General features: G+C 60.7%; 88 protein-coding genes, 2 tRNA genes and 4 pseudogenes. 37 read left to right on the top strand and 57 right to left on the bottom strand.

From position 1 onward, the window contains the following. From PKE98_RS21420 to PKE98_RS21385, 8 genes are all read right to left on the bottom strand, one after another. Positions 1–489 (bottom strand): DEAD/DEAH box helicase family protein (locus PKE98_RS21420; protein ID WP_373877895.1); only part of this gene is annotated, 489 nt, incomplete at its 3' end. Positions 490–589: 100 nt separating this feature from the next. Then, positions 590–886 carry a hypothetical protein gene (locus tag PKE98_RS21415; protein ID WP_271197423.1) on the bottom strand — a complete coding sequence of 99 codons (297 nt, stop codon included), beginning with the start codon at positions 884–886 and terminating at the stop codon, positions 590–592. Between the two features lie 114 nt (positions 887–1,000). Beyond that, positions 1,001–1,306 carry a hypothetical protein gene (locus PKE98_RS21410; RefSeq protein WP_271197422.1) on the bottom strand — a complete coding sequence of 102 codons (306 nt, stop codon included), beginning with the start codon at positions 1,304–1,306 and terminating at the stop codon, positions 1,001–1,003. A gap of 99 nt (positions 1,307–1,405) precedes the next feature. Beyond that, positions 1,406–2,515, bottom strand: coding sequence for a DUF6094 domain-containing protein (locus PKE98_RS21405; protein ID WP_271197421.1), 1,110 nt, complete (start codon positions 2,513–2,515; stop codon positions 1,406–1,408). Between the two features lie 68 nt (positions 2,516–2,583). Further along, positions 2,584–3,246: a hypothetical protein gene (locus PKE98_RS21400; RefSeq protein ID WP_271197420.1), complete on the bottom strand. Its 663-nt coding sequence runs from the start codon at positions 3,244–3,246 to the stop codon at positions 2,584–2,586. Positions 3,247–3,377: 131 nt separating this feature from the next. Further along, positions 3,378–4,049 carry a DUF3275 family protein gene (locus PKE98_RS21395; RefSeq protein WP_271197419.1) on the bottom strand — a complete coding sequence of 224 codons (672 nt, stop codon included), beginning with the start codon at positions 4,047–4,049 and terminating at the stop codon, positions 3,378–3,380. A gap of 89 nt (positions 4,050–4,138) precedes the next feature. Beyond that, positions 4,139–4,966, bottom strand: a complete 828-nt coding sequence (locus tag PKE98_RS21390) for a DUF932 domain-containing protein (protein ID WP_271197418.1) — start codon at positions 4,964–4,966, stop codon at positions 4,139–4,141. 187 nt (positions 4,967–5,153) lie between these two features. Next, complete coding sequence (locus PKE98_RS21385) at positions 5,154–6,053, bottom strand: DUF3577 domain-containing protein (RefSeq protein WP_271197417.1); 900 nt, start codon at positions 6,051–6,053, stop codon at positions 5,154–5,156. Between the two features lie 399 nt (positions 6,054–6,452). On the opposite strand from PKE98_RS21385, the gene PKE98_RS21380 reads away from it, so the two are divergent. Genes PKE98_RS21380 through PKE98_RS21370 form a run of 3 tightly spaced genes read left to right on the top strand, consistent with a single transcriptional unit; the run spans position 6,453 to position 12,452 of the window. Continuing rightward, positions 6,453–8,948 carry a tellurite resistance TerB family protein gene (locus tag PKE98_RS21380; RefSeq protein ID WP_271197416.1) on the top strand — a complete coding sequence of 832 codons (2,496 nt, stop codon included), beginning with the start codon at positions 6,453–6,455 and terminating at the stop codon, positions 8,946–8,948. Next, positions 8,945–10,240, top strand: coding sequence for an ATP-binding protein (locus PKE98_RS21375; RefSeq protein ID WP_271197415.1), 1,296 nt, complete (start codon positions 8,945–8,947; stop codon positions 10,238–10,240). The genes PKE98_RS21380 and PKE98_RS21375 overlap by 4 nt, the downstream gene beginning before the upstream one ends. Then, the gene (locus PKE98_RS21370; RefSeq protein ID WP_271197425.1) at positions 10,215–12,452 is read left to right on the top strand and encodes a DEAD/DEAH box helicase; all 2,238 of its coding nucleotides are present in this window, start codon (positions 10,215–10,217) and stop codon (positions 12,450–12,452) included. Before PKE98_RS21375 ends, PKE98_RS21370 begins: the two co-directional genes overlap by 26 nt. A 336-nt stretch (positions 12,453–12,788) precedes the next feature. Here PKE98_RS21370 and PKE98_RS21365 read toward each other — a convergent pair whose 3' ends face one another. From PKE98_RS21365 to PKE98_RS21290, 16 genes and pseudogenes are all read right to left on the bottom strand, one after another. Next, positions 12,789–13,157, bottom strand: coding sequence for a DUF3085 domain-containing protein (locus PKE98_RS21365; RefSeq protein ID WP_271197414.1), 369 nt, complete (start codon positions 13,155–13,157; stop codon positions 12,789–12,791). Between the two features lie 17 nt (positions 13,158–13,174). Further along, positions 13,175–13,972, bottom strand: coding sequence for a GTPase (locus PKE98_RS21360; RefSeq protein ID WP_271197413.1), 798 nt, complete (start codon positions 13,970–13,972; stop codon positions 13,175–13,177). A gap of 277 nt (positions 13,973–14,249) precedes the next feature. Continuing rightward, positions 14,250–14,963, bottom strand: a complete 714-nt coding sequence (locus PKE98_RS21355) for a DUF5983 family protein (RefSeq protein WP_271197412.1) — start codon at positions 14,961–14,963, stop codon at positions 14,250–14,252. 88 nt (positions 14,964–15,051) lie between these two features. Then, complete coding sequence (locus tag PKE98_RS21350) at positions 15,052–15,444, bottom strand: hypothetical protein (RefSeq protein WP_271197411.1); 393 nt, start codon at positions 15,442–15,444, stop codon at positions 15,052–15,054. Between the two features lie 23 nt (positions 15,445–15,467). Next, positions 15,468–15,716 carry a hypothetical protein gene (locus PKE98_RS21345; protein WP_271197410.1) on the bottom strand — a complete coding sequence of 83 codons (249 nt, stop codon included), beginning with the start codon at positions 15,714–15,716 and terminating at the stop codon, positions 15,468–15,470. A gap of 768 nt (positions 15,717–16,484) precedes the next feature. Beyond that, complete coding sequence (locus tag PKE98_RS21340) at positions 16,485–18,482, bottom strand: DNA topoisomerase III (protein WP_271197409.1); 1,998 nt, start codon at positions 18,480–18,482, stop codon at positions 16,485–16,487. A 241-nt stretch (positions 18,483–18,723) separates the two neighbouring features. Further along, positions 18,724–19,119: a single-stranded DNA-binding protein gene (locus PKE98_RS21335; protein ID WP_271197408.1), complete on the bottom strand. Its 396-nt coding sequence runs from the start codon at positions 19,117–19,119 to the stop codon at positions 18,724–18,726. Next, positions 19,116–19,667, bottom strand: coding sequence for a DUF3158 family protein (locus tag PKE98_RS21330; RefSeq protein WP_271197407.1), 552 nt, complete (start codon positions 19,665–19,667; stop codon positions 19,116–19,118). Before PKE98_RS21330 ends, PKE98_RS21335 begins: the two co-directional genes overlap by 4 nt. Further along, a pseudogene (locus PKE98_RS21325) lies at positions 19,664–20,452 on the bottom strand (PFL_4669 family integrating conjugative element protein). The gene PKE98_RS21330 and the pseudogene PKE98_RS21325 overlap by 4 nt, the downstream one beginning before the upstream one ends. Positions 20,453–20,723: 271 nt before the next feature. Further along, positions 20,724–21,881: an STY4528 family pathogenicity island replication protein gene (locus PKE98_RS21320; RefSeq protein WP_271197405.1), complete on the bottom strand. Its 1,158-nt coding sequence runs from the start codon at positions 21,879–21,881 to the stop codon at positions 20,724–20,726. A 3-nt stretch (positions 21,882–21,884) separates the two neighbouring features. After that, positions 21,885–22,445: a DUF2857 domain-containing protein gene (locus PKE98_RS21315; protein ID WP_271197404.1), complete on the bottom strand. Its 561-nt coding sequence runs from the start codon at positions 22,443–22,445 to the stop codon at positions 21,885–21,887. Between the two features lie 20 nt (positions 22,446–22,465). Next, the gene (locus tag PKE98_RS21310; RefSeq protein ID WP_271197403.1) at positions 22,466–24,142 is read right to left on the bottom strand and encodes a ParB family protein; all 1,677 of its coding nucleotides are present in this window, start codon (positions 24,140–24,142) and stop codon (positions 22,466–22,468) included. A 13-nt stretch (positions 24,143–24,155) separates the two neighbouring features. Beyond that, entirely contained in the window at positions 24,156–24,371 is a 216-nt protein-coding gene (locus PKE98_RS21305; protein ID WP_271197402.1) for a type II toxin-antitoxin system HicA family toxin, read from the bottom strand. Beyond that, a complete protein-coding gene (locus PKE98_RS21300) occupies positions 24,355–25,218 on the bottom strand; it encodes a ParA family protein (RefSeq protein ID WP_271197401.1) in 864 nt (287 codons plus the stop codon). The genes PKE98_RS21305 and PKE98_RS21300 overlap by 17 nt, the downstream gene beginning before the upstream one ends. Positions 25,219–25,248: 30 nt before the next feature. Then, the gene (locus PKE98_RS21295) at positions 25,249–25,458 is read right to left on the bottom strand and encodes an AlpA family transcriptional regulator (protein WP_271197400.1); all 210 of its coding nucleotides are present in this window, start codon (positions 25,456–25,458) and stop codon (positions 25,249–25,251) included. 485 nt (positions 25,459–25,943) lie between these two features. Further along, on the bottom strand, positions 25,944–26,843 hold the full coding sequence (locus PKE98_RS21290; RefSeq protein ID WP_271197399.1) for a LysR family transcriptional regulator: 900 nt from the start codon (positions 26,841–26,843) through the stop codon (positions 25,944–25,946). Between the two features lie 580 nt (positions 26,844–27,423). On the opposite strand from PKE98_RS21290, the gene PKE98_RS21285 reads away from it, so the two are divergent. After that, positions 27,424–27,499, top strand: a tRNA-Glu gene (locus PKE98_RS21285). 19 nt (positions 27,500–27,518) lie between these two features. After that, positions 27,519–27,594, top strand: a tRNA-Gly gene (locus PKE98_RS21280). Between the two features lie 117 nt (positions 27,595–27,711). On the opposite strand, the gene PKE98_RS21275 is transcribed toward PKE98_RS21280, so the two are convergent. Further along, positions 27,712–28,122 (bottom strand): PA2817 family protein, encoded by a 411-nt coding sequence (locus PKE98_RS21275; RefSeq protein ID WP_271197398.1) that lies wholly within the window; start codon positions 28,120–28,122, stop codon positions 27,712–27,714. 74 nt (positions 28,123–28,196) lie between these two features. Beyond that, positions 28,197–30,644 (bottom strand): acyl-CoA dehydrogenase, encoded by a 2,448-nt coding sequence (locus PKE98_RS21270; RefSeq protein WP_271197397.1) that lies wholly within the window; start codon positions 30,642–30,644, stop codon positions 28,197–28,199. Positions 30,645–30,803: 159 nt separating this feature from the next. Here PKE98_RS21270 and PKE98_RS21265 point away from each other — a divergent pair, with 159 nt between their 5' ends. The 5 genes from PKE98_RS21265 to queF all read left to right on the top strand — a co-directional run bounded on the left by PKE98_RS21265 (position 30,804) and on the right by queF (position 34,945). After that, positions 30,804–31,460: a transglutaminase-like domain-containing protein gene (locus PKE98_RS21265; RefSeq protein ID WP_271197396.1), complete on the top strand. Its 657-nt coding sequence runs from the start codon at positions 30,804–30,806 to the stop codon at positions 31,458–31,460. Between the two features lie 116 nt (positions 31,461–31,576). Further along, positions 31,577–32,197, top strand: a complete 621-nt coding sequence (locus tag PKE98_RS21260) for a glutathione S-transferase family protein (protein ID WP_271197395.1) — start codon at positions 31,577–31,579, stop codon at positions 32,195–32,197. Between the two features lie 122 nt (positions 32,198–32,319). Next, positions 32,320–33,252 carry an ABC transporter ATP-binding protein gene (locus PKE98_RS21255; RefSeq protein WP_271197394.1) on the top strand — a complete coding sequence of 311 codons (933 nt, stop codon included), beginning with the start codon at positions 32,320–32,322 and terminating at the stop codon, positions 33,250–33,252. Positions 33,253–33,263: 11 nt separating this feature from the next. Next, complete coding sequence (locus PKE98_RS21250) at positions 33,264–34,043, top strand: ABC transporter permease (RefSeq protein WP_271197424.1); 780 nt, start codon at positions 33,264–33,266, stop codon at positions 34,041–34,043. Between the two features lie 71 nt (positions 34,044–34,114). Next, positions 34,115–34,945, top strand: a complete 831-nt coding sequence (gene queF, locus PKE98_RS21245) for an NADPH-dependent 7-cyano-7-deazaguanine reductase QueF (protein WP_271197393.1) — start codon at positions 34,115–34,117, stop codon at positions 34,943–34,945. Between the two features lie 113 nt (positions 34,946–35,058). Here queF and PKE98_RS21240 read toward each other — a convergent pair whose 3' ends face one another. Both PKE98_RS21240 and pcrP read right to left on the bottom strand, forming a co-directional pair. Next, positions 35,059–35,322: a DUF4404 family protein gene (locus tag PKE98_RS21240; RefSeq protein WP_271197392.1), complete on the bottom strand. Its 264-nt coding sequence runs from the start codon at positions 35,320–35,322 to the stop codon at positions 35,059–35,061. A gap of 131 nt (positions 35,323–35,453) precedes the next feature. Further along, on the bottom strand, positions 35,454–36,191 hold the full coding sequence (gene pcrP, locus PKE98_RS21235) for an HAD superfamily inactivated hydrolase PcrP (protein WP_271197391.1): 738 nt from the start codon (positions 36,189–36,191) through the stop codon (positions 35,454–35,456). Between the two features lie 219 nt (positions 36,192–36,410). On the opposite strand from pcrP, the gene PKE98_RS21230 reads away from it, so the two are divergent. Beyond that, positions 36,411–37,112, top strand: a complete 702-nt coding sequence (locus PKE98_RS21230; RefSeq protein ID WP_271197390.1) for an MlaA family lipoprotein — start codon at positions 36,411–36,413, stop codon at positions 37,110–37,112. A gap of 205 nt (positions 37,113–37,317) precedes the next feature. On the opposite strand, the gene PKE98_RS21225 is transcribed toward PKE98_RS21230, so the two are convergent. Further along, positions 37,318–37,617 carry a PilZ domain-containing protein gene (locus PKE98_RS21225; protein ID WP_271197389.1) on the bottom strand — a complete coding sequence of 100 codons (300 nt, stop codon included), beginning with the start codon at positions 37,615–37,617 and terminating at the stop codon, positions 37,318–37,320. 217 nt (positions 37,618–37,834) lie between these two features. On the opposite strand from PKE98_RS21225, the gene rssB reads away from it, so the two are divergent. Together rssB and rssC are read left to right on the top strand one after the other, a co-directional pair. Then, positions 37,835–39,019 carry a two-component system response regulator RssB gene (gene rssB / locus PKE98_RS21220; protein ID WP_271197388.1) on the top strand — a complete coding sequence of 395 codons (1,185 nt, stop codon included), beginning with the start codon at positions 37,835–37,837 and terminating at the stop codon, positions 39,017–39,019. A 43-nt stretch (positions 39,020–39,062) separates the two neighbouring features. Beyond that, a complete protein-coding gene (gene rssC, locus PKE98_RS21215; RefSeq protein WP_271197387.1) occupies positions 39,063–39,545 on the top strand; it encodes an anti-sigma factor antagonist RssC in 483 nt (160 codons plus the stop codon). Between the two features lie 79 nt (positions 39,546–39,624). Here the strand turns inward: rssC and tal are convergent, their stop codons facing one another. From tal to PKE98_RS21190, 5 genes are all read right to left on the bottom strand, one after another. Further along, entirely contained in the window at positions 39,625–40,551 is a 927-nt protein-coding gene (gene tal, locus PKE98_RS21210) for a transaldolase (RefSeq protein ID WP_271197386.1), read from the bottom strand. Positions 40,552–40,788: 237 nt separating this feature from the next. Then, positions 40,789–42,201 (bottom strand): efflux transporter outer membrane subunit, encoded by a 1,413-nt coding sequence (locus PKE98_RS21205; RefSeq protein WP_271197385.1) that lies wholly within the window; start codon positions 42,199–42,201, stop codon positions 40,789–40,791. After that, positions 42,201–45,380, bottom strand: coding sequence for an efflux RND transporter permease subunit (locus PKE98_RS21200; protein WP_271197384.1), 3,180 nt, complete (start codon positions 45,378–45,380; stop codon positions 42,201–42,203). The genes PKE98_RS21205 and PKE98_RS21200 overlap by 1 nt, the downstream gene beginning before the upstream one ends. Positions 45,381–45,407: 27 nt before the next feature. Next, positions 45,408–46,655, bottom strand: a complete 1,248-nt coding sequence (gene mexE / locus PKE98_RS21195; protein WP_271197383.1) for a multidrug efflux RND transporter periplasmic adaptor subunit MexE — start codon at positions 46,653–46,655, stop codon at positions 45,408–45,410. 279 nt (positions 46,656–46,934) lie between these two features. Continuing rightward, on the bottom strand, positions 46,935–47,858 hold the full coding sequence (locus tag PKE98_RS21190; RefSeq protein ID WP_271197382.1) for a LysR family transcriptional regulator: 924 nt from the start codon (positions 47,856–47,858) through the stop codon (positions 46,935–46,937). A 186-nt stretch (positions 47,859–48,044) separates the two neighbouring features. Here PKE98_RS21190 and PKE98_RS21185 point away from each other — a divergent pair, with 186 nt between their 5' ends. Beyond that, positions 48,045–49,067: a zinc-dependent alcohol dehydrogenase family protein gene (locus tag PKE98_RS21185; protein WP_271197381.1), complete on the top strand. Its 1,023-nt coding sequence runs from the start codon at positions 48,045–48,047 to the stop codon at positions 49,065–49,067. Positions 49,068–49,128: 61 nt separating this feature from the next. On the opposite strand, the gene dusA is transcribed toward PKE98_RS21185, so the two are convergent. The 5 genes and pseudogenes from dusA to PKE98_RS21160 all read right to left on the bottom strand — a co-directional run bounded on the left by dusA (position 49,129) and on the right by PKE98_RS21160 (position 53,611). Continuing rightward, a complete protein-coding gene (dusA, locus tag PKE98_RS21180; protein ID WP_271197380.1) occupies positions 49,129–50,133 on the bottom strand; it encodes a tRNA dihydrouridine(20/20a) synthase DusA in 1,005 nt (334 codons plus the stop codon). Positions 50,134–50,345: 212 nt separating this feature from the next. Next, positions 50,346–50,633, bottom strand: a pseudogene (locus PKE98_RS21175) (methyl-accepting chemotaxis protein); the annotation flags it as partial. Beyond that, positions 50,622–50,882: pseudogene (locus PKE98_RS21170) on the bottom strand (PAS domain-containing protein); the annotation flags it as partial. The pseudogenes PKE98_RS21170 and PKE98_RS21175, both read right to left, overlap by 12 nt. A gap of 429 nt (positions 50,883–51,311) precedes the next feature. Continuing rightward, the gene (locus PKE98_RS21165) at positions 51,312–52,688 is read right to left on the bottom strand and encodes an aspartate aminotransferase family protein (protein WP_271197379.1); all 1,377 of its coding nucleotides are present in this window, start codon (positions 52,686–52,688) and stop codon (positions 51,312–51,314) included. Positions 52,689–52,717: 29 nt separating this feature from the next. Then, a complete protein-coding gene (locus PKE98_RS21160; RefSeq protein WP_271197378.1) occupies positions 52,718–53,611 on the bottom strand; it encodes a phytanoyl-CoA dioxygenase family protein in 894 nt (297 codons plus the stop codon). A 253-nt stretch (positions 53,612–53,864) separates the two neighbouring features. Between PKE98_RS21160 and PKE98_RS21155 the strand changes: the two genes are divergently transcribed. Then, on the top strand, positions 53,865–54,758 hold the full coding sequence (locus tag PKE98_RS21155; protein ID WP_271197377.1) for an alpha/beta hydrolase: 894 nt from the start codon (positions 53,865–53,867) through the stop codon (positions 54,756–54,758). A gap of 51 nt (positions 54,759–54,809) precedes the next feature. Beyond that, positions 54,810–56,144: an aspartate aminotransferase family protein gene (locus tag PKE98_RS21150; RefSeq protein ID WP_271197376.1), complete on the top strand. Its 1,335-nt coding sequence runs from the start codon at positions 54,810–54,812 to the stop codon at positions 56,142–56,144. Positions 56,145–56,203: 59 nt separating this feature from the next. Here PKE98_RS21150 and PKE98_RS21145 read toward each other — a convergent pair whose 3' ends face one another. Continuing rightward, positions 56,204–57,001 carry an SDR family NAD(P)-dependent oxidoreductase gene (locus PKE98_RS21145; RefSeq protein WP_271197375.1) on the bottom strand — a complete coding sequence of 266 codons (798 nt, stop codon included), beginning with the start codon at positions 56,999–57,001 and terminating at the stop codon, positions 56,204–56,206. A 225-nt stretch (positions 57,002–57,226) separates the two neighbouring features. Between PKE98_RS21145 and PKE98_RS21140 the strand changes: the two genes are divergently transcribed. Then, positions 57,227–58,630, top strand: a complete 1,404-nt coding sequence (locus PKE98_RS21140) for an APC family permease (protein ID WP_271197374.1) — start codon at positions 57,227–57,229, stop codon at positions 58,628–58,630. Between the two features lie 44 nt (positions 58,631–58,674). Here PKE98_RS21140 and PKE98_RS21135 read toward each other — a convergent pair whose 3' ends face one another. The 8 genes and pseudogenes from PKE98_RS21135 to PKE98_RS21100 all read right to left on the bottom strand — a co-directional run bounded on the left by PKE98_RS21135 (position 58,675) and on the right by PKE98_RS21100 (position 67,343). Further along, a complete protein-coding gene (locus PKE98_RS21135; protein WP_271197373.1) occupies positions 58,675–59,649 on the bottom strand; it encodes an alpha/beta hydrolase in 975 nt (324 codons plus the stop codon). Continuing rightward, complete coding sequence (locus PKE98_RS21130; protein ID WP_271197372.1) at positions 59,646–61,133, bottom strand: flavin-containing monooxygenase; 1,488 nt, start codon at positions 61,131–61,133, stop codon at positions 59,646–59,648. Before PKE98_RS21130 ends, PKE98_RS21135 begins: the two co-directional genes overlap by 4 nt. Before the next feature lie 37 nt (positions 61,134–61,170). Further along, positions 61,171–62,334: pseudogene (locus PKE98_RS21125) on the bottom strand (iron-containing alcohol dehydrogenase). Positions 62,335–62,368: 34 nt separating this feature from the next. Next, positions 62,369–63,169, bottom strand: a complete 801-nt coding sequence (locus tag PKE98_RS21120) for an SDR family NAD(P)-dependent oxidoreductase (RefSeq protein WP_271197371.1) — start codon at positions 63,167–63,169, stop codon at positions 62,369–62,371. Between the two features lie 64 nt (positions 63,170–63,233). Beyond that, positions 63,234–64,379 carry an AraC family transcriptional regulator gene (locus PKE98_RS21115; protein WP_271197370.1) on the bottom strand — a complete coding sequence of 382 codons (1,146 nt, stop codon included), beginning with the start codon at positions 64,377–64,379 and terminating at the stop codon, positions 63,234–63,236. A gap of 420 nt (positions 64,380–64,799) precedes the next feature. Further along, positions 64,800–65,393: an NAD(P)-binding domain-containing protein gene (locus PKE98_RS21110; RefSeq protein ID WP_271197369.1), complete on the bottom strand. Its 594-nt coding sequence runs from the start codon at positions 65,391–65,393 to the stop codon at positions 64,800–64,802. A gap of 28 nt (positions 65,394–65,421) precedes the next feature. Further along, entirely contained in the window at positions 65,422–66,336 is a 915-nt protein-coding gene (locus PKE98_RS21105) for an NAD(P)-dependent oxidoreductase (RefSeq protein WP_271197368.1), read from the bottom strand. 20 nt (positions 66,337–66,356) lie between these two features. After that, positions 66,357–67,343: an aminotransferase class IV gene (locus PKE98_RS21100; protein WP_271197367.1), complete on the bottom strand. Its 987-nt coding sequence runs from the start codon at positions 67,341–67,343 to the stop codon at positions 66,357–66,359. A gap of 143 nt (positions 67,344–67,486) precedes the next feature. On the opposite strand from PKE98_RS21100, the gene PKE98_RS21095 reads away from it, so the two are divergent. The 4 genes from PKE98_RS21095 (at position 67,487) to PKE98_RS21080 (ending at position 72,022) form a co-directional block, all read left to right on the top strand. Then, complete coding sequence (locus PKE98_RS21095; protein ID WP_271197366.1) at positions 67,487–68,503, top strand: NAD(P)-dependent oxidoreductase; 1,017 nt, start codon at positions 67,487–67,489, stop codon at positions 68,501–68,503. A gap of 158 nt (positions 68,504–68,661) precedes the next feature. Continuing rightward, on the top strand, positions 68,662–68,886 hold the full coding sequence (locus PKE98_RS21090) for a hypothetical protein (protein WP_271197365.1): 225 nt from the start codon (positions 68,662–68,664) through the stop codon (positions 68,884–68,886). A 13-nt stretch (positions 68,887–68,899) separates the two neighbouring features. Then, positions 68,900–70,375 carry a cytosine permease gene (locus PKE98_RS21085; protein ID WP_271197364.1) on the top strand — a complete coding sequence of 492 codons (1,476 nt, stop codon included), beginning with the start codon at positions 68,900–68,902 and terminating at the stop codon, positions 70,373–70,375. 168 nt (positions 70,376–70,543) lie between these two features. After that, positions 70,544–72,022, top strand: coding sequence for a cytosine permease (locus tag PKE98_RS21080; protein ID WP_271197363.1), 1,479 nt, complete (start codon positions 70,544–70,546; stop codon positions 72,020–72,022). A 60-nt stretch (positions 72,023–72,082) separates the two neighbouring features. On the opposite strand, the gene PKE98_RS21075 is transcribed toward PKE98_RS21080, so the two are convergent. Further along, positions 72,083–73,189 carry an AraC family transcriptional regulator gene (locus PKE98_RS21075; protein ID WP_271197362.1) on the bottom strand — a complete coding sequence of 369 codons (1,107 nt, stop codon included), beginning with the start codon at positions 73,187–73,189 and terminating at the stop codon, positions 72,083–72,085. Between the two features lie 420 nt (positions 73,190–73,609). Between PKE98_RS21075 and PKE98_RS21070 the strand changes: the two genes are divergently transcribed. From PKE98_RS21070 to PKE98_RS21055, 4 genes are all read left to right on the top strand, one after another. Further along, positions 73,610–74,251: a TetR/AcrR family transcriptional regulator gene (locus PKE98_RS21070; protein WP_271197361.1), complete on the top strand. Its 642-nt coding sequence runs from the start codon at positions 73,610–73,612 to the stop codon at positions 74,249–74,251. A 108-nt stretch (positions 74,252–74,359) separates the two neighbouring features. Continuing rightward, positions 74,360–75,388: an AraC family transcriptional regulator gene (locus PKE98_RS21065; RefSeq protein WP_271197360.1), complete on the top strand. Its 1,029-nt coding sequence runs from the start codon at positions 74,360–74,362 to the stop codon at positions 75,386–75,388. 135 nt (positions 75,389–75,523) lie between these two features. Beyond that, a complete protein-coding gene (locus tag PKE98_RS21060; protein ID WP_271197359.1) occupies positions 75,524–76,828 on the top strand; it encodes an alginate export family protein in 1,305 nt (434 codons plus the stop codon). A gap of 186 nt (positions 76,829–77,014) precedes the next feature. Continuing rightward, a complete protein-coding gene (locus PKE98_RS21055) occupies positions 77,015–77,914 on the top strand; it encodes a phytanoyl-CoA dioxygenase family protein (protein WP_271197358.1) in 900 nt (299 codons plus the stop codon). A 258-nt stretch (positions 77,915–78,172) separates the two neighbouring features. Here PKE98_RS21055 and PKE98_RS21050 read toward each other — a convergent pair whose 3' ends face one another. From PKE98_RS21050 to PKE98_RS21040, 3 genes are all read right to left on the bottom strand, one after another. Beyond that, positions 78,173–79,213 carry an alpha/beta fold hydrolase gene (locus PKE98_RS21050; RefSeq protein WP_271197357.1) on the bottom strand — a complete coding sequence of 347 codons (1,041 nt, stop codon included), beginning with the start codon at positions 79,211–79,213 and terminating at the stop codon, positions 78,173–78,175. Positions 79,214–79,272: 59 nt separating this feature from the next. After that, the gene (locus tag PKE98_RS21045; RefSeq protein WP_271197356.1) at positions 79,273–80,916 is read right to left on the bottom strand and encodes a flavin-containing monooxygenase; all 1,644 of its coding nucleotides are present in this window, start codon (positions 80,914–80,916) and stop codon (positions 79,273–79,275) included. 143 nt (positions 80,917–81,059) lie between these two features. After that, positions 81,060–81,950 carry a helix-turn-helix domain-containing protein gene (locus tag PKE98_RS21040; protein ID WP_271197355.1) on the bottom strand — a complete coding sequence of 297 codons (891 nt, stop codon included), beginning with the start codon at positions 81,948–81,950 and terminating at the stop codon, positions 81,060–81,062. Positions 81,951–82,185: 235 nt separating this feature from the next. Between PKE98_RS21040 and PKE98_RS21035 the strand changes: the two genes are divergently transcribed. The 4 genes from PKE98_RS21035 to PKE98_RS21020 all read left to right on the top strand — a co-directional run bounded on the left by PKE98_RS21035 (position 82,186) and on the right by PKE98_RS21020 (position 84,467). Continuing rightward, positions 82,186–82,668 (top strand): GlcG/HbpS family heme-binding protein, encoded by a 483-nt coding sequence (locus PKE98_RS21035; RefSeq protein ID WP_271197354.1) that lies wholly within the window; start codon positions 82,186–82,188, stop codon positions 82,666–82,668. A gap of 44 nt (positions 82,669–82,712) precedes the next feature. Then, positions 82,713–83,000 carry a DUF3861 domain-containing protein gene (locus PKE98_RS21030; protein WP_271197353.1) on the top strand — a complete coding sequence of 96 codons (288 nt, stop codon included), beginning with the start codon at positions 82,713–82,715 and terminating at the stop codon, positions 82,998–83,000. A gap of 47 nt (positions 83,001–83,047) precedes the next feature. Then, positions 83,048–83,815 carry an SDR family NAD(P)-dependent oxidoreductase gene (locus PKE98_RS21025; protein WP_271197352.1) on the top strand — a complete coding sequence of 256 codons (768 nt, stop codon included), beginning with the start codon at positions 83,048–83,050 and terminating at the stop codon, positions 83,813–83,815. A 112-nt stretch (positions 83,816–83,927) separates the two neighbouring features. Further along, positions 83,928–84,467 (top strand): glutathione peroxidase, encoded by a 540-nt coding sequence (locus tag PKE98_RS21020; protein WP_271197351.1) that lies wholly within the window; start codon positions 83,928–83,930, stop codon positions 84,465–84,467. A 48-nt stretch (positions 84,468–84,515) separates the two neighbouring features. Here PKE98_RS21020 and PKE98_RS21015 read toward each other — a convergent pair whose 3' ends face one another. From PKE98_RS21015 to PKE98_RS21005, 3 genes are read right to left on the bottom strand one after another with little or no spacing between them, the layout of a single operon-like run. Then, the gene (locus tag PKE98_RS21015; protein ID WP_271197350.1) at positions 84,516–86,048 is read right to left on the bottom strand and encodes a DHA2 family efflux MFS transporter permease subunit; all 1,533 of its coding nucleotides are present in this window, start codon (positions 86,046–86,048) and stop codon (positions 84,516–84,518) included. Next, on the bottom strand, positions 86,041–87,192 hold the full coding sequence (locus PKE98_RS21010) for an HlyD family secretion protein (protein WP_271197349.1): 1,152 nt from the start codon (positions 87,190–87,192) through the stop codon (positions 86,041–86,043). Before PKE98_RS21010 ends, PKE98_RS21015 begins: the two co-directional genes overlap by 8 nt. Continuing rightward, the gene (locus PKE98_RS21005) at positions 87,185–87,655 is read right to left on the bottom strand and encodes a MarR family winged helix-turn-helix transcriptional regulator (protein ID WP_271197348.1); all 471 of its coding nucleotides are present in this window, start codon (positions 87,653–87,655) and stop codon (positions 87,185–87,187) included. The genes PKE98_RS21010 and PKE98_RS21005 overlap by 8 nt, the downstream gene beginning before the upstream one ends. 177 nt (positions 87,656–87,832) lie before the next feature. Between PKE98_RS21005 and PKE98_RS21000 the strand changes: the two genes are divergently transcribed. The 3 genes from PKE98_RS21000 to PKE98_RS20990 are packed head-to-tail and all read left to right on the top strand — an operon-like array spanning position 87,833 to position 90,630. Then, the gene (locus tag PKE98_RS21000) at positions 87,833–88,774 is read left to right on the top strand and encodes a Rieske 2Fe-2S domain-containing protein (RefSeq protein WP_271197347.1); all 942 of its coding nucleotides are present in this window, start codon (positions 87,833–87,835) and stop codon (positions 88,772–88,774) included. Between the two features lie 15 nt (positions 88,775–88,789). Then, positions 88,790–89,836, top strand: a complete 1,047-nt coding sequence (locus PKE98_RS20995) for an oxygenase (RefSeq protein ID WP_271197346.1) — start codon at positions 88,790–88,792, stop codon at positions 89,834–89,836. A 14-nt stretch (positions 89,837–89,850) separates the two neighbouring features. Continuing rightward, the gene (locus PKE98_RS20990) at positions 89,851–90,630 is read left to right on the top strand and encodes an SDR family oxidoreductase (protein WP_271197345.1); all 780 of its coding nucleotides are present in this window, start codon (positions 89,851–89,853) and stop codon (positions 90,628–90,630) included. Here PKE98_RS20990 and PKE98_RS20985 read toward each other — a convergent pair. Beyond that, positions 90,627–91,034, bottom strand: a complete 408-nt coding sequence (locus PKE98_RS20985) for a VOC family protein (protein ID WP_271197344.1) — start codon at positions 91,032–91,034, stop codon at positions 90,627–90,629. The genes PKE98_RS20990 and PKE98_RS20985 overlap by 4 nt on opposite strands. A 193-nt stretch (positions 91,035–91,227) precedes the next feature. Here PKE98_RS20985 and PKE98_RS20980 point away from each other — a divergent pair, with 193 nt between their 5' ends. From PKE98_RS20980 to PKE98_RS20960, 5 genes are all read left to right on the top strand, one after another. After that, a complete protein-coding gene (locus tag PKE98_RS20980; protein WP_271197343.1) occupies positions 91,228–93,459 on the top strand; it encodes a CoA transferase in 2,232 nt (743 codons plus the stop codon). Between the two features lie 123 nt (positions 93,460–93,582). Further along, positions 93,583–94,320: an SDR family NAD(P)-dependent oxidoreductase gene (locus tag PKE98_RS20975; protein WP_271197341.1), complete on the top strand. Its 738-nt coding sequence runs from the start codon at positions 93,583–93,585 to the stop codon at positions 94,318–94,320. 23 nt (positions 94,321–94,343) lie between these two features. After that, on the top strand, positions 94,344–95,639 hold the full coding sequence (locus PKE98_RS20970) for an acyl-CoA dehydrogenase family protein (protein WP_271197340.1): 1,296 nt from the start codon (positions 94,344–94,346) through the stop codon (positions 95,637–95,639). Then, positions 95,636–96,685, top strand: coding sequence for a phosphotransferase family protein (locus tag PKE98_RS20965; protein WP_271197339.1), 1,050 nt, complete (start codon positions 95,636–95,638; stop codon positions 96,683–96,685). Before PKE98_RS20970 ends, PKE98_RS20965 begins: the two co-directional genes overlap by 4 nt. A gap of 114 nt (positions 96,686–96,799) precedes the next feature. Further along, entirely contained in the window at positions 96,800–97,555 is a 756-nt protein-coding gene (locus PKE98_RS20960; protein WP_271197338.1) for an SDR family NAD(P)-dependent oxidoreductase, read from the top strand. 10 nt (positions 97,556–97,565) lie between these two features. Here PKE98_RS20960 and folE read toward each other — a convergent pair whose 3' ends face one another. After that, positions 97,566–98,123 carry a GTP cyclohydrolase I FolE gene (gene folE / locus PKE98_RS20955; protein ID WP_271197337.1) on the bottom strand — a complete coding sequence of 186 codons (558 nt, stop codon included), beginning with the start codon at positions 98,121–98,123 and terminating at the stop codon, positions 97,566–97,568. Between the last annotated feature and the right edge of the window lie 141 nt (positions 98,124–98,264).

Below are 98,264 nucleotides of genomic sequence, written 5' to 3'. Positions count from 1 at the left end.
CAGCTTCAGCAGTTTGACCAGCGTGTCCGGGCCGTTGAGCACCCAGACCTTGGCACCGGCCACCGTCTCCTGGATTTCCCGCCGCCACTTGTAGACTAGATGTGGCGGCGAGAGCACCAGGGTACGGCGGTAACCTTCGGCGTTGAGCACGGCGGCGGTAGCAATGCCCACGGTCGTCTTGCCGCAGCCCATTTCGCCATTGACGATCGCCGCACGCTCGCCACGATCGATCAGCAGTTCGGCGACGGCGTGGACCACATCGGCTTGCGCCGCGAACAACTGCCGCTTGAGGCCGGTGACGATGATTTTCCGATGCACCCGCGCTTGACCGGTGTAGACCGGTGGATTGGCGCGGTTGAGCGAGTCGAGCAGCTCGTCGCCGAACTCGGACACGAAGTCCTGCAGGCTGAGTGTGAGGGGAGAGGCCGCGGCTTCAAGCAGGCCACCCTGTACAGCGGTAGCGGGAACAGTTTCAAGATCGAGGGACATGGTGATGCTCCAAAGAACATGGGGCATGCACCTCCCCCGTGGGGCGATGGCATGCCCCTGGGTGGGAAGAGAAGAACGGCGTGAGGCCGCTGGATGTGGATCAGTATTCGCTGGGCAACAGCAGCGTGGTGACGCTGCGATCCCATTCAGTGATGATCCAGAGCTTCAGGTCGCGCGTGACCTGATAGGACGAGAACAGCCGATCTTCGCCGGACTGCAATGCGGCATCGTTCTGCCGCCGGTCGTCGTCACTGAGATCTCCCCAGTCACCATTGAGATGGCGCTGGAGATAAGGCGTGGGGTTGAATATCCCCCGTTGAACCAAGTCATTCACGCCTGCGGTCATGACCATATGTCCAGCCCGAAAACGTGATTGGGACAGAACTACGAGTGCCATGGTGATTACCTCTTGTGGAAGAGGGGCCACGGCACCCCATCGGGGTGATGTGACCCCGATGGGTGAAGGCAAGCGCTGGCGGCTTGCGTTGAAACAACGTCTGTACGTCCCGAGTCAGTTCTCGGTCGGCAGTACGATGTGCGTTGCGCTGCGATCCGCCTCGGTGAGGATGCGGATACTCAGTTCGCGTGTGACTACATAAAACGAATCGAGGCGATCGCTCGACAGCAGCGCGGCATTGTTTTCCTGCCACCTGTCGTCCGCGACATCGCCCCAGTCACCGCGCGCGTGGCGCTGGAAGTACGGCAGCGGATCGAGCCGGCCTTCGCGCATCAGTCGGTCGACGTCTGCGCTGAAGATCAATGCACCGATCGGGAACAACAGCTTGCGGCCGCCATTGTCATGGGCATCGGATGCCATGGTTTTCTCCTTCAGTGATGAAGGGCCACGGCACCCCAACGGAGTGATGTGACCCCGGTGGGTGGATGAAAATGACGGCGAACCGTCAGGGAACAGCGATCAGCGAATGGTCAGCACTTCCCCCAAAGTCGGGGAGTCGGGCGTCATGTCCCAGGCGCGGATGACGGGTACGAACTTGTCGGTGAGGATGCGCGTCTCGGCGACGGAGCCGTCGTCGCGTTCTGTGTATTGCGTCTGGAGCGTTTTCTCCTTGTGGGTATCACCTTTGACGACGAGCACGCGCCCGGTCTTGGATTGCACGACGCCTGAAATCGCGCCTGCGGCCAGGGCCAGGGCGAGATGCCAGTGCGACAAGGCCCGCGCTGGCGGCCGCAACGACTGCTGCGCGGCGCCGAGGTGGGTATCGAGCGTTGGCCAGAGTCCTTGCAGCCGGCTGACTTCATCGGCGAACTGCTCGGGTTCCATCGTCACGCGGTAGAAGTGCTCCGGCTCGGCCAAGGCGGCTGGGACGCTGTACGGCATGAACGGCCATTCGAGCGGCAGTTCCTCGGCGTCGGCATCGCCTTGCCCGATCTGCAACAGCAGCACGCGCATGGCCTTGACCGATTCCGATGCCTGGTCGCGCTGGCGAATCCGCCGACCGAAGATCACTGTTTGCCGGAATTGCTTATCCACGGCTTGGTACACGCGCAGGTCGGCGAAGTGGTGCGTCAGCCATCCGACCAGCTCGGCATCGAGCACGTAGGACGGCACAATGAATACCAGCACGCCGCCGTACTGCAGCAGCGGTAGAGAACGCTGGTAGAACAGCTTTTCCAGCCTGGCGCGACCCTTGCCGTCGTAGCCGATGTTACCGTTGGCGTCCTTAGACAGATCGCCGTAGGGCGGATTGAGCCACAGCAGGCCGAAGCACTGTCGGCTGATCAGCGTATCCATCAGGTCACCGTGAATGCACCGATCGACCAGTTGCCGGGCGTGGCGCGCACGCTCGGCGTCGTATTCGACGGCGAACGCCTGGACCTGTTCACGCCCGAGGGCATGCGCAGCTTCGGCGATCGCCACGCCTTCGCCGGCGCAGGGATCGAGGATGCACATAGGCCCGCCTCCGGGCGCGAGTGCGGCGAGTGCTCTTTCGAGCGTGGTTTCATCCGTGGGAAAGTATCCGTTCTTGACGAAGTTGCGGGCGAGCCGCGGGAACATGAGTGCCATCGGAGTCTCCTGGGCGATGTCGATGAAAGGAAGCAGACATGCGCACGCGCATGTCTGCTGGATAACCCTCAAGCCACTGCCGCGAACGGCAGGGTGAAGAAGGTGTCGCTCTTGGAAATGAGCTCGTGCGCGGTGAGGGTGCCGTGTCGGATCAGGTCGCCCAGTGCCTGGGTGAGTGCGGGAACGTCCATCGCCAGGTGGTAGCCGTCGAGCGGGCCGATGGCCAACGGCAAGCGATGGAGCATGTCGTGTGCACGTAGGTGAGCCAGCACCTGATCTTGCCAATGGTCGAGCAAGGGGAGCGGGCAGGTATCGCGCACTAGCCGCCAGAGGCGAGCGGTGGGATCGATGGTGGAGCGCGGCAGCAGCGCAAGTGCGCTGGCGTTGCTCTTGTCCGGGCGCGTGCAGCGGCGGTCGAACAGCCAGAGGTTGACCATCGAGCCGAACAACGTGCGCCGGTAGGCGCGCGTCATGCGTTTTTCCAGGCGATCGACGCTGCCGATGAAAAGCGGGATCGACGAGCCCTGTGCCGTGACGAGGTGGAACTGGTCGAGTCCGTCCGCGTCGCGACCCAAGGTCAATCGGGCGATGAACTGCTGGATGGCGGTGTCTCGCGCCCAGAGGGAGACGAAGACCAGGTTGCCCTGATCGTCACCGACGCAGGCGTCGGCCATCAGGTCCGGGCATTCGTCGATGCGATACAGCGTTGCAGGTGATGAAAGTGCAGGCATGGTGATGTCCTCGATGAACTAGGGGCAGCCTTGCCCGCAGGGGCAGGCACTGCCCCGTGGGGTGGATACGGAACTGGCTCGAAGTCCCAGTTGTGGGTTGAAGCGAAGCACCGCACTCGGTGTGGTGAAAGTCACGCTGCCTGCAGGTCAGGCTGCCGGTTCCACTGCTGCGACTTGAAGTCGAGCGCGTAGCCCAGCGCACCCAAGCGCGCGATTTGTGCGCGTAGCGTGCGCCGGTCGATGCTCGAGTCCAGTTTTACTGACTCGGCCAGCGGCCACAGCAGGCCGAACAATGCGGCATCGTCGCTGTCGGCAGCGCTGGAGGCAGCTAACGTAGCGGATGGCGTATCCACGCCGAAGGGCGTGGTATCGACCAGTGGGTCGCTAGATGCCTGCACGGGGGCAGGTGCGGGCTGCGGTGTTGCAGTCGGTGTCGCCACCGCTTGCGTGCCCAGCTCTTCATCGAGCGGATCGACGTCCTGGGAGACGAAGCCGCGTGCTTCGTCGCGGCTCAGCTTGTCGATGCCCGAGAGCGTCATTCCATCCAGGTTGGCGCGGATCTCGAACCGCATGCCGCCGCCGGTGGGATAGGCCTTCGGGTAGATGTACCTGATGACGAACTCCCCGTCGTACTTGCCTTCGGGGTATTGCTCCAGTTCCGCATCCTTCACCTCGAACACACCAAGGTGCGTGGTGAGGCGACCGACCGTGAACGGGCCGTTGCGGCCGCGAATCGTGCGCAGCGTGAGCTGGCCCGGAACGATGATGGGTGAGGCTGCCCGAGGGGCTACCGTGGAATCCATGGTGTTTCTCCTTGTGTGGATGGGATGAAGAAGGCGACCACCTGGTCAGAAACCAGGTGGCGTGCCGTTGGTGGAACGAGCAAGCGGCGTCAGGCCTTGAGTTGGCGCATGCCTTCGGCAAGCATCCACAGCGCGCGGTTGAGCCGCAGGTTCTGGTCGATCCCCTGGACCGGCCGAGTACGCTGGCGTCGACCCTGGGCGCTACGTCCGTTCAAACCTCCTTTGACGAGGTTTTCCTGGATGCGATTGAACGTGGTCCACAGGTCGCTACCCCGGTCGTCGAAGCGGCGGGGCATCAATACCTGAGCCTCGGTGACCGGCGTCACCTTGTCTGGCGCGTCGTATTTGAGTGACAACGCAGAGCGGGCCAACACGTCCTGCTCGCCCTCGTCCAGGGTGATGATGCGCATGGCGTCGCGGGACTCCTGAACCCGCTCGAAGCCTTTCAGGACTTCGTAGGCGCCTTCGATTACTTGCTGCGCGACATTGCCTTTGTGGGGCACGCGCACGTCGGCCAGGGTGTCACCGCAGACCAATCCGTTGTGGCAGACGAACCTGAACATGCCGGCGAGCATCTGGTAACTGCTGGTGCCGTCGTGCGAGTTGAGCAAGATGATTTCATTCGCTTCGTCGCCGTTGATCTGGCTGGCGTGGCGAAGACGGAGCATGTGCTTGGTGTATTCGCGGCGGTCCTCGTGACGCACGCGGGTCTGGCACACCATGAAGGGTAGGAACCCTTCGCTGCGCAGCTCGGCGAGCACGGAAGCGGTGGGGATATAGCTGTACCGCTCGGATCGGCTTTCATGCGGGGTTTCCGCGAAGATAGACGGGACCACCGAGCGAATCTGATCGTCCGACAAGGGACGGTCTGCGCGCAGTATCGGAGAACGGGGCGCAAAACGAGAGGCGAGTTGCATGGCTGACTCCTTGAACAGTACGGCAATCGGCGCGCGGAGGCGGGCAGCCCGGCACGGGTGATTGCATTGGATGAAAAGCCCCGCGAGCGGGACGGGGTGGAAAACAGCTCGATCGCATGCCACCGACACCGAGGTGCCGGGGCATGGACGAGGGATGAAGGACAAGGTCCAGGACGGGCCTCGCGGGCTAGAACGAAGCCGCCAGAGCGGGCTCCTCAGTAGGGGACTGCTCGGATTCGCTGGATTGCGGACCCTCGTTTTCGTCCTCGGCGGCAACCGTTTCTTCGGGCGCAGGTGCGTCTTCGGTGACGGGAACCTCGGACTTCAGCGGGTAGACCTGCTCGCCATCGACCTTGACCAGGCCGATGTGGACGAGCTTGGACTCCAGCGTGGCAGCCGCTTCACCGGCCTTCTCGCCCTTGGTGCGCAGGTACGGATCGGCCCGCATGTCGTTGAGCTTGAAGGCGATCAGCACCTTCTTCTCGGCTTCGACGGCCTGGACGCAGCGACGCACCAGGTGCTGGGCATCCGTGTCGGTGACGATGGTCTCGATGTAGCGATAGTCCGGATCATCGACCGGCCCGGCCAGCACAGCGATGGAGCATGCCAGGAACGGATCGCCATCTTTCGGTGTGACGTCCTTGGGACGGTTCAGGTAGCCGATACCGTGGGTGATCAGTTCATGCTGTTCGACTTGTACCAGCTCGGCGCGGTCGATCAACTCCGCCTTCAGCAGACGGGCCTTGAGACTGGCAGCGGCCTTGCCTTTGTGCTCACCGCTGGGACGGATGAAGGGATCAACCCAGAGGTCGCCCAGGCGGAAGCGCACCAGCGGGCGATGCTTGGGATCATCGACACCGATGTAGTTCTGGACCAGCTTCTTGGCTTCGGTCCCGGAGACCTTCACGTCGAAGTAGCGCAGAATCGGGTCATTGGCAGGACCGACCAGCGCGGCGATGGTGCAGGCGAGGAAGGGTTGCGCCTTGCGGCCGCCTTTCACCGGTACCTCACGGGCACGCTGGATGTAGCCGATGCCGGAGGTGTGGATGTCGAAGTACGACTTCTGGTTGGAAGGAGTGTGGGTCATGGTGAATCTCCATTAACTTGAGAACAAGAAAGCGGAGACACACCGACCCAGGGCGGGGAGGTGCGTAACCCCGCGGTGGGTTGAGGAACATCTGCATCCACCACCGGCAAGCCGGTAGTCGTTCGCGCGAGGGATGCGGTGCGAACGGGGTCGGTCACACGGGGGAACCGTGGGCAGCCTTGAGGACCGAAGCTGCCTGGCATGTCGCTGACGACGTCAGCGGAACATGAGGTGAGCCTGGCGCTGTGCGATGTCCCCGGCCAGGGGGAATCGGCTACTGCCGGTGACCTTATTCGTCAGTCGACGCAATATCCCCGAGATCAAAAAGATTGGCTGCTGGGTTCAAATTGCCGATACTGACAATGAGCCAGTATTGATTTAGAGGGGCGATCAGATCTGATGGCAAGGAAGCGAAGAAACAAATCTGAAATTTCTGGGGTGGCTATCCTCGGAGCCCTGTTCTTGGGAGCGATTGCCTCCATCCCCAAAGAGGCATGGATTGCTCTTGCTGGAGTCGGGGTTATCGGCTTCGGCGTATGGCTGATAGTAAAAGCCAATAGCAACTCACCCAAAAACGTCGCCCCGCAGCCTCATCCACAGCACCGCGCGCCATCTTCGCGAACTCAGTCGCGAACGGCAGAGATTGATCAAAACCATGGCCTGGTGTTTTCTCTGGACGAGGTCGAGATTCAAGATCATGCCTATACAGGTCGCTCTCAGAAGTTGGTGCCTGCTGCGGATGAGCATGTAAGAAAGCAAGTGGAGTCAGAACTTTTCACGGTTACCCTCGAGGTCTCGAAGCCATCCTCATATCGCCTGCCGAGTGCGCCGGCGACACTGATGGATGAAAAGGTCCGCTGGATTCCGGCCGGTGAGCTCGTTGAGGTAGCCGGAGAAAAGATTCCAGGCGGCATGATCTATGTCGGTACCGGGCGAGCTGATCGTTATGCTGCACCCGAGCCATCTTTGATCAACCCCAAGCTCAAGGTTGCACGTGGTGTTGTCGACATCGCCGAGCGGCTGACTGGCTACTGGTCCAGTTACGACTCGATTTCCGCCGAGGCGCGGCGCGCCTACTTGCAATGGCTGTCCAGTGGGCGGAAAGCACCTCATGCCAATATCGGCTACGTATTCCTGTTCTTCTACGGTCTTGAGCGGCGAGTATTCGTTGATGCGAAGAGCGATCCCAATGCCGCCTCCGAAATCGCCAGCATCGTGTCGGAAGTCGAGCGCCTTCTTGTCATCTATGGGGGGAGCGGTTCATTCAGCAACTACGCCGGTCGGTTTCTCGCGTTTCTGCGCATGGGTGAGACCCCGCCGAGAAGTTATTTGGCACCGCCTCCGGAGAATCAGGCTTACGGTTATGAAATGCCCATTGAATTGCGTATTGGCCTGGGGCAGCTAGCTACCGACAAGCAGCGTGTGCCTGCCACATGGGCCTTGTCCTGGGCGCTGGCGGATCACAGTATTGGCAAACGGACGCCTGTGAGCCGTTGCCAGGACGCCTTCGCTGCGTTGTTCAAGATCAAGTATGAGCAGCTTCATGGCGACGGCATGGTTCTGCCGCTGAACAAGACCAGGTTGAAGTTGCAGTACAACGCAGCGTCGGCTGCCTTGCCGGCTCAAACTCTCGAGGGGTTCGGTGATATCCCCGACGTAACAGCAACTTCAACACCCCGTAAAAAACTTCAGCAGATAGTCGACGAATGCACGACGGAGCTGGAGCCCTACAGCCGATACCTAGGTCGTAATCCCGATACCCCCGATGCTTTGGAAGGCTTGCTGCAGCTTCCCATCATGCTGTGGCCGGCGGCTGCGCGTGCCGAGTTGGATGCGCTGAAGCAGCGCATAGGCGACGGCATGGTGGTCATGAGTTTTGGCGAACTGGCGGGGCGACTGAGAAGTGCCGGTGCCCTTTCGCGGGACAAGGTGATCGCGCTGGCGCGCGCGTTGGAGTCATTGCATATCGGCATTGAGCCGGATGTATTAGCCGGCAGCAAAACACCTAAGGCGGAAGATACCGTAGCGCTGTTTGCCACCCAGATAGAAGACGGGGATCTACGAGCATCTCCCGCTTACAATGCTGCCTCGGTCACCTTGGATCTAGCCAGTGCCGTTGCGGCGGCGGATGGCGACACATCTCCAGAAGAGATCATGCTGCTGTCCCGTCACGTCGATTCCTGGAACCACTTGAGTGGGGCACATCGCAAGCGCCTGAAGGCCCATCTCCGTCTACAGCTCAACCAGCCGCCGACCTTGCAAAGCCTGAAGAAAAAGCTGGAGCCGTTGGCCAGTTCGGCGAAGAGAACCGTGGCGGCGTTCCTTGCCCACTTAGCTCAAGCCGATGGCGAGGTCAGCCCTGCGGAAGTGAAGTTGCTTGAGCGTGTCTACAAGGCTCTGCAACTGGATTCCCAGCTCCTATACGGCGACCTCCATGTGGCAGCTAGTGGCGCGTCGACGAGCACTGCTCCTACGGTTGCGTCGATACCACCTTCCTTCGCATCGCCAGCATCGGTGACTGGCTTCGCGCTGGATCATGATCGGATTGCCCAACTGCAACGTGAAACCGAGCAGGTGTCGGCGTTACTGGCCCAAGTTTTCGTGGATGAGCAAATCGTCGAGCCTGAGGAACCCGATAACAGTGGCGCTCTGGATGACACTAGCAGCATCTGTGGGCTGGATGCTGATCACTCGGCCTTCCTTCGCTTGCTTGTCTCTCGGATGGAATGGTCACGAGAGGAGTTGGAAGCGGTGGCCAGCGATATGGATCTCATGCTCGATGGCGCGCTTGAGCACATCAACGACATGGCCTTCGAGCATTTCGATATGCCTATTACCGAAGGTGAAGATCCCCTCGAGATCAATCCTGACATCATGGGAAAACTACCGTTATGAGCAGCATCAGAGCCAAAGATCGCGATGCGGTTATTCAGTCCCTTCGTGCGGGAGTCGTTCCGCGGGCAGGTCAACACCTGATCCAGGTGGGTAGGGTTGGTGAGCTGGAAGCGCTCATTCGTGATGTCGAGCGCTTGACCGAGAGCGGTTCAGCGTTTCGAGTTGTGATTGGTGAGTACGGCGCGGGAAAGACCTTTTTCCTGAATCTTGTGCGCTCCATTGCGATGGAGCGCAAGCTCGTGACCATGCATGCGGATTTGAATCCCGATCGCCGGCTCCATGCCTCTGGTGGCCAGGCTCGCTCGCTTTATGCTGAGCTGGCGAAAAACATGTCCACGCGTACAAAGCCTGATGGCGGAGCCTTGCAGGGCATTGTCGAAAGGTTTATTTCCCAGGCCAAGAGCGAGGCCAAGGCGTCCGGTAAGGACAGCGAGGCGGTGATACGCGAACAATTGGGCCAATTGACCGAGATGGTCAACGGCTATGATTTCGCTGATGTGATCGCGGCCTATTGCAAGGGCTTCGAGGAGGGCAACGAGCAGCTCAAGGCCGACGCCATCCGCTGGTTGCGGGGTGAGTTCACCACCAAAACCGACGCGCGTGCTGCCTTGGGGGTACGCACAGTCATCGACGATGCTTCCGTCTATGATCAGCTCAAACTCCTGGCTCGGTTTGTCCGCTTGGCAGGCTTTGAGGGGTTGATGGTTTGCCTGGATGAGCTGGTCAATCTCTATAAGCTAGCTAATACCCAGGCACGTAACGCCAACTACGAACAGATCCTGCGCATCCTCAACGACTCCTTGCAGGGTTCTGCCGAAGGCCTTGGATTCGTGCTCGGAGGCACCCCCGAATTCCTGATGGATACCCGCCGCGGCTTGTACAGCTATCCGGCCTTGCAGTCGCGTCTGGCCGAAAACAGTTTCGCCAAGTCTGGGTTGGTGGACCTGTCAGGACCGGTCATCCGCCTGGCGAGCCTGACACCCGAAGACTTCTATGTGCTTCTCCAGAAGCTGCGCCATGTCTACGCCTCGGGCGACAGCGCACGCTACCTCCTGCCTGACGAGGCGCTGCCTTTGTTCATGGCGCATTGCAACCAACGGTTGGGGGATGCCTATTTCCGTACACCCCGCACAACTATCACTGCATTCATCAACTTGCTGGCCGTGCTGGAGCAGAACCCGGGCGCGGACTGGAGACATTTGTTGGGGGCTGTGGAGCTGAGCCCGGATAGAGGCGGCGAGGCCGATACTCAAGTAAATGCCGACGATGAACTTGCAACCTTCCAGCTCTGAGTCGGAGGGCTTTAGCCTTCTTGACTCCCGAATTCAGCGCTGGATCTGGATGGAAGGCTGGACCTCACTACGTGATGCCCAGGAGCGGGCCATCCCCGCACTACTCGGTGCTGATCAGGACGTCATCATCGCCGCGGCGACGGCGGCCGGTAAAACCGAGGCCGCATTCCTACCCATTCTGACGAACCTGCTGAAGCAGCAGGAACCGCCAGGCTCAGTGCTTTACATCAGTCCGCTCAAGGCACTGATCAATGACCAATGGGAGCGATTGAGCACGCTATGCGACGAACTCGAGATTCCCGTCATTGCCTGGCACGGCGATATCTCGTCGAGCCGCAAGCACCGCTTTCTCAAGTCCCCCGAAGGCGTGCTGTTGATCACACCAGAGTCTCTTGAGGCCCTGTTCGTTAACCGGGGGACGAGCCTGCCCGGAATTTTCGCGAACCTGCGCTACCTCGTGATCGATGAGCTGCATGCCTTTATCGGCAGTGAGCGAGGCAAGCAACTGCAGTCCTTGATGCATCGGGTGGAGCAGGTGATCGGACGCCCTCTCCCGAGAATAGGTTTGTCAGCCACATTGGGCGACATGATGCTGGCTGCTACCTTCTTGCGCCCAGCTTCCCCGAGCAAGGTGACGGTGATCGAATCGAAAGGTTCGGGGCAAATTCTGAAAGTTCAGATCAGGGGCTTTCAGGAACCAGAGAAAGGCACACCCCAACAGCCCGAAAAGGAGGAGAGCCCAGAAGACGAATCGGATTCAGATCACACAATTGCCGAGCACCTCTTCCAGGTGCTGCGGGGAAGCAACAACTTGGTGTTCCCTAACAGCAGGACTCAAGTCGAATGGTTTGCTGATCAGCTACGGCGTCGCTGCGAGCAAGACGGTGTACCTAATGAGTTCTGGCCACATCATGGCAGCCTGTCGAAAGATATCAGGGAAGATACCGAGCGGGCCCTCAAAGCGGGAGACCGACCGGCGACGGCGATCTGTACCACCACGCTGGAACTGGGCATCGACATTGGCAGCATCAGAACCGTTGTGCAGATAGGTCCGCCGCCTTCAGTTGCCAGTTTGCGCCAACGTCTTGGACGCTCCGGACGTCGCCCAGGAGAGGCAGCCATCCTGCGTGGATACTGCAAGGAGCGTCGATTGACGGATGACTCTCCAATATCAGATCGCTTGCGCCAAGGATTGGTACAAAGCATCGCGATGATCCGGCTACTGATGAGGGGATGGTTTGAACCGCCAAGAGCGCAGGGCCTGCATTTGTCGACTCTGGTGCAACAATGCCTCTCGGTGATTGCGCAACGAGGTGGTGCCACTGCGGCTGAGTTATGGGGAACGCTAGTACGCAATGGCCCTTTCTTGGCTGTCGAGCAGGACAGCTTTCTGAACCTCCTGCGTGCTTTGGGTGAGCGAGATCTGATCGTTCAGGAGCCTGCCGGGCTCCTGCTGCCTGGTGAGTTAGGTGAGCGGCTGGTCAACCACTACGACTTCTACAGTGCATTCACTAGTAATGAAGAATTCCGAGTTATTTGCGATGGAAGACCCCTTGGGGCCCTGCCTGTCTCGCGACCACTGAGTGCTGAGCAGCGCATCATCTTCGCCGGGCGTCGTTGGCAGGTGATTAACGTTGATACGGAAGGCAAGGTGATTGTCGTCAAACCCTCCCCGGGAGGTGCCCCTCCAGCTTTTGATGGTCTGGCTGCTCGAGTTCACGACAATGTTCGGCAGGAGATGAAAAACGTCCTGCAGGAAGAGGAGCCTTATCCCTACCTTGATCCAGTGGCACAGAGGCTGCTGATGGAGGCGCGGCAAAGCTTTGCTGATCTTGAGTTGGGCCACCAGAGCTTTATTGAGAGCGGAGGAAGAACCTGTCTCTTCATCTGGCAGGGCGATTGGACCAACGACGCCTTGGCCGTTCTTCTGGAGTACGTCGGTTTGCCCACTGAGAACTCAGGGCTAGTCATCGAAGTGCAGGGGGGAGTGGCGTTGCTTGAAAGCAAGCTTCGAGAGGTTGCTGCTTTGAAGGAGCTTAAGGCGAGTACGGTCCTCCAGAATGTGCAGAATATGATCAGGGAGAAGTGGGACTGGGCGCTACCTCCTGAACTGCTCATGCAGTCTTTCGCTACGATGTATCTCGATCTGGAAAAAGCACAGCAGACCGCAGCTCACCTGAGTGGCTTGGAGGATACTGCTTCTCTCTCGTGATTCCACCTGCCAGCGTTCGGCGCAGTCGTGCCAAGCGTAAGGTGGCCTCTACTTTCTTGCCTGTTGCCGCTGACCGAAAACAGACCATGGTGTCCGGGGTAATCCGTTGCTGGCCTGCAGCAGCGTCAGCGCATGCCGGTATTGGTGCGGCCGCCACTGAGCTGATGCAGGTGAGGTGGTCGACCTTGAGCGGGTCGCGGATGCAGTCGTCTCCTGGGGCAGGCCGGCGTCAGTCGGCGAGGAAGGCCGGTGCGGTCTGGATACGGTGTGTACGCGAACGAGGGGGCGGTGCAAACAGAAGAAGCCCCCGCGAGCGGGGGCTGTGGTGGGGGAGAGTCAGCTGTCGCCTGACGTCGGCGGTACTGGCTTGAGGGACAGGTGTGTGGCGGTAGCGGACAGCTCCAAGTCGTCCTCGCTGTTCAGGATGCGGGTGAACACCGTGGATTTCGGGTTGAAGTATTCGCCGAAGTCGTCGCCACCAAGCTCGGTGCGGGCCAGTTCCCACCAGTCGTCGAATGGGTCGACGTCAGGGTTGCAGCCGACAGCGTAGGCGAGCAGCTTCTGGCGTCCGTCCTCGGGACGGCGGTCGCCGCGTTCGGCAAGGAAGTACACGCCCTGGTCTTTGGCCAGGACCACACGGCACTGGTTGGCAACCGCTTCGGCAAGCACGGGACGCAGTTCTGCGCCTTTGAATCGAAGGGACATGGTTGATCTCCTGCTGCTCAGTGACGGACAGGTTTGGAGCCAGACAGGCACTGAACGTGGATGCGTCGCCAGCTTCCATCGTCGATCAGTCGCTCCAGCGTTTCCCCGAGCGAGTCGAAGAACACCTCAGCGACACGTTCGACGAGTTCCCCGTCGCGTCTCAGCTCGATCGCATAGAGATCATCGGCACGTTCGTACAGCAGGGTGACCTGACCCTGGAACTTCGCGGTCGCAACGGTGAAGCTGATTGCCGGAGGCGTCTTGATGATGTCGCTGGGCAGCGGGTCGACGAAGGAGAAGTCCCGTGCGCCGGCATCCACCAGCAAGTGGGTCACGCGGCGGAATCCGTCCGGCGCTGGCAACTGTTCAAGCTGATTGATGAGTTCCTGCAACTCCGGGCAGCGTGGTTGCGGGATCGGCAGCTTGGCCGGTGCTGAACCGAGGATGTGCGTTTGCACCGTATAGGGCGTTCCGTCTGCGGTGTACTCGGTGCGTTCTTCCGGCGTGTCCGCGCGCAGACCGTCGAAACGGCGCCGGACATACGGCTGGACCTGCACCTTGGCGCCTTCAACAGGCACTTCGGTCAGCAGTGAGCGATCGAGCACGGCGAATTCGGCTCGGCCGATCTTGACGATGATGGCTTCGCCGGTGTCGGCGATCACCTTGCCCTCGAACGGTTTCGGGTCGATGTGGAAGCCCCACGTCGAGACCTTGGGTTGGCCGTCGAAGATATTGAACTTGAACGAGCGGACATTGCGGGGTACATGACCGGCAACCAGAACGGGCATTTGTGCGCGGATGGCTTGGGTATCCATGGGAGACTCCTTGATGAAAAAGGGACTCCCGCCCGCAAGGGAGGATGTCCCTTGTGGGGTGGGTGGATGGCGCGACATGCGCGGGAGTAACAGAGCAACCAGTGCGATGAGCCGCACCGCAGCCTCGAAGGTCTCGGCTGCCTGGGCATGCTGCCGGCTACGCCAGCGGACATGAGGACAGCGTGGGGTACGTGTCGGCGTCAGTCGTCCGGAAATCGGTAACGCGCCACTACCGGGTTCGACAAATAAGAAGAGCCCCACATCGGGGTTCAAAGGGTTATTCGTCGTAAAGCATCAGTCCGTCCAGCTCCGGCGCATCGGCATCGAACATGAGCATTCGCGCATCAGCCAGTGCGGCCAGGTGAAGAACCTCGACGAGGGATTGCGGTACGCCCTTGCTCAAGTGTTCCTGCCGCAACTGCTCGGCGGAGATGCCTTCGACGTATTCCAGATTGGTGTCCGTCCAGGGCGTGGCGATCAGCTTCACGCCGAGCGCAGGACTGCACGGAATGTGAAAGGCGACAAACAGGAACCCGGTTGGCGTGGCGATGTCCGCCAGTTCTTCCAGGTAGCGATTCGCATCCTCCGTGATATGTGCGGTGCTGATCTCCCAGCAGCGACTGTAGTGGCCGGTCTCGAAGCGAAGCCGCCGCACGACTTCACGCGCGGCGTCTTCGGCGTAGGTGTCACCGGCATGGACAGGTTGGCCGAAGTCGTCGCCGTTGACGGCATAGACTACGGTTCGGACCACGCCTAGGCTCTGGTACTGTGCGTCCAGGTCGTCAGGTATTTCCTGCCCCTCAGTGATCAGCGCGTAGTCGTCGTTGAAGATGCAGGGGAAACGTGCGACCTCATCGTCAGGCAGATGTGCTTGGCTGGGATGCAGTGGACGCCAGGCCGGCGGGCAGTCGTCTTCGTAGGTGATGAACAGGCTGCGGCTGATGTGCAGATTCTGGTAACCGCGGAGGAAGGGGTTGGGATGACGGGGCATGTTGTCGCTCCTATAGAAATGGAGGGACATGGCCCCAAGGGACGCATGTCCCTCGTGGGGTGTGAGAAAAATGGCGGGGGAGGCCGACTCACCAGCCGTGGTAGTGGAGCAGCAAGTCGGCGATGACCTTGCGGCGTTCGAGATCGAGACCGCCGAGATCGGCAAGCCCCTCGAACTGGCAGCGTTTGAGCAGCGCGCCGCCTTCATCGGCGTTGTAAAAGCTGACCATGGCGGACAGAAACATCCGCTGGCCGCTGCTCAGAACACCCAGGGTGTCGTTGAGCCTCGGCACATTCGGCCGTAGCTCCCACTTGCTCTTGGCTTGCTGCAGCCCTGCGTGGGTGCCATCGCCGAACCACTCGACACCGGCGATTTGGATGCCTCGTTTCCAGGCTTCCAAAAAGGCTGCAGGCGCATTGTCGAAGTGCAGGATCTCCCGCGCGATCTGATCAAGTACGTCTTGGGGTAAAGACTGGTTCATGACGTTCTCCCGATGGGTAGGGTTCAGGGATGGAGGCGCTGTTGCCAGCACCCTGTTGTCAGGGCCTGGTCGGCAGCCTGATACGAGCGGAAGTACTCGACGGGCTCGCGCGAGACCGGGCCGTTTTCGTCGGCGGTGCCGATGAAGTAGCCGGCGGCGCTGTGGCGTACCTGCAGGGGCAGGCTTTTCCCCACGTAGGTCAGGGCCAGATAACCGATGGATTCGGCTCGGGCCTGGGTAGCGCTGGGCGACACGGAAGGTGCATGGGACATGGAAGAACCTCCTCGCTGGAGTGGAGCAAGGCACCGACGCCTTGCAGGCGCTCGTCCGCACGGTGGTGCGAAGCGGACTGGTCGGATCAGCGCGGGGGATTCCGCGGTGCAGCCAGGGACCCGTGCTGCGGGCATGGTGCCGACCGAGGCCGACGACGCATGCAGAGCAGCATCGAGTTGCGTGGGGGCGTGAGTCAGCGGGAAATGGGAAACCGGCGACCTCCCGATTGAGGGAGGGGAAGGTCAGAAGGTGCATTCGTTTATGGGCTCGACGAGGATTCGTCGAGCCGGCGATTTCGGGCAAGCAGGAGAAAGGTGCCGAAGGCCTGGGCCTTCGGCTGTCGAGGAAGACACCACCTGTGAGCTGATGCAGGGATTGGCCGTCGTCAAAGCCACCCGCTGTCGCAGCGATTGCACTCGACCCTTGTCGTGGCTGGGGTCGACATCCTTTGGCACGCATCCGCGTACAAAAGGAACCCGTTGTTCCGCCGGTGGGCGCCGGCACTGAATACCGTTCGACCCGAGGGGTCTCCTGGGGGCTCGTCCGGTCATCGAGACAAGACACCAGGGGACCCTTCGGGACCGCGGAAACAAGCCGAACAGGGTGTCCGTGCAATACGGACTGCAGATCAGTCTGCCTTCACGTCTGACCGGCAAAACGCCGGCGACGGGCACACGTTGCAGAAGGATGGTGCGTGCTGGGTTCCCCGCAGGCGCGAGGTATGCGCATCAACCGTGGTCGATACGATGGGGGAGATGGGCAGCGACCTATTTTGGGATCTGTCGCGGCTTGCGTGTCGCGCTGGCTTGCTGGATGGGCAGGGTGCCTTTGCACTCGGGATAGCTGCGGCAGGACCAGAAGGGACCGGTCTTGCCGGTGCGTTGCCATGTGGCACTGCCACACAGCGGGCAGGCGGGTCCCTCGGGTAGCTTGATGGACAGGGTGGCACCGCGATACTGCTGCACGAGCTGGGTGATCCAGGCGGATTGTTTTTCGACAAAGGTGTCCAGCGTCATGCTGCCAGCTTCGATCATGTCCAGGGCCTGTTCCCAGACTGCGGTGGTGCCGGGATCGGTGATGGCCGTTGGCACTGCATCGATGAGTGTGCAAGCGGCTTCGGAGGCGCGGATGGCGCGTCCTTTCTTGATCAGGTAGCCGCGGTCGAGCAGGCCTTTGATGATGCTGGCGCGTGTCGCCTCGGTACCGATGCCCGTGGTCTCTTTCAGCTTCTGTTTCAAGCGCGGATCGGTGACCAAGCGGGCCACGCCTTTCATGGCCTTGACCAGATCGCCCTGGGTGTAGGGTTTGGCCGGCAGCGTCTTGAGGGCTTTCAGATCGACCTGGCCGACCTGGCAGGACAGTCCTTCGCGCAGGGCTGGCAATACCTGGCTGCGCGGTGCCGATTCGCTGTCCACGTCGTCCGCTGGCGGCACGGCCAGCACTTGGTGCCAGCCGGAGACGATCACCTGCTTGCCGATGGCTTGCAGATTCTGGCCGCCGCACAGCAAATGCGCGGTCGTGCGGTCGAACTCGTGATGTGGCAGGAACTGCGCGAGGTAGTGCGCGCGGATCAGCCTATAGACTGCCAGCTCCTTCTCCGACATGGCGGAGAGCTTTGCTGGTTCCAACGTGGGGATGATGCCGTGGTGCGCCGTTACCTTGCTGTCGTTCCAGGCGCGTGAGCGCTGGGTACGGTCGAGCTGGTCCATGAGCGGACGCAGGCTGGGATCGGTGGCGAGCACGGCATCGAGCACGGCCGGCACCTCGGCGGACATGCTTTCGGGCAGGTAACCCGAATCCGAACGCGGGTATGTCGTGGCTTTGTGCGTCTCGTACAAGGACTGTGCGATGTCCAGCGTCTCCTGCACGTCCAGCCCGAGTCGCCGAGAGCACAGCTCCTGAAGCGTACCCAGGTCGAATGGCAGCGGCGGGCCTTCGCGCACACGTTCCGTCTCGACCGACATTACCTGGGCGCTGCCGGCAGCGCGCATGCGATCGACTGCTTGCTGTGCCACCAACTGCTGCAGGCAGCGGCCGGCGTCATCGGTGCAACCGTCCGGTGCGATCCAGTTGGCGAGGAAGGATTGCCCGCCCGCCGATAGCGCGACCTCGACGGCCCAAAACGGCACGGAAACGAAGCGGGCGATCTCGCGGTCGCGGGCGACCACCAGTGCCAGTGTCGGTGTTTGCACCCGGCCGACCGAGAGCACGCCGTCGTAGCCGGCTTGACGCCCGAGCACGGTAAACAACCGGCTCAGGTTCATGCCGATCAACCAGTCCGCTCGGGATCGAGCGAGCGCCGCATAGTACAGCGGCAGCGTCTCGTTCGACGGCTTCAGCGCGCTCAGCGCCTTGCGAATACTCGCGTCGTTGAGCGCCGACAGCCACAGCCGTTGGATCGACCCGCGATAGCCGCACAGGTCGATGATCTCGCGAGCAATCATCTCGCCCTCGCGATCTGCATCGGTGGCGATCACCAGCTCGCTGGCCTGGCCGACGAGCTGTTTGACGGTCTTGAGTTGCGCGGCGGTTGTGGCCTTCGGCTCGACGCGCCAGCGCTCGGGAATGATGGGAAGCTGCTCGATGGACCAGCGCTTGTACTGTTCGCCGTAGGCCTCCGGTGGTGCTGCTTCGATCAGATGACCGATGCACCAGGTCACCACGGTGCCCGCTCCGCTGTAGCAGCCGCTGCCGCGTTGGCCGGCACCCAGCACACGGGCGATGTCTTTACCCTGGGATGGCTTCTCGCAGAGGAACAGGCGCATACAGTCTCCGGGGGATGGTCATCGAGTGAGCCTCAGCATGGCCATCCGCGGCATCGGCGGCAGCAAATAACATGGGAGCGGCCGCTCCCCAGTTGTGCGGTGGCAGGTGTCTTTCCAGCGATGTGTGAACAGGGCCGGTGTTGCCCAATCACCAGCAGCTTCGTTCACTGCGGCACCGGACCTCAGTGGAACTCCATGGAACTATCCCCTGGGGATAGTTCCACCGAGGTCTTGTGCAGTATCACTCGGCCGGCTGGGCTGGCTCGCTGGCCTGTTTCGGGCTCAGCGTTACCGCATCGAGTCGGTAAGGCAGGATGCCGACACGGCGGGCCTCGATCTTGAAGGTCACGCGCTCGTTCTCGTCGGCATCCTCCCATTCATCGCGCACCGTGCGACCTTCCACCAGCACGCGCATGCCTTTCTGATACAGCGTTTGCCAGTGCTCGGCCTCGCGGTGCCACAACTCCACGGGTGCCCAGTAGCCACCGCGATCTTCGAAGCCATCCTTGGTCGGAACCGGATTGTCGAAATACACGTTCAAGCGCAACAACCGCCTGGGTTCGTCGTTGCCGCTTGGAAACTCCCTGAACTCCGGCGTTGACCCGATGTTGCCTTCGCCAACAAAGTGCGTGCTCATAGTGACTCCTTGGAACAGGTGGTGCGGATGGACGCAGCGTTTCCGTGGACACGCTGCAGGTAAGTCGATTCGGCCTGGGCCAGCTTGCTGGCGCATTCGTGAGCCTGACGACCCAACGTGTGCAGCAGGCTGATTTGCATGTTGAGGACGATGCGCTGGACCTCCATGGCGTGGAGGTCATCGATCAGGGTGTCAGGCGTGGTGGCGCTGCTGATCAGCGTCTGCCACAGCGCCACGCCCATGGCTGAGCGATCAGGTTTGCGCCAGCGCAGAAACGTTGTACCTGCGCCAGTGGTCTGCTGGGCCAGCTCCACGGGCAGCAGGCGGAAGGGGTAGGCATTCGCCTGCGCCAGGACGCGTCGCTGCGCCAGCTCGATCAAACCGTCGCGCAGGGCATGGCACTGGCTGGCCCACTCGGTAAGCGTCCCCTTACCTTTAAAAGGCTTCAAAAGGCCTTTTAGAGAGGCTGCGTGTTCCAAGCGCTGGAAGTCAGCCTGTTCCAGGGGGTAAAAGCGGCGGGTTGCCGCAGAGGCCGGATTAGAAATCATGCTGGTGCCTCCTCGTTATCGCCGGACGCGGTCAGGGTGATGTCGGCGCTTTCAGCCAGGACGTCGTCGTCGCTGGCGTCCGCTGCTCATTGGTTTGCAGACGCTAGCGCCGAGCGACGGATGATCGGCGGTGCGTAGCGGGAGCGCAGAGTGCCTTCGAGCACGTCCTGAGGCAGTTCGCCGAGTTTCTCGATGGCCGCCCTGGCTGCGGCATTCCTGGCGGCAAAGTCATCCCGGGTGCAGCCCGAGAAGCGATATTGCTGCACAAGCGAGAACAGGCTGCGCAGCGCGTGGGCGCCTTCGTTGAGCCAGCGTTCGAGCGTGCTGCGATCAATCAGCGCGGTGTGGTGGGCCAGGATCAGTTTGCGCGCCAGGTCGTCGTAGTCAGCCAGCAGGTACACCGCGAGGAAGCCGAGCTGCGCGTTGACGAACAGCGGCAGCTTTACCGGCTGCACGTTCATGTTCTCGCCCAGCGACAGCGCTGGCGGCACGTCGGCCAGGGCCTGGTCAACCTGTTCACGCAAGGCCAGCAAGGTGTCCTTGGTCTGCGTCAGCTTTTCCTCGATTCTCAGCATCCACCAGTCCGAGTAAGGGTCGTCCTGCTCGGCGCCGCGCTTGATCTTGTTGGCGATGGCGATGAAGCCGTTCAAGCCGACGATGCCGGGTTTCCCGTCGCCGGCCGCTCGACCGTGCCAGATGCGTGAGGCGTGATGGGTGTGCAGCGTCAGCGACATGGCGCTGCGCAGCGATCCGAGGTTCAGTTGCAAGGCGTTGTCGGTGGCCATGGGGGCGACTCGCGGTGGAGGAACGAGTCGCCAGCTTGGACAGCGGACGGAAGGCGGTCAGTCAACAAACCGCACCCGATGCCTGCCCGGTTTGTTGATAGTGGAAGGCTGTGTGTTGCAACTATCCCCAGGGGATAGCTCCATGGAGATCCAGTCTGTCAGCCTGGCGCGACGATGGGAGGTGCCTGCTTGGTGCAAGCTGGGAAGGCTGCCTGTTACAACTATCCCCTGGGGATAGCGCCAGGGTGATCCAGGGACGTTTCCCCAGCCGTCATTTCTGGTTCAGCAGGGCGTGCAGATGGGCGAGGTGTGCCTGGACGACCTCGGGGTTCGCCGGTCGAGGATTGGTTGCGGGTGGCGGATCGGTAGCGACGGCGTTGCGCTGTCCCTGTCCAGCCCATGCTTTGAATTCGCCGCGAATAGCGGCCTGGATGATGCCGAACAGATAGCCGGCGGGTTTGCGCACCTCGCTGCTGCGACAGCGCGCGGCCCATTCGTCGAGCACGGCTTGCCGCAATTCGGCTTCCACCTGCTGCAGCGCCACCAGGGCGCCGGCCTGTTGTTCATCCTGCAACGCCAAAAAACGCTCGGGCAGTCGAAGACCCTGGGGTTCGCGCGCGCGCAGTACTGTACTTACTAATTTACTGAGTACTTCAGTACGGTCCTGCTTCGGATTCCGAAGAAGGACGGTTTTGCTGGGTTTTTCACCTGCTTCGGAATCCGAAGAGGGCCGTTCGCCATTCCGAAGAAGGGCATTTTCACCTTCTTCGGATTCGTGGCTGGGCTGCTCCTGTGGATAACTTTCCAGGGGACTGACGCCGCCCTGGGCCATACGCTGGGCCAGCACCTGCAGCCGGGTCGGCAACACGCGGCCGCTGAGCAACGGATCTTCGCTGATGTCCTGAATGGTGCGGTAGCCCACCCGTTGAACCGCCTTACTGGCATGATCGAGCGCATGGCTCACCAGCCCCAGGTATTCGGGATCGAGCTGCATGGCTTCGAAGGGCGTGAGCGGTTCGTCGTGCAGGACGTAGAGATTGCCCTGGATGCGCCCGGTCTTGGGGTCGCGCCGACGGCGCACGAGGCTGAGCCAGCGCGTCAGCCGCAGCAGTGTCAGCGCCCGCGCCACGGTTTCGTGCGAAGCTTGCTGCGCACAGGGCGTCGATGCGAGGTAAGGGCGCAGCTGATCGTAGGTGGGAAACGCCGTCACCCCATCGGCGTTGAGCAAGAGCCGGACGATCTGCCAGGCATTGCGTTCCAGCGGGGTCAAACGCCAGTCGAGAAACAGCGCGCGTGGCACGCTTTCATGGCGATTGCCGCTGTAGAGGAAGCCATCGCTGGCCGGGTCGTTGTCCTTGGCGGGTGCCAGGTTCTGCAGGGCGTTGTCGAGCAGCGTCGAAAGAGAGGCGGGGCCTGCCGGCGAGACCATGGGTCACACCAGGCCTTGGTCGACCCAGCTTCCTATCGCCGCCCAGATCACGGACATGGGCAAAGATAGGGCTTCGGCCAGATCCATCGTCAGCGCCAGCATCGCGCTGTCATCGTCCAGCGCGATGCCGCGCTCGGTAATGCCGGATTTCCAGTGTTTCCACAGGGTCGTGTCCTGTTCTTCATTCAGAACCGGATGCCGCCCCCGGCGTTTGGGCAGCCCGATGATGTCGCGGCGCAGGGCTACTTCCTGATGGGTCAGGCCGAAAAACTTGCTGACCATTTCGGTGCTGGCCCCCAGGCGCAACATGCGATCGACCGTGGCGATCTCCCGCTCGATGTCGTTGATCTGGCCGACCACGCGCCAGAGGACGTCCGTATTGACCGTCACTGAACACCAAGGCACCTGGGCATTGGCCAGCAAGCTGACCAGCGCGGGCTGCTTCAGTACATCCAGTTCGCGCTCGCTGAAGCCCATGGACAGGCAACGGCGCAGCTGGCCGTTGCGCAAATCGTGCAAGGCTTGGGCGACGACCGCTTGGTTCAAGGGATGAGGTGCCGACATATGGTTCCCTCCGGCCGGTTTCAGGGGTCGGTCTCATCTGGATTGGCTTCCAGATCTAAAAGCCGGCGTGCCAGTCGGACCAGACGGAACAACTTGACCAAGCCGCTATCACTCAGACGGGGGAGGGCGTCTGCGTCGCTGACACCGCCTCCCAGCAACAGTGCCCCCAGGTTGTCGTCCAGGCGCAGATAGCCCTGATCGGACGCCGCAGTGTGGGGGAGACTCAAAGCGCGTAACAACGCCAACACCACCTGACCGAAGGCAGGGGGCGATGCGCCGTGACGGGGCCGAGTGCAGGTGAACCCTACACCGGTGTTGGCCGTTTCAATGCAGTCGAGCAGTTCGGCTTCCTCGGCGATCTCCTGGGCGAATTGCGCAATGTGGATGCGCAGGCGGTCGGGCGAATCCAGTCCCGGCTCGATGTACCAGACGTCGCTGATCGGAAACAGCCCGCCGGCTTGCACCGGAATGGCCTGCAGCACAGTGTCCGTAAAGGTGGGCAGAGCATCACCGGTATGCTCGGCGACCATGTGTTGGATGGCTTGCAGTCGCTCGGTGTTGTCGGCCGGTGAGACGATATGGCCCTGCAGGCGGGCTTCGGTGTCACCTTCGTCAGGAGCCGCATGTGTCTTCGTAGCCTGCTCCGGTGATGGTGGGGCAGTTGTGTCGTTGGGTGCAGCCCCTGAAACGCTTGCTACGGCGCTATCGTTCCGAGTCGAGGCCGGCGGGGTAGTGTGCGCACTGTCGGTTTTGATGGCGGTGACGACGGGCGCGGCTTCGACTGGCAGCAGTGGCGGGCTGCTTATCGCCCGCTGGCGGTGCTCGGTGCTGTCGACATCCAACACCAGCACGTTGTAGTCGATATCGAGCAGCTCCGACATCTGGCCGATCAGTTCGTCTTGGACGCGGCCGACGGAAAAGGTATCGGACTGTCCATCGAAGGGGACGAGGACGTCGTGGAATAGCGTCTCGAAATCGACGGCCAACGCTTTCCCGCACACATATTTTTCCCACGTGAGTTCGGCGGCCTTGCGCAATACCGCCAGTTTCTCAACCTGGTGCCGCCCGAGCCCGTTGTACAGCACGTTGGGAATGGTGGGTAGCAGGTAGCGCACGGTGTCTTGCATGCGGCTGATGTACGATTGCTGGATCGGGTAGCCGTCAGCGCTGAGGCGGCGGGCGAGTTCGGATTGCGACAGCGGCTTGCCACTTTCTTGTTCGTAGAGCTCGCGGGCCTTTTCAACGCCGAGCGCGCGCTCAACGAAGGTCAGGCCACCGTGCAACTCGTTCTCTGCCAGGTGCCCGGTCAGCGCGATGATTTCGCCGCGTTCGGGCCACGGGCGGTATAGGCAAGGAATACGGAAGAAGCGTTGCGCCTTCGTCTCGGACCATAACTCGCGCAGGATGGCGAGACGGGTATTGCCGCCGTTGCGGATGATGTAGTGGTCGGCACCCGGACGCCGGGTGATCGGCGGCGGGGCATCGAGGCCGCGCTCCCGGATGGAGGCTTTTATTTCGTCGTAGAGCGGGTTGCGCGTCAGGCGTGGATCAAGCTCATAGGGGCGCAACTCGTCGAGCGTGACCACCATCGGGGTGTCGGTGAGCGGATCGCTCAACGCCTGCGCGGCAGGGCCGGAGCGGGAAAACCCCTCGGCCATCAGTTTGCCGGCCATTTCCTGGGGAGTGACATTGGCCATTCCAATCTCCCGGCTAGTTCCGTTCGGCGCGACGCAGCCGTGCCCAGGCGTTTTGGCTTGCCCGGTGATCGCTCGCCGTCGAGCTGGTGAAGATCGGCGGTAGGCCAGGCTTCACGAACTTCATATGTCCCCCTGGCGTGCGGCTGACTTCCCAGCCCTCACTCAGGGCGAACTCAATCAGCGGTAGTAGCCGCTTGTGGCCGCGGCAGAGTTCATGAGCGCTCGACACGTGAACGTCTCCCGCCGGCTCGGCCGGTCACGCCGACAAACTGCTCCTGCCATTGCGGGCAAAGTTCGCTCGCGAGGGCACGCATGGTCTCCAGGGCCGCCGGCGCCTGACGCCCGGTCGGGCGTCGGTATTCGATCCTGTGTACGGGTTGGCTCGCCGTTGCGGCGCGTGGGAAGGCCTCGATGGCGGGCACTTCGGTGCGCAGTATCTGGACCTCGTTGTGCTCACGGAAAATCAGGCGCAGCGTCTGCTGAACCAGTTTTGCGTTCGACGAGATTGCTGGCACGCGGTTGAGCAGCAAGTGCAGTGGCGGCGGTTGGATGCCCAGATAGCGGTATGGGGCAATTGCATCGATAAGCTGCAGCGTGCCTCTCTGCAGCTCCCGGGCTGCCAGAATTTCCGGGGTGATCGGGGAGACCGCCATGTCCGCAGCGAGCATGGCCATCTCCAGCATGACGCTGCGGGCGCCCTGTGTATCGATTAGCACCAGGTCGTAGTGCGGTCGGAACAGCGGCAGCAGGTTGCGCAGGCGCAAGCGTCCATCCGCAGCATGCAGCAGCAGTGTTCCCAGTTGCTGGTGCTCGTCGTTGGACAGCAGCACATCCAGGCCTTGGATGGTTGTGTGCGACACCAGTTGCGCCAGGGTTTGCGCATTGAATGCCAGCAGCTCGTAGATGCCGCCGGCGGCGCGGTGGGTGAGTTCGTAGTAGGACGACAATGTGGGCTGTACATCGAGGTCGACCAGCAGTACCCGCTGACCGGCATCAGCGATGAAGCCGCCCAGATTCGCCGCGACGGTGGTTTTACCTACCCCGCCCTTCGTCGAAATGATCGCGATCACGTGCATGACTCGCTCCTTTTTCGCAGTGGAGCGGTGTCAAGCGCGCTCTTTGAGGCGTTCGCTGATCCAGTCGTCGATTTCGGCAGAGTCCCAGCCGACAGCGCGAACGCCCAAGCGCAAGGCCCTGGGGAACTTACCTTCTTTCATCAAGTTGTAGATGTGTGCGCGCTTGAATCCCGTCTTGGCTTCAACTTCTGCGCGGCGGAGGATACGGCGCTCCGCAGTAGCAATATGCTCAGTGGACATGGTGGTCACTCCTTTACGCTTGGTAGCACTCGTAGGCGTGACACGTAGTAGAAGAGCGTCACTCCGTTGGCGCATCAAACAATCGGATCGTGCTGACCACCGGATTCATCGGAGAGCCATGACATTCGGCTTATCCGATTTTCTACTGATTCGATGGCGTACAGCGTCAAGCTGACCCGTAGGCGTTTCACTATTGGTAGCACCCCGGGGGCATTCAAGATCAAAAAGGAACAGCACTTTTTTGCGTGATTGATGAGTTGATAGATTCGTATCTTTTCGTCATCCAGGTGACAAAAAAAGTCATACGAAGGCGGGAGCTGTTCTCACCTAACTATGGGGATATGACGGCGACGATCTGGCCTGTTTCGCAGTGTGACCTGGCGTGTACTCCGCAGCCAGGAGACTTTTCTAGTCGAGGAACCGCCGAAAAAAGAGGGCCCTGCCAACCAACGACAGGGCACACTTGGCGTTTTGAGAGCAGTCCATCAGCTGTTCGTTGCTTTGCCAATTTGCCGGGCACGAGCGACGAACCGACGCAATTCGTCCGATGGTGGTCTGTCGAGCATGGTTATGAAGGTCGCGGTACTGGGTACATCGTCAGTGATGGGACGGATGATCACATCGGAGTGCCTATACAGGGTGATCTGCGAGGCAAGCCCTACGCCAATGCCGTAGCCGGCAGCCACAAGCATCATCATTGGTTCATGACCTGACACATGCTCGGCAACATTCAATGATGGCAATGCAGGGTCGCAGAACCAACTGCGAATGACATCGTGCCCGCCCGAGCATCGTTCAGGATGGCAGAGAATCAACGGATGTCGGGCCACTTCGTGGAGCGGCACCTTGTCGAGCGCGAGAAGGGGATGGTTTCGGGGGATGGCGATGGCAGGACGATCTGTCCATACCGCCTCTTTGACGATCCCGCTGCTTTGTTCGGTATGTACGGTGAAGCCGGCATCGATCTGGTCGAGACTCAGGCCCTTGACCATCTCGTTGACCGTCATTTCGACGATCCTGATCTCGGTGAGGGGTTCTTCCTCGCGACACCGAGCCAATAATCTGGTCAGTCGAGGCTGGGCAAGGCTATCGGTTAGACCGATGCGCAACCATCCACGATACCCGCGCGCCGCAGCATGCACGCGGGTTCGTGCGCCCTCCATGTGTAAAAGCATACGATGGGCTTCTTCTCGGAAGACTTCACCAGCCCAGGTCAGGCGAATGCGCCCTTGGGTGCGATAGAGCAGGCGGACCCCAAGCTCAGACTCCAGCTCCTTAATCGCACGGGAGAGGGGCGAAGGCTCGATGTGGACTCTGGTTGCGGCCCGCGAGAAGCTCAGCTCTTCGGCGACGACCAGAAAGTAACGTAGGTGACGTATCCTCATAAAACAGCCTCCTTGCTGTGTTGCGATTTGCTCCATAGGGACGGAACGCCGTCATTTAGTCTCGAGCACGGACTGGAGAGTCCATCATTTGAAGATCGCTCATCGAATTTTCTTGGTGATTGCTGGCCCTTGCCTGATCGCTGATAGCGACTGAACCAGACATCGAAGTTTACTGCCGATGTCAATTTCCCCCTCTACACGGGCCATGCTATCTGGAGAAATTGAGAAGTACGCCGCATCTTTGACTTGCTGGTCATGGCGTGATCGTGTGGCGGGGAGAGCAAAGGGCTGTTGGGGAGGCGGAACTGAAGCCGCAGTCGGCGTCTTACGTCCTTGGGCTTAAGCCATGAGGGGGGAGCCGGGCACCTGGATGTTGGTGGTCATCTCCAGCGCACCTTGGAAGAAAAATTGACCTGGGGGTTGCCTGGCCGTCCAAACAAGTCCATAATTGCGTCCGCTGCTAAGGCAGTGGTTGCGGAAAATCTTTTTAAATCAAAAGGTTAGAGGCTTGGTTCTAGTCTCGTTTCCCGCTCCAAATTCAAAGGCAGTGCTGTAAAGCGTTGCTGGTAAAAAGGTTGATGTCCCCTTCGTCTAGTGGCCTAGGACACCGCCCTTTCACGGCGGTAACAGGGGTTCGAGTCCCCTAGGGGACGCCATTCAAGTTGTAGATGCATTGCGGGAATAGCTCAGTTGGTAGAGCACGACCTTGCCAAGGTCGGGGTCGCGAGTTCGAGTCTCGTTTCCCGCTCCAAGTAAACAAAAACGCCGCTCACTTGAGCGGCGTTTTTGTTTGTGCGGAAAAAAGCGCCGCCCACAAAAAAGCCCGCTTGGCCTGAACGCCGAGCGGGTTTTTTTGTGCAAGAGCGATTTAGTGCTTGGCGCTTTCCTGCGGGATGGCGAGGAATTGTTTCTCGCGCTCCCAATCGAACGGTTCGTCGTTCTGTTCGGCTTCATAACGGCGTTCGTCGAGGGCCTGGAAAAGGGTGATTTCTTCGTCGGGCATAAAGTGCAGGCAGTCGCCACCGAAGAACCACAGCAAGTCGCGCGGCACCAGGTGGGCGATTTGCGGGTAGCGGTGGATCACCTGGCACATCAGGTCCTGGCCCAGGTACAGGCTTTGCTCGGGTTCTTGCGGGAGCAAGGTGAGCAACTCGTCGAAGCGTTCGAGAAACAGCGCATGGCTTTCCTCCGGCACCTGCTCGGCTTCGCCCAGCGCGACCAGAATGCTGCGCAGGTGCGCCAGCAAAGCCAGATGGTGATCGAGGTAGGGGCTGGACATGGGCGGTTCCTCAGGAACAAAAACGGGCGCGAAGTATAAAGGCCCTCGCGCCCGCTGTCGTCACACTGCCTGAATTAGCGGATCTGACCGGGCGTCAGCAGCAGCTCCTCCTTGGCGTAGTCGTCCACATCAATTACGCGGCGTCGCGCTGCCTCGGCATCGCGCAGGTTCTGCGCTTCCTCGGCTTGCAGCACGCCGGCGGCGAGAGCGGCGTCGATTAGGCTTTCCCCCGGTTTTGGGGTCAAGCGGCCGTCTTTCACCGCCATATGCAGCTTTTTCGACAGGCCGTGGCTCGCGCCCAGTAGGCTCACCGCATGTTGCAGCGCGCCGACGGCATCGGTTGGGTCTTGCGGGCGGTAGCAGCCGGCGAGCACTGCCTCCAACGCCGGGTCACCAGCCGGGCGACCGATGATGCCGGCGATTTCGGCGTCCAACGCATCGGATGGGCCCTTGTGGCGGCGGCCAAACGGAAACACCAGCAGGCTCAACACACAGCCAAAGAACCGGTTGGGGAAGTTTTCCAGCAGGGCAGCCAGCGCGTCTTCGGCTTTGCCCAGGCTTTCTTCCAGGGCCCAGGCCACAGACGGGCGCAAATGCTCTGGGTAGTCCAGTTCGTGGTAGCGCTTGAGCGCAGCGGAAGCCAGATACAGGTTGCTGAGCACATCGCCCAGACGAGCCGACAGGCGTTCACGGCGCTTCAACTCGCCGCCCAGCAGCATCATGCTGAAGTCGGCCAGCATGGCGAACGCGGCGGCCAGACGGTTCAGGGCGCGGAAGTACGGCTGACTGAAGTTGTCGCCAGGCACGCTGCCGATTTTGCCGAAAGTGAGACTCAGAACCAGGCTGCTGGCGGCGTTGCTGATGGCAAAACCAATGTGCTGCATCAGCAGTTCATCGAACTCCACCAGGGCACGGTCGCGGTCTTCGCGGCCGGCCAGGGCCATTTCCTTCAATACATAGGGGTGGCAGCGAATGGCGCCCTGACCAAAGATCATCAGGTTGCGCGACAGAATGTTCGCGCCTTCCACGGTGATAAAGATAGGTGCACCTTGCCACGAGCGGCCCAGGTAGTTGTTGGGGCCCATGATGATGCCCTTGCCACCGTGCACATCCATGGCGTGGCTGATGCACTCGCGCCCACGTTCGGTGAGGTGGTACTTGAGAATCGCCGACAACACCGAGGGTTTTTCCCCAAGGTCGACCGCGTTTGCCGTCAGAATGCGCGCGGCGTCCATCATCCAGGCGTTGCCGCCGATGCGGGCCAGCGCTTCCTGAATGCCTTCAAAGGCCGAGAGCGGCACATTGAATTGTTCACGCACCTGGCTGTATTGGCCGGTGACCAGGCTGGTGTACTTGGCGGCGCCAGTGCCGACGGCGGGCAGCGAAATGGAACGACCTACCGAGAGGCAGTTCATCAGCATCATCCAGCCCTTGCCGAGCATGGGCTGTCCGCCAATCAGGAAGTCCAGTGGCACGAACACGTCCTTGCCGGAGTTGGGGCCGTTCATAAATGCGGCGCCCAGCGGCAGGTGGCGACGGCCGATTTCCACCCCGGGGGTGTCAGTCGGAATCAGCGCCAGACTGATGCCCAGGTCTTCCTCCTCACCCAGCAGGTGATCCGGGTCGTAGGCTTTGAACGCCAGGCCGAGCAGGGTGGCGACGGGACCGAGGGTGATATAACGCTTTTCCCAGGTCAGGCGCAGACCGAGCACTTCTTTTCCTTCCCACTCACCTTTGCAGATGATGCCCACGTCGGGCATGGCGCCGGCGTCGGAACCGGCCAGCGGGCCAGTGAGAGCGAAGCAGGGGATGTCATCACCGCGCGCCAGGCGCGGCAGATAGTGTTGGCGCTGTTCGTCGGTGCCGTAGTGCAGCAGCAGCTCGGCCGGGCCGAGTGAGTTGGGCACCATTACGGTGGAGGCCAGGTCGCCGCTGCGGGTGGCCAGTTTCATCGCCACTTGCGAGTGCGCGTAAGCCGAGAAGCCTTTTCCGCCGTATTCCTTGGGAATGATCAGGGCAAAAAAGCCGTGTTCTTTGATGTGCTGCCAGGCTTTTTCGGGCAGGTCCATCTGCTGACCGATGTCCCAATCGGTGACCATGGCGCAGAGCTCTTCCGTCGGGCCGTCAATAAAGGCCTGCTCTTCTTCGGTGAGCTGCGCCTTAGGGTAGGCGAGCAAGGTGTCCCAGTCCGGGCGCCCGCTGAACAGATGGCCGTCCCACCAGACGGTACCGGCTTCAATTGCATCTTTCTCGGTTTCCGACATTGGCGGCAGTACTTTCTGGAACCAGGCAAACAGCGGCGCGGTGAAGAGCTTGCGGCGCAGTTCCGGCAGTACCAGCGGTACGGTAATGGCGATCACCAGCAGCCAGAGAATGGCCATCAGCCACGTGGGTGCGTGGCTATAGATGCCCATCACCACCAGGAAAACAGCGGTAATACCGAGGGCGGGCAGGGGAGAGACGCGACGGTGGGCCAGTACCGCTACGCCCACAACTAAAACCAGTAACCAGACAGCGAGCATGCAAAATCCTCCATGAGACGGCAGGCCGGAAGCCAACTGCGCTAAGCGTAGTAGGGCTGGCGAGAAGAGCGCCGAGCTTGGCCTGATCGTCGTGAGCGCGGTCGATTGGGGGTCGTTAGACTGAGCCTGGCACCACCCGGTAGCCCTCAGGAGAGCCCCATGCGCGAGTACCTTGCCCCCGGCCGCTTCATTGATAGTGACCACCCCCTCGTAGTTGAGTTCGCAGAACATAATCGCGGCCAAAGCCCCGTGCTGCGTGACCAGGCGGTCAGTCTTTACTACGCCGTGCGTGACGGTATTCGCTACAACCCTTACAGCTTCAGTCGCGACCCCGACAGCCTCAAAGGCAGCGCTGCGTTGGTGGCCGGAGAAAGCTACTGCGTGCCGAAAGCCACCCTGCTGGCCGCCTGTGCCCGGCACTGCGGCATTCCTTCACGCATTGGCCTGGCGGATGTACGTAATCACTTGTCCACGCCGCGCCTGCTCGAAGCGCTGCGCAGTGAGGTGTTTGCCATGCACGGTTACACCGAGCTGTTTTTGGAAGGGCGTTGGGTGAAAGCCACGCCGGCGTTCAACCTGACGCTGTGCCAGCTGTTCAAGGTAGCGCCGCTTGAGTTCGATGGCTTAACTGACAGCGTCTTCCAGCCGTACAACGAGGCCGGCCAGCGGCATATGGAGTATCTGGTCGATCATGGCCAATTCGCGGACCTGCCGGAGCAACTGTTTTTCGACCATTTGCAGCGTTGCTATCCCCATCTTTTTGCTGACGATGCGCCGCTGGTGATGGGTGATATGCACAAGGAAGTCGCCGGCTGAGGGGCGCAAACCATAAAGCGCCTTGATAGCCAACATCAATTTCCACGTCTGTTTTCTTCGGCTCAGGCAGGTAGGATGCCTGTGCGGAAATTTCTGACATAGAAGGAAACAAGCGGATGCTGACGATTTGGGGACGCAAGAATTCCACCAACGTGCGCAAGGCATTGTGGGCGGCCGAAGAAGTGGCAGTGCCCTATCAGCGGCACGATGCGGGCGGTGCCTTCGGGGTGGTTAACGATCCCCAGTATCGCGCGATGAACCCCAATGGTTTAGTACCGGTAATCGAGGACGACGGCCTGGTGCTGTGGGAGTCCAATGCCATCGTGCGCTACCTGGCGGCCAAGTACGCCGACGGCGTGCTGTATGCGCAAGACCCTGGCGAGCGTGCGCAGGCAGATAAGTGGATGGACTGGACCAGCTCCAACTTCGCCATGCCGTTTCGCGATCTGTTCTGGGGCACGTTGCGAACGCCGGTCGAGCAGCGTAACCCTGAGGTAATCGCGGCCGCGTTGAAACGCTGTGGCGAACTGTTGGCGATGCCCGAGCAGGTGCTGGCCGAGCAGCCTTATCTCTGCGGTGCCACCTTCGGCATGGGCGATATTCCGCTAGGCTGCTTTATCTATGCCTGGTTCGAAATGCCCATCGAACGGCCGGAGCAACCGAACCTGCTTGCCTGGTACGAGCGCCTTAAAGCACGGCCGGCCTTTCAGACTGCGGTGATGACGGCGTTGACCTGACCATAAAAAACCAGCCGGGAAACTGTTTAGCGGCCTACCGTTCTGGCGCTAAACTGCGCGGCTTGAAGTGAGCAGCTGCGTTATTTCCGCTCCAATTCTTCTTATACAAGTGTGTATTTCCTATGAGTTCTGCCCTGTCTATCCGTGGCCTGACCAAGACGTACGGCAACGGCTTTCAAGCACTGCACGGCATCGATCTGGATGTAGCCGAGGGCGACTTCTTCGCCTTGCTCGGCCCCAACGGCGCCGGCAAATCCACCACCATCGGCATCCTGTCTACGTTGGTGACCAAGTCCAGCGGCACGGTGAACGTGTTTGGCCATGATCTGGACCGCGAGCCGTCGCAGCTCAAGCGCTGCCTGGGCGTGGTGCCGCAGGAATTCAACTTCAACCAGTTTGAAAAAGTCTTCGACATCGTCGTGACCCAGGCGGGTTACTACGGCATACCGATGCGCATCGCCAAAGAGCGCGCCGAGCAATACCTCACGCAACTGGGCCTGTGGGACAAACGCAACTCCGCTTCACGCGAACTCTCCGGCGGCATGAAGCGCCGCCTGATGATTGCCCGTGCCCTGATTCACCAGCCGCGTCTACTGATTCTCGACGAGCCTACTGCGGGCGTGGACATTGAACTGCGCCGCTCGATGTGGACCTTTTTGACCGAGTTGAACCAGCAGGGCATCAGCATCATTTTGACGACCCACTACCTGGAAGAGGCCGAGCAGTTGTGCCGCAACATCGGCATCATCGACCACGGGCGAATCGTCGAGAACACCAGCATGCGCAAGCTGCTGAAGAAGCTGCATGTGGAAACCTTTCTGCTCGACCTGAAAGACTCGCTCACCGTGCTGCCAAACCTGCCGGGCTACCCGGTGCAGTTGGTCGATGATCACACCCTGTCGGTGCAAGTGGAGAAAAGCCTGGGCATCAGCGAGCTGTTTCGCCAACTGGCCGAGCAGAACATTCAGGTGCTGAGCATGCGCAATAAAACCAATCGCCTGGAGGAGCTATTCGTGTCCTTGGTTGAGAAGAACCTGGCGAAGGTGGCGGTATGAAGCCCGAGTATCTGAACAGCGAACTGCAGGCCAACTGGGTCGCGCTGCAGACCATCGTCTACCGCGAAGTGCGCCGCTTTATGCGGATCTGGCCGCAAACCTTGCTTCCGCCAGCCATCACCATGGTTCTGTACTTCGTCATCTTCGGCAATCTGATTGGCCGGCAGATCGGCGACATGGGTGGCTTCACCTACATGCAGTACATCGTGCCGGGCCTGATCATGATGTCGGTGATTACCAACGCCTACGGCAACGTGGTGTCGAGCTTCTTCGGCAGCAAGTTCCAGCGCTCGGTGGAAGAGCTGATGGTGGCGCCGGTGTCGCCGCATACCATTCTGATCGGCTATGTGATTGGTGGCGTGCTGCGCGGATTGGCGGTGGGCTTTATCGTCACCTTGCTGTCGTTGTTCTTCACCAAATTGCAGGTGCACCACCTGGGTGTCACGGTGCTGGTGGTGTTGCTGACCGCGACGATTTTCTCGCTGTGCGGCTTTATCAATGCCGTTTACGCGCGCAATTTCGATGATATTTCCATCATCCCGACCTTTGTGCTGACGCCGCTGACGTACCTGGGCGGGGTGTTCTATTCAATCAACCTGTTGCCGCCGTTCTGGCAGACCGTGTCGCTGGCCAACCCGGTGCTGCATATGGTCAACGCCTTCCGCTACGGCATTCTGGGCGTGTCGGATATCCGCATCAGCATTGCCATCGCCTTTATGCTCGGCGCCACCACCGTGCTCTACATCGCTTGCGTGCGCCTGCTGGTCAGCGGTCGCGGCATGCGTCAGTAAGGCAGGCTATCGGTTAAAAAAACGCGGCAAGTTGTATACACTTGCCGCGTTTTTTCATTCAGGTCGCCGCCATGCATTCCGCCGTCGAACATTCCCCCTTGGGCAAGGCCAGCGAGTACATCGCTACCTATACGCCGAGCTTGCTGTACCCCATTCCTCGCGCGCCAAAATGGGCCGAGCTGGGCCTGACGGCAGACACCTTGCCCTATCAGGGCGTGGACTTCTGGAACTGCTTCGAACTGTCCTGGCTGCTGCCATCGGGCAAGCCGGTGGTGGCCATTGGTGAATTTGCCATTCCCGCCGACTCGCCCAACATCATCGAGTCCAAGTCTTTCAAGCTATACCTCAACTCCCTGAACCAGAGCGTGTTCGCCACGGCGGCCGAGTTGCAGGCGGTGCTGGAAAAAGACCTCAGTGCGGCTGCCGGTAAAACGGTTGGTGTACGGGTGCGCAGTCTTGCGGATGTGGAAGCGGAGGGCGTCAGTGCTTTGCCGGGCCAGTGCATCGATGAGCTGGATGTGGCCATCAGCAACTACGAGCGGCCGCAGCCGGAATTGCTGCGTTGCGACAACAGCAGGGTGGTGGAAGAAAGCCTGCAAAGCCACCTGCTGAAATCCAACTGCCCGGTGACCGGCCAGCCGGATTGGGGCACCGTAGTGGTCTCGTATAAAGGTCCGGCCCTGGATGCGGCGAGCCTGCTTGCGTACTTGGTGAGCTTTCGCCAGCACGCCGATTTTCATGAGCAATGCGTCGAGCGTATCTTCCTCGACCTGCAACGGTTGCTGCAGCCCGAGAGCCTCACGGTGTATGCGCGATATGTGCGCCGCGGTGGGTTGGATATCAACCCGTACCGCAGTCTGGCGGCCATCAAACCGGACAATCGCCGGTTGGTGCGCCAGTAACGATGTGGACTCAGGATGGGTAAAGGCCTTGGCCGAAACCCAGCGAATCGCGTAATGATGGGTTTCACAACAAAAAGCCCCGCACTTGGCGGGGCTTTTTGTTGGCCGGGTTTCTAGATGCCCATACTCACCAGGCTTTGCACAATATTGCGCAAGGTACCGGCTATTGTCGGGTGTTCCACTTCAAAGCGTTCCACGGCGAGGTTTACGCCATCTACCAGGTTGGTATCCGGAGCGCTGGCTTCACGTTGCAGCTGCAGTTCGATTTGTTGCGCCAGGGCGGCGAGTTCTTCGTGTTGCTCGGCGGAAACCGGTGGCTGGCTTTGCAGTTGCTCGCGCAGTAAGTCCAGTTGGTGCTGCAGTTCGCGGGCAGGCATGGTGTTTCTCCCTCTGTAATAGGCAACAGCATTGACCCTGGGCGTGCGCCAAAGGTTCGAGTGCCGGTTAGCTGAGGGTAATCCATGGCCTGCCGTTTTGCCTGATTCAGCGCACAGCAAGATGTAACGCTTTAGGGCTTTTCGCCCTTCTGCCGGCGTTGCACCAGGTCCGCCAGGCTGGGGCCGAGGTCGGCCAGTTGGTCGATCACCGAATGCACGCCGAGGCGGTACAGGCTCAAGGTAGCCTGGGCGCGCAGGTGGTCGCGTTCCGGCGCCGGCAGGGCTTGCCAATCGGCCGGGGCCTGGCCACACAGCGGACCGCAGGCGGCGAGGCCGACGGTCCACAGGCCAGCATTCAAACCGGCCTGTAACAAGCGCGGTTCGCCGCTGATCAATACGCATCCTTCGAGGTTGTTGACCTTCAATGCCGACAGCGACTGCCAGCAGGCATCCGGTGCTGGCCAGGGGCGGGCGGCGCTGGTGTCGGTGCCGGGCAGCCAGCCGGGCAGGGCGCTGGCCAACTGGTTGCTGGCGTTGGCCGGCAGTTCATCCAGCCAGGCGCAGGGCACGCCTTGTTGCTGAAGGGTTTCCAATACATGCAAGGCGCCCGGTGTGGCTTGCGCGTGTTCGTTAGCGCATTCCTGCAAGGCCTGCTGCAGGGCGCTGAGGTCGTTGCTGTGTGGTTCACGCCCGAGGGCCGCACTCAAGGCGGCATGCGGCGACAACTGGGTGCAAGGCTGGTTGGCAGCTTCGGGGTACAGGCGTTGCAGCGTTACGGGCAAGGTGCGTGCGCCAAAGTCGACCAGACAACCGGAAAGACCGAACAGAACAGCGGTGAAGTCGGCAGACGATGAGGCGAGAGCTGGCATGGCACGCATCCGAGCGAGAAGAGGTATAGGCAAAGTAATGAGCAACGATGACGGGTGGATGAACACTTTGTGACAATTGGCGAGAACGCCTCGTGCCAGCGCTTGGTTTTCACGCGTTCGTTAGCTGCCCAATACCTCTGCCAGCCCTTATACTGGGCACCTTTTGCGCCAGCACCTATGCTGGCTAGCGATATCTCACTGTGTATCTGGAGCCTTGCAATGGAAGTGTTTGCCAGCAATTGGGCCGCGCGTTTTGGCCAACTCTGCCTGTTTTCCGGCCTGGCGCTGCTGTCCCAAGCGACTCTGGCGGCGGAGAGCGATCCCTGGGAAGGCTTCAATCGCCCGGTCTTCACCTTTAACGACACACTCGACACCTACGCGCTGAAGCCGCTGGCCCAGGGCTACCAGAAAGTGACACCGCAGTTCCTCGAAGACGGCATCCACAACATCTTCAGCAACGTAGGTGACGTCGGCAACCTGGCCAACGATCTGCTGCAAGGCAAGATTGAGGCCGCTGGCGTAGATACCAGCCGCGTCCTGTTCAACACCACCTTTGGCTTGCTCGGCTTCTTTGATGTCGGCACCAAGATGGGTTTGCAGCGTAACGATGAAGACTTCGGCCAAACGCTTGGCGCGTGGGGTTTGAATAGCGGGCCCTACCTGGTACTGCCGTTGCTCGGCCCAAGCACCGTGCGCGACGCTTCCGGCAAAATTCCGGACAGCTTTTTGCAGCCCTACCCGTACATCAATGACGTGCCTGCGCGGAATGTGGCGCGGGGTGTGGGTGTGATTGATACCCGCGCGAGTTTGTTGTCGGCGGAAAAATTCATCAGCGGCGATAAATACAGCTTTATCCGCAACGCCTATCTGCAGATGCGTGAATTTAAAGTCAAAGACGGGCAGGTCGAAGACGACTTCTGAGTGAGCAAACGGTCGGCTGCGCGTCGGCATTGCTGCGTTGAACAGACATTTTTAAATGCTCATTGGCTCCAGCCAACTGCGCTTTAAAAACGCCTGTTCGCCTTGCACTGCTCTAGCTCGCTCGACCTTGAGTTGGGTGAGGCTGATATCGGAACGCAAAACAAAAAAGGCGACCTCAGGGTCGCCTTTTTTATTCGCAACAGCGTTACTTCATCGACACAATCGCCAACCCCAACGATTGTCTGCCGCCATCTAGCGCACTGGCGCGGATGACTTCGGCTTCGGCGTCCAGGCCGCGTAATTCGTTGTGTTCGGATGCGATATGGACACGAACCTTGTCGCCCACCTTGGCGTCGCTTTCGGCTTCCAACTGCATACCGGTGCTGGACAGATCAAGGCAGAGGGCCGGAATGTCGCGGCCGGCGTGTTTCAAGGTAACGGGTGCTTCCAGGCGCATACGGATGTAGTCGCGTTTTTCGGTGTAGGCATGATCACTCTGGCTCATTGACCCGCTCCTCTGGTTTTATGGACTCTCCGGTGGCCCTTATAACCTTGGCCTCTTTCAGCTGTAAAGGCATCAGACGATGATCGGCGTAAGCTTGAATCGCCGCACGGATGGGAGTACCGTCTGCGCCTTGACATGATCTCCCTAGTACACGCGTCCCGGCTGATCGGCCTGACGTACACGCCAACCACCCCTGGCGCCGTTTGCCTGGTACCCCATGCACAATTCCAGTGCCTCGCTGCTGATTATTGATGACGACGAAGTAGTGCGCGCCAGCCTGGCTGCCTACTTGGAAGACAGTGGCTTCAGCGTTCTGCAAGCTGGCAACGGCTTGCAGGGTCTGCAGATATTCGAGCAGGAAAAACCTGACTTGGTAATCTGCGACCTGCGCATGCCGCAAGTCGACGGCTTAGAACTGATCCGACGGATCAACGCTCTCGAGGTGCAAACCCCGGTTATCGTCGTGTCCGGTGCGGGCGTGATGAGCGATGCAGTCGAGGCCTTGCGCCTGGGTGCCGCCGACTACCTGATCAAACCCCTCGAAGACCTCGCCGTGCTGGAGCATTCGGTGCGCCGTGCGCTCGATCGCGCCAACCTGCGGCTGGAAAACCAGCGCTATCGCGAGAAACTGGAAATCGCCAACCGCGAACTCCAGGCCAGCCTCAATTTGCTGCAGGAAGACCAGAACGCCGGCCGCCAGGTGCAGATGAATATGTTGCCGGTAACGCCGTGGTCGGTCGATGGTTTGCAGTTTGCTCACCAGATCATCCCGTCGCTGTACCTCTCGGGCGACTTCGTTGATTACTTCCGCCTTGATGACCACCGTATCGCCTTCTACCTGGCCGACGTTTCCGGCCATGGCGCATCTTCGGCGTTTATCACGGTATTGCTGAAATTCATGACCACCCGGCTGCTGTACGAATCGCGCCGTGGCGGTCTGCTCCCCGAATTCAAACCGTCCGATGTGCTTGGCCACATCAACCGCGGCTTGATCAATTGCAAGCTCGGCAAGCACGTCACCATGTTGGGCGGCGTGATTGACGAGCAGAGTGGCAAGCTCACCTACAGCATTGGCGGCCATTTACCGCTGCCGATCATGTACAGCGAAGGCAAGGCGCATTATCTGGAAGGCCGTGGCCTGCCAGTGGGCTTGTTCGATGAGGCGACCTACAGCGATCACGTGATCGATTTGCCGGCCTCGTTCAGCCTGACATTGCTTTCTGACGGCATTCTGGATCTTTTGCCGAGCGACACACTCAAAGAAAAGGAAGCGTTGTTGCCTGAGTTGGTGTGCACGGCAGGTGGCAGCCTGGAAGGCTTGCGCCAGGTGCTTGGGCTGGCCAATCTCGCAGAGATGCCAGATGATATCGCCTTGCTGGTGTTAAGCAGGAACCTTGCATGATCTGTATGACCGCGCGCCGTATGAGCCGGAAGGGTACCGTTGCATGAGTACCGGTAGAATTCAGTTTGCCGAGCAGAACGGCACGTTCGTTCTCAAGTTTGTGGGTGAAGTGCGCCTGACACTTTGTTCTGCGTTGGACGCCACGATCGAGAAGATCTTCACTGCCCTGAACTTCTCGGCCATCGTTATCGACCTTACCGAAACCCGCAGCATCGACAGCACCACGCTGGGCCTGTTGGCCAAGTTGTCGATTCTGTCGCGGCAGAAGGTCGGGCTGCTGCCCACCGTGGTCACCACCCACGCCGACATCACCCGTTTGCTGCAATCCATGGGTTTTGACCAGGTGTTCAATATCGTTGATCAGCCGGTCGCCTGTCCGCCAACAATGGCCGACCTGCCGTCGCAAGATCAGTCCGAAGAAGTGGTGAAGGCCAAGGTGCTGGAAGCGCACCGCATTCTGATGGGCCTGAACGAGTCCAATCGTGAAGAGTTCCACGACCTGGTAAACGCCCTGGAACGCGGCTGATTACCAAATTGGCGGCATAAAAAAACGCGCGAGAGCCCTTTTTGTCTGAGGGGCCTCGCGCGTTTTTTATGGCCGCGTTTTAGCGTTTAGCCGCCAGCAGCGCTTCGAGTTTTTCCTGATCGCGCGCGAACTGGCGAATACCTTCGGCCAGTTTTTCGGTCGACATCGCTTCCTCGTTCATCGCCCAGCGGAAGCTGCTTTCGGTCGGCACCTGCTTGGGTTCACCGGCATTGCCCTCACGCAGAACGCGCACCAGCGAACCGTCGTCATCCGACAGTTGCTGCAGCAGTTCCGGGCTGATGGTCAGGCGGTCGCAGCCGGCCAGCTGTTCGATCTGGCCGATATTGCGGAAGCTCGCCCCCATCACCACGGTGTTGTAGCCGTTGGCCTTGTAGTAGTTGTAGATGCGCGTCACCGACTTCACGCCCGGGTCTTCGGCGCCCACAAAATCGCGGCCTTCAGCCTTTTTGAACCAATCGTAGATTCGGCCCACGAATGGCGAAATCAGAAAGATCCCGGCATCGGCGCAGGCGGCAGCCTGAGCAAAGGAGAACAGCAGGGTCAGGTTGGTCTGGATGCCAGCGCGTTCCAGTTGTTCGGCGGCGCGGATGCCTTCCCAGGTGGAGGCGATTTTGATCAGGATGCGCTCGCGCCCAACGCCGGCTTTTTCATAAAGCTCTACCAGGCGGTAAGCACGTGCCAGGGTGGCGTCGGTATCGAACGACAGGCGGGCATCCACTTCGGTGGAAATACGCCCCGGAATCACCTTGAGAATGCCTTGGCCCACGGCTACGCCAAAACGGTCGCTGGCCAGGCCCAGGTCGCCATTGCAATCGGCCACGGCCTGATTAAGCAGGTCGGCATAGCCTGGCATGGCGGCGGCTTTGAGCAGCAGGGAAGGGTTGGTGGTGGCGTCGACAGGTTTCAGACGGGCAATGGCATCGATATCGCCCGTGTCGGCAACCACGGTGGTGAACTGTTTGAGTTGTTCAAGCTTGGAGGTCATGGCGCGGCCTTGTGGTAACGAATGCAACGAATGCTTAGACCTTACCCGAGCGGCTAGCCCGGCTCAACGGCTGACGTGTGACATTCAACGGTGTTTTTGACGTTGCCACCCCGATGCGCCAGTTTCCCGACGAAATCAGATCGCTTTTGTAGGAGCCAGCTTGCTGGCGAACCCTGGAAACGTTCGAAATGGCGTTTGCGCGGTTCGCCAGCAAGCTGGCTCCTACAAGGGCACGGGTTAACGTGTAGCGACAGTCGCCGGCGCCTGCCAGCCGCCACCCAACGCTTTATAGATCGACACGATGCCGTGATACACGTCCACCTCGGCCTGCGCTTGCGCATCTTCGGCAGCCAGGCGCTCACGTTCAGCGTCCAACAGAACCAGGAAGTCCGAGGTGCCTTCGCGGTAGCGAATCGAGGCCTGATCAGCTGCCGCACGGCTAGCCTCGCTCTGACGCAGCAGCGAGACCAGACTCTCCTGGCGTTTGCCGTAATCGCTAAACGCGTTTTCCGACTCTTCCAGGGCCACCAACACTTGCTGCTCATAGTTGGCCAGCGCGCCTTCGGAATCGGCATCGGCGCCACGGATACGCGCTCTCACGCTACCCAAGTCAAATGCCGCCCAGCTGATGGTTGGCGCCACACCCCAGGCCCGTGCCGCCGAGGAACCCAACTGCGAACCGCGTGCCGAAGTAAAGCCGAGGAAGCCGGCGACGTTCACCCGTGGGAACAGGTCCGCCGTGGCCACGCCGACATTGGCCGTAGCCGCTGCCAGTTGCCGCTCGGCAATGCGAATGTCCGGGCGCCGACGCAGCAGCTCCGCTGGGTCGCCAATCGGCAAGGCCTTGGCAATCGCCGGGATCGCCCGCGGGCTCAAATCCACGGTCAATTGGTCCGGGCGCTGGCCGAGCAGGGTGGCGATACGGTTACGCGAACGCACCTCTTGCGCTTGCAGCTGCGGCAGGGTGGCCTCGGTGGCCGCCAGGCGTGCATCGGCCCGCAGAACGTCCAACTCGCTGCCCACGCCGGCCTCACGCATGGTGTCGGTGAGGTTGCGGGACTCCTGCTGGTTTTTCAGGTTGCTGCGAGCGATGTTCTCGCGCAATTGCGCGCCGCGCAGTTCGCCGTAGGCATCCACCAGCTCGGCAATCAGGCTCACTTGCAGCTGATACAGCTCAGCCTCGGCAACATCCTGCTCGGCGTCACTGGCTTCCAGTTGCCGTTGAATTCGGCCGAACAGGTCGATTTCCCAGGCCATATCCAGCCCCAGGTCATAGCGCTCATTACGCACGCGGTTTTCGGTAATGCCCGGTTGCTGGGCCTTGCCGTTTTCGCTGCTGGCGCGGCTGGTGACCACCGGGAAGCGGTCATTGGCCACGTCATCGCGGATGGCGCGGGCCGCTTTCAAGCGGGCGAAGGCCACGCGCAGTTGACGGTTTTCCTGCAGCGACTGGCTCACCAGCTGGTTCAGGGTGGGGTCGTCAAACTGCTGCCACCAGCTCACTTCAAATTTGCTGCGGTCGTAGTTACCTTGGGCGGCGGCCGCCACGTTGGCCGGCTCGGTTTGCGGCGCTTTATAGTCCGGGCCTACAGCACAGGCGCTAAGCGCGAGTGCCAGTAGGGTAGGGGCGAAGGCTGCTTTCAAATTCATTATGCGTGTGCCTCCAGTGCAGGCGCTTTGGGAGCTTTGCGCGCTTCGCGGCGCTCCACGAAGTTGCGGATCAACACATAGAACACCGGGGTCAACAGCAGGCCGAAGAAGGTCACCCCGAGCATGCCGGAGAACACCGCCACGCCCATGGCATGACGCATTTCCGCACCGGCACCGCTGGAGAACACCAGGGGCACTACACCCATCACGAAGGCGAACGAGGTCATCAGAATCGGCCGCAGACGCAGGCGGCAGGCTTCCAGTACCGCAGCCAACGGGGTCATGCCTTCCAGCTGTTTATCCTTGGCAAACTCAACGATCAGAATCGCGTTCTTACAGGCCAACCCCACCAGTACGATCAAGCCGATCTGGGTAAAGATGTTGTTATCGCCACCGGACATGATTACCCCGGTAATGGCCGACAGCAGGGTCATCGGTACGATCAGAATCACGGCCAGCGGCAGGCTCCAGCTTTCGTACTGAGCAGCCAATACCAGGAAGGCCAGCAGTACGCAGAGCGGGAATACGAACAGCGCGGTATTGCCTGAGAGGATTTGCTGATAGGTCAGGTCGGTCCACTCGTAGGTCATGCCGTTTGGCAGTTCGTCTTTCAGCAGTTTTTCCATGGCTTTTTCCGCTTGCCCCGAGCTGAACCCTGGCGCTGCGCCACCATTGATTTCGGCGGTGATAAAGCCGTTGTAGTGCATCACGCGGTCCGGGCCTGAGGTGTCAGTGACCTTCAGGAAGGTCGCCAGCGGAATCATCTCGCCCAGGTTGTTGCGCACTTTCAGCTGACCGATCTGTTCTGCTTCCAGGCGGAACTGCTGCTCAGCCTGCACGTTCACCTGGTAGGTCCGGCCAAAACGGTTGAAGTCGTTGGCATACAGCGAGCCCAGGTACACCTGCAAGGTGTCGAAGATGTCGCTGATGGCCACGCCGTGGGTCTTGGCTTTTTCCCGATCAATCGCGGCATCCACCTGAGGCACGTTCACCTGGTAGCTGGTGAACAAGCCCGCCAGTTCCGGCACGTTCTGGCTCTTGGCGATGATGTTCATGGTTTCGTTGTACAGCTCTTCGTAACCCAGGCCGCCCCGGTCTTCAATCTGCAGACGGAAGCCGCCGATAGTGCCCAGCCCTTGCACCGGAGGTGGCGGGAAAATCGCCATATAGGCTTCCTGAATCCCGGCGTACTGGGCGTTCAAGGCGCCGGCAATAGCCCCGGCCGACTGGCTTGGGTCTTTGCGCTGATCAAAGTCCTTCAGGGCTACAAACACGATGCCGCTGTTCGGGCTGTTGGTGAATCCGTTGATCGACAGACCCGGGAAGGCAATGGCATTGGCCACACCCGGTTGCTTCATGGCCAGTTCCGACATCTGCTTGATCACTGCTTCAGTGCGGTCCAGGCTTGCGGCATCGGGCAATTGGGCAAACGCCACCAGGTACTGCTTGTCTTGCGCCGGTACAAAGCCGGTGGGCGTCGAGGCGAAACCGGCGTAGGTCAGCGCCATCAGACCGCCGTACACCACCAGCGCAATACCACTGCTACGGATTACCCGTGCCACGGTGCCGACATAGCCACGGCTGGCTTTTTCGAAGAAGCGGTTGAAGGGCCCGAACAACCAGCCGCCCAACAGCTTGTCCAGCACCTTGGTAAAGCGGTCTTTCGGCGCATGGTGGTCTTTGAGCAACACCGCCGCCAACGCTGGCGACAGGGTCAGCGAGTTAAAGGCCGAAATCACGGTGGAAATGGCGATGGTCAGGGCGAACTGTTTATAGAACTGCCCGGTAAGGCCGGAAATAAAGGCCGCCGGAATAAACACCGCACAAAGCACCAGCGCCGTGGCAATGATCGGGCCGGTCACTTCACGCATGGCGCGCTTGGTGGCCTCGACGGGCGTCAGGCCCAGGCCGATATTGCGCTCCACGTTCTCCACCACCACGATCGCGTCGTCCACCACGATACCGATGGCCAGCACCAAGCCGAACAGCGACAGCGCGTTAAGCGAGAAGCCGAACAGGTGCATCACGGCAAACGTACCGATCAGCGAGACTGGCACCGCCACCAACGGAATGATCGAAGCGCGCCAGGTTTGCAGGAACAGGATTACTACCAGCACCACCAGAATCAGGGCTTCGAACAGGGTGTGCACCACTGCCTCGATAGAGCCGCGAACGAAGATGGTCGGGTCGTAAACGATGCTGTAGTCCATGCCTTCCGGAAAGCCTTTCTTCAGCTCTTCCATCTTCGAACGCACTTCGTTCGAGATTTCGATGGCATTGGAGCCAGGGCGCTGGAAGATCGGGATGGCGACCGCCGGGTCGTTGTTCAGCAAGGAGCGCAGGGCGTACTGGCTGGAACCGAGCTCAACGCGAGCGATGTCTTTAAGGCGAGTGATTTCACCGTTTTCGCCGGAGCGGATAATGATGTTCTCGAACTCTTCTTCGCTCACCAGACGGCCCTGGGTGTTAACCGAGAGCTGGAAACTGGTGGAGCTAGGCGAGGGTGGGGCACCCAGTTGGCCGGCTGCAACCTGACGGTTCTGCTCGCGAATGGCGGTGACCACATCAGTTGCAGTCAGATTGCGCGAAGCGGTCTTGTTCGGGTCCAGCCATACGCGCAGGGAGTAATCGCCCATACCGAACAGCTGCACATCACCCACACCGCCGAGGCGGGCCAACTCGTCCTTGATATTGAGCAAGGCGTAGTTGGACAGGTAAAGCATGTCGTAGCGCTTATCCGGCGAGGTCAAGTGCACCACCATGGTCAGGTCCGGCGATGCCTTGTCCACCGTAATACCAATGCGCGTCACTTCTTCGGGCAGTTTGGGCTGGGTACGGGTCACTCGGTTTTGCACCTGCACCTGCGCGTTGTCCAGGTCGGTGCCCAGGGCGAAGGTGATGGTCAGGGTGATTTTGCCGTCGGCGGTCGACTGCGAACTCATGTACAGCATGTTCTCGACGCCGGTAATCGCCTGTTCCAGCGGTGCGGCTACGGTTTCACCGATTACTTTCGGGTTGGCACCCGGGAAGTTGGCGCGTACCACAACGGTTGGCGGCACTACTTCCGGGTACTCGCTGATCGGTAGCTGGAACAGCGAGATGGCGCCGGCGATCAGGATCAGCAGTGATAACACTGCGGCGAAGATCGGCCGGGAAATGAAGAACTGGGAAAAATTCATCGCAAGGATTCCTGTAAGCCAGAGGCCTTAGCCACGTACCGGAGCAGTGCTGGCGAGCTTCTGCTGCACGACTTTGTCGTTCTTGGCTTGCGCCGCGTTGTTGTTTTCCAGCGCCTGACGTTGCTGCGCCAGGGCGGCGATGGTGGCCTCGCTAGCCATCGGTACCACCTGAGGTTCTACCGGCGAGCCTGGGCGAGTGCGTTGCAGGCCTTTCACCACGATCTGGTCCCCTTTGGCCAGGCCGCTGCGCACAATGCGCAAGCCTTCCAGCTTCGGCCCCAGCTCTACGGCGCGGTACGCCGCTTTATGCTCAGCGTCGACCACCAATACAAACTTCTTGCCCAGGTCAGTGCCGACGGCTTCGTCGTTGATCAGGGTGGCGTTGTAGGTGGCGCTGCCAACCAGTTTCAGGCGGGCATATAGGCCAGGGGTGAAGCGGCCATCGGTGTTATCGAATACCGCGCGGCCACGGATGGTGCCGGTTTTGGGGTTTACCTGGTTATCAACGAAATTCATCTGGCCCAGGTGCGGGTGGCCGTCTTCGCCGGTCAGGCCCAGGTATACCGGGCTGTTCTGGCCGCGCTGGCCTTGACGGGCGAGCTCGTTGTATTTGAGGAACACGCGCTCATCAACGTCGAAGTAGGCGTACACGCGGTCGGTGGAAACCACGCTGGTCAGCAGGGTTTGCCCGGCGTTCACCAGGTTGCCGGCAGTGATGTCGGCACGGCTGACGCGACCATCAATCGGCGAGGTAATGCGGGTAAAACTCAGGTTGAGGCGGGCGTTTTCCAGTTGCGCCTGGATATTGGCCACACCGGCACGGGCTTCTTGCGCGGCGCTGGTACGGGCATCGGCCAACTCGGCAGAGATGGCGTTGCTGGCACGCAGACGTTCGCCACGTTTGGCTTCGTTTTCGGTACGGCTCAAGTTGGCGCGAACCTGCTGCAACTGGGCTTCCAGGCTGCGAACTTCGGCTTCGAACGGGCGCGGATCGATCTGGAACAGCAGATCCCCTTTCTTCACCAGCGAGCCTTCGGTGAACACCACTTTGTCGATGTAACCGGAAACGCGAGGGCGGATATCGACGGCTTCCGGCGCTTCGAGGCGGCCGGTGAACTCGTCCCACTCATTGATGGGTTGTTGCAACACCTCGGCAACGCTGACCTTGGCGACCGGCAACTGCGCGGTGGCTTCGGGCGCTTTGCCACACGCACTGATAATCACCAGGGCGAGGGCGGCCAATGGGTAACGCAAGGCTGATAGGGACTGTTGCATGGGTGGGACTCCGCCATAGGTTTCTTAGGATGGGCGGAGTGTGATGGCGCAATGAGACGTCAGACGAATCGAACAAACCGAAGTTGGATATCAATATTAATGATGTTTGGTTCATCTGACGGTAATAGTACGGGGAGGGGGAACTGAGGCTTAAATGAGTGGTGCCTGTACGATTCTGGATTCCGGCCTGCGCCGGAATGACGGGGCTTTGAAATTAAAACACCGTCGTTCCCCGGGCAGCCGGTGACCCAGAATTGCAGGCCGACGCAAAACCTGCAGCTAACCCAAACTATCCGGATCAGACACAAACATCGTAATGCGCGAGCGCAACCACCGCTCGGCCGGGTCGTTGTCCTGCGCGCCGCGCCAGGCCATGGACAGCTCGAACGAGCGCGCCGGTATACCTTCGGGTACATCTTCAGCCCGTACGCCGCCGGTAGCCGTCAACGCCGCAGCGGTGTAGTCCGGCACGATGGTCACCAGGTCGGTACCCGACAACAACGTGCCCAGCCCATTGAACTGTGGCACCGCCAGCACCACTTTGCGCTTACGCCCAACCTTTTCCAGCTCCTCATCGATAAAGCCATTGAGGTCGCCGGCAAAGGAAACCAGCGCGTGAGGCCGTGCGCAGTATTCGTCCAAGGTCAGCTTTCCCGGCGCCGAGTCGGCCCGCAGCAGCTGCGGTTTGCTCTTGCGCAGGGTTTTGCGCTTGGCGTTGGCCGGCAATTCGTCGGTGTAGCTCACGCCCACCGAAATCTCGCCGGAGGCCAGCAAGTTGGGCATCAACAGGTAGTTGGCGCGGCGTACCACAATCACCACGCCGGGGGCTTCGGCGCGCACACGGCGCAAGAGGGCAGGAAGTAGTCCGAACTCAACGTCGTCCGAGAGGCCTATACGAAAGACGGCCGTGCTGGTGGCCGGGTCGAATTCCGAAGCGCGGCTGACCGCGGTGGAAATCGAATCGAGCGCCGGCGACAGCAAGCCGAAGATTTCCGAGGCCCGCGCCGTAGGCTCCATGCTACGACCGGTTCGCACAAACAGCGGGTCGTCGAATAGACTGCGCAGCCGCGACAGCGCCGCACTGATCGCCGGCTGACCGAGAAACAGCTTTTCCGCCGCACGCGTCACGCTGCGCTCGTGCATCAGCGTTTCAAACACGATCAGCAAGTTGAGATCCACGCGGCGGAGGTCGTTACGATTCATTCAGCGCTACCCTGTACCTGAGTGCTCTAGAGCGGTTCCTGGGGCAAGAGGCTGACGGGCGGCGAAGCTGGCGTCAAGCGGCGCCATCATTGGCATTTATGTCGACTATTGATAGACGCGGGTGGTTTTGCTGGCAAAGCCCCGATAAAGTCCGTGGCCATTGGGAGTCCACATGCGAGGTGAGCGATGTCCCGTGTAATCCGATTCCATCAGTTCGGCCCAGCTGAGGTCTTGAAGCTGGAAGAACAACCTACCGCACAACCGGCGGCTGGAGAGGTATTGCTGCGGGTTGAAGCCATCAGCGTCAGCTGGCACGACGTGCTCTGGCGCCAGAACCTGGCCCCCAGCCCAGCCCATTTGCCTGCCGGTATCGGCCAGGAAGTAGCCGGCGTGGTGACTGCCGTTGGCGCTGGCGTAGACGACCTGAAAGTGGGCGATAAAGTCGCCAGCTTTCCCGGTCACAGCGCCAACCAATACCCCGGTTACGGCGACGAACTGGTGCTGCCGCGCGCCTCGTTGACCCGTTACCCCGATGACGTGCTGAGCCCGGTTGAAGCCAGCGGCTTCTATACCCCGCTGCTGATCGCCTACTTTGCCTACGTGGAACTGGCCAAGGCCAAGGCCGGGCAAACCGTGCTGATCACCGACGCCTCCCACTGTTCGGGCCCGGCGTTTGTGCAACTGGGTAAAGCACTGGGCCTGCGCGTAATCGCCGCCACCAAAGACCCGGAAGACCGCGAGTCGCTGATCGCCCTGGGCGCTGAAAAAGTGATCGTCACCGAAGAGCAGGACCTGGTCGCCGCCATCAACAAATACACCGACAAGCGCGGTGTAGATGTGGTGCTCGATGGCCTGGGTGGTCCGCAGATGTGCCTGCTGGGCGATGTCATTGCCCCGCGTGGTCGCCTGGTGTTGTACGGCCTGCAGGGCGGCAACCAGACCCCGTTCCCGGCCTGCGCCGCGTTCCAGAAGAATATTCAGTTCTTCGTGCACTGCATCGGTAACTTTACCGGCAAGCCCGAGCTGGACATTCCGCCCGACAAGGAAGCCGTGGCCAACGCATTGACCGCGCTCAACCAACTGGCCCGCGACCGCGTGCTGCAACCGCGAGTAGAAAAGGTATTCGCCTTTAACGACTTCGTGGAAGCACACCGCTACATGGAAAAATGCCCGAAACAGGGTCGCGTGGTAATTGAAGTAAACGATTAACTTGGCTACGTAGGGCGGATACCCCGTTGGGGTATCCGCCGCCAGTGTCGAATAGAGAAGGCTATTTCCCCCGCAACAACTCACCTGCCTGGTCAAGCAAGGCCAGCGGGTCCGGCGCCTTGTGAATGTCCACCGACAACATCTGGCGAAACTTGCGGGCCCCTGAAAAACCCGTCCCCAAGCCCAACACATGCCGCGTCACATGGTGCATCGTGCCACCACTGGCTACGTGTGCGGCTATATAAGGTCGTAGCGCCTGTAACGCCTCCAGACGGCTGATCACCGGCGCCTCGCTGCCAAACAACTGCTGATCCACCTGCGCCAGCAAGTACGGGTTGTGGTACGCCTCACGGCCCAGCATCACGCCATCGAACGTCTTCAAATGCGTCTGGCACTCCTCCAGCGTCTTGATGCCGCCGTTAAGCACAATTTCCAGCTCCGGAAAATCCGCCTTCAACTGCGCCGCCACGTCATAGCGCAGCGGCGGAATCTCACGGTTCTCCTTTGGCGACAACCCCGCCAAAATCGCAATCCGCGCATGCACCGTAAAACTGCGGCACCCCGCGTCTTTCACCTGCCCAACAAAATCCACCAACTCTGCATAACTGTCGCGGCCATCAATCCCAATACGGTGCTTCACCGTCACCGGAATCGACACCGCGTCGCGCATTGCCTTCACACAATCCGCCACCAACCCCGGATGGCCCATCAAACACGCGCCAATCATATTGTTCTGCACCCGATCACTCGGGCAGCCCACATTCAAATTCACCTCCTGATAACCCGCCTCCTGCGCCATACGCGCACACGCCGCCAACTCCGCCGGCACGCTGCCGCCCAACTGCAACGCCAACGGGTATTCGGCAGCATCGTGCTGCAGGAAACGCTGCGGGTTGTCGCCACGCAGCAACGCACCGGTGGTGACCATTTCGGTGTAGAGCAGGGCGTTTTTGGAGAGCAGGCGGAGAAAGAAACGGCAGTGGTGGTCAGTCCAATCCATCATCGGAGCCACGGAAAAACGGCGGGACGGTTCAGCTTGGATGGGCAGGGCGAGTGGCGCGGTCATGGTCGGTATCTAGAAAGCGTGGAGGGCGAGGAGTTTATCAGGAACTCGGACCCGGTCCGATGCAAGTAAGTCGCAGCGTCGCTCCACGTTTTAGAGCAGGAAAAATAAATCTGCCGCTTTTTCAACCGTCTAACAATCCAACGTTTAGAGATGAATTCGGGTGAGTAGCGATGGCTTACGCGGCGGCATGGTGTTCTCTATTGCCGCTGCTTCAGCATATTTTCAATTTGCCCCACCGAGTCTTGCGTGCGGCGCGCCAGGTTGCGGACTTCGTCAGCCACCACGGCAAAGCCGCGCCCCTGGTCGCCGGCGCGGGCGGCTTCGATGGCGGCGTTGAGCGCGAGGAGGTTGGTTTGTTCGGCGACGCTTTTGATGACGCTGGCGAGTTGCGAGATGTTGGCGTAGGTGTCGCGCATGCCGGCTTGTTCGCGTTCGCGCAGTTCGAGTGCGGAGCGTTCGTCGCTGATGTCGCGTACGGCGCCGATGACGCGGGTGAGCACGCCGGTGGCGTCGTAGACGCAGCGCCCGCGTTCGCGAAACCACAGGTCGCCACGGGTTTTGTGGCGCATGCGGTATTCGTTGACGTACGTCTCGCGGTTGTTGGGAATGGCGAGGTAGTCGTTGGTGACTTGTGTCACCCGTGGCAGGTCATCGGGGTGGATGACGGCCAGAAAACTTTCCCAGTCGTTATGGAAGTCGGCGGGGGTACGGCCGATGAGCAGGCGGAATTGGTCGGACCAGCGAATCATGTTGTCAGCCCGATGGGGGTCCCCATTGTTGACCTGCAGGTCCCAACAGCCTTCGGTCAGCGTGAGCTGCATCATTTCCCAGACGTGCTGTTCGGTGTGTGAGTGGGCCAGTTGCTCGGTCAGTGTCTGCTGTTCGTCAGTGCTACGTTGCAGTTGCCTGTGCATGTCTTCCAACTGGGCGGTGCGTTGCGCAAGTTCCGTTTGCAGCTCGGCGAATTGTGCGGCGCTGCAGGGCGGTGGGGGCGTTTCGCGCAGGTCGCGCCGCAGTGCTTCCACCTGCTGGACGCGTTCGGCCACTTGCGCCAGCACCGGCGAGAGTTCGGGAAATGTGTGGAGTGGGGTGCTAACGCGCTGTCCGGCCAACACCTGCCCGAGTGCCTCCACCATGTGACGCACGAGGGTTTTACGACCGTTGAACAGCCCCATGTCTTACGCTCCTGTGGTCATCCAATCGTAGGTTTCGTTGAGCGAGCGTTCGAAGCGCTCTACCAGCCAGTCGATCTCGTCGGCGCTGATGATTAGCGGTGGGCACAAGGCAATGCTGTCGCCGATACCGCGCACGATCAAACCGTTGGCTTGGGCGCGCTCGGTGAAGTATTTGCCGAGGCGGCCCACCGTGCCGAAGGGCGTTTTGCCGGGTTTATCGCCGACCAGTTCCACCGCCGCGATCAACCCGCAGCCTCGTACCTCGCCCACCAGTGGCGAAGCGCTCAGACGCTGGAGCGCGGCGTGCAGGCGTTGGCCCATGGACGCGGCGTGCTCGATCAACTGGTCTTGTTCAATGATGGTGATATTGGCCAGGGCCACGGCAGCCGCCACCGGATGACCGCTGCCGGTAAAGCCGGTGCCCAGCACGCCTAGCGCGTGGCTTTGGTCGGCGATGGCGCTGTACAGGTGTTCATTGATCAGCACGGCGGCGATGGGCTGGTAGGACGACGACAGCTGCTTGGACAGAATCATGGCGTCGGGGGTGATGCCAAAGGTCTCGCAGCCAAAGCGTTTGCCGGTGCGGCCAAAGCCGCAAATCACTTCGTCGGCGACCATTAACACGTTGTGGCGGCGACACACCTGCTGCACCCGTTCCCAGTACGTCGCCGGCGCCACGATCACGCCGCCGGCGCCCATCACCGGCTCGGCGACAAACGCGGCGATGGTCTCGGGTCCTTCGCGCAGAATCAGGTCTTCAAGCTCATCGGCCAAGCGTGCGGCGAACTGTTCTTCGGTTTCGCCGGGCCGGCCTTGGCGGTAGAAATGTGGGGTGGATACATGGAGGAAACCGGGGAGCGGCAAATCAAAACCCGTGTGCACACTCGACAGCCCGGTCAGGCTGGCGCTCAACGCTGTGACGCCGTGATAGCCGCCCACGCGGCTGATGATTTTCTTGCGCCGGGGCTGGCCGATGGCGTTGTTGCGGTACCAGATCAGTTTGATCAGCACATCGTTGGCTTCGGAGCCTGAGTTGGTGAAGTACACCTTGCTCATTGGCACCGGCGCCAACTCGATTAGGCGTTCGGCCAGCGCAATGCTTGGCGTGTGCGATTTGTGCCCGAACGTGTGGTAGAAGGGCAGCGTTTGCAGTTGCCGGTGGGCCGCATCGACCAAGCGCTGTTCGCTAAAACCCAGGGCCACGCTCCAGAGGCCAGCCATGGCCTCCAGGTAGCGGTTGCCCTTGTCATCAACGACAAACACACCGTCGCCACGCTCGATAATCAACGGCCCTTTCTGCTCGTGCGCCCGCGCATCGGCGTAGGAGTGCAGCTGATAGCGCACGTCTTTTGTGGCGAATGAATCAATCGAGCCTGGCATCAGGTTTCCTTGCCGACAACGCGGGTGAGTCAGTCCAGTTCCAGTACTTTGGCCAGCTCGACGTAGTCCAGGCTCCACAAGGTGCCGCCGCCCAGCTTTTCGTTGTGCTGGGAACGAAAGCCCGTGAGTTGCTGGCCACGCTTGCTCAGGGTGCGCGCCATCTCCAGCGGCACGGCAAATGGATAGGCTTCTTCTGGCACCAGCCAGCCCGGGCAGAACGCCAGGGCGAGGGCGCGGCGCGGACGGTCCGAGATATTGGCGCCGCCGCCATGCACTACCTTGCCGGAGTACAAAAACGCATCGCCTTTTTCCATCACCACCGGAATGGTCGGGGTGTTGTCGATGCGCTCGCGGTCGTTGAAATCCGGCCAGCTCTGGCTGCCGGGAATGATGCGCGTGGCGCCCATTTCTTCGGTGTATTCAGACAGCGCCACCAGGCAGTTGCACATCACTTCCGGCCCCGCTGGGCCCAGGCTGCGAAACACCGGGTAGTTCTCCAGGTCACGGTGCAGGTACTGGAGTTTTTCGGTGGGCTGAATCTCGATGATTTGCGCCGCGTTCATCCAGTAGGCATCGCTGGTTTCCAGCATCATGGTGTCGATGTACGACAGTAGAATCTCGTGGTCGAGCATCTCTTCGCGAAAGGTTTTGCTACGGCGAATTAACTGGGTCACGCGCTTGGTCTTTTTACCGGTGAACTCCTGCATCCATTCCGGGCAGGTGCTGTTGCCCGATGCCCAGTCGGCGACGATGGGGTCCATCTCGGCGTTGAAACGGTCGACCTGGGCGCTGAACAACCCTTTGATAATGACGCCGCCGTCTTCGTCAATGATGCGCTTGACGATGTCTGGCGCAGTGCCCGCGGCAACTTCGCGCAGTTTCAACATCGGTTCGTGGTGAGCTTGGGTCTGGGTGGCGAGCATGATTTTCTCCAGTCGTGTGGGACGCTGAGCACGTTGCGCAACGGCGCAAGGCATGGACCGATAGTAGGACCGGCATGCACGGCCAAACAGGTGGATGCCGGCCATTTATCTGGGCTTTGCCGGTCACCGCAACGATTGGCTAGCGCGCACAGAAGTTTGGCCACCGCGAACCTGTGCGGGTGTTTTCGTCAACGGCACCATCTGCTGAAAAGAACCTTTGCCACCTCTGGTTCCCATTCGGCAGGAGATGTTTATGCGCAGCGATATCAGCTTCAAAACCACTGACGGCCTGACCCTGAAAGGCTGGCTGTATGCCCCCGTAGACGCCACCGCCAAACTTCCTGTAATCGTTATGGCCCACGGTTTTACGGCGGTGAAAGAGCAGTACCTCGACCGCTATGCCGAGGTCTTCGCCGGGCAGGGGTTTGCCGTGCTGGTCTACGACAACCGCAACTTCGGCGCCAGTGAAGGCTTGCCGCGCCAAGAGGCCGACCCGCTGTTGCAGGTGCGCGATTACCGCGACGCCATTACCTACGTCAGCAGCCTGGACAACATCGATGCGGCGCGGGTTGGCGTATGGGGTTCCAGCTACAGCGGCGGCCATGTGCTGCAGGTGGCGGCGTTTGATCGTCGGGTGAAGTGTGTGTCGTCCCAAGTGCCGGCCATCAGCGGTTCGGCCGACGTGCGCATGGCAGTTCGCCCGGATTTGCTGCCCGGCTTGATCGAAGCGTTTGAGGCCGACCGCGCGGCGGTTTACGCAGGCGAGCAGCCGCTGCTCATGGAGGTGGTCGCCGAAGACCCTAAAGCCGATTGCGCGCTGCCGGGCCAAGACTGCTTTGAGTTCTTTACCGAAAGCGGCAATAGCGTCGCGCCGGCGTGGCGCAACGAGGTCACGCTCAAAAGTATCGAGCTGCTAAACGAGTACGAACCGGGATACGCCATCGACCGCATCAGCCCCACGCCGCTGCAGGTGATCGTCGCGCTTAAAGACACCGTCACCGTGCCCGACGCCGCGCTACGCGCCTACGAGAAAGCCCTGCAGCCAAAGAACCTGGTGTTGCTCAACTGCGGCCACTTCGACCCGTACCTGAGCGAGTTCAAGGCTTCCAGCGGCGCCGCGATCGAGTGGTTCAAACGCCACCTGTGATCGGCCTTTTTTAACCTCAACACCGGTCTGCTCGTTTCAAGGAAACCCACTATGTCCGCTGCAAAATGGCCCGAAAACCATAGCCAATCCAAAGCCCTGTATGAACGCGCCAGCAAGGTAATGCCAGGCGGCATTACCCGTATTCTGCCGTGGCAGGAACCGTTTCCGGTTTACGCCGGCAGCGGCTCGGGCGCTTATGTCACCGACGTTGACGGCACCCGTCGCCTCGACTTGCTGAATAACTTCGCCTCGCTGATTCATGGACATGCGCACCCGGCCATCGTGGCGGCCATTCAAGAGCAGGTCACCAAAGGCACGGCATTTACCTTGCCTACGGAGCCGGAAGTGGCGCTAGCCGAAACCATCTGCGCCCGCGCTGAAAGCTTTGAGTGGATTCGCTTTTCCAACTCCGGTTCCGAAGCGGTGATGTGTGCGATCAAAGCGGCACGCGCGCTGACTGGGCGCTCGAAAATCGTTAAATGCGAGGGCGTGTATCACGGCTCGTATGACTACGCAGAAGTCAGCCTCGACTCGTCGCCGGAAAACTGGGGTGATGACCCCAAGTCCATCGGCTATTCCAAGGGCGTGCCGGAAGGCGTGAAGAACGACGTGGTGGTAATTCCGTACAACGACGTGGAAGCGGCCGAGCGGATTATCCTGGCCAACCGCGACGCGATTGCGGCCATTCTGATAGACCCGGCGCCCAGTTATTTTGGCTTTATTCCGGTGACAGAAGAATTCATTGGCATGATCCGTCGCGTGGCAACCGAGATTGGCGCGGTGTTTATTCTTGATGAAGTGATCACCTTTCGGGTGCACGCCGGTGGCGCGCAAACGCGCTTCAACATCAAGCCAGACCTCACCGTGTTGGCCAAGATTATTGGCGGGGGTTTTCCGGTCGGCGCTGTGGCCGGGTTGCGTAAATTCATGCAGGTGTTCGATCACCGCGAGGGCAAGCCGTTGCTGCCCTGGAGCGGTACGTTCACCGCCAACCCGATCACCATGACCGCCGGCAAAATTGCCCTCGATCTGTATACGCAAGCCGACTCCGATCGTATGGATGTGCTGGGCGATCGCCTGCGCGCCGGGGTGACTGAGGCGTTTGCCAACGCGGGTTTTCCCGGCCAGGTCACCGGTTTCTCCTCAATGTTTATGGTGTTTGGTCACCAGCGGGACATTCGTGATTACCGCAGCGGCTACTCCAACAAAGAGGAGACCAAATGGGTGACTCGCCTGCAGCGCAACCTGGTGCTGGAGGGTTACCACATTGCGAAAACCGGCAAGGCGTTCTTGTCGACCGTGATGACCGAAGCGGACGTGGATGGGTTTATCGCGGCCACCGAGCGCGCTGCGCGTCTGGCTGTTAAAGAGGCTGCCGAAGCCTGATTGCCTGGCATTAAAAAAGCGGCGCTGCGAAGGCAGCGCCGCTTTTTTTTGTCTGGGTTTTACTGGGCGGTGTAGGCGCCATCCACGGTCAGCAGCGAGCCGGTCATCCATTGCGCATCTTCGGAGGCCAGGAAGGTGACGGCCTTGGCCACGTCTTCGACGTTGCCAATGCGCGGCCACGGGGTGAGGTTTTCCAGCAGCGTTTTGATCTCTGGATTGTCCAGCTCCTGGCGCACCATGGCGGTGGCAAGAAAGCCTGGGCACACGGCGTTGACGTTGATCTTGTGCGCCGCGAAATCCACTGCCAATTGCCGGGTGAGGTTGTTGACTGCACCTTTGGAGGCGCAGTACGACGCTTCCTGAGCCAAGCCCACCAGGCCGCCAATGGACGAGATATTCACGATCTTGCCGCGGGTGCCAGTGGCGCTCACTTCCTGCTTCATCATCTGGGTGATGGCGAACTTGCAACCCAGCCAGGTGCCCTTGGTGTTCACGTTCATGGTCAGGTCGTAATCGGCTTCAGTTTCTTCAACGATGGTCTTGAGTTCCACTGCCACACCGGCGTTGTTGATCATGATGTCCAGACGACCAAAGCGCTCGACCGCAGCTTGCACAAGCGCTTCCATGTCGGCGTAACGGGAGACGTCGGCTTTGACAAAAATGGCCTCGCCGCCTTTGTCACGAATGAGCTGGTCGGTGTTGATGTGCAGATCGGTTTCAAAACCTTCCGGGCGGGCGCTGCTGGTCAGGTCCGAGCACACCAGGTGGGCTCCTTCGGCGGCCAGAGCCAGCGCAATGGCGCGGCCGTTACCTGAGCTCGAACCGGTGACAATGGCTATTTTATTGTTGAATCGCATAGGGTCGCCTCCATCGGCAAGCAGGGTGTGAGCAGAGGGGTTGGCCCCTCGCTTCGCGTGTCTCGCCGGGGAGTCTAAAAACGCTGCGCGGGCGTTAACAGGTGCAAAAGGGACAGCCGCACACCGCCGAAAAATGGCCGCTGGCAACCTGTTGGATGGGGAATGCAGGGCGGTAGGCTCGGGGTGATTGTTCACACTTTTACCCCTGTGCCGAGACTACAACTCATGTCCCAACCTGCAGCCCATTCCTTGAAACGCGACACCCTGGACACCAAAGATTTGGTGTTGCTGGTACTTGCTGCCGTTGCCCCGATGGGCATCGTGGTGTCCCTTACGACGTTGTCCATTGCCTTGGGCACCGGCGCCGGTACGCCGGGCACCTATATCGTCGCTGCGTTGATCTTTTCAGTGTTTGCCGTGGGCTACCTGAAGATGAGCCAGCGCATCACCAATGCCGGTGCCTTTTATGCCTACATCACTGCCGGCTTTGGCGAGCGGGCAGGGCACATCGCCGCGTGGTTGGCGGTGATGACCTACAACGCGATCACCATCGGCACGTTTGGCAGCTTGTCGTTTTTCAGCAGCCTGGTGCTTAAAGACCTCACCGGCATCGACATCGCCTGGCAGTGGTTCGGGCTGTTGTGGCTGACCGCCACGCTGGTGCTGGGTTACCTGGACGTCGGCGCCAGCGCCAAGGTGCTGGCCGTCGCGCTGCTGCTGGAAGTGCTCAGCCTGTTTGCCTTTGACCTGGCGGTATTGTGGGACAAGGGCTTCCACGGGTTTTCCCTCGAGGTCTTCAACCCGTCGCTGGTGTTGGGCAGTGGCGCGGGGCTGAGTCTGATACTTGGCTTGGGCTCGTTTATCGGCTTTGAGGCGACAGTGATTTATGGCGAGGAAGCACGCAACGCGCGGCGCACGGTGTCGCGGGCGACGTATATCGCCATTGCCTTGATCGCGGTGTTTTACCTCACCACCACCTGGGCGATGGTCTCGGCCGTCGGTGTCGAGCAGGCTAAACAAACGGCTGCCGCCGATCCCGCCTCATTCTTGTTCATCATCAACACCCAATACGTTGGCCCCCTCGCCACCGAGATCATGCAGGTGCTGGTGATCACCAGCCTGTTCGCCGGGTTCCTGGCGTTGCACATGAGTGCGGCGCGCTACCACTTCTCCCTGGCGCGCAGCGGCATCCTGCCGGCGTGGATGGGCAAGACACACCCCAAGCACCACTCGCCCTTCAACGGCACCGTGGTGCAGCTTGCGTTGGTGGCTGGCGTGACGGTGGTGTTTGTCGCCGCCGGTCAGCATCCGTACCTGCAAATGGGCGTGGCGCTGTTTGGCATGGGCGTTTTGGGCATTGTGCTGTTGCAGTGCCTGACCAGCTTTGCGGTGCTGCGTTTTTTTAGCCGCGAGCGCAGAGGAGAGTCGCTGTGGAGTACGGCGGTTGCGCCGTTGTTGGGTGGCGTGAGCATGCTGGTGGCGTTTGTGTTGATGATCGACAACTACGCGGTGATGACCGGCAGTGATCAGTGGTGGGTCAACCACCTGCCGCTCGTGTTTCTACTGGCGCCCGTGTTGGGGCTGGTGAGGTCGGTGGCGTTGGGTAAACCGCAGGCTGTGCAGCCGTAAGGGAAAACGGGCGGTGGCACTAAACGCCATCGCCCGCCGTGGGATTAACGCGGCGCTGTAAACCGGCTGGCAATAAAATGCGCCGCCTGGGTGAGCAGCGTACGCCCGGTTTCGATTTTGCCGGCGCTGGTAAGCACGCCATGGGCATGGCGGGGCAAATGGTGATGCATCACTACGGTTCCGGCGCCTGCCGCTGCAGCCGCATAGGCAATGCCTTCGTCGGCCAGCGGATCGTGGCCGACGGTGAGGATAAACAGGTCCGGTTGCGTGCGGCCCTCGGCGTGGAGCAGGGGCGATAGGCGCGCATCGCTGAGGTCCTGGCCCGGCACCACATATTGCTCGCGGAACCAGTACATGGACGCCGCCGTCAGCGCAAAGCCTTCGGTGAAGCGCTGGTAGGAGCGGTGGCTGGCAGTCAGGTCGGTGACTGGGTAGAACAGCACCTGCGCGGTGAAGCGCAGGCCGTCGACCTGATACTCCGGGTGATTGGCCAGCACCGTGGCCATGTTGCCGCCGGCGCTGTCGCCGGCAATCACCGCGTTGTTCAGGTCCACCTGCAGGTCGAGGGCGTTGTCGCGAATAAAGTGGATGGCTGCCAGGCAATCGTCAAGCGGCAACGGAAACCGATGTTCCGGTGCCAGGCGATAGTCGACCGCCACCACACTCGCGCCCGACTGATTGGCCAGGCTGCGACACAGGCTGTCGTGGCTATCCAGATTGCCGATCACCCAGCCGCCGCCATGGATAAACACCACCAGTGGCGTAACGCTGTCGGGATGGCTGCCCAGTGGCCGGTACACGCGCACGTTCGCCGTGCCGTCTGCCACCGGGAATTCCAGCGTACGCACCGCCGCCACATCCTGCGCAGCAACGCCATTGGCTGCGCAGGCCTTAAGGTAACTGGCGCGCGCATCGGCCAGCGGCACATCTTGAAAGGACACGGCGCCGTTAGCGCGAAACGCCCGGACCAGGGCCACCGCGTCAGCTGCGACCTGGTCCAGTGCGATGGCTTCTGTCATGAGGTGACCTCGGCGCGTTCGCTGACGCGCAGCAGATGGTAGTCGTCGGCGTGCCAGTGGTTGGCCAGGGCGCGGTATTCCTCCACCGTGCCCGACCAATTGTTGATCACTTTGCCTGCGGCATTCTTGTACCAGCTTGAGCAGTCAGAAGAAAACGCCGAGGACTGCATATTGGCTTGCAATGCATCGTTGTAGGCGTTGAAAGCATCGTCGCGAACGTCAGCCGCCTGACCGTCCAGGTGTTGCACCGCCTCGATGATGTAACGTTGCTGGATCTCCAGCATCGTGATGATTGAGTTGTGGTTCAGGTTGGTATTTGGGCCGTAGATCATGAACATGTTGGGAAAGCCCGGAACCGTCATACCCAGGTAGGCTTCGGCGCCGCTCTGCCAGCGTTCATGCAGGGTGCGGCCTTTGCGGCCGATCACTTCCAGGTCGCCCTGGAAGGCCTGGCTTTCAAAGCCGGTGCCGAAAATCACCACGTCGAATTCATGCAAGGCGCCGTTTTTGTCGACGATGCCCTCGGGCACAAAATGGTCGACGGCCGTTGTTTCCAGGCTGACGTTGCTGCGTGTCAGCGCCGGGTAGTAATCGTCGGAGCGCAAAATGCGTTTGCAGGCGAACTCATAGTCGGGCGTCAGTTTGGCGCGCAAGGTGAGATCGGGCACCTGGCCGGCCAAATGGGCGCTGGCCAATTTGATGCCTTCTTGTTGCGCATCGGTGCCGTGGCGGGTGCGGGCAAAACCGTTTTCGCGGAACGCATGCAGGTCGCGGCGGCTTTCGTGGAACAGCTCGGGTTGCGCGCTGTAGGCATCGAGTTGCTGCTGCGAAAACACCATTTGGTTGCGCGGCATAATCCAGTTTGCGCTGCGTTGGAACACGGTCAGGTGGGCAGCCTCTTTGGCTACTTCCGGCACGTACTGCACGGCACTGGCTGCGGCGCCGATGCTGGCCACTTTTTTCCCCGCCAGTTGCGCGTCGGCAGGCCATTGCGCGGAGTGGAAATACTGGCCGGCAAAGTTATCCAGCCCTTTAAAGGCGGGGATGGCGGGTTTGTTCAACTGACCCCAGGCCGGCACAAAAAATCGCCCCTGCAAACGCGCGCCATCGGCCAGTTCGAAGGCCCAGTGCTGGGCGGTTTCATCCCAGCGTGCCTGGGTCAGTTCGCTGCCCAGCTTAATGTGAGGCATCAGGGCGTAGTGCTCGGCGAGGGTGTCCATGTAGCGCAGCAGCTCGTCGCGGTCGGCGTACATTTTGCTCACCCGCAGGTGTGGGTAAAAGCTGTAGCAGTACAGGTGCGATTCGGTGTCGCATGCAGCGCCCGGGTAGGCGTTGTCGCGCCAGACACCGCCGATGCGGTTGCCCCGTTCAAGAATGATGAAGTTATCGATGCCCTGCATTTTCAGCTGTGCGGCCATGCCGAGGCCGCCAAAGCCGGCGCCCAGAATAACGATGTCGTAAGACGATTTTGCGGTGTGCAACATGAGCGGTTTCCTCGGAGTAGACGCGTGGGCGGCTGGATTAAAAGGCTTTTTTGTAGAGGGCCAAGGCATCGGCCTCGCGCACGTCCACCGGGTTATTCATCAGCAGGCGCTCCTGCTTCATGGCGTCGCGGGCGAGCAGCGCCAGGCTGTCCTCGGTCACCTTGACGTCGCGCAGGCGACGCGGTGCGCCGGAGCGGTTCATCAGGTCTTCCATAAACTCGACAAACCGGGAGGCGCGGTGGGTGACCGTGGCGGTGCTGGCGCCCAGCAACACGTCCGCGAGCTCGGCATACAGCGGCGCCGCCGCCGCGAGGTTGAAGCGCTACACCGGCCCTAACATCAGCGCATTGGAGAGGCCGTGGGGGATGTGGTAGTGGCCGCCCAACGGGTAGGCCAAGGCATGCACGGCCGCCACCGGCGCGTTGGCAAATGCCTGGCCGGCGAGGGTGGCGCCGAGCAACATGGCCTCTCTGGCCAGCCGGTTTTTGCCGTCCTCGCAGGCCGCGATCAGGTTGCCGGCCAGCAGGCGCAACGCTTCGCGGGCCAGCGCGTCGGAGAGCGGGTTTTTCCGGTGGCGACTGGTGTACGCCTCAATGGCGTGAACCATGGCGTCGATGCCCGTCGCGGCGGTAATCAGCGGCGGTAAGCCGAGCGTCAGCTCAGCATCAAGGATGACTTTGTCGGCATACAACTGCTGGGCCACGACGCCCATTTTGGTGGTTTCGCCGGTGGTCAAAATGGTGATGTTGGTGACTTCCGAACCGGTGCCGGCGGTGGTCGGGATTTGCACCAGCGGCAGGCGACTGCCCTTTACCTTGCCGATGCCGTAGAGGTCGGCCAACTGCTGGTTGGAGGGGATCAGTACGGCAGCCAGTTTGGCGATGTCCATGGACGAACCGCCGCCCAGACCCAGCACCACATCCACCCCGGCAGCGCGGGCTTGGCCCACGCAGTCGTGAAGTACGGATTCCGGTGGGTCGGCGACCACATCGTCAAACACGCTGAGGGTAAAACCAGCTTCCAATAGGGAGGCTTTGGCGTTGTCCAGCAGCCCGCCAGTGTGGAGGAATTTGTCGGTGACAATCAGCAGGCTGCGCGACTCGGTCCAGTTGCCCAGAATGTCGCCGAGGCGCCGTGCGGCGCCCCATTCAGCGACCAGCGAGCCAACGGTATCGAAGGTGAAAGCTTTGAAAATGCTCATAGGCGTGGTTCCAGTACGGGCGTAGAAGAGGGCGTCATACCGAGTAGCGCGACAGGGTTTCGCCGCCGTCGATGCGCACCAGGTCGCCGTGGATATAGCTGGAGCGTTCGGACGCCAGAAACACCGCCAAGTCAGCGACGTCGTCAATCTCGCCCCAGCGCTTGAGGGGAATGGTCTCGGCGAAGTCATCGACGTAGCCGGGTTGTTCCATCAGGGCGCGGGTAAGGGCGGTCTTGGCGTAGGTGGGGCAGATACCGTTAACCCGGATGCCCACGTGGCCGTATTCGATGGCCAGGCAGCGCGTCAGGTTGGCTTGCGCCGCTTTGGAAATGTTGTAAACCGACTGCCACGGGTGGCCGCCCAAGCCCGCCGTGGACACCAGTTTGATGATGTTGCCGCCGCCGCCTTGGCTGAGGAACGCGTTGATCGCCGCCTGGGCGCCAAAGAAGCTGCCTTTGACGTTGACGTTTAAGCACAGGTCCAACTCTTCTTCGCTGAAGTCATGGATCAGCTTGCCGTCGCGGTACACGCCGGCGTTGTTGATCATGATGTCGAGGCGCCCGAACTGCTCGGTGGCAGCGCCTACCAGGGTGGTCAGGTCGTCACGGCGGGTGACGTCACAGCGCTGAAAAATCGCCTGGCCGCCACGTTTATTAATCAGTTGCGCGGTGGTGAGTTCGGGTTCGTCGTCGAAGCCTTTTGGGTTGCTGGCTTCGCTGATATCGCCAATGACCAAGTGCGCGCCTTCGGCGGCCAGTTTTATCGCAATGCCGCGGCCAAGGCCGGTGCTGGCGCCGGTGATAACCACGACTTTGCCCGCCAGTTTCATGTCCATCAATGAGGTCCTTATAGGGAGTGGTAGCTGCCACCGCGCTGTGGCAGCGGGTGTGGGTGGGGCTTCAGCCGACTGCTGCCATGCCGCGCTCGGCCCACTGGGCGGGCGCTTGCAGCGGCTGGACGACAGTGTTGTTGCCATGGCCGTAGCGCGATGCATGGTTGCCGCCGTTGTTAAGCACCCGGTATTCGCGCGGAGAGCGCCCGGTCCAGCGTTTGAAGGCATGGCGAAAGTTGGCGGCGTCGCTGTAGTTCAACTGTTCGGAGATGGCCTCGGTGGTCATCGGCGTGTTGAGCAAATAGCGAATTGCCAGCTTCTTGCGCACTTCCACCAACAGGGCGTTGTAGGAGGTGCCCAGCGCATCCAGACGGCGGCGCAGCGTGCGCGGCGACAGGTGCAGGCGATCAGCAATATCCGAGAGCGAGGCGATGCAGTGGCCGGAGCCCAGCAGCAAATTCTGCACTTGGTAACTGAGGTCGTATTTCTGGATGACCTCGCGCAGCTGCGCCTGGCAAGTGGCCTTGCAGCTGGCGTGGGTGATGCTGTTGGCTTGCGCCAACTTGGCGTCCAGCCACTGCCCGGCGAACCGGATGGCGGTGCGGGTGCAGTTAAAGCGCACGTCCAGGCCCAGGCTTTGCCGAACCAGCGCTTGTTCTTCGGGCGTGGCGTCGATGGCCAAGTCAATACCCTGGCAGGTGAAACCGAGCCCGAGAATGTCTTGCAGCAGGGTGATGAGTTTGGAAATTTCCAGGTAACACCAGAATCCTTCCTGGCCTCTGCTAAGCCCGTACCGGTCGCTGAGCTCCAGGCGAGCGCTGTCGCCTTCCTCATTGATGTGCAGGCCCAGTTTGAAGTTCATCAGCAGGCTAAATTGCGCGGCGACCGTCAGCGCTTCGCGCAACGTAGCGCTGCTCAACAGGGCGAAACCCACAATGCCGTAGGAGGTCAGGTGCAGGCGTTTGCCCACCTCCAGGCCCAGCAACGGGTTGTCGCTGCATTGGTGGAACGCCGCGTGAATATGCGCGTGCTGGTTGAGCGAGATTCGGCTCTGGGGGTTATACAGATCAGCGAGGGTCAGGTCCCCGGCTGCCAGGCAGTGGCTGAGCTGTTGCTCGCCGCAGCTGGTGACGGTGATGGCGGCGAGAATCTCGGCCGTCGAGAAAATCTTGTCGTCGCAGGTAATCGGTGTTGTGTCGATCAGTCCCATCATGCAGCCCTCACAGCGATACTCACGCAACTGGACCGCGCAACACGGCGCGATCGAAAGGAGATATCCGCGTCGAATCTAGTGCGTCGTTTGTTTGGGGTACGTAACGCACGGCAGAGTCAACGCATTGGCTTGGGCAGGCCGGGGAGGTGCTGATAGCGGTAAGGCAACGCAGGTGTTCGGGGTCTTGGACCTCATTTTTATATCTCCTGACCTTGCGGGCCCAGCAGGCGGTGCCCTGTTTTTTGTTGGTCTATCAGGTAGGAATTGCACGTTCACGCAGGACCTGGAAAACCCGATTCGGATAACTAGGTCGTGCGACCGATTAAATAGGGTCGATTGACCTAGGTCAAGTAACCGACTGGCGTTTTCCATAAAAAAACTCACCGTTGGGGTGAGTTTTTTATGCGCGGTACGCGGCGATTACTGCAGCCTGGCTGCACTTGCCAGAGACGGTCGGGTGGACGGTGTGGGGTGCGGTTCCAGTGTGGCGCCGCAGTCGTTGCCCAAGTAAGTCAGTGCCGCGCCCAGGCTGCGGCACAGCGGTTCAAGCCGCTCGTATACGCGCTGCGGACCGGCGCAGAGCAGTTCGCAGTCGTCCTGGCCGATCTGCTCAGCGTGGCCGCTTAGGGTGATTTCCAGGTAATCGATGTGTTCGCTGCGCGCCCATTCGGCCATCGAACGGGCCGAGGAAGCCGGCCGGGTTTGCGCGGTGTTAAAGCTGATGAGTGTTTTTCCGTGCAGGCCAAACGTGGTTTCCGGGCTGCAAAGCCGCGCGTTCATCAGCAGTTGGTCGGGAAAGCAGGTGATCAACACATCACTGCTTTCAACGGCCTGTTCGAGGTTGCGCAGCAAGGTAAAGCCGTCGCAAGGCGGCACCAGGTTGTGGCGCAACGGGTCGAGCCCGGCCACGGCAAAACCCTGTTTCGCCAAGGCGCGGGCGATGCTGCTGCCATAGGTGTCCAGGCCAATAATGGCGATGCGTTGCGCGTGAAGCGCAAGGAGTGCAGAGGTCATGATCTAGCGCTCTGTGGTTAGACGATGTTCAGGCTTGCATGGCGTTGAACAACACGGCGATATCCAGCTCGCCCATGCCGGCCGATTGCGCCATGCGGCAATACGCGAGGTAGGCATCGGTGCTGGCGTGGGGCACGTTGGCACTCACCAGCGCATCAAGGACCACTTCCTGCCCGGCCACGTGCACATCCACCGACGCCTGTTCGCCGCCGTACTCGCCGGCAGTGATGCGGTTGGCGGCCGTGTCGATGCCGTCCACCAGCATGTCGGTCATGATCGACGACAACGTCTTAAAGGCGTCCACCGACACCTCGGCAGAGGCTGCCAGCACAGCGCCTTCAAGCCAGGCTGCAAACGCGCCAAAGTAAAACGCGTAAAGCGCCAGGTACGTGGGGGTGCAGGCTTTAGGATCGGCGCCGAGATAGCGTGGGCTGCCGGCCAGCAGCGTGAGTGTTTGCTGGTGGGCGTGCCAGGCGTCGGGGTTACCGGAATACAGGATGGCGGTTTTTGCCGCGCCAATATCCTTGGGGTAACAGAGGATGCCGCCGTCCAGATAGCGGGCGTTGTGTTCGTCTGCCCAGTGCGCCAGCCGTTCAACATCGTCCACCGTGCCGGTGCTCATGTTCACCACGGTTCTGCCACCCAGGTCAGAGGTCGGGCCCAGGCTTGCCAGCACGGTTTCGCAGGCTGCTTTGTCGATCATGCAAATGATGGTCAGGTCACTGGCCAGCAGGGCTGACTGTGCGTCGTGAGCCAACGTAGCGCCGGCGTTTACCAGGGGCGCCGCGCGCTCGGCGCTGCGGTTCCACACGGTCACTGCGCAGCCGGCTTGCAACAGGGTGTGGGCCAAGACACCGCCCATGGCCCCAAGGCCGAGCACACTGACCGAAGGAGTAGCGTGTGGCATAAAACAGTCCTCTGCAAAATGAGAAACGGCGACCAAGTGGCCGCCGTTGTGTGGGGTTACACCGTGGCAGGCGTGTCAAAGTCGACCGCGGTGCCCAGCCAGCCGTCCCAGCGTTTGGTCCAGTACAGGTTGTGCAGCTGGGTGGTCAGCGCGCCAGGGCCGGCCTTACCGCCCAGCACGCGGTCGTCGACGCTGTTGATCGGCATGACGCCGCCCGCCGTGGAGGTCAGAAAGGCCTCATCGGCGTTAAGCAGTTGTTCGACATGCACCCGCTCAACGTGCAGCGGCAAACCGATTTCTTTCGCCAGCTCCAAGGTGGTTTTACGGGTGATGCCTTCCAGGCAACCGGAGTCCGGGGTGAACAGCACGCCGTCTTTGATCAGGAAAATGTTCGAGCCCGGTGCCTCGGTCAGGTAGCCGTCTGCGTCGCACAGTACCGACCATTCTTTCTGCGCCTTCTGTGCTTCGAACAGCGACAGCTTTAGGTCCATCCAGTGGAAGTTTTTCGCCGTGGGGTCGACCGCTTTTGGCGGGATGCGGATAAACAGCTTGCTGACCAATACGTCGATGCCACGGCTGCGCTGTTCGTCGTCAGAAATGAACACGTACGGCACTACAAAGGCGTAGAAGCGGTTTTCATAGGCCTGCGGGTTGATGCGGTCGTTGCCGTCGGGCATGAAGCCCCGGGTGACGGCCCACCACACGTACGCTTCCTTGGTGCCTGCTTGCTTGATCAGGTTTTCCAGAATCTCGACGGTTTCTGCTTTGGAGTAGGGATTGGTCAACTGGAACTTGCGGCACGCGCTTTCGAAACGCTCCAGGTGATCTTCCAGGCGGAACAGGTAGCCCTTGCTGACGCTGACCACGTCATAGCAGGCATCGGCCTGGGTGAAGCCCAGGTCGGACATTGGAATGGCGGCGTTATCCAGGTCCACGTAGGTGCCATGGATAAACGCCGAGCCGTGCGCATACTCGGGAGCGTGGGCAACTCGGGTGTGCGCCGGATCGTTCAACATGATGTGGTCTGCCTGGATGATGGTCATCGCGCTCTCTCTTCTAAAGAATGAATTGGCGCCGGTTGCAGCGCGCCGTGCCCGTGTAGCTGTGGGTTCATCTTAGGAGTGGCAGACGCAGGGCCAACAGGTGAGGTGGGGCCAAGTTAGCAAGGCGATGCGGCCAACCGGGCATGCCGGCAGTGGGAAAAGAGCGGTGTCCCGCCACGATCATTTTCTTGGCCCCCAATCACCTTTTGTGCGGCGCAGGGCGTGCCTACAGTCGTGGCATTCCGGCGCACCGTCGCCAACGCACACCACTGAGGGGAACCGGCATGACGCATTCGAACGTGACGTTTATTGGTCTGGGGCAAATGGGCGCGGCGCTGGTCCCGCCGTTTATTCAGGCGGGGTTGCAGGTGACTGTGTGGAACCGCTCAATCGCCAAGGCCGAGCCACTGGAGGCCATGGGTGCCACTGCCCAAGCTAATATTGCTGATGCCATCAACGCCTCCGACTTGATCATTGTTTGCCTGTCGGACTACGCCTCCAGCAACGCCCTGTTGCTTCAAGCGCAAATCACCCCGCTGCTCAAAGGCAAGACGCTGGTGCAATTCACCACCGGTGACGCCCGGCAGGCGCAGGCGGGCGCGCAATGGGCAGAAGAGATCGGCCTGAACTATCTGGACGGCGCGATCATGGATTACCCCACCAAGGTGGGTAGGCCCGAATGCATGCTGCTGGTCTCAGGCCCCGAGGCCGTGTGGAACAGCTGCGCCAACGAGATGCGCTTGCTGGGCGGGCGCATGACCTACGTCGGCGCAAAACCGGGCTCGGCCAATGTGCTCGATGGCAGCCTGCTCACCATGTATTACGGCAACACGTTCGCCTTGATGCAAAGCGCCGCGATGCTGCAGGCCGAACAAGTGGATATCAAAGATTTCGCCACGGCGTTGCAGGCCTTCAAACCCGTGATCGAAAGCACCTGGAAACGCACCATCGAGGCCATTGACCAGCAAAACTACGCGGGCCAAGAAGCGTCGATTTATGTGCATTCGCTGGGGGTGCAGTCGTTGCTGGAACGGGCGAAAAATGCCGGCGTTGAACATGGCCTGCTGGCGTTGTTTTCTGGCTACGTTGACCGAGCCCTGAGCAATGGTCACGGCGCGGATGAGCTGCCTGCGGCCTATGAGGTATTCCGTCCGCAATGATCCTGCAGGATCCTTCAGGATGACCGCTGCGCACCTGTTTGGCCCTTGCAGCGAGCGCATAATCAGCCCATGGACAGGCCCCGATCTTCAGGGGGCGATGTGCTGAAAATAACAATAACTTCCCGAACTCTGCCGCCTTTCGTATTTAGGAGCACCGTATGCGTGATGCATCCAGCCTTCATTTAATCGGCGATCACTCGTTTCTGATTGATGAATCCATTGGCGACCTTGACCTTGATCTGGTGAAAAGCTTGGTGGCGTTGGAATCGGCCGAAAATGCCAGTGACGAAACCCGTCAGCCCACTCGCTCCATCATTATTTCGGCTGCCGCCTGGTTTATTGCCGGCGTGGCGTTGTGGGCCCTGGTGGGCTTCTCCATCTGAAGAGGGTGCAACCATGAGTAACTCGAACACAGATGTAAGCGGCCAAATTTCACGGGAAACCCTCGCCGGGCGCTTGCCGGTAGCAGGTTCCGCGCGCTTGTATACCGGTTTTGGCACGTTACTGAACGCGGCCGTGGCGCTTGGCGCCGCCAGCTACAACTACTTGTTTGGCGCATCGGTGGCGGCGGTTGGCAGTACCTCGCTGGGCATCATGGGCTATGTGATTGGCCTGATGATGACCCTGGCGCCGATGTACCTGGCCTCCGGCATGATCAGCTATCGCCATGGCGTAGACCCGGTTGATGCCGCCAAAAGCGCGCTGGGCACCCGTGGTTCGGCGCTGCTGCTTTTTATGATTCTGATCACCACGTTGGGTTGGGCCTTCGTACTGGTGGCCATGACTGGACAGGCTGCCGGACGGCTGCAACAGGTGCTGATGAACCCGGGCGGTGGTATCGACAACACGTTTGTCGCGACGGTCTCGATTGCGATGCTGGTGCTGGTTTGGCTGGCGCTGCGCAAAGGACCGGCGATGATGGCACTGATGACCCGCTTTACCTCCCCTGCGGTGCTCATCATTGCGGCTGTTTTGCTGTACCTGATTACCCGTGATGTCAGCCTATCGACGTTATGGCACACCAATGTGCCGGAGAGCTCGGCGTACGCGACCGACCCCTTGCTGCAACTGGCCTATGGCGTTGAATTTGGTGCCTCCAATGCGCTGACCATCGTGCCTTTTTTCGGCGGCATGGCGCGCTTGATCCACAAACGCAAACACCTGATTACGCCTTGCCTGCTGGGAGCCGGGTTGATCGGCGCCGGGTTTACCACGGCAGTCGGGGCATTGGCCTCGGTGGCAACCGGCTCGACGGAACCTGCCGAGTGGGTGGTTAAAACCGCTGGCAATGGGTTGGGCTCGGTGATTGTGATCGTGCTGCTGCTAGCCAACCTGGGGACGCTGGTGAGCTTCTTCTACCTGGCTGGAGTGTCGGTGCAGCAAATCCGGTTTTTTGCCCGAATGCGCTGGGACGTGATCATTGCGGTGTTGCTACTGCCGGGCGTGTTTGTCGCCTTCGAAACCGACTGGCTGATTGCCCATGTGATGAACTGGCTGGCCTATAACGGCGCCATGTTTGCCGGCATTGCAGCGGTACTGTTCACCGACTACCTGCTACTGCGTCGCCAACACATTTTGCCCGCCCATCTGTTCGTGAAGAGCAGCGAAAGTGCCTACTGGTACTGGGGCGGTGTGAACTGGGTGGCCATTGGGGTGGTGGTGTTGGGCGCAGCGAGCTACCTGTCGTTTTTTAACCCGATGACCCTGGAAGTGGGCAGCTCGTTCCGCTACCTAGGGGCTGCCATGCCGTCGTTCTTCTTGAGCATCGTTGTTTACTACGCTGCCATGCGGTTGGTGATTGCGGCGACGAACAAAGGTGGGTATCGCGGCACCGCCACACTGGCAACAAAAAAGGTTGCCGTGGGCCTGTAAAACAGACGCTGTCGTCAGCCAAGGCCCCGGCACTGCGTCGGGGCCTTGGCGTTTCTGCTTTCACGCCATTGGCTCACCTGAAAGTTGACCGCGGCGCACCTGTTAGCCGGCCATGACGGACGCATAATCACCGCCTGATTGGTTTCGATGATCAAGGCGGGGACGTACATGAGTGATGCCAATAGCGGCGATATCAGCGCAGTCACGGCGCGCGAGGCGCTGGCCGGGCGTTTGCCGATTCGGGGCGCTGATCGCCTTTACACCGGTTTCGGTTCGTTACTGGCCGCGTGCGTGGCCATCGGCGCGGCGAGTTTTAACTACCTCTTCGGCGCCTCGATAGCCTACATCGGCAACACCAGTATTGGCATTCTGGGCTACCTGATCGGTTTGATTGTCGGGCTGGCTCCGGTGTATCTGGCCTCCGGGCTGATTTGCTACCGTCATGGTGTGGACCCGGTGGATGCTGCCAAAAGCTCGATGGGCACGCGCGGTTCGTCCTTGTTGTTGGCGCTGATTTTGATCACCACGCTAGGCTGGTCGTTTGTATTGATCGCCATGACGGGGCAGGCTGCCGGGCGTCTGCAGCAAGTGCTGTTCAACCCGGGTGGCGAGATCAATAACGGCTTTGTCGCGGTGGTGTCGGCGGCGATGCTAGTGCTGATCTGGGTGTTGCTCAGAAAAGGCCCGCTGATGATTGCCTTGTTGACGCGCTATACCTCGCCCGCGATTCTGATCATCGCCTGCGTGTTGGTGTACCTGATCACCCGCGATGTCAGCCTGACCACGCTGCTGCACACCAATGTCGACCCCAAGTTGGCCTATGCCAGCGATCCGCTGTTGCAGTTGGCCTACGGTGTTGAATTTGGCGCGGCCAATGCGCTGACCAGCGTGCCGTTTTTTGGCGGCATTGCGCGGTTGATCCAGAAACGCAAACACGTCATCACACCGTCGTTGCTCGGCGCTGGCGTTATCGGCGCAGTGTTTACGTCTGCGGTCGGCGCGCTGGCTGCGATTGCCACCGGTTCCACCGAACCGGCTGAGTGGGTGGTTAAAACAGCCGGCAATGGGTTTGGCACCGTGATCGTGTCGTTGCTGCTGCTGGCAAACCTGGGCACGTTAATCAGCTTTTTCTACTTTGCCGGGGTTTCGGTGCAGCAGGTGCGCTTCTTCGCCAAAATGCGCTGGGATTTTATCGTCGCCATCCTGTTATTGCCCGGCCTGGTGGTGGCGTTCAATACGCAGTGGTTAATCGCCCATGTGATGAATTGGCTGGCCTATAACAGCGCCATGTTTGTCGGCATCGCGGCGGTGATGCTGGTCGACTACCTGCTGCTGCGCCGTCAGGTGGTGTTGCCAGCGCACCTGTTTGTGAAAGATCAGCACAGCGCCTACTGGTTCTGGGGCGGGGTGAACTGGGTGGCCATGGCGACCATTGCCCTGGGCGGCGTGGTGTACCTGCTGCTGTTTGACCCCTTGACCCTTCAAGTGGGACCCACCTTCCGTTATGTGGGTGCCACCATGCCGACCTTGGCGATTTGTATGCTGGCCTATTACTTGGCCATGCGCGTGGTGATTGCTAGTGGTGTGCGCGGCGGCTACCGCAACGTCCAACAACTGTCCGAGAAGAAGGTGAGGGTAGGGTTGTAACGCGTTATTGAGGTGAAAAAAACCCTGGTCATTGGCCAGGGTTTTTTGTTTCTGCATGGCCTACGCGTGGGCGTGAACGACGGCACCGGCCCGTGCCCCGGGTAGGGTGAATGCTGGCGGCAGAGCCCAGTCGATTTCGCGGTTTTGCGAGCGGAAGGCGCGGGGGGCGGTGCCGGTCCAGCGCTTGAATGCGTGACGGAAATTGGCTGCATCGCTGTAGCTGAGTTTTTCGGAAATGGCCTCGGTGGTCAGGGGCGTATCGAGCAGGTAACGGATCGCCAGTTTCTTGCGCACGTCTTCAAGGATCAGGTTGTACGAGCTGCCCACCGCCTCAAGCTTGCGGCGCAGGGTGCGAGGCGATAGGTGCAGCCGCGAAGCGACCTCAGGCAGCGGCGGAATTCGGCTTGGCGAGGCCAACAGCATTTTTTGAATCTGGTAGCACAGGTCGTAGCGCTGGCTGATTTCACGCAACTGAGTGCCGCACAGCGCCTTGCAGGACTGATGCGTCATGACGTGGGATTGCGGTAACGGTTGCGCGACGTAGTGGCTGCTAAAGCTGATGCAGCTGTCCTGGCAATTGACCTGGGTCGGCACGCCGAGAGCATCGGAAATGACCTGGGCTTCGCCTGGGTCGGCGTTGAGATTCAGGCGCAGAGCCTGAGCCTTGAAGCCGTGGCCCAGAATGTCGCCAAGCAGGGTCAGAATTTTTGCGCTTTCCAGCAGCGTGGAGAAATATTTCTCGGCGCCTAGCAACGCGAAACTCTCACGCAAGTACAGCGTAGCGACGTCGCCGTCGACCTCCAGATGCAACTGATGTTTAAGGTTGGCCAGCAGCCCGAAGTGGTTGGCAATGTCTAGCGCTTCGCTTAACGAGGCGCTACTGAGCAGGGTGAAGCCCAGCATGCCGTAGGCAGTCAGGTGCATCTGTTGGCCAATGTGCAGTGCCAGCAGGGGGTCCTGGCAGCAGCCAGTCAGCGTGCCCAGCCATTGGCTAAGCGATAGGCGAGTGGCGGGGTCAAATACCGCCGCGTGGTGCAGGCCGTGGTGGGCCAATACGTGGGCCAACGCAGCAGGCTCGCCACTGTGTCTGGCGACCAGGGCCTGGAGTTCGACGGTAGAGAAGACGCGGTCTTCTGGAGTGATGGGTGACGCATGCACTGACACCATTTTTACGGCCCTCATCGGCTAGCCAAGTCTTTCCGCCCGCTGAAGGGGGCGAACGTTGCAGGAAACACTTTCGGTCTTGGCAGGCCGGGGATCATCGTGGTGGTGCAGGGGCCGCGCTTTAATGCTGCGCGGTGAAGGGCGGGTTTCTTCGCCTCCACTTATGTCGAAGAGGTCGTGCGACCTATAAAACAAGGTCTGTTGACCTAAGTCAACGATTTTCATCGTTCAGTCACGGGCCAGCGAGCCAGCCAGCCAGTCCGGTCTGGATTGTTTTAGGTCGGTTGACCTTGGTGCGCGCCGTTCAGTACACTCCAGCCCATCAGCACGGCGCGCTGGCGCGGCGCGCAGCGTTGCAGGGTTGCGCCGTCCGCTCTGCGGCAGGCATCCTGTGTCGGAGTTAGTGGCTTTTGGAGTAAGTCGATGTTGAGTGAAGCGTCGCGGGCCGAATCGTTATTCGAGCGCACCGCCAGTCCGCGTGAAAAGAAACGTGTCCAGCGCATCGAGGACATTATCGACACCGCTGCACTTATCTTCGTCCGCGACGGTTACGCGCAGTTTTCCGCGCGCCGGGTTGCCAGCGAGTTGGGCATCAGCCTGAGCAACCTTCAGCACTACTGCGGCACCACCGAAAATCTGTTGCTGTCGATGATCCGCGCCAAAATCGAAGTGTTTGTGACTCAGTTCGTGGCCATCGCCGGCGACACGTCTCGGCCCGCCGAGCAGCGCCTGATTGATGTGATTACGCAAGACATGGAAGCGGCGCGCGACCCCTGGATCGCCTCGTTTTCCTTCCAAAGCTGGGCCCTGGCCGAACACGATCAAGCCGTCGGTGAGCACCTCAGCGCCATTTACGAAACCTTTTGCCGGGTGATGGGTGAGTTGATCCAGGAAGTGAATCCGCAACTTGCTCCGGGCCGTGCGCAGGTGTTTGCCGTGCTGATCGCCTCGCAAATTGAAGGCTTGCTGTTCTATCACAAGCACACCAGCGCGCTTAAGCAAAACTGGCAAGAGACCGTCGACACCACGCTGGCCATGTGGCTGATGATGATTCGCGCCGGGTGACCGGTTGCAGTCGGCCATGACGCCCCGTTTTTAGGTCATTACTCACCTGTTGGAAGGTTGGCCCTGCGCTTTAAGCTCGGGATCGAATCCGCTTCCAGGGTGAGCACCATGGCTACCTCGCTACAACCCATCGACCGCCTGGCCACCTTGCACTTCATTGCTTTGGTTGATGCCTTCGTCGCTGAATCCGGACACTCAACCGCTCGCCTGCTGCAGGGCACTCAGTTGGTGGCCGACGACCTGCGCGCTGGCGACAAGCTGATCTCGGTGGAGCAGGAGTGCATGATTTTGCGCAACGCCCAGCGCCTTACCCAGGCGGAGCACCTTGGGTTGGAGCTGGGCCAACGCTGCCGCTTGGCCGCCTATGGGGTGTTTGGTTTTACCCTGCTGTCCAGCCGCGATCTGCGCGCTGCGCTGGAGCTGTTTTTCGAGTACCCGTTGCCGCTGGGCACGGGCTTTGAATTAAGCTTGGTGCAGGAACAGCGTACTGGCTGGCTCAACGTCGACGCCTTGTTTGACATTGAAGATGAGCTGCGCTGGCTTGCCATCGAGTTTTCGCTGACTGCGCTGCAAAGCGTGATGGCCGATCTGCTCTACCAACCCCTGCCGCTGAACGCGATCAACATCGGGTTTGCGGTTGCGCCGCAGGCGGCGCCGTATCAGCGCTACTTCAACTGCCCGGTGACGTTTGATCTGTCGCGGCCCACCAGTTTGTCGTTTGATGCGGCGTGGTTGGACCACCCCTTACCCTGCGCAAACGCGGCCGCGCACAGTGAAATGCGCGCGCATTGTTCGGTGCTTAAATCCCACCTGGAAAGCCCCCGGGATTTCCTCGCCAACGTACGCTCGGCCATCTGCTTGGGGTTCGACACGTCACCCTCTTTAAGCAATGTGGCCACCTCAATGGCCTGTTCCAGCAAAACCTTGCAGCGTCACCTGCGCGCAGCGGGCACCAGCTTTAACGAGCTGTTGTGTGAGGCTCGTTACCAGCGTGCGCAAGAGCTTTTACTGCGTGAAATGCCGGTGGCGCGCATCGCTGAAAGCCTGGGTTTTAGCGAGGCCGCCGCCTTTCGCCGAGCGTTTCAACGCTGGAGCGGTTGCACGCCGTCGCAGTACCGCTCGCACGCCAAACATTGAATGGGGGCATGTCTCCCACGATCCCCTTTTTTGACCTGTTTGCGCCTTCAGCGCTCTGCCCATAGCTCCGACAATCGGTCCCAAGCGGCCTGCATAGGTCGCGGTTCAGACCATAGGACACGGGGAAAAAATGTCATGAAGGCAGCAGTCGGTTTTATCGCAGTGGGTGTGAGCGCGTTGTACGCGAATTCCAGTTTCGCACTCGACAGTTTCCAGATTGGCGAGGTGCTGGTGGAGCCCAGCGTCACAGTGGGCGGCGCCTACCTCTATCACAAGAACCAAGCGTTCGGCGCACGCACCAGCGGCATCGGCCTGGAGGTGGATCGCAGCTCCAGCCGCTTTGAAGGGTTTGTGCTTCCCGGCTTGAGCATCACCGGGCCGGCGACGGATTACGGCACCGTATTCGGCGGTGTGTCGGCGGTCGGCGCATTAACCCGTGGCGGCACCGATGGCGGCGGTTTTACGCGCGACAATCCTGAGTCGATTGGGCTGGAAACCGCTTTTGTTGGCTGGAAAAGCGCCGACCTGTTTCCGTCCCTGGGCAAAGATGCAATCAGCATCAGCGCCGGGCGGCAGAATTTCATGATCGACAACGGCTTTCTGATTGGCGACGGCCATGCCGACCAAGCCAAAGATGCCGCAGCCTGGATCGGGCCGCGCACCGCATTCACCAAAACCCTGATTGCCTCGCTGGACACCGGCAAGGTGCACGCCGACCTATTCGACCTTACCGCCAACGCCGACCTGGATTACGCCGACTACCGCGACCGCATGCGGTTACGTGGCGGCAACTTCGAGTGGCGTGATTCCGTGGGCACCCTTGGCGCCACGTATTTCCACACCACCGATGCCGACAACTCGTTTCGCGATGGTATCGATGTGTACGACCTGCGCGCCAAGGGCACGCCGTTCAAGGCCTTGCCACAAGTCAGCCTGGCGGCCGAATACGTGTGGGAGGACGGTGGTGAGCCGGACAAATCGGCCCATGGCTGGTATGCCCAAGCCACCTATTCGTTCACCGACCTGCCTTGGACCCCCGCGGTGACCTACCGCCGTACCCAGTATTCCGACGACTACGACCCGATGAGCTACGGCTACGGTGGCGAGTACGGCACCTGGTACCAGGGCGAGGTGGTGGGCGAGTACATGGTGTTCAACGCCAACGTAAACATTGACATGCTCAGGCTAGCCGTGCAGCCGCATCAGGATGTGGGCGTCGGGTTGGTCGGCTATCGCTTCCAGTTGGAAAAAAAGCCTGATGGCGTGACCAGCAACGACTTTGCCAATGAAGTGGACCTGTATGTGAACTGGGCCATTACGCCTGCGCTGTCACTGAGCGCGGTGTATGCGGTGGCTGTGCCAGGTGATGGTGCCAAGGAGTTGTACGGCGATAACGAGCGTTCCCAGCTGTTCCAAACCCTGGTGACCTGGACGTTTTAATCGCAGTTTCGGAGGGGGCGTCATTGCCCCTTTTCGTGCGTGACCAGGTGGCCGTTATTCACCTGTTAATGTCTGGCAGCAACCTGTGGCGTAGGCGCGCGTCCCCCTATATTTCCTCATGACGAATCCATTTTTCCAAGCGCAGCCACGCGCTGTTTCCGCCCACTGATCCGTAAGGAATCCATCATGTCCAAGGCCTCTCTTGTCACACTGCCCAACACAGCGTCCGTCGAACAGGTCGTGGAAATTATCGAACGCGATGGCGGTGTGATCATTGCCGACTTCATTACCGGCACGGCGTTTCAAGAGCTCAAGCAGCAGATCGACGCGGCATTGGACACGTCCACCTTTGGCCACGAAAACTTCTTCGTGGGCACGTCGACTCGCCGTGCCAGCCGCCTGTTCGCCCGCTGCAGCCGCATGGTTGACGTAGTGATGCACCCTCTATACCTGGGCGCCGCCCGGCAAATTCTGCAAAAGCCGGTATCGGTCTGGTTTGGTCATGAACGCACCACGGTCACCCCGCAAATTCAGATTGGCATGACCCAGGCCATCCAAATTCATCCGGGGCAGGGCAAGCAGCCGTTGCACCGCGACGACACCAGCTTTCTGTGGCGCCATCCCAACTACGGCCGCGAAGCGCGCCTGCAGATCATGCTGGCCGTGACTGAATTCAACGAAACCACCGGCGCCACCAAAGTGATTCCAGGCAGCCACAAGTGGGACGACGAGCGCCGTCCGGAACCTGAAGAAGCCATTGATGCGGTGATGGCGGTCGGTTCCGCGTTGCTGTTTATCGGCTCCACCTACCACGGTGGCGGCACTAACAGCAGTGACGCGCCACGTACCGGCCTGACCATGGGCATCGACCTGGGCTGCGTGCGCCAAGAAGAAAACCAATACCTGTCGGTGCCATTCGACGTGCTCAAAGGCCTGCCGGAAGACGTGCAGCGTCTGTTGGGTTGGGACGCCGGCGAGAACTTTATGGGCTGGGTGGAGCAGGGCGGCAAGATGGTCAGCCCGCACACCCACTTGCAAGCGGATGACGTACTGCGCTCGCTCGGACTCGTGGGTGGTATGCACTAAAGCGCTGGGTTTAACGCGTGTCGAAGGCAGCCCAAGGGCTGCCTTTTTTATGAGCGCTTTACCGGCAACGGGACATAAAAAAGGCGCCGGGGGGCGCCTGAAAAAATTCACCTGAACCAAGGGCAAAGCCAGGTGAGCCAGGCAGAGGAGTGGAGCGGTGGTAAGGCGCAGCCCCTGCTGGCATCGACGGTAATCGAGTGCGGCTATTTTAAAGCGCACCGCGCGCCAAGACAGGTTCGCGGTGGCCAAAAACAGTGCTTAACGCAGCAACGCAGTAAGCTCGGCGTCGACCTGCTGCAGCCAACTCGCGTCAGCGCCAAACAAAGCCAAATGGCCAAACGGGCTGTCGATGGAAGTGAAGCGCGTCTGGGCAATCAACTGCGCGTCGCAATGACAAATCGCGGGTGGGAAATACAGGTCTTGGGTAATCGGCAACACCAGGGTTTTGGCCGTGATGCGCCCCAATGCCGCCGCAAGATCGCCGCCGCACCCATGGCCGACGTCCGCCCCTCGCCATTTTTCCAACATCGTAATCAGCGCGTTGGGGTCCATGGGCGCGAAGTACGGCGTCATAAACCCTTCAACAAAATCGGCAACCGTGGCAAACCCCATCGCCTGGTAATGCCGCTGTTCGAAGAAGTCAGCGCTCAACCCATGCAGCGTCATCAGCCGGGCGTGTTGTTTCAAGCCCTCGCTGACCGCAGTGGAGTCTGCGTAATTGCCCCCGGCAAACCCAGGGTCGGTGCGCAGGCCATGCATGATGGCGTCGGCAATCAGTTGATTGACCTCGCTGGTGCGCGCGCTGCCGGCAATTGCGGCTAAGCGGTGCACCATCGACGGGTACCGCACCGCCCACTCGTAGGCTTGTTGCGCGCCCATCGAGCCACCCATTACCAACGCCAGGCTGTTAATCCCCAAGTGCTCGGTAAGCAGGCGATGCTGAGCACTCACGTCATCGGCAATTGCGATGCTCGGAAAGCCCGCGCGGGCGTGTGGGCCTGCAGTGTTATGTGGCGAGCTGGACAGCCCGTTTCCCAACTGGTTAACAACGATGATGAAGTACTTCGCCGGGTCGATGGCGCGCCCGGCGCCGATAAAGACGTCCTCGATGATTTTGCTGGTGCCGGAGTACCACGTGGGAATCAGGATGGCGTTGTCTTTGGCACTGTTGAGCTGGCCGTGCAGGGCAACCGCCAACCGGCAATCGCGCAAGGTGGCACCCGATGCGAGGGCGAGGTCACCGATGCCGATAAGTTCGTACGCACCGTGATGTTCAGGGTTGTAGTAGGCGTGAGTCATGGGGGCACCCAGTGGAGCAGACGGTGGCGAAAGCGCCGGCCCGAGAGCCGGCGCAGCGGTCAGTTAATGCGAAATTCCGCGTAGCCCTGCGCCGCCACGGCGTCGCAGTGTTCGCGGTACACGTTGACGCCGCCTGCGTAGGCCAGCAGGCGTTTCGGCTTGCCGTCGACGTTGGCGCCGGTGTACCAGGAGCGGGTCTTGGCCACTAACGAAGTCGCCGCCATTTCATCGTGGTGGGCCACCCACCGGTCTTGCTGCGCCAAGGTGGGTTCGATAACCGCGCGTTGGTTTTTTTCCAGGAAATCGATGCAGTCGGTAATCCACTCAACCTGATGCTGCAGGCACGTCGGCGCGTTGCACAGCGCAGCCCCGGGCGACAGTGGCGCGGCGGTCAGGAACAGGTTGGGGAATTTGTGCACCATCAACCCCAACGTGGTACGCAAGTCGTGGGCCCACTCATCACGCAGCAACTGCTGGTCGCGGCCACGAATATCGATCTGGGTTAGCGCGCCGGTGGAGGCATCAAAACCGGTGGCCAGAATCAGGGCATCCTGCTCGTGAATCTTGCCATCGGCGGTTTGTACGCCGTTCTCGACGATGCGTTCGATGGGCGCCGCCTTGATGTCGACGATCTCCACATTTGGCCGCAGGAAAGTCTCCAGGTAGCCGGTGTCCAGCGGCACTCGGCGGGTGCCAAAACCGTAGTCGGTAGGCACCAGTTTTTTGATCAGGGCTGGATCCTTGATGCGCGCGGCCATTTTTTCCCGGACGAACGCGGACACCTCATTATTCACCCCCTCGTCGACAAACAGTTCGCCATACGAGCCGGCCCACAGGGCAAGCGAGCCATCGTTCCAGAGCATCTCCAGAATCGCCCGGCGTGCCTCGGGCGTTGCATCGTAGAAGGCGCCGTAGGTGAAATCGAAATCAAAGCCGACAAAGCTGTTGCGGGCCAGCGCCTTGATCTCGTGGAAGCGCGCCTTAAGCGCGGCACGGTCGGCATCGGTGTAGCGCTGGTTGCGCATCGGTATGGTGTAGGGCGCGGTGCGCTGGAAAACGGTCAGTGCGTTGACCTGCGGGGCGATGGTCTGCACCACTTGAATGCCGGTGGCGCCGGTACCGACGACGCCAACACGTTTGCCGGTGAAGTCCACTGGTTCCTTGGGCCAGCGTGCGGTGTGATAGACCTCCCCCTTGAAAGACTTCTCGCCGACAAACAGGTTTTTCAGCGGCGTCGACAGCGTACCGGCGCAGGAAATCAGGTATTTGGCATTGAGGGTAATGCCCTTGTCGGTGGTGATCTGCCAGCGTTCCTGGGTCTCGTCGAAATCACAGGCCAGCACGCGGGTGGAAAACTGGATGTCCTTGCGCAAGGCAAACCGGTCGGCGACGAAATTCAGGTAACGCTCGGTCTCGGGCTGTGCCGGAAAACGCTCGCTCCAGTTCCAGGCATTGTTCAGTTCTTCGGAAAACCAATACTGGTACACATGGCTGGGTGAGTCGACGCGGGCGCCGGGGTAACGGTTCCAATACCAGGTGCCGCCAACGCCGCTGCCGGCATCGATGGCCAGCACTTTCAGCCCCGCCTCACGCAAGCGGTAGAGCTGGTAAAGGCCACCGATACCGGCGCCAATAATCACCGCGTCATAACGTTGGGTGTTCTGTGCAGCGGACGGGCGAGCAGTTGCTAAAGGGGTGTTCATACGGCCTCCAGTTTTATTTTTATAGTCGGCGAAGCGTCAGTGCTGCCCCGGTGAGTGGGGGGGCAGCCGACAGTCCGGTAATGACCACGCTACAGAGCCGGGAGGGGCCGGTCTTGAAGGAAACGGTGGGATTTTTTGAATAATCAGGTGACGTGCGGGTGGGTGCGCAACTGCCGGGGTGTCAGGCCCAGGGCGGCCTTCAACAAGCGGGTCATATGCGCCTGGTCGGAGAAACCGCACTGCGCGGCAATGTCGCGCAACGGCAGCCTGGCGTCGGTGAGCAAGGCCTGCGCCCGTTTCACCCGCGCACTGACAATGTACTGGTGCGCCGGGCTGCCAGTGGCTTGCTTGAACGCCCGTGAAAAGGCCCAACTGCCCATGCCCACCTGTTCGGCAAGCTGTGCAACGGACAACGTATCGTGAAGATGTTCATCGACGTAGTGCCGCAGCTTGCGCAGGCGTGGGCCATCCAATTTGGAATGGCTGGTGTGGGGTTGAAAGCTAACGGTGGAGTAGCGGCGCAGCAGGTGGACCGCCATTTGAGTTGCCAGTGCCTCTACATAAACGCCAGCCCCCAAACCCGGCAGCGCCGCCTCGGCCGTAATAGCCGTGGCGAGGTAAGTGAGCACCGGATCAGTGGTCACCAATACATCGCGCAAGGTGACCTCGCTCACCTCACGCGCGGCCAATTCCTCCGCCACCGTAATCAATAACCGGCGGCTGAGGTACACATGCGAAACCTCCAGCGTATCCACCCAGCGCCAGTGGGATTCTTGAGCAACCGACAGCAAGGAAACATCGCCCTTCGCGTACCGCTCGCGCTGCCAGCGCGGCCCCGAACGCCGCTGCAGTTCCACCGGCTCGGCGCATTGCAACATCACCGCGAAGTGATCCACCGGCGGCACCACCACATCCACCGCGCACAGCCGATAGGAACGTTGGATCACCTCTTTCCAGCCGAGGGCGTCGCTACTGCCCACGGTTTCACCGGGCACCCATTGGGGTATCTGGTAAGGGGTGATCGTGTCGGTCATGGCTTGGGCAAACCAGGGGGCAGGGAATCGGCAATCATGCATGCAGTATTGCAACGTATGGCGGGGTGAACAGGTGCGTGCTGGCCATCGACGCTGTGCTCAGCTCGATTCATGCGTTAAGGTCGACTGACCTATCAATATTCTTGGCGTTAATGCGCTGGATATTCGAGCGTATGTAAGGCGGTGATTTGGGACAATCGACGCACTTAATTTCTTTAACTTCGTTGGGTGCGCTATGACTGCAAAAACGATCTGGCCGATAGTGGCGTTGGCGCTTCTCTGTACTGATATGGCATTTGCCGAAGCGCAGGCCACCAAGCCCGTGATCACACTGGGCAGCGCAAAAACGGCTATATCCTCCACGTTGCAACGGTCACCACAGGAGCGCGCAGGTTCGGTGATCACGGTGGTGGACGATGGCGGGCAGCTGATATACCTGGAGCGCTCAGACGGTGCTGCCAGTGGCATGGTAGACGCATCTATCAAGAAAGCTAAATCGGCCGCGCTCTATGGTTTCTCAACCAAGGCCCTTGAGCAGCAAATCGTTCAAGGTCACCCAGGCTTTCAGAATCTGCCGGATATTTTGCCAATAGAGGGCGGCGTACCGGTTGTTATTAATGGTCAGTTGGCGGGAGCAGTCGGCGTCGCTGGCGGAGCATCGGTGGATGACGGTGCGTTTGCAGAAAAGATTGCCGCAGCCCTCAAAACGGGCAACTGATGAGCTTGAAACCCTCCCTGACCTAACACCTGGAGAACTTTCATATGAAACAGCATCGCTACCGGATTCAAGTCGAATACCTCCAAGACCCCAAGGGCCAGCCCGTGTCACGCGCACCGTTGAGCGTTGAGGTGGGGAACCATGACGACATCTTTCACATCGTAGAACTGATGCGCGCTCGCGGCGATTTCGAGCCTGATACTGCTACGGCGTTTGCCCTGGGTCTCAAGCTGTTTAGCGAGGTGATGTTGGAACACAAGGACCACGTGCTGTTCGAGGAATTCAGGCCGCATTTCGTCCAGTTTATGAAGCAGCTAAAAGGCAAAAAATAATTCGGCTTCAGCGGCATTGGAGCAACTGGCCTAATAGAGGAGTTTGGATGAATCGGTTTTCTCTGACGGACAACGTGGTATTGGTCACTGGCGCTTCTAGCGGTATCGGTGCGCACTTAGCTAAAACAGCAGCCAGTGCCGGCGCGCGCGTAGTCATTGGCGCGCGACGTCTGGAGCGCCTGGAACAGGTGGCAAATGATATTCGCGCGGCAGGTGGCAAGGTGTTTGAAGTCGCCATGGACGTGACCGATCGCGCTAGCGTCGAAGCCGCCTTTGACGCCGCCGAGGCCCATTTTGGTGTTGTGGATGTGGTGCTCAACAACGCCGGCATCGGCAACGGTCAGCGCGCGTTGGACATCAGCGAAGAAGACTGGCGCGCCATGCTGTCCACCAACCTGGACGGCGTATGGCGCACCGCCCAGTGCGCCGCCCAGCGCCTGGTCAACGCGGGAAAAAGCGGCAGCATCGTCAACATCGCTTCCATCCTCGGCTTGCGCGCGGGCGCAGGTTACAGCCACTACAGTGCGGCCAAAGCTGGCGTGGTGCAGCTGACCCAATCGCTGGCGCTGGATCTGGCGCGGCATGGCATCCGGGTGAATGCTATTGCACCGGGCTACTTCAAAACCGAAATGAACGACGCCTATTTCGACAGCGAGAAAGGGCAGGCCTACATCCGCAACGGCGTGCCCATGGCACGGCTGGGGCAGCTTGAAGAGCTGGAAGGGCCGTTTTTGTTGCTGGCCAGCGACGCCGGCTCGTTTATGACTGGGGCTACGTTGGCTGTGGATGGTGGGCATTTGGTGAGCAGCTTGTAGTGCATGTATTTCTGTGCGATTGGGTCGAGCCGAATGGGTAACCTTCAGCCACTGGTGGTTATGCCATCTTCTTGGCTGGCTGAAATTCCTGAATGAAACGGAGGTACAACGTATGAGCTCAATTCAAAGTATTCCCTTCAAGAACATTGCCGGTGTCGAGCAAACCTTGGCCGACTATCAGGGCAAGGTCTTGCTTGTGGTGAACGTGGCGTCCAAGTGTGGCCTGACGCCACAGTACGAAGGTCTTGAGAAACTGTATAAAGAAAAGCGTGAGCAAGGGCTGGAGGTGTTGGCGTTCCCGGCCAATAACTTCAAAGGGCAAGAGCCTGGTACCGATGCAGAGATCCGCGAGTTTTGCTCGCTGACCTATGACGTCAGCTTCCCGCTGTTCTCGAAAATATCAGTGCTGGGTGACGATCAACATCCCCTTTATGCGTCCCTGACCAGCGCTCAGCCCACCAGCACCGGGGATGGTCCGTTCCGCGAGAAACTCAGCGGTTACGGTATTGAGCCGGGCCAGCCCACCGATGTGTTGTGGAACTTCGAGAAGTTTTTGATCAATCGTCAGGGCGAGGTTGTAGGCCGCTTCTCTCCAGACGTGACCGCTGAAGATCTGCGCTTGATTCAAGCCATCGAAGCCGCGCTCGCTTAAACGGCGGGGTGTCCAACCGCCGACGCGACCCCACGTGCCAGCCGTCGGTTAAGACCTCGCGGGTGTCGGTGCCGGCACCTTCGCGTTGCTGAAGACTAACAACAGCGGCATCACCCCAATCGACAGCAGCATCAGAAGTTTGAAGTCATCCACATACGCAACCCAACTGGCCTGGACCGTAATCATCCCGTCCAGCGCGGCGCGTCCGCTCGCGGTCAGTGGGTTCAGATAGCTGCTTACCGGCCACTGCTCGAATAGCCGATTGAACGGCGTGACATACGCGCCTATTTCCGCGTGGTTGATTTGCGTGTTCTGCGCCAGCAGTACCGTAACGATGGAGATCCCCACGCTCGATCCCACGTTGCGCGACAGGTTGTACAGCCCAGTGGCCTGGCCACGCAGCGCCGGCGTCAGGGTGGCGAAGGCGATGGTGGTCAGCGGTACAAACAGAAACCCCAGACTTGCGCCCTGGATAAAGCCGACATAGACGATGGTTTCGATGGAAACTGCCGGGGTCCAGCCGGTCATCATGTACATCGACCAGGCGGACATCACCAGCCCGGTGAACAGGATCAGGCGAATATCCACCTTGCCCATGATTCTGCCGGCCAGAAACATGGTCATCATCGTGCCCAACCCTCGAGGCCCCATTACCAGGCCGGCGGTGAGTACCGGGTAACCCATCAAGGTTTGCAGGTAGGGCGTCATCAGGGCCAGCGACGCCAGGTAGGTGATGCCGATGATGAAGATGAACAACACCGCCACCGAGTAGTTACGGTCTTTGAACAGCTTGAGGCTGATAAAGGGTTTGTCGTGGGTAAGGGTGTGCACGATAAAGATGTACGTTGCCACGGCGGCGACCAGCGCTTCAATGATGATCTCCCCGGAGTCAAACCAGCCCAGTTGTTCACCGCGGTCCAGAAACAGCTGAATCGACATGATCGCCACGCTCAGCGAACCAAAGCCTAACCAGTCGAGCCGAGCGCTGCGGTCAGGCGGGGTTTCGCGAATAAAGCGGGTCATGCCGATAAAGGCCAGCAGGCCGATGGGCAGATTGATAAAGAACACCCAGCGCCAGCTGAGGTTTTCCGTCAGCCAGCCGCCGAGCATGGGGCCCAGCACTGGGCCGACCATTACCGATACGCCGAACAAGGCCACGGCCGAGCCGCGATCCTTCTGCGGGTAAATGTCCAGCAGAATGCCCTGCGACAGCGGCACCAGTGCAGCGCCTGCAATCCCCTGGAGCAGGCGGAACAGAATGATCTCTTCCAGCGATTGGGCGATGCCGCACAGCACTGACGTCAGTACGAAACCGAAGATCGACCACAGCAGCACACGCTTGCGGCCGAAGCGTTGAGCCAGAAAGGCCGAAGGCGGGGTCATCACCGCTGTGGCGACGATATAGCTGGTCAGCACCCAGTTGATCTGGTCGGCGCTGGCCGAAACGCTGCCTTGCATATATGGCAGCGCCACGTTGGCGATGGTCGTATCCAACGCCTGCATCACCACCGCCAGCACTACGCACAGGGTAATGATGACCCGCAGCGGGGAGGGCGGCAGTGGCCCGAGCACTTCACTCATGGTGGCTGGCGAACAGGCTGGCCAGGGGGTTCGGCAGGCCGCGCGCGGCGCCGGTGTCGATATCCACCACCGCACTCATGCCGTGCCGCAAGGGCGGCTTGCCGGCGCTGTCATCGATGCGGATGCGCACCGGAATGCGCTGCACCACTTTTACCCAGTTGCCCGTGGTGTTTTGCGCCGGCAGCAGCGAGAAGCTCGCGCTGGATGCCGGGCTGATGCTTTCCACCGTGCCGTGCCAGATAACGCCGGGGTAGGTGTCCACTTCGATGGTCACGCTCTGGCCGGGCTGGGCGTGGGTCAGCTCGGTTTCTTTGGGGGATGCGGCCACCCACAGGTGGTCGCTCGAGACCAGACTGAAGGCTGACTGCGGTGGTTGCAGGTAAGCGCCCACTTGCAGCGAATCCACATTGGTAACCACGCCATCGAAGGGCGCAACCACTACAGAGTTGCGTAGGTTACGTTCGGCTTCATTCACCGCCGCCTGGGCTTGCAGGTAGGACGGGTGTTGCTCCACCGGCGTGTCCAGCCGGCCGCCCAATTGGGCCAATGCAGCCGCTGCCTGCGCCTTGGCCACCGCGACTTTTTGCCGGGTGTTGTCCAGGTCTTGATGGGCGTCGTCGAAGTTGGTCTTGGACACCGCGTTAACGCTCACCAGCTTTTCCAAGCGCTGAAAGTTGGTCTGGTAGTACGGTAGCTTTGCTTCGGCTTGGGCGATTTCGGCCAGTGACTGGTTGTAGCTGGCCTTGAGAAACATGATCTGGTTGCGCGCGCTGTCCAGCTGCGCGTTGGCACTGGCCAGGGCGATTTCGAAGGGTTCGGCTTTAAGCCGGAACAATACCTGACCCTGATGCACCACCTGATTATCGGTCACTTCGATGGCGGCCACGATGCCGGCGACATCGGTGGTCACGCCCACGCGCTCGGCCTGGATGTAGGCGTTGTCGGTGCTGACCACGCTGCCGCCCAGCACATACCAGGCGGCAAAGGCGGCGACGGCCAACGGCGCCAGCACGAACAAACCCAGGCGCGTACGCGAGCGAGCGGGACCCGGCTCCTCGCCAGGTGGCTCCGCTGCCGGCGCGATGTCTTGCACGGGTTTTACGTCCGCCTGCACGGCTGGGCGCTCCATCACGGGCTCAGCCATGTTTCACCTCATGCTCAAGGGCGTCGCCAATCGGCTGGGCGCAGGCGGTTAGCAGGTGGGTACGCATACGTTCGAGGTAGTGCAGCAAGTGGTCGTGCTCCTGGGCAGTGAAATCCGTCATGGTTTCCAGGCGGGTCTGTTCGCCGATGGTGCGCATAAATTCCAGCAGGGGGTGGGCACCGGGGGTGAGGTACAGCAGGGAGAGGCGGCGGTCGGTGGGGTGGCTGCGGCGCTCGATCAGGCCGCGCTCCTGCATCTTGTCCAAGAGGCGTACCAGGGTGATGGACTCGATCTCCAGCAGGTCGGCCAGGCCTTTCTGGTGAATACCTTCGTGCATCGACAGCTTGGCCAGCACCTGCCATTGCGAGCGGGTCAGGCCGGCCGCGCGGGCGCGTTGTTCGAAGCGTTTGCGCATCAGGCGCGCGACATCGTGCAGCACAAAACCAAGGGTTGATTGGGGCATCTGGGCATACCTGAGAAGTCCATGAGCATGCTTATGATATTTAGGCTAAGCGGTTTTGGGCAATTTAATTTGTACAGATAAAAGAAAAGTGTCTATTTGTTGTTGCTGCCTCCGCCTTGCAGCGCTACCGTTAACCCTACCGTGATGCCCTACATAACAAAAACGAGGCAAAACCCGATGACGACTCCTGGCTGGTGGGCCATGGCGCTCTGCGAGGCTGTAAACGACAAAACGCCGTTGGCCGTAGCGTTCGCCGGCGAAGAACTGGTGCTGTTCCGCAATGCCGAGGGCCAAGCCTTCGCCCTAGAAGACCGCTGCCCGCACCGCCGCGTGCCGTTGGCGTTGGGCCGGGTAGTGGCCGCCGGGCTGCAATGCGGCTACCACGGCTGGACCTTCGATGGCGCCAGCGGGCGCTGCACACAAATCCCCAATCTGCGCACTAACGAACCGGTCCCCCCGCGCTACGCCGCGCGTGCTTTTCCGGTTAGCGAAGGCAATGGCTTTGTACATGTGTGGCTGGGAGAGGGCGTGCCGGATATCGATTTGCCCACCGACGATTACCGCCCCGTCGGCCAGCAGTTCACCGGCTCGACCATCGTCAACATGAGCCACGAGCAGTACCTCGCCGCGATGCTCGATGGCCCCGAATGCCTGCTGAATTTCGCCCATGTGCGCATGACCGATTTCTTCCTTGGCGATGTGCGCAAAGAACACGGCCGCCTGGTGCTGGAGCGCGGCGCGGTATGGACCACGCAGATTCTGCCGTCGAACTTTGTCGTCGATTACCCGCTGATCGTGCGCACCGAGGTGCCGGTGCAGGGCGGCAGCATTCGGGTCGATTTGCTGAGCGAAGATGAAACCCCGCTGATCAGCCTGGCCATCGCCTCCGGCGCCAATCGGCGTGGCACCACCAGCCTGTGCTGGCGCGGTTTTGTGCATGCCGAAGTACCCGCCAAGGCGCCGTTGCGCTGGCGTACGGCACGGGTGTGGCACAAGGCGCCCTTTACCGTGAACAGCCTGATCGATGGGTCGGCGGTAGCCGCGCTGCTGGAAGCCCCATCGCGCGATTTGCACGCCGCCCGCCCGCCCCGTTTGATCCCCGTGAGCGCGGTGGTCTGAGCCAGGAGAACTGCCATGCATGCCGTTCCAAGCACCAACGAAACAACTACCGGCGAAGCACCCGCGCGCAAACTGCGCGGCGACTGGACACCTATCAACTACGACCTGCGCGATACCTGGTTTCCGGTGTCCCACAGCCGCGACCTATGCGCGCGCCCGATCCGCCGCATCATTCACGCCCAGCCCTATTACCTGTGGCGCGAGAACGGCCTGCCGATTGCCGCCGAATTTCACCCGCAACGCAGCAAAGGCGAGGCGTTGCACCTCAGCGAATTTACCGGCGGCAGTGGCTTCTACCCGGTGGTGGAACGCTACGGCTATATCTGGGCTTGGTACGGCAATCCGGACGCCGCCGACCCGTTGCAGTTGCCCCATATTCCGTTCCTGCCCGAAGACGGCAATATCCCCGGTTACACCCAGCGCACCGTGCGGTTTGATGCGACCTCGGCGCTGTCGGTGGAGAACCTCATCGACCTCACCCACGCCGACTTTCTGCATGCTAATACCATCGGCGACGGCATTTCCGAATCAGACGTGGTGGAGGTGGAGTGGACCTCGGAAACCGTCACCCGTACCCGCACCGTAGCGCAGAAATCCGTGGCGCCGATCATGCGTTGGGTCGGCGGTGTGCGCGCCAAGTACCAAGACTTTCGCGCCGTGCTGCATATTCATTTGCGCAGCAACGTGTGTATCTCCTACCCGCGTTTTCGCCCCGGTTACGACGTGCCCAACCTGCAACCGTTTCTGCCGGTGGGCAAGCACCGCTCCCGCTGCGATGTCACCTTCAACACCACCGCCGCGCCGGCGCCGTTTCGCTATGTGATGCCGCGCATCAACTACATCATTCAGCCGCAAGACAACTCCGTGGTGCGCCCCCAAAACCAGCGCTACTTCGAAGCGGACGAGCGTCTGGACATGCACTCGCGCTTCGACAAACCCGGCACCCGCTACCGCTATCAGATGGAGCAACTGGCAGAGCGCCAGGCCGCCGGGCAGTTCGCTTATGGCAGCGATGCCGAGCCCGGACGGGATATCTCAGGCCTATTGGGCATGAACGACTGAGCAGGAGCGCCGCAATGGATCTGGGTATCAGAGGACGTGCCGCCGTGGTTTGCGCCTCGTCTCGCGGGCTGGGCAAGGCGTGTGCCGTGGCGTTGGCAGAAGAAGGGTGCGAAGTGGTGATCAATGGCCGCGACCCGGCCACGTTGGCCCTGGTGGCGCAGGAGGTGTTGCAGGTTAGTGGGTATCTACCGCGCACCGTGGTCGCCGACCTCTCCACCGAGGCCGGGCGTGCCAGGTTGTTGGCCGCCTGCCCAGTGGTGGACATTCTGGTCACCAACAACGGCGGACCGGAACCGGGGCGGCTGGAAGACTGGGACCATGCAGCGTGGCTGGCCGCGCTTGAGGCCAATATGCTGTCGGCCATTCTGCTGATTCAGGCGGTGGTCGGCGGCATGCGTGAGCGGCGCTTTGGACGCATCGTCAATATCACCTCGGCGATGGTCAAGTCGCCCCGTTTGCCCATGGGCCTTTCCACCGCCGCACGCGCCGGGCTTACCGCGTTCAGCAAGGCGTTGGCCACCGAAGTAGCGCGCGACAACGTCACCCTCAACAACCTGCTGCCCGAGCGCATCGAAACCGACCGCCTGCGCTATATGACCGAGCAGGTGGCCAAGCAGCGCACGCTCAGCCTGGAACAGGCACGCCTGGAAATGCTCAAACCCATCCCAGCGCGGCGCTTCGGCCAACCCGAGGAGTTTGCCGCCGCCTGCGTCTTCTTGTGTTCGGCGCAGGCGGGCTATATCACCGGGCAAAACCTGCAGGTCGATGGCGGCAGTTATGCGGGGCTGGTCTAGCGCTCGAGGCGGGTTTTCCAATCGGCGGGCGGTAGCTCAGTGGCGTCGAAATCCAGCTCCACCTCAGCGCCGTTGGGGTCTTGCATAAACAGCTGCCAGGTACGTTCGGCGCCGGGTGCACGCACCACCGAAAAGCGGATGCCGTAGCGTTCCAGAATCAGCCATGTGCGTGCCAAACCCTCGGCCCGAAACGCCATATGGTCGAGCACGCCACGGCGCGGTTCCGGCATCTGCGTGACACCGACCACATGCAGTACCGGATGCTCTCCCGCGTACAACCAGAACCCCGGTACCGGGAAGGGCGGACGCGGCCCTTCGGCAAGGCCAAGCACCTCGACATAGAACTGCCGAGTGGCATCCAGATTGTCGCTGACGAGGGTGAAGTGGTCCATACGCGTAATCATCGGCAACGCCCGTTTTACAGAAAATGGAACAAAGTATAGGGAAATGTGCATATTGTGACTTATGGTTCTATATTCGGAATCCTAATCTAAATATGGAATTTATAGGCGGTGGAGTAGGGTGCAGCCATGGGATTCGTGCTGCAGCTTTTGCTGCAGGGCGCTGTGAGCAAAACAAGACACCAAAAGGTGCTGTATGAGCCAAGCCATCCTCCACGGTATTCGCGTTATCAGCTTGTGTTCCGGAATCGCTGGCTCTGCCGCTGGCCTGCAATTGCGTGAAGCCGGCGCCGAGGTGGTGATGGTGGAGTCGCCAAGCAATCCCGCCCGGCTTAACGCCGCGCTGTTTGCCACACTCAATCGGGGCAAGCGCAGCATTACCCTCGATCTGCACAACGCGAACGACCACCAGCAGCTGCAGCGGCTACTGGCCAGCGCCGATGTAGTGCTCCATGACTTTACCCCGCAGGTTGCCGCCGCCCACGGGCTGCAAGACGCGCAGCTAATCAAGGTGTTCCCTAACCTGGTCATCTCCGCGATTAGTGGTTGGCCACAGCGCTATGCGCTGGCGAATGCGCTGCCACGCGAAACCCTCATCCTCGCGCGCCTGGGCTTGCTGGATGAGCAGCCCGGCCACCGTGAAGGACCAGTATTTGTGCGCATGCCCTTCGCTAACTGGCTGGCCTGCTGGCTGTGTGTGATCGGTGTGATGGCACGATTGATCGCCCGCGACCGAGACGGCCGTGGCGGCATCGCCCATACCAGCCTGGCCCAAGCCGCGCTGGTGCCCATGACCATGCATTGGAACCGCGCGCAAACGCCGACGCCGACCTTTGCCAAGGGACTCGACAAACACATCCCCATTCCCCTGCACCCATGCGCCGATGGCCGTTGGCTGCACGTGCATTATTCGCCGGACAAGGCACCGTGGATGGCCACCGCCTTGGCTGCGCTGGGTGAAGCTGAAGTCACGCGCTTGAATGCCCTCTGGCCGCCCAGCCATGTGGCACCCAACTTCGGCGCCAACAAAGCGGTCATTGCCACCCGGCCCGCGCAAGACTGGGTCGAGCATTTCTGGCAACACGACGTGGCCGCACAAATCGCCGCGCCCTTTGGCGCGATCTACTTCGACGAGCAAGCACGGCTTAACGGCTATGTGGTTGAAGTGGACGATGTCGTGTTAGGCAAAACGTTGCAGCCGGGCCCAGCCTGGAAAGTACAGCCGCCGGCGCGGGTCGGCGGCAGTGCGCCGGTCGCCGGGGAAGGCAATAAACAGCTGCTGAATGCCGCGCCGAAACCAGCATTGGCAGCAAGTGCGGGTGGTTCGTTAGCGCCGCTGCACGGCCTCAAAGTGCTCGACCTCGGCGCCTACCTGGCCGGGCCGTTCGCCTGCCTGCTGCTGGCGGACCTGGGCGCCGAGGTGATCAAGGTCGAGGCGCCCAAAGGCGATGCCATGCGCCGCCTCGAGCGAATTTTCAGCGGCACCCAGCGCGGCAAACTCGGTGTGGCGCTGCAACTGGGCGATAGCCAAACCGAGGCCGTCGTGCAGGCATTGGCGCGCTGGGCGGACGTGGTGCACCACAATATGCGCCTGCCGGCGGCACGCAAACTCAAGGTCGATTACGACAGCCTCAAGGCCCTGAATCCGCAGCTGCTCTACTGTCATGTCAGCGCCTATGGCCCCAGCGGCCCGCGTGCCGATTGGCCGGGGTTCGACCAACTGATGCAAGCCTCGTGCGGCTGGGAAGTGGAGCAGGGCGGCGCCGGGCAACCGCCGATGTGGCTGCGTTTTGGCGTGGGTGATTTCTTTGCCGGGCTTTCGTCGGTGTATGCGTTGTTGCTCGGCCTGTACCAGCGCAACCACACAGGTGCCGGGCAGATGGTCAACTCGTCGTTACTCGGCGCTACCTTGCTGACCATGAGCGAAGCGGTCGGCCGCGCGGACGGCAGCGTCAGCGCCATTGAGCATATGGATGGCGAGCAGACCGGCCTGAGTGACAGCCATCGTTTGTACGCCTGCCGTGATGCCTGGATTGCGGTGGCGGCGTTGCTGCCGGATGAGGTCGAACGATTCCATTCGGTGACCGGAGAACATCCCGTCGATTACTTCGCTGGGCTTACCCAGCACGCCGCGCTGGAGCATCTGGCCGACGCCAACGTACCTGCCGAAGCCGTGCTGGAAGCCCAGCTCGATGCCTTCCTCGACAGCCCCGAACACGCCGCTGCCGGCCTGCACACCCATTACCCCCACGCTGTTTACGGTGACCTGCAACAGATTGGCGCGTTCTGGGATTTCGGCGATTTACCGCTGAGCCTGCAACGACCGCCACCGGCGTTGGGCCAACACACCCGGCAGGTGCTGGAAGGGCTGGGGTTTGCCAGCGATGAACTGGAACGCTTGGCCGCTGCTGGCCTGCTGACGCTGTAATCGTAGGGTGTGCTGTGCGCACCAAGCGATCTCCCACGAAATCGCACGGTGCGCACAGCACACCCTACGAGATCAAAAGCGTGACGGCCGTAGCCTCACCCACAAAAACCATACGGAGTACCCATGAACGAATTGGATTTCAGCGGTAAAACCGTGCTGGTCGTCGGCGGTTCCAGCGGCATCGGCAATGGCATTGCCCAAAGCTTCCGCCAGCGCGGTGCCGAGGTGTATGTCTGGGGCACCCGCGCTAACGCGGCGGCCTACGCCGACTCGCCAGACTCGAACCTGGAAGGCCTGCACTACGCCCAGGTCGATGTCGCGGATACCGCGTTGATCGAAGCCGCCGCCATCCCGTTTACCCGCCTGGATGTACTGGTGCAAGCCCAGGGCACGGTGCTCTACGACCGGCAGGAATTTCAAACCGAAGGCTTCAAACGGGTGCTAGATGTCAACCTCACCAGCCTGATGGTCTGCGCGCAGAAGTTTTACCCGCAGCTGAAGGAGGCCCAGGGCTCGATGATTACCGTCAGCTCTGCGGCCGCTTTCCATTCCACGCGTGGCAACCCGGCCTACAACGCCTCCAAAACCGGCGCCTTTGGCCTGACCCGCACCTTGGCCGAAGCCTGGGCGCGCGACGGTATTCGGGTAAACGGCATCGCACCTGGCCTGGTGGAAACCAAGCTCACGCGCGTGACCACCAGCAGCCCGAAACGCCTGGAAGGCGCCTTGCGCGGCATTCCGCAAGGGCGCCTCGGCACCCCGCAAGACATGGCCAATGTCGCCCTGTTTCTCGCCTCGCCCCTGGCCAGCTATGTGCTCGGCCAAACCCTATTGGTCGACGGCGGCATGCTGCTGGCCTGAGCCCTTTTGCTAGGAGACGTACCATGGCCTGGGATTTTCAGACCGACCCCGAATTTCAGCTGGAGCTCGACTGGATCGACCAGTTTGTGCGCGAAGAAGTCGAACCGCTGGACCATGTGCTGGGCAGCCCGTGGAATATCCACGACCCGCTGTTTCGCAAGCTGGTCAAACCCCTGCAAACCCAGGTTAAAGCGCGAAAATTATGGGCCTGCCACCTCGGTCCTGAACTGGGCGGCGCCGGCTACGGCCAAGTGCGCCTGGCGTTGATCAACGAAATTCTCGGCCGCTCGCTGTTCGGCCCCATAGTCTTCGGCTGTCAGGCGCCGGACTCCGGCAACAGTGAAATTCTTGCCCACTACGGCACGCCGGCGCAGAAGCAGCGCTACCTGCAACCGCTGCTCGATGGCGACATTGTTTCCTGCTTCGCCATGACTGAACCGCAAGGCGGTGCCGACCCGGCCGTATTCACCACCGAAGCGGTACGTGACGGTGACCATTGGGTGATCACTGGCCAGAAATGGTTTGCCTCCAACGCCCGCTACGCCGCGTTTTATATCGTGATGGCGGTTACCGACAAGAACGTATCAGCCCACCACGGCATGTCGATGTTTATCGTGGCGGCCGATACGCCGGGGGTAAGCATTATCCGCAACGTCGGCATCGCCGATGACCCGGCTGCTACCCATGCCTACCTGTCGTTCGACCAGGTACGAGTGCCGGCCAGCGATATGTTGGGCGAGCCGGGACAGGCCTTTGTGGTTGCGCAGGTACGCCTTGGCGGCGGCCGCGTACACCACGCCATGCGCGTGATTGGCCAGGCGCAGAAAGCGTTGGATGCTCTGTGCGAACGGGCGTTGTCGCGTAGTACGCAAGGCAGTCGTTTGGCGGACAAACAGATGGTGCAGGAGAAGATCGCCGACTCCTGGATTCAACTCGAACAGTTCCGTTTGCTGGTGATGCGCACCGCCTGGCGAATCGACCAATACCAGGACTACAAACGGGTGCGCAAAGACATCGCCGCTGTAAAAGCAGCGATGCCGACCGTGCTGCACGACATCGCTGCGCGGGCGCTGCATGTGCATGGCTCGTTGGGTGTTTCGGAAGAAATGCCGTTTACCGGCTATATCGTCCGCGCCTTCCAAATGGGCCTGGCCGACGGCCCGACCGAAGTCCACAAAGTCACCGTCGCCAAGCAACTGCTGCGTGACTACGAGCCCTGCGAGGAGCTGTTCCCCGACTACCACCGCCCGACTGCCGCCGCCCGTGCCCGAGAAAAATACGCGGATGCGTTAGCCAGCATGGGCGAGCACGACGCATGAGCGACTGGCAGGAGTTGGTCGACCTCACGCGCCTGGCCGAGTGGATGGATAGGCAAGGGCTGGAAAGCGGGTCTATCAATTCGCCCGTACGCTTGACCGGGGGCACACAGAATCTGTTGCTGCGGTTTCGCCGTGGTACACGGGAATTCGTGCTGCGGCGGCCCTCCAAAGCGCTGAGCGAAGTCGGCGGCAAAACCATCGCCCGTGAAGCGCGCTTGCTCAAGGCGCTGGCCGGTTCGGCGGTGCCGCATGCAGCACTTATCGCGGCTTGTGATGACCCGAGCGTGCTGGGTGCCAGCTTCTACCTGATGGAACCTGTACAAGGTTTTAACCCCAACTCCGCAGCAGGCTTGCCTGAGCCCCACAGCCACAAGCCGGCATTGCGCCGGCGCATGGGGCTGGCGATGGTCGATGCGTTATTGCACCTCGGTGAAATCGATTACCAAGCAGTGGGCCTGACAGACTTCGGCCGGCCCGAGGGCTTTCACCAACGCCAGGTAACGCGCTGGCTGCTGCATCTGGATAGCGTCAAAGACTACCCCGGCTGGCCGGGCGCCGATGGCCTACCGGGGCTGGCGCGCCTGGCTGCCTGGCTAAATGGCAACTGCCCGCGGCAATTTCAGCCCGGCATTGCCCATGGCGACTTCCACCTCTCAAACGTGATGTTCCACCCCGACAGCGCCGAGCTGGCGGCGGTGGTCGACTGGGAGTTAGCCACCATTGGCGACCCGTTGCTGGACCTGGCCTGGCTGGTAGTCACCTGGCCGGACGCCAATGGTTTTGGCGCCGGCACCATTGAGGTTCATCCCTGGGATGGCTTCTGCAGCAGCGACGAACTGGTCGCCCACTACCGCGCCGGCAGCTCGCGTTCATTGGCCGACTTCACCTGGTACCTGGTATTGGCCGGCTTCAAGCTCGGCATCTTTCTCGAAGTCAGCTATGCCCGCGCCTGCGCAGGCAAGGCGCCCATGGCTACCGGGGAAAAGCACCACGCTTCGGCCGTGCGCCTGTTCGCCACCGCCCTAAACCGTATCCACCAACCGTAGGAGCCAGCTCGCTGGCGAAGCTCTCCAATGTTGTGCAAACGCTGAAATTGCATTCGCCAGCAAGCTGGCTCCTACAGGGCTCAACGTCAGGCCCGAACGATAAGGACATACACCATGCAACTGGCAGGTAAACGCATCATCGTCACCGGCGGCGCGAGGGGTATTGGCGCGGCGGTAGTCAACGCGTTCGTCGAGGAAGGTGCCCATGTGGTCAGCCTGGACGTGGGCGAGTCCGCCTCCATCCAAAGCCACAAAGGTGGCTGGGCCCGTTCGCGGGTTTGCGATATCTCGGACAGCGACTCGGTAACCGCCGCTTTTGCCTGGGCCAGTGAGCAGCTCAATGGCCTGGATGTGTTGGTACACGCTGCCGCCATCGCGCCCAATGCCACGGCCGACGCCATTACCCTAGATGAGTGGGAGAAGGTCTTTGCCGTGAACACACGCGGCACCTTTCTGACCAACCGTGCCGCCTATGAACGGCTTAAGGACCACGGCGGACGCATCATCAATTTCGCCTCAGCCGCCGGCGTGATGGGCCAGCCCGGCAAAGCGCACTACGCCGCCAGCAAAGGCGCGGTGCTGGCCTGGACGCGTACCGTGGCGCGCGAGTGGGGGCCGCTGGGCATTACCGTAAATGCCATTGCCCCCGCTATGTGGACGCCAATGTACGACACCACCCGTGCCAGCATGAACGCCGAACAGCTGCAGCAGCACGATGCCTATATGGCCGCTCAGGTGCCGATAGGTGGCCGCTTGGGCGAGCCGGCGCGCGACCTGGCGCCGGTGTTGGTGTTTCTGGCAGGCGAGGGCTCGCGGTTTGTGACCGGGCAAACCCTGATGATCGACGGCGGCATGCTGATGCTCAGTTAGAACCTAGTGGCTAGTGCCCGCGAATCAACTGCAGAAATTCCTGGCGTGTGTTTTGCGAGTCGCGAAACGCCCCGAGCATTACCGAGGTACACATCTGCGAATTCTGCTTCTGCACCCCGCGCATCATCATGCACATATGCTTGGCCTCGATAACCACCGCCACGCCGGCCGCATGGGTAACCTCGGCAATCGCTTCGGCGATTTGCCGGGTGAGGTTTTCCTGGATCTGCAAACGCCGGGCATACATATCGACAATGCGCGCCACCTTGGACAGCCCAAGCACCTTGCCCGTCGGCATATAGGCCACATGGGCTTTGCCAATGAACGGCAGCAGGTGGTGTTCACAAAGCGAATACAGCTCGATATCACGCACGATCACCATCTCGTCGTTATCCGACTCGAACAGCGCGCCATTGACGATTTCATCGAGGGTTTGCTGGTAGCCATGGCAGAGGAACTGCATGGCCTTGGCGGCGCGTTTGGGGGTGTCCAGCAACCCTTCACGCTGCGGGTTTTCGCCGACGCCTTTGAGGATGGCGTGGTAGTGGGGTTCGAGTTCGTCGTTCATGGGGGAGACCTTGTTGTTGTGGGTTGCGCGATGCTGTTGATCTCGTAGATACCGTCTTGCCCATCAGTGGGCAAGCGCCTTTTGCACATCGAAGGGTTGTCCCGATTTGAGTACACCATAGGCGATGTGCAGCAGCTTGCG

Origin of the sequence: Pseudomonas turukhanskensis (assembly GCF_027922365.1) — a bacterium.
GTDB classification, from domain to species: Bacteria; Pseudomonadota; Gammaproteobacteria; order Pseudomonadales; family Pseudomonadaceae; genus Aquipseudomonas; species Aquipseudomonas turukhanskensis.
Note: the sequence above shows the minus strand (reverse complement) of the source record. Positions and strands in the feature narration are given on the sequence as shown.

Coding starts and splice junctions, on each gene's coding strand:
- PKE98_RS21415 (WP_271197423.1), bottom strand. CDS start 886: ATGGCACTCGTAGTTCTGTCCCAATCACGTTTTCGGGCTGGACATATG.
- PKE98_RS21410 (WP_271197422.1), bottom strand. CDS start 1,306: ATGGCATCCGATGCCCATGACAATGGCGGCCGCAAGCTGTTGTTCCCG.
- PKE98_RS21405 (WP_271197421.1), bottom strand. CDS start 2,515: ATGGCACTCATGTTCCCGCGGCTCGCCCGCAACTTCGTCAAGAACGGA.
- PKE98_RS21400 (WP_271197420.1), bottom strand. CDS start 3,246: ATGCCTGCACTTTCATCACCTGCAACGCTGTATCGCATCGACGAATGC.
- PKE98_RS21395 (WP_271197419.1), bottom strand. CDS start 4,049: ATGGATTCCACGGTAGCCCCTCGGGCAGCCTCACCCATCATCGTTCCG.
- PKE98_RS21390 (WP_271197418.1), bottom strand. CDS start 4,966: ATGCAACTCGCCTCTCGTTTTGCGCCCCGTTCTCCGATACTGCGCGCA.
- PKE98_RS21385 (WP_271197417.1), bottom strand. CDS start 6,053: ATGACCCACACTCCTTCCAACCAGAAGTCGTACTTCGACATCCACACC.
- PKE98_RS21380 (WP_271197416.1), top strand. CDS start 6,453: ATGGCAAGGAAGCGAAGAAACAAATCTGAAATTTCTGGGGTGGCTATC.
- PKE98_RS21375 (WP_271197415.1), top strand. CDS start 8,945: ATGAGCAGCATCAGAGCCAAAGATCGCGATGCGGTTATTCAGTCCCTT.
- PKE98_RS21370 (WP_271197425.1), top strand. CDS start 10,215: ATGAACTTGCAACCTTCCAGCTCTGAGTCGGAGGGCTTTAGCCTTCTT.
- PKE98_RS21365 (WP_271197414.1), bottom strand. CDS start 13,157: ATGTCCCTTCGATTCAAAGGCGCAGAACTGCGTCCCGTGCTTGCCGAA.
- PKE98_RS21360 (WP_271197413.1), bottom strand. CDS start 13,972: ATGGATACCCAAGCCATCCGCGCACAAATGCCCGTTCTGGTTGCCGGT.
- PKE98_RS21355 (WP_271197412.1), bottom strand. CDS start 14,963: ATGCCCCGTCATCCCAACCCCTTCCTCCGCGGTTACCAGAATCTGCAC.
- PKE98_RS21350 (WP_271197411.1), bottom strand. CDS start 15,444: ATGAACCAGTCTTTACCCCAAGACGTACTTGATCAGATCGCGCGGGAG.
- PKE98_RS21345 (WP_271197410.1), bottom strand. CDS start 15,716: ATGTCCCATGCACCTTCCGTGTCGCCCAGCGCTACCCAGGCCCGAGCC.
- PKE98_RS21340 (WP_271197409.1), bottom strand. CDS start 18,482: ATGCGCCTGTTCCTCTGCGAGAAGCCATCCCAGGGTAAAGACATCGCC.
- PKE98_RS21335 (WP_271197408.1), bottom strand. CDS start 19,119: ATGAGCACGCACTTTGTTGGCGAAGGCAACATCGGGTCAACGCCGGAG.
- PKE98_RS21330 (WP_271197407.1), bottom strand. CDS start 19,667: ATGATTTCTAATCCGGCCTCTGCGGCAACCCGCCGCTTTTACCCCCTG.
- PKE98_RS21320 (WP_271197405.1), bottom strand. CDS start 21,881: ATGGTCTCGCCGGCAGGCCCCGCCTCTCTTTCGACGCTGCTCGACAAC.
- PKE98_RS21315 (WP_271197404.1), bottom strand. CDS start 22,445: ATGTCGGCACCTCATCCCTTGAACCAAGCGGTCGTCGCCCAAGCCTTG.
- PKE98_RS21310 (WP_271197403.1), bottom strand. CDS start 24,142: ATGGCCAATGTCACTCCCCAGGAAATGGCCGGCAAACTGATGGCCGAG.
- PKE98_RS21300 (WP_271197401.1), bottom strand. CDS start 25,218: ATGCACGTGATCGCGATCATTTCGACGAAGGGCGGGGTAGGTAAAACC.
- PKE98_RS21295 (WP_271197400.1), bottom strand. CDS start 25,458: ATGTCCACTGAGCATATTGCTACTGCGGAGCGCCGTATCCTCCGCCGC.
- PKE98_RS21290 (WP_271197399.1), bottom strand. CDS start 26,843: ATGAGGATACGTCACCTACGTTACTTTCTGGTCGTCGCCGAAGAGCTG.
- PKE98_RS21275 (WP_271197398.1), bottom strand. CDS start 28,122: ATGTCCAGCCCCTACCTCGATCACCATCTGGCTTTGCTGGCGCACCTG.
- PKE98_RS21270 (WP_271197397.1), bottom strand. CDS start 30,644: ATGCTCGCTGTCTGGTTACTGGTTTTAGTTGTGGGCGTAGCGGTACTG.
- PKE98_RS21265 (WP_271197396.1), top strand. CDS start 30,804: ATGCGCGAGTACCTTGCCCCCGGCCGCTTCATTGATAGTGACCACCCC.
- PKE98_RS21260 (WP_271197395.1), top strand. CDS start 31,577: ATGCTGACGATTTGGGGACGCAAGAATTCCACCAACGTGCGCAAGGCA.
- PKE98_RS21255 (WP_271197394.1), top strand. CDS start 32,320: ATGAGTTCTGCCCTGTCTATCCGTGGCCTGACCAAGACGTACGGCAAC.
- queF (WP_271197393.1), top strand. CDS start 34,115: ATGCATTCCGCCGTCGAACATTCCCCCTTGGGCAAGGCCAGCGAGTAC.
- PKE98_RS21240 (WP_271197392.1), bottom strand. CDS start 35,322: ATGCCTGCCCGCGAACTGCAGCACCAACTGGACTTACTGCGCGAGCAA.
- pcrP (WP_271197391.1), bottom strand. CDS start 36,191: ATGCCAGCTCTCGCCTCATCGTCTGCCGACTTCACCGCTGTTCTGTTC.
- PKE98_RS21230 (WP_271197390.1), top strand. CDS start 36,411: ATGGAAGTGTTTGCCAGCAATTGGGCCGCGCGTTTTGGCCAACTCTGC.
- PKE98_RS21225 (WP_271197389.1), bottom strand. CDS start 37,617: ATGAGCCAGAGTGATCATGCCTACACCGAAAAACGCGACTACATCCGT.
- rssB (WP_271197388.1), top strand. CDS start 37,835: ATGCACAATTCCAGTGCCTCGCTGCTGATTATTGATGACGACGAAGTA.
- rssC (WP_271197387.1), top strand. CDS start 39,063: ATGAGTACCGGTAGAATTCAGTTTGCCGAGCAGAACGGCACGTTCGTT.
- tal (WP_271197386.1), bottom strand. CDS start 40,551: ATGACCTCCAAGCTTGAACAACTCAAACAGTTCACCACCGTGGTTGCC.
- PKE98_RS21205 (WP_271197385.1), bottom strand. CDS start 42,201: ATGAATTTGAAAGCAGCCTTCGCCCCTACCCTACTGGCACTCGCGCTT.
- PKE98_RS21200 (WP_271197384.1), bottom strand. CDS start 45,380: ATGAATTTTTCCCAGTTCTTCATTTCCCGGCCGATCTTCGCCGCAGTG.
- mexE (WP_271197383.1), bottom strand. CDS start 46,655: ATGCAACAGTCCCTATCAGCCTTGCGTTACCCATTGGCCGCCCTCGCC.
- PKE98_RS21190 (WP_271197382.1), bottom strand. CDS start 47,858: ATGAATCGTAACGACCTCCGCCGCGTGGATCTCAACTTGCTGATCGTG.
- PKE98_RS21185 (WP_271197381.1), top strand. CDS start 48,045: ATGTCCCGTGTAATCCGATTCCATCAGTTCGGCCCAGCTGAGGTCTTG.
- dusA (WP_271197380.1), bottom strand. CDS start 50,133: ATGACCGCGCCACTCGCCCTGCCCATCCAAGCTGAACCGTCCCGCCGT.
- PKE98_RS21165 (WP_271197379.1), bottom strand. CDS start 52,688: ATGCCAGGCTCGATTGATTCATTCGCCACAAAAGACGTGCGCTATCAG.
- PKE98_RS21160 (WP_271197378.1), bottom strand. CDS start 53,611: ATGCTCGCCACCCAGACCCAAGCTCACCACGAACCGATGTTGAAACTG.
- PKE98_RS21155 (WP_271197377.1), top strand. CDS start 53,865: ATGCGCAGCGATATCAGCTTCAAAACCACTGACGGCCTGACCCTGAAA.
- PKE98_RS21150 (WP_271197376.1), top strand. CDS start 54,810: ATGTCCGCTGCAAAATGGCCCGAAAACCATAGCCAATCCAAAGCCCTG.
- PKE98_RS21145 (WP_271197375.1), bottom strand. CDS start 57,001: ATGCGATTCAACAATAAAATAGCCATTGTCACCGGTTCGAGCTCAGGT.
- PKE98_RS21140 (WP_271197374.1), top strand. CDS start 57,227: ATGTCCCAACCTGCAGCCCATTCCTTGAAACGCGACACCCTGGACACC.
- PKE98_RS21135 (WP_271197373.1), bottom strand. CDS start 59,649: ATGACAGAAGCCATCGCACTGGACCAGGTCGCAGCTGACGCGGTGGCC.
- PKE98_RS21130 (WP_271197372.1), bottom strand. CDS start 61,133: ATGTTGCACACCGCAAAATCGTCTTACGACATCGTTATTCTGGGCGCC.
- PKE98_RS21120 (WP_271197371.1), bottom strand. CDS start 63,169: ATGGACATGAAACTGGCGGGCAAAGTCGTGGTTATCACCGGCGCCAGC.
- PKE98_RS21115 (WP_271197370.1), bottom strand. CDS start 64,379: ATGATGGGACTGATCGACACAACACCGATTACCTGCGACGACAAGATT.
- PKE98_RS21110 (WP_271197369.1), bottom strand. CDS start 65,393: ATGACCTCTGCACTCCTTGCGCTTCACGCGCAACGCATCGCCATTATT.
- PKE98_RS21100 (WP_271197367.1), bottom strand. CDS start 67,343: ATGACCATCATCCAGGCAGACCACATCATGTTGAACGATCCGGCGCAC.
- PKE98_RS21095 (WP_271197366.1), top strand. CDS start 67,487: ATGCCGGCAGTGGGAAAAGAGCGGTGTCCCGCCACGATCATTTTCTTG.
- PKE98_RS21090 (WP_271197365.1), top strand. CDS start 68,662: ATGCGTGATGCATCCAGCCTTCATTTAATCGGCGATCACTCGTTTCTG.
- PKE98_RS21085 (WP_271197364.1), top strand. CDS start 68,900: ATGAGTAACTCGAACACAGATGTAAGCGGCCAAATTTCACGGGAAACC.
- PKE98_RS21080 (WP_271197363.1), top strand. CDS start 70,544: ATGAGTGATGCCAATAGCGGCGATATCAGCGCAGTCACGGCGCGCGAG.
- PKE98_RS21075 (WP_271197362.1), bottom strand. CDS start 73,189: ATGGTGTCAGTGCATGCGTCACCCATCACTCCAGAAGACCGCGTCTTC.
- PKE98_RS21070 (WP_271197361.1), top strand. CDS start 73,610: ATGTTGAGTGAAGCGTCGCGGGCCGAATCGTTATTCGAGCGCACCGCC.
- PKE98_RS21065 (WP_271197360.1), top strand. CDS start 74,360: ATGGCTACCTCGCTACAACCCATCGACCGCCTGGCCACCTTGCACTTC.
- PKE98_RS21060 (WP_271197359.1), top strand. CDS start 75,524: ATGAAGGCAGCAGTCGGTTTTATCGCAGTGGGTGTGAGCGCGTTGTAC.
- PKE98_RS21055 (WP_271197358.1), top strand. CDS start 77,015: ATGTCCAAGGCCTCTCTTGTCACACTGCCCAACACAGCGTCCGTCGAA.
- PKE98_RS21050 (WP_271197357.1), bottom strand. CDS start 79,213: ATGACTCACGCCTACTACAACCCTGAACATCACGGTGCGTACGAACTT.
- PKE98_RS21045 (WP_271197356.1), bottom strand. CDS start 80,916: ATGAACACCCCTTTAGCAACTGCTCGCCCGTCCGCTGCACAGAACACC.
- PKE98_RS21040 (WP_271197355.1), bottom strand. CDS start 81,950: ATGACCGACACGATCACCCCTTACCAGATACCCCAATGGGTGCCCGGT.
- PKE98_RS21035 (WP_271197354.1), top strand. CDS start 82,186: ATGACTGCAAAAACGATCTGGCCGATAGTGGCGTTGGCGCTTCTCTGT.
- PKE98_RS21030 (WP_271197353.1), top strand. CDS start 82,713: ATGAAACAGCATCGCTACCGGATTCAAGTCGAATACCTCCAAGACCCC.
- PKE98_RS21025 (WP_271197352.1), top strand. CDS start 83,048: ATGAATCGGTTTTCTCTGACGGACAACGTGGTATTGGTCACTGGCGCT.
- PKE98_RS21020 (WP_271197351.1), top strand. CDS start 83,928: ATGAGCTCAATTCAAAGTATTCCCTTCAAGAACATTGCCGGTGTCGAG.
- PKE98_RS21015 (WP_271197350.1), bottom strand. CDS start 86,048: ATGAGTGAAGTGCTCGGGCCACTGCCGCCCTCCCCGCTGCGGGTCATC.
- PKE98_RS21010 (WP_271197349.1), bottom strand. CDS start 87,192: ATGGCTGAGCCCGTGATGGAGCGCCCAGCCGTGCAGGCGGACGTAAAA.
- PKE98_RS21005 (WP_271197348.1), bottom strand. CDS start 87,655: ATGCCCCAATCAACCCTTGGTTTTGTGCTGCACGATGTCGCGCGCCTG.
- PKE98_RS21000 (WP_271197347.1), top strand. CDS start 87,833: ATGACGACTCCTGGCTGGTGGGCCATGGCGCTCTGCGAGGCTGTAAAC.
- PKE98_RS20995 (WP_271197346.1), top strand. CDS start 88,790: ATGCATGCCGTTCCAAGCACCAACGAAACAACTACCGGCGAAGCACCC.
- PKE98_RS20990 (WP_271197345.1), top strand. CDS start 89,851: ATGGATCTGGGTATCAGAGGACGTGCCGCCGTGGTTTGCGCCTCGTCT.
- PKE98_RS20985 (WP_271197344.1), bottom strand. CDS start 91,034: ATGATTACGCGTATGGACCACTTCACCCTCGTCAGCGACAATCTGGAT.
- PKE98_RS20980 (WP_271197343.1), top strand. CDS start 91,228: ATGAGCCAAGCCATCCTCCACGGTATTCGCGTTATCAGCTTGTGTTCC.
- PKE98_RS20975 (WP_271197341.1), top strand. CDS start 93,583: ATGAACGAATTGGATTTCAGCGGTAAAACCGTGCTGGTCGTCGGCGGT.
- PKE98_RS20970 (WP_271197340.1), top strand. CDS start 94,344: ATGGCCTGGGATTTTCAGACCGACCCCGAATTTCAGCTGGAGCTCGAC.
- PKE98_RS20965 (WP_271197339.1), top strand. CDS start 95,636: ATGAGCGACTGGCAGGAGTTGGTCGACCTCACGCGCCTGGCCGAGTGG.
- PKE98_RS20960 (WP_271197338.1), top strand. CDS start 96,800: ATGCAACTGGCAGGTAAACGCATCATCGTCACCGGCGGCGCGAGGGGT.
- folE (WP_271197337.1), bottom strand. CDS start 98,123: ATGAACGACGAACTCGAACCCCACTACCACGCCATCCTCAAAGGCGTC.